This window comes from Stenotrophomonas sp. STEN009 (assembly GCF_056760395.1).
On the sequence record NZ_JBRRES010000014.1, the window covers coordinates 1 to 94,612 of the forward strand.

General features: G+C 68.1%; 73 protein-coding genes, 1 other RNA gene, 1 pseudogene and 1 riboswitch. Of the genes and pseudogenes, 12 read left to right on the forward strand and 63 right to left on the reverse strand.

Annotation, left to right across the window (positions count from 1 at the left end; genetic code table 11):
• Positions 1-162: 162 nt before the first annotated feature.
• Complete coding sequence (locus tag ACVOMM_RS08460) at positions 163-1,116, reverse strand: M23 family metallopeptidase (protein WP_481526118.1); 954 nt, start codon at positions 1,114-1,116, stop codon at positions 163-165.
• Positions 1,117-1,128: 12 nt separating this feature from the next.
• Between ACVOMM_RS08460 and ACVOMM_RS08465 the strand changes: the two genes are divergently transcribed.
• On the forward strand, positions 1,129-1,578 hold the full coding sequence (locus ACVOMM_RS08465) for a DciA family protein (protein WP_053516447.1): 450 nt from the start codon (positions 1,129-1,131) through the stop codon (positions 1,576-1,578).
• Between the two features lie 281 nt (positions 1,579-1,859).
• On the opposite strand, the gene lpxC is transcribed toward ACVOMM_RS08465, so the two are convergent.
• From lpxC to mraZ, 15 genes are all read right to left on the reverse strand, one after another.
• Positions 1,860-2,771 carry a UDP-3-O-acyl-N-acetylglucosamine deacetylase gene (gene lpxC / locus ACVOMM_RS08470; protein WP_053516449.1) on the reverse strand — a complete coding sequence of 304 codons (912 nt, stop codon included), beginning with the start codon at positions 2,769-2,771 and terminating at the stop codon, positions 1,860-1,862.
• A gap of 188 nt (positions 2,772-2,959) precedes the next feature.
• Positions 2,960-4,195: a cell division protein FtsZ gene (gene ftsZ / locus ACVOMM_RS08475; RefSeq protein ID WP_053516450.1), complete on the reverse strand. Its 1,236-nt coding sequence runs from the start codon at positions 4,193-4,195 to the stop codon at positions 2,960-2,962.
• A gap of 161 nt (positions 4,196-4,356) precedes the next feature.
• Positions 4,357-5,592 (reverse strand): cell division protein FtsA, encoded by a 1,236-nt coding sequence (ftsA, locus tag ACVOMM_RS08480; RefSeq protein WP_005408083.1) that lies wholly within the window; start codon positions 5,590-5,592, stop codon positions 4,357-4,359.
• A complete protein-coding gene (locus tag ACVOMM_RS08485; RefSeq protein ID WP_053516451.1) occupies positions 5,589-6,338 on the reverse strand; it encodes a cell division protein FtsQ/DivIB in 750 nt (249 codons plus the stop codon). Before ACVOMM_RS08485 ends, ftsA begins: the two co-directional genes overlap by 4 nt.
• Positions 6,335-7,297, reverse strand: coding sequence for a D-alanine--D-alanine ligase (locus tag ACVOMM_RS08490; RefSeq protein ID WP_065182802.1), 963 nt, complete (start codon positions 7,295-7,297; stop codon positions 6,335-6,337). Before ACVOMM_RS08490 ends, ACVOMM_RS08485 begins: the two co-directional genes overlap by 4 nt.
• Entirely contained in the window at positions 7,294-8,730 is a 1,437-nt protein-coding gene (gene murC, locus ACVOMM_RS08495; protein ID WP_053516454.1) for a UDP-N-acetylmuramate--L-alanine ligase, read from the reverse strand. Before murC ends, ACVOMM_RS08490 begins: the two co-directional genes overlap by 4 nt.
• A 40-nt stretch (positions 8,731-8,770) precedes the next feature.
• On the reverse strand, positions 8,771-9,859 hold the full coding sequence (gene murG, locus ACVOMM_RS08500) for an undecaprenyldiphospho-muramoylpentapeptide beta-N-acetylglucosaminyltransferase (RefSeq protein ID WP_065175811.1): 1,089 nt from the start codon (positions 9,857-9,859) through the stop codon (positions 8,771-8,773).
• Positions 9,856-11,172, reverse strand: a complete 1,317-nt coding sequence (gene ftsW, locus ACVOMM_RS08505; RefSeq protein ID WP_065175812.1) for a putative lipid II flippase FtsW — start codon at positions 11,170-11,172, stop codon at positions 9,856-9,858. Before ftsW ends, murG begins: the two co-directional genes overlap by 4 nt.
• A 2-nt stretch (positions 11,173-11,174) precedes the next feature.
• Complete coding sequence (gene mraY, locus ACVOMM_RS08510; protein ID WP_053516457.1) at positions 11,175-12,260, reverse strand: phospho-N-acetylmuramoyl-pentapeptide-transferase; 1,086 nt, start codon at positions 12,258-12,260, stop codon at positions 11,175-11,177.
• Positions 12,250-13,644, reverse strand: coding sequence for a UDP-N-acetylmuramoyl-tripeptide--D-alanyl-D-alanine ligase (locus tag ACVOMM_RS08515; RefSeq protein WP_128989136.1), 1,395 nt, complete (start codon positions 13,642-13,644; stop codon positions 12,250-12,252). The genes mraY and ACVOMM_RS08515 overlap by 11 nt, the downstream gene beginning before the upstream one ends.
• A complete protein-coding gene (locus tag ACVOMM_RS08520) occupies positions 13,641-15,140 on the reverse strand; it encodes a UDP-N-acetylmuramoyl-L-alanyl-D-glutamate--2,6-diaminopimelate ligase (RefSeq protein ID WP_253119411.1) in 1,500 nt (499 codons plus the stop codon). Before ACVOMM_RS08520 ends, ACVOMM_RS08515 begins: the two co-directional genes overlap by 4 nt.
• Entirely contained in the window at positions 15,137-16,981 is a 1,845-nt protein-coding gene (locus tag ACVOMM_RS08525) for a peptidoglycan D,D-transpeptidase FtsI family protein (protein ID WP_065182805.1), read from the reverse strand. Before ACVOMM_RS08525 ends, ACVOMM_RS08520 begins: the two co-directional genes overlap by 4 nt.
• Entirely contained in the window at positions 16,978-17,241 is a 264-nt protein-coding gene (gene ftsL, locus ACVOMM_RS08530; RefSeq protein ID WP_053516463.1) for a cell division protein FtsL, read from the reverse strand. Before ftsL ends, ACVOMM_RS08525 begins: the two co-directional genes overlap by 4 nt.
• Entirely contained in the window at positions 17,238-18,206 is a 969-nt protein-coding gene (gene rsmH, locus ACVOMM_RS08535) for a 16S rRNA (cytosine(1402)-N(4))-methyltransferase RsmH (protein WP_053516464.1), read from the reverse strand. The genes ftsL and rsmH overlap by 4 nt, the downstream gene beginning before the upstream one ends.
• A 14-nt stretch (positions 18,207-18,220) precedes the next feature.
• On the reverse strand, positions 18,221-18,667 hold the full coding sequence (gene mraZ / locus ACVOMM_RS08540; RefSeq protein WP_004143635.1) for a division/cell wall cluster transcriptional repressor MraZ: 447 nt from the start codon (positions 18,665-18,667) through the stop codon (positions 18,221-18,223).
• 324 nt (positions 18,668-18,991) lie between these two features.
• On the opposite strand from mraZ, the gene ACVOMM_RS08545 reads away from it, so the two are divergent.
• Entirely contained in the window at positions 18,992-19,780 is a 789-nt protein-coding gene (locus ACVOMM_RS08545; protein WP_481526119.1) for an NRDE family protein, read from the forward strand.
• A gap of 51 nt (positions 19,781-19,831) precedes the next feature.
• Here the strand turns inward: ACVOMM_RS08545 and rnpB are convergent.
• Both rnpB and rsmI read right to left on the reverse strand, forming a co-directional pair.
• An RNA gene (rnpB, locus tag ACVOMM_RS08550) (RNase P RNA component class A) lies at positions 19,832-20,183 on the reverse strand.
• Positions 20,184-20,270: 87 nt separating this feature from the next.
• Positions 20,271-21,089 (reverse strand): 16S rRNA (cytidine(1402)-2'-O)-methyltransferase, encoded by an 819-nt coding sequence (gene rsmI, locus ACVOMM_RS08555; RefSeq protein ID WP_128989132.1) that lies wholly within the window; start codon positions 21,087-21,089, stop codon positions 20,271-20,273.
• A gap of 81 nt (positions 21,090-21,170) precedes the next feature.
• On the opposite strand from rsmI, the gene ACVOMM_RS08560 reads away from it, so the two are divergent.
• The 3 genes from ACVOMM_RS08560 (at position 21,171) to ACVOMM_RS08570 (ending at position 24,733) form a co-directional block, all read left to right on the forward strand.
• The gene (locus ACVOMM_RS08560; RefSeq protein ID WP_180875705.1) at positions 21,171-22,892 is read left to right on the forward strand and encodes a penicillin-binding protein activator; all 1,722 of its coding nucleotides are present in this window, start codon (positions 21,171-21,173) and stop codon (positions 22,890-22,892) included.
• Positions 22,882-23,250: a YraN family protein gene (locus ACVOMM_RS08565; RefSeq protein WP_065182806.1), complete on the forward strand. Its 369-nt coding sequence runs from the start codon at positions 22,882-22,884 to the stop codon at positions 23,248-23,250. The genes ACVOMM_RS08560 and ACVOMM_RS08565 overlap by 11 nt, the downstream gene beginning before the upstream one ends.
• A 97-nt stretch (positions 23,251-23,347) precedes the next feature.
• Entirely contained in the window at positions 23,348-24,733 is a 1,386-nt protein-coding gene (locus tag ACVOMM_RS08570) for an FAD-binding oxidoreductase (protein ID WP_180875704.1), read from the forward strand.
• 72 nt (positions 24,734-24,805) lie between these two features.
• On the opposite strand, the gene thiL is transcribed toward ACVOMM_RS08570, so the two are convergent.
• The 5 genes from thiL to ACVOMM_RS08595 all read right to left on the reverse strand — a co-directional run bounded on the left by thiL (position 24,806) and on the right by ACVOMM_RS08595 (position 28,693).
• Positions 24,806-25,768 (reverse strand): thiamine-phosphate kinase, encoded by a 963-nt coding sequence (gene thiL / locus ACVOMM_RS08575; RefSeq protein WP_197571635.1) that lies wholly within the window; start codon positions 25,766-25,768, stop codon positions 24,806-24,808.
• 126 nt (positions 25,769-25,894) lie between these two features.
• Positions 25,895-26,374: a transcription antitermination factor NusB gene (nusB, locus tag ACVOMM_RS08580; protein ID WP_128989124.1), complete on the reverse strand. Its 480-nt coding sequence runs from the start codon at positions 26,372-26,374 to the stop codon at positions 25,895-25,897.
• Complete coding sequence (gene ribH, locus ACVOMM_RS08585) at positions 26,371-26,838, reverse strand: 6,7-dimethyl-8-ribityllumazine synthase (protein ID WP_010481977.1); 468 nt, start codon at positions 26,836-26,838, stop codon at positions 26,371-26,373. Before ribH ends, nusB begins: the two co-directional genes overlap by 4 nt.
• Before the next feature lie 146 nt (positions 26,839-26,984).
• On the reverse strand, positions 26,985-28,085 hold the full coding sequence (ribB, locus tag ACVOMM_RS08590) for a 3,4-dihydroxy-2-butanone-4-phosphate synthase (RefSeq protein ID WP_053516472.1): 1,101 nt from the start codon (positions 28,083-28,085) through the stop codon (positions 26,985-26,987).
• The gene (locus tag ACVOMM_RS08595; RefSeq protein WP_481526120.1) at positions 28,082-28,693 is read right to left on the reverse strand and encodes a riboflavin synthase; all 612 of its coding nucleotides are present in this window, start codon (positions 28,691-28,693) and stop codon (positions 28,082-28,084) included. Before ACVOMM_RS08595 ends, ribB begins: the two co-directional genes overlap by 4 nt.
• Before the next feature lie 74 nt (positions 28,694-28,767).
• A riboswitch (FMN riboswitch) is annotated at positions 28,768-28,913 on the reverse strand.
• Between the two features lie 225 nt (positions 28,914-29,138).
• Here ACVOMM_RS08595 and ACVOMM_RS08600 point away from each other — a divergent pair.
• From ACVOMM_RS08600 to ACVOMM_RS08615, 4 genes are all read left to right on the forward strand, one after another.
• On the forward strand, positions 29,139-29,762 hold the full coding sequence (locus tag ACVOMM_RS08600) for a hypothetical protein (protein ID WP_053518907.1): 624 nt from the start codon (positions 29,139-29,141) through the stop codon (positions 29,760-29,762).
• 146 nt (positions 29,763-29,908) lie between these two features.
• A complete protein-coding gene (locus ACVOMM_RS08605) occupies positions 29,909-30,793 on the forward strand; it encodes a hypothetical protein (protein WP_481526121.1) in 885 nt (294 codons plus the stop codon).
• A gap of 488 nt (positions 30,794-31,281) precedes the next feature.
• A complete protein-coding gene (locus ACVOMM_RS08610; protein WP_481526122.1) occupies positions 31,282-31,998 on the forward strand; it encodes a hypothetical protein in 717 nt (238 codons plus the stop codon).
• A gap of 50 nt (positions 31,999-32,048) precedes the next feature.
• Positions 32,049-32,240, forward strand: a complete 192-nt coding sequence (locus tag ACVOMM_RS08615) for a hypothetical protein (RefSeq protein WP_481526123.1) — start codon at positions 32,049-32,051, stop codon at positions 32,238-32,240.
• A 33-nt stretch (positions 32,241-32,273) separates the two neighbouring features.
• Here ACVOMM_RS08615 and ribD read toward each other — a convergent pair whose 3' ends face one another.
• The 5 genes from ribD to ACVOMM_RS08640 form a co-directional block, all read right to left on the reverse strand.
• Positions 32,274-33,392 carry a bifunctional diaminohydroxyphosphoribosylaminopyrimidine deaminase/5-amino-6-(5-phosphoribosylamino)uracil reductase RibD gene (gene ribD / locus ACVOMM_RS08620; RefSeq protein ID WP_481526124.1) on the reverse strand — a complete coding sequence of 373 codons (1,119 nt, stop codon included), beginning with the start codon at positions 33,390-33,392 and terminating at the stop codon, positions 32,274-32,276.
• Positions 33,393-33,520: 128 nt separating this feature from the next.
• Complete coding sequence (gene nrdR / locus ACVOMM_RS08625) at positions 33,521-34,042, reverse strand: transcriptional regulator NrdR (protein ID WP_053518899.1); 522 nt, start codon at positions 34,040-34,042, stop codon at positions 33,521-33,523.
• A gap of 215 nt (positions 34,043-34,257) precedes the next feature.
• On the reverse strand, positions 34,258-34,692 hold the full coding sequence (locus tag ACVOMM_RS08630) for a hypothetical protein (protein ID WP_164151695.1): 435 nt from the start codon (positions 34,690-34,692) through the stop codon (positions 34,258-34,260).
• Between the two features lie 82 nt (positions 34,693-34,774).
• Positions 34,775-36,028, reverse strand: coding sequence for a serine hydroxymethyltransferase (glyA, locus tag ACVOMM_RS08635; protein WP_053518895.1), 1,254 nt, complete (start codon positions 36,026-36,028; stop codon positions 34,775-34,777).
• Positions 36,029-36,174: 146 nt separating this feature from the next.
• A complete protein-coding gene (locus ACVOMM_RS08640) occupies positions 36,175-36,654 on the reverse strand; it encodes an RcnB family protein (protein WP_065175826.1) in 480 nt (159 codons plus the stop codon).
• Positions 36,655-36,905: 251 nt separating this feature from the next.
• Here ACVOMM_RS08640 and ettA point away from each other — a divergent pair, with 251 nt between their 5' ends.
• Together ettA and ACVOMM_RS08650 are read left to right on the forward strand one after the other, a co-directional pair.
• Positions 36,906-38,570 (forward strand): energy-dependent translational throttle protein EttA, encoded by a 1,665-nt coding sequence (gene ettA / locus ACVOMM_RS08645; RefSeq protein WP_005415249.1) that lies wholly within the window; start codon positions 36,906-36,908, stop codon positions 38,568-38,570.
• An 84-nt stretch (positions 38,571-38,654) separates the two neighbouring features.
• On the forward strand, positions 38,655-39,971 hold the full coding sequence (locus ACVOMM_RS08650; protein ID WP_053518892.1) for an NCS2 family permease: 1,317 nt from the start codon (positions 38,655-38,657) through the stop codon (positions 39,969-39,971).
• 41 nt (positions 39,972-40,012) lie between these two features.
• On the opposite strand, the gene bcsZ is transcribed toward ACVOMM_RS08650, so the two are convergent.
• The 13 genes from bcsZ to ACVOMM_RS08715 form a co-directional block, all read right to left on the reverse strand.
• Positions 40,013-41,149, reverse strand: coding sequence for a cellulose synthase complex periplasmic endoglucanase BcsZ (bcsZ, locus tag ACVOMM_RS08655; protein WP_481526125.1), 1,137 nt, complete (start codon positions 41,147-41,149; stop codon positions 40,013-40,015).
• Positions 41,133-44,714 carry a cellulose synthase complex outer membrane protein BcsC gene (gene bcsC / locus ACVOMM_RS08660; RefSeq protein ID WP_481526126.1) on the reverse strand — a complete coding sequence of 1,194 codons (3,582 nt, stop codon included), beginning with the start codon at positions 44,712-44,714 and terminating at the stop codon, positions 41,133-41,135. The genes bcsZ and bcsC overlap by 17 nt, the downstream gene beginning before the upstream one ends.
• Positions 44,711-47,086 carry a cellulose biosynthesis cyclic di-GMP-binding regulatory protein BcsB gene (gene bcsB / locus ACVOMM_RS08665; protein WP_180876950.1) on the reverse strand — a complete coding sequence of 792 codons (2,376 nt, stop codon included), beginning with the start codon at positions 47,084-47,086 and terminating at the stop codon, positions 44,711-44,713. The genes bcsC and bcsB overlap by 4 nt, the downstream gene beginning before the upstream one ends.
• The gene (gene bcsA, locus ACVOMM_RS08670) at positions 47,083-49,710 is read right to left on the reverse strand and encodes a UDP-forming cellulose synthase catalytic subunit (RefSeq protein ID WP_481526127.1); all 2,628 of its coding nucleotides are present in this window, start codon (positions 49,708-49,710) and stop codon (positions 47,083-47,085) included. Before bcsA ends, bcsB begins: the two co-directional genes overlap by 4 nt.
• Positions 49,707-50,462, reverse strand: coding sequence for a cellulose biosynthesis protein BcsQ (gene bcsQ / locus ACVOMM_RS08675; RefSeq protein WP_053518884.1), 756 nt, complete (start codon positions 50,460-50,462; stop codon positions 49,707-49,709). The genes bcsA and bcsQ overlap by 4 nt, the downstream gene beginning before the upstream one ends.
• A complete protein-coding gene (gene bcsR, locus ACVOMM_RS08680) occupies positions 50,459-50,635 on the reverse strand; it encodes a cellulose biosynthesis protein BcsR (protein ID WP_080375313.1) in 177 nt (58 codons plus the stop codon). The genes bcsQ and bcsR overlap by 4 nt, the downstream gene beginning before the upstream one ends.
• Positions 50,635-52,272, reverse strand: a complete 1,638-nt coding sequence (gene bcsG, locus ACVOMM_RS08685) for a cellulose biosynthesis protein BcsG (RefSeq protein WP_283219543.1) — start codon at positions 52,270-52,272, stop codon at positions 50,635-50,637. The genes bcsR and bcsG overlap by 1 nt, the downstream gene beginning before the upstream one ends.
• Positions 52,269-52,448, reverse strand: a complete 180-nt coding sequence (bcsF, locus tag ACVOMM_RS08690; RefSeq protein WP_053518880.1) for a cellulose biosynthesis protein BcsF — start codon at positions 52,446-52,448, stop codon at positions 52,269-52,271. The genes bcsG and bcsF overlap by 4 nt, the downstream gene beginning before the upstream one ends.
• Positions 52,445-53,983 carry a BcsE family c-di-GMP-binding protein gene (locus ACVOMM_RS08695; RefSeq protein WP_065175833.1) on the reverse strand — a complete coding sequence of 513 codons (1,539 nt, stop codon included), beginning with the start codon at positions 53,981-53,983 and terminating at the stop codon, positions 52,445-52,447. The genes bcsF and ACVOMM_RS08695 overlap by 4 nt, the downstream gene beginning before the upstream one ends.
• 215 nt (positions 53,984-54,198) lie before the next feature.
• Positions 54,199-55,233 (reverse strand): fimbrial protein, encoded by a 1,035-nt coding sequence (locus tag ACVOMM_RS08700; RefSeq protein ID WP_180876947.1) that lies wholly within the window; start codon positions 55,231-55,233, stop codon positions 54,199-54,201.
• Positions 55,224-57,788, reverse strand: a complete 2,565-nt coding sequence (locus tag ACVOMM_RS08705) for a fimbria/pilus outer membrane usher protein (protein ID WP_481526132.1) — start codon at positions 57,786-57,788, stop codon at positions 55,224-55,226. The genes ACVOMM_RS08700 and ACVOMM_RS08705 overlap by 10 nt, the downstream gene beginning before the upstream one ends.
• 91 nt (positions 57,789-57,879) lie before the next feature.
• A complete protein-coding gene (locus ACVOMM_RS08710) occupies positions 57,880-58,608 on the reverse strand; it encodes a fimbrial biogenesis chaperone (RefSeq protein ID WP_481526128.1) in 729 nt (242 codons plus the stop codon).
• Between the two features lie 85 nt (positions 58,609-58,693).
• Complete coding sequence (locus tag ACVOMM_RS08715) at positions 58,694-59,233, reverse strand: fimbrial protein (RefSeq protein WP_053518870.1); 540 nt, start codon at positions 59,231-59,233, stop codon at positions 58,694-58,696.
• Positions 59,234-59,688: 455 nt separating this feature from the next.
• Between ACVOMM_RS08715 and ACVOMM_RS08720 the strand changes: the two genes are divergently transcribed.
• The gene (locus ACVOMM_RS08720; protein ID WP_053518868.1) at positions 59,689-60,054 is read left to right on the forward strand and encodes a hypothetical protein; all 366 of its coding nucleotides are present in this window, start codon (positions 59,689-59,691) and stop codon (positions 60,052-60,054) included.
• Here ACVOMM_RS08720 and pncB read toward each other — a convergent pair.
• The 22 genes and pseudogenes from pncB to ACVOMM_RS08830 form a co-directional block, all read right to left on the reverse strand.
• Positions 60,051-61,232: a nicotinate phosphoribosyltransferase gene (pncB, locus tag ACVOMM_RS08725; RefSeq protein ID WP_053518866.1), complete on the reverse strand. Its 1,182-nt coding sequence runs from the start codon at positions 61,230-61,232 to the stop codon at positions 60,051-60,053. The genes ACVOMM_RS08720 and pncB overlap by 4 nt on opposite strands.
• A 74-nt stretch (positions 61,233-61,306) precedes the next feature.
• Positions 61,307-62,146, reverse strand: coding sequence for a glycosyltransferase family 2 protein (locus ACVOMM_RS08730; protein ID WP_111186328.1), 840 nt, complete (start codon positions 62,144-62,146; stop codon positions 61,307-61,309).
• Positions 62,143-62,994 carry a glycosyltransferase family 2 protein gene (locus tag ACVOMM_RS08735; protein WP_481526133.1) on the reverse strand — a complete coding sequence of 284 codons (852 nt, stop codon included), beginning with the start codon at positions 62,992-62,994 and terminating at the stop codon, positions 62,143-62,145. The genes ACVOMM_RS08730 and ACVOMM_RS08735 overlap by 4 nt, the downstream gene beginning before the upstream one ends.
• Positions 62,995-63,126: 132 nt before the next feature.
• On the reverse strand, positions 63,127-65,328 hold the full coding sequence (gene gspD, locus ACVOMM_RS08740; RefSeq protein ID WP_065175838.1) for a type II secretion system secretin GspD: 2,202 nt from the start codon (positions 65,326-65,328) through the stop codon (positions 63,127-63,129).
• A gap of 9 nt (positions 65,329-65,337) precedes the next feature.
• Positions 65,338-66,132: a general secretion pathway protein GspN gene (locus ACVOMM_RS08745; protein WP_263177281.1), complete on the reverse strand. Its 795-nt coding sequence runs from the start codon at positions 66,130-66,132 to the stop codon at positions 65,338-65,340.
• Positions 66,122-66,820, reverse strand: a complete 699-nt coding sequence (gene gspM / locus ACVOMM_RS08750) for a type II secretion system protein GspM (RefSeq protein ID WP_180876944.1) — start codon at positions 66,818-66,820, stop codon at positions 66,122-66,124. The genes ACVOMM_RS08745 and gspM overlap by 11 nt, the downstream gene beginning before the upstream one ends.
• Positions 66,801-67,958, reverse strand: a complete 1,158-nt coding sequence (locus tag ACVOMM_RS08755) for a PilN domain-containing protein (protein WP_180876943.1) — start codon at positions 67,956-67,958, stop codon at positions 66,801-66,803. The genes gspM and ACVOMM_RS08755 overlap by 20 nt, the downstream gene beginning before the upstream one ends.
• Entirely contained in the window at positions 67,955-68,818 is an 864-nt protein-coding gene (locus ACVOMM_RS08760) for a type II secretion system minor pseudopilin (RefSeq protein ID WP_128989082.1), read from the reverse strand. Before ACVOMM_RS08760 ends, ACVOMM_RS08755 begins: the two co-directional genes overlap by 4 nt.
• Positions 68,815-69,447, reverse strand: coding sequence for a type II secretion system protein J (locus ACVOMM_RS08765; protein ID WP_065175843.1), 633 nt, complete (start codon positions 69,445-69,447; stop codon positions 68,815-68,817). Before ACVOMM_RS08765 ends, ACVOMM_RS08760 begins: the two co-directional genes overlap by 4 nt.
• The gene (xpsI, locus tag ACVOMM_RS08770; RefSeq protein WP_053520017.1) at positions 69,444-69,860 is read right to left on the reverse strand and encodes a type II secretion system protein XpsI; all 417 of its coding nucleotides are present in this window, start codon (positions 69,858-69,860) and stop codon (positions 69,444-69,446) included. The genes ACVOMM_RS08765 and xpsI overlap by 4 nt, the downstream gene beginning before the upstream one ends.
• Positions 69,860-70,354 (reverse strand): type II secretion system protein XpsH, encoded by a 495-nt coding sequence (gene xpsH, locus ACVOMM_RS08775; protein WP_180876941.1) that lies wholly within the window; start codon positions 70,352-70,354, stop codon positions 69,860-69,862. Before xpsH ends, xpsI begins: the two co-directional genes overlap by 1 nt.
• A gap of 6 nt (positions 70,355-70,360) precedes the next feature.
• Complete coding sequence (gspG, locus tag ACVOMM_RS08780; RefSeq protein WP_053520019.1) at positions 70,361-70,804, reverse strand: type II secretion system major pseudopilin GspG; 444 nt, start codon at positions 70,802-70,804, stop codon at positions 70,361-70,363.
• Between the two features lie 48 nt (positions 70,805-70,852).
• Positions 70,853-72,073 (reverse strand): type II secretion system protein XpsF, encoded by a 1,221-nt coding sequence (xpsF, locus tag ACVOMM_RS08785; RefSeq protein ID WP_065175845.1) that lies wholly within the window; start codon positions 72,071-72,073, stop codon positions 70,853-70,855.
• 24 nt (positions 72,074-72,097) lie between these two features.
• Positions 72,098-73,819, reverse strand: coding sequence for a type II secretion system ATPase GspE (gene gspE / locus ACVOMM_RS08790; protein WP_481526129.1), 1,722 nt, complete (start codon positions 73,817-73,819; stop codon positions 72,098-72,100).
• A gap of 140 nt (positions 73,820-73,959) precedes the next feature.
• Positions 73,960-75,813 (reverse strand): S8 family peptidase, encoded by a 1,854-nt coding sequence (locus ACVOMM_RS08795; RefSeq protein ID WP_481526134.1) that lies wholly within the window; start codon positions 75,811-75,813, stop codon positions 73,960-73,962.
• 158 nt (positions 75,814-75,971) lie between these two features.
• A complete protein-coding gene (locus ACVOMM_RS08800) occupies positions 75,972-84,428 on the reverse strand; it encodes an ESPR-type extended signal peptide-containing protein (protein ID WP_481526130.1) in 8,457 nt (2,818 codons plus the stop codon).
• Positions 84,429-84,869: 441 nt separating this feature from the next.
• Positions 84,870-88,754: a phosphoribosylformylglycinamidine synthase gene (gene purL, locus ACVOMM_RS08805; protein WP_263177266.1), complete on the reverse strand. Its 3,885-nt coding sequence runs from the start codon at positions 88,752-88,754 to the stop codon at positions 84,870-84,872.
• Between the two features lie 730 nt (positions 88,755-89,484).
• Positions 89,485-91,860, reverse strand: coding sequence for a methyl-accepting chemotaxis protein (locus tag ACVOMM_RS08810; RefSeq protein WP_481526131.1), 2,376 nt, complete (start codon positions 91,858-91,860; stop codon positions 89,485-89,487).
• 102 nt (positions 91,861-91,962) lie between these two features.
• Positions 91,963-92,346 carry a hypothetical protein gene (locus tag ACVOMM_RS08815; RefSeq protein WP_053520421.1) on the reverse strand — a complete coding sequence of 128 codons (384 nt, stop codon included), beginning with the start codon at positions 92,344-92,346 and terminating at the stop codon, positions 91,963-91,965.
• A 136-nt stretch (positions 92,347-92,482) separates the two neighbouring features.
• Entirely contained in the window at positions 92,483-92,974 is a 492-nt protein-coding gene (locus tag ACVOMM_RS08820) for a chemotaxis protein CheW (protein ID WP_053520422.1), read from the reverse strand.
• A gap of 137 nt (positions 92,975-93,111) precedes the next feature.
• Positions 93,112-93,885, reverse strand: coding sequence for a flagellar brake protein (locus tag ACVOMM_RS08825; protein ID WP_053520423.1), 774 nt, complete (start codon positions 93,883-93,885; stop codon positions 93,112-93,114).
• A 207-nt stretch (positions 93,886-94,092) separates the two neighbouring features.
• Positions 94,093-94,612 (reverse strand): annotated as a pseudogene (locus ACVOMM_RS08830) (methyl-accepting chemotaxis protein); the annotation flags it as partial.

Sequence of the window (94,612 nt, forward strand, 5' to 3'; positions counted from 1 at the left end):
TGTCTGGGGGGGGGGGGGGGGGGGGTTTTGCGGGGGTGGGGGGGGGTTGTGGGTGCGTGGGGGGGGGGGTGTTGGTGTCTCTCGGGTGGCCTCGCCGCGGCGGGCTTTGCTTTTGCCTCCCCCCCCAAGGAGGGTGGCGCCGGGCCATGCCCGGCGCTGGAATCAGCCGCGGCTGATACGGCCGACCGGCGTGTTGCCGCCGTCGCCGAGGAACTTGCGCGGGTTCACCACGTTGCCGTTTTCCCAGACCTCGAAGTGCACGTGGGCGCCGGTGGAGCGACCGGTGGAACCGGCCTTGGCCACTTCCTGGCCGGCACGGACCAGATCGCCGACCTTCACCACCAGGCGCGAATTGTGCGCGTAGCGGGTGACGTAGCCGTTGCCATGGTCGACATCGACGACGTTGCCGTAGCCGCCCTTGACGCCGGAGAAGCTGACCACGCCATCGGCCACGGCCATGACCGGATCGCCGACCCGGGCGTGGAAGTCCATGCCCTTGTGGGTGGCGGCACCGCGGCCGAAGGGGTCGGCACGGGTGCCGAAGCCGGACGTGACATAGCTGTTGCGGATCGGCATGCGCGAAGGCACGGCGTTCTGCTGCAGCTGGTGATCGAACATCAGCGATTCCATCACCGACAGCTGGCGGCCTGAAGCAGCGAAACGCTGCTCCAGCACCTGTAAGTCGGCGTTGACATCCTTGACCGGGATGTCCGAGGTCGGGCCGCCGGCATCGCCGTCACCCAGGCCGGGAGTTTCGTTGAAGTCGAACTCGCCATCTTCCAGCTTGCCCATCTGGGTCAGCCGTTCGCCCAGGGCGTTGAGGCGGGTGGCCTGCGCCTGCAGCTCGCCGAGGCGGGCCGCCAGCGCGTTGACCTGGGTCTGCGCATCGCGCTGGACCTTGGCCAGTTCAGCCTCCCGGCGGTCGACCTTGGCCTGCAGCCGCGAATCGTTGAACGCGTTGGCGCCGATTCCGCCTGCAAAGCCGATAATGCAGCCTACCCCGAGCACGCTGCCCAGCAGGGCACGGGGGCGGTCCTCGAAATAGAACCGCAAACGCGTGAGCGCCGATTTGGCCTGACCTTCACGCGTTTTGATTACGATCTTTTTGAATGCCATCAGTGAGTTTTCATGTCTGAGCCGAAATCCAGCGTTCGCCCCGCTTCCGTGCCGAAACCGGCACTGGATGCGGTAATGGCGGACAAAAGCGGGAACCCGCTGCGGCGTGCCTTGTGGCTCGACGCGCTGGACCGTCAGTTGCGCCCCCAGTTGCCGCCACCTCTGCGCAGCCGTTGCCGGCTGGCCAATGTGGACGGGGAACACCTCGTTTTTCTCGTCGAGTCCCCGGTCTGGCATGCCAAGTTCCGGCTTGCCGAGGCCCAGCTTCTCGACGCGGCCCGGTCCATCGGGCTGAAGGCCACCAGGGTGACCATCAAGACTGCGTCCACCACTCCCTCACGCTCCCCAGCGATCGACAACCGGAATGGCCCCCACGCAGTTTCAGCCGCCACGCACAAAGGGCTACGCGACGCCTTGGCAGCCCTGCAGGATGTTCCTTCGAAGCCGAAGAAGCGGTCCTGAGGACAACGGAGCCTCCTGCTCCGCTCCCCGTCGCGCGTGTCACCGCAGCGTGAAACATTTCGGGGGCCGGGTCGCATCCTAGCGGTCCCCGGTGGACCTGTCGTTAGATTGTTGTTAAAACAACGTTAAATTCAGGCTTCCGATCCAACAGGTTCACGAAACCGTGACGACAGACCGACAGTCGCGTCACCTGCTGCGTCGTATCCATCGCAGCCTCCAGAAATGCGGACGCCGCCCTGAGAGGCGGCGTTTTTCCCTTTCAATTCAAAACGTTATGTGGATCAGGCGTAGGCCGGGGTGGCGTACTCGACCGGATCCGGTACCGCCGGCGAGTCATAGCTGACCCACTCCCACGCGCTGGCATCGGCCATCAGCGCGCGCACCAGCTTGTTGTTGAGCGCGTGACCGGACTTGAAGCCCTCGTAGGCGCCCAGCACCTGGCCACCGGCGAGGTAGAGGTCGCCGATCGCATCAAGGATCTTGTGGCGCACGAATTCGTCGGCGTAGCGCAGCCCGTCTTCGTTGAGCACGCGGAACTCGTCAAGCACGATGGCGTTGTCCATCGACCCGCCCAGGCCCAGATTGCGTTCACGCATGTACTCCAGGTCGCGCATGAAGCCGAAGGTGCGCGCGCGGGAGATTTCCTTGGTGTACGCCAGCGTGGAGAATTCGATTTCCTGGCGTGACTGCTTGGCCGGGATCATCGGGTGGTCGAACTGGATGGTGAAGCCCAGCTTGTACCCCTCGTAGGGCGTGAAGCGGGCCACCTTGTCACCCTCGGTCACTTCCACGGTCTTGAGCACGCGGATGAAGCGCTTGGGCGCATCCTGTTCCACGATGCCTGCCGACTGCAGCAGGAACACGAACGGGCCGGCCGAACCGTCCATGATCGGCAGCTCGGCCGAGGACAGCTCGACGATGATGTTGTCCACACCCAGGCCGGCCAGAGCCGACATCAGGTGTTCAACGGTCTGGACCTTGGCGTCGTTGCAGGTCAGGCCGGTGCACAGGGTCACTTCGGTGACCAGCTCCGCCTTGGCCGGCACTTCCACCACCGGATCCAGATCCACGCGGCGGAACACGATGCCGTGGTTGACCGGTGCCGGGCGCAGGGTCATGTAGACCTTGTCACCGCTGTGCAGGCCAACGCCGGTGGCGCGGATCGTGTTCTTGAGGGTGCGTTGCTGGATCATGGGGGCAGACCGGAAGTGACACATTAGATTAACACGCGCACTCCCCTACCCCGGCTGAAACGGCGGCAGGACACACCGGCGCGCGGGTGGGACACGCGTGAAGGGCCGCCGGGCCTATCCTGGCCCGGCGCCCGCACTTCAGGACATGGTGGCGCGACCCGGGGAGGACAAGCCCCGGGCAGCTCCGCTCAGTCCGCCTGGCGGCGCAGGAACGCCGGGATGTCCAGGTAATCGTTCGGCAGTTCCGCCGCCGCCGGGGCCGAAGAGGCCGGGGCCGACGCGGTGGAGGCTGCCGCGGTATCGCTGCTGGCACGACGCAGGCCCAGGCCCATGCCGCCCACGGCCTTGGAGACCGCATCGCCACCCGTGTCGAACTCGCCGAACTCCGGCTGGCCGGTGGTGGCATTGCGCACCAGCTTGATCGGCGCACGCTCGCCCGGACGCTGGCTCTTGCTGGCCGACACGCGGTTCAGGCCGGTAGCGACCACCGTCACGCGCACTTCGTCCTGCATGTCCGGATCCAGCACGGTACCGACCACCACGGTGGCATCTTCGGACGCGAAGCCATCGATGGTGCGGCCGATCTCGTCGAACTCGGCCATGGTGAAGTCGGCGCCGGCGGTGATGTTGACCAGGATGCCGTTGGCACCGGCCAGGTTCACATCGTCCAGCAGCGGGTTCTGGATCGCCGCTTCGGCGGCAGCCTGGGCACGGTCATCGCCACGGGCGGTGCCGGTACCCATCATCGCCAGGCCCATTTCGGACATGACGGTGCGCACGTCGGCGAAGTCGACGTTGATCAGGCCCGGACGCACGATCAGGTCAGCAATGCCCTGCACGGCGCCCTGCAGCACGTCATTGGCGGCACGGAACGCCTGGATCATGGTGGCGTTGCGGCCCAGCACGGTGATCAGCTTCTCGTTCGGAATCGTGATCAGCGAGTCGCAGTGCTGGCTCAGTTCCTCGATGCCCTTCAGCGCAACCTGCATGCGGCGACGGCCTTCGAACGGGAACGGCTTGGTGACCACGGCCACGGTCAGGATGCCCATTTCCTTGGCCAGCTGCGCCACCACCGGCGCCGCACCGGTGCCGGTGCCGCCGCCCATGCCGGCGGTGATGAACACCATGTCGGCGCCCTGCAGGGCGTCCATGATGCGCTCACGGTCTTCCAGGGCGGCCTGGCGGCCCACTTCCGGGTTCGCGCCTGCGCCCAGGCCCTTGGTCACGTTGGTGCCCAGCTGCAGCTGCAGCTTCGCACCGCAATTCTTGATGGCCTGCGAGTCGGTGTTGGCGGTGATGAACTCCACGCCGTCCACCGCCGAGTTGACCATGTGCGCCACGGCATTGCCGCCGCCGCCGCCCACGCCAACCACCTTGATCACCGCATTGGGTGCCATCTTTTCGATCAGTTCAAAATGCGCCATGTCCGTGTCCTCGTTGTATCCGCTTTCGATGGCATGGGCATTCGGGCGTCCTGCCGTCCTGCTGCATGCCGCCGTTGCGGCTGTGTGGGTTGTGTGTTGCCGGTGTTGCGTTGTGTTGCGGGTGTTGCATCCGGGCGATGCCCGGCGTTACGGGTTCCGCGTCAGAACTCGCCGCGGAACCAGGTCTTGAGTTTCTTGAACATGCTGCCGGCGCGCCCGGTCGGCAGCGATGGCCGGCGCGGATGCTCGATCTGGCTGCCCATCAGCAGCAGGCCCACGCCGGTGGCGTGCACCGGGTTGCCGACCACTTCGCCCAGGCCGGTGACGTGCTGCGGAATGCCCACGCGCACCGGCATCTGCAGCATCTCTTCAGCCAGCTCGACCACGCCTTCCATCTTCGATGCACCGCCGGTGAGCACCATGCCCGCGCGCACCAGCTCTTCGAAGCCGGAGCGACGCAGTTCGGCCTGCACCATCTCGAAGATTTCCTCGTAGCGGCCCTGCACTGCCTGCGCCAGCGAATGGCGCGGCATGCGCCGCGGCGGGCGATCACCCACCGACGGCACCTGGATGCTCTCCTCGGCAGTGGCCAGCTGGGCCAGGGCGCAGGCGTAGCGCACCTTGATCTGCTCGGCTTCCGGGGTCGGCGTGCGCAGCATGTGCGCGATGTCGTTGGTGACGTGGTCGCCGGCAATCGGCAGCGATGCGGTGTGGCAGATCGCGCCCTGCACGAACACCGCGATGTCGGTGGTGCCTGCGCCCATGTCGACCAGCACCACGCCCAGCTCGCGTTCGTCGGCGGTCAGCACCGCCACGCTGGAGGCCAGCGAGGACAGCACCAGATCATCCACCTGCAGGCCGCAGCGCTGCACGCACTTGCTGATGTTGGCGGCGGCGGACTGCGCGCACACCACCAGGTGTGCATGCACTTCCAGGCGCACACCGGTCATGCCCACCGGGTTGCGGATGCCTTCCTGCGAATCATCCAGCACGTACTCGCGCGGGATCGCATGCAGGATCTTCTGGTCGGCCGGAATCGCCACCGCCTTGGCAGCGTCGAGCACGCGGTCCAGGTCGCCCCAGGTCACCTCGCCATCGCGGATCGGCACGATTCCCGGCGAGTTCTTGCACTGCACGTGGTTGCCGGAGATCGAGGCGTAGACCGAACGGATCTCGCAGCCGGCCATCAGCTCGGCCTCTTCGACCGCACGCTGGATCGACTGCACGGTCGATTCGATGTCCACCACCACGCCGCGCTTGAGGCCGCGCGACTCGTGCGATCCGATGCCGATCACTTCGATCGGATTGCCCGGCGAATACTCGCCCACCAGCGCCACCACCTTGGAGGTGCCGATATCCAGGCCGACGATCAGCGATTTGTCACCCTTGCGATTCATGTCCTTTCCTGCGTCCTTCTTGCCGGGGTCGCCGGCGCGTCAGCCGGCGCGGCCGGGGTGCCCCAGCTCAGCGTGAAACCATTGGTGTAACGGAGATCGGCGCGCTCGATCGGCGCAGCCTGGTTGGCCAGTTGTGGCAGCACGCGCACGAAGCGCTGCAGGCGCGAACGGGCGTCATCGCGTCCTACCACCACTTCGGTGCCGTTGCTCAGCACCAGCGACCAGCTGCCGCGCGCATCCATGGTCAGGCGGCGCACGTCGACGCCGGCAGGCGCGAACAGCGCGCGTGAATCGTTGTACAGCTTGACCACTTCCTCGGTCTGGCTGTCGGGGCCATCCAGCTCGGGCAGCTGCAGGTCGGCCAGCTTCTTCGGCGTGGGGAACAGCTTGCCCTGCTCGGACAGCAGGCGACCCTCGCCCCAGCGGGCGAAAGGCTTGTGCTCGACCAGGGTCACTTCCAGCACGTCAGGCCACTGCTTGCGCACCTGCGCGCTTTCCACCCACGGCAGCTTCTCCAGTGCGTCCTGCGCATCCTGCAGCTTGACCGCGAAGAACCCGGCACGCGCATACGGCAACAGCACCTGCTGCAGCTGCTCGGCCGGCACGCGCTTGAATTCACCGTGCACGCGCAGCTTCGCCAGCGGCCAGCGCTCGGCGCCGACCCAGCCATTGACCACGGCCACCACCGGCAGTGCCACCACCGACAGCGCCAGAAGCCAGACGAAGATGCGCAGCACCGCGTTCATGCGTGGCCAGCCTCCAGGGTCTGTTCAAGCACGCGCCACACCAGCTCCTCGAAGCCGATGCCGGCCTGGCGGGCCGCCTTGGGCACCAGCGAGTGGCTGGTCATGCCCGGCGCGGTGTTCACTTCCAGCAGGAAGAAGCGGCCACTTGCGCGGTCACGCATCACGTCCACGCGCCCCCAGCCACGGCAGCCGGCGGCGCGGAACGCGGCCAGCGCGATGCGACGGATCTCGTCCTCGGCCTCGCCGTCCAGGCCCGGGCACAGGTACTGGGTATCTTCTGCGATGTACTTGGCGTTGTAGTCGTACCACTGGCCTTTGGGCACGATGCGGATCGACGGCAGTGCGACGTCGCCAAGGATGGCGACGGTCAGCTCGTCGCCGACCACCATCTGCTCCATCAGCAGCTGGCCGTCGTAGCGCGCGGCCAACGCCACCGCCTCGTCCAGGCCTGCTTCGTCGGTCACACGGCTGATGCCCACGCTCGAGCCTTCGTTGGCCGGCTTGACCACCACCGGCAGGCCCAGCTCGCGCGCCTGTGCGTGGACGGTCTCGGCAGTGACCTTCCGGTACTGCGGGGTGGGTAAACCGACCGAGAGCCACACCTGCTTGGTGCGGATCTTGTCCATGCTCAATGCCGAACCCAGCACGTCCGAGCCGGTGTACGGCACGCCGAAGGCGTCCATCAGGCCCTGCACGATGCCATCCTCTCCGCCACCGTTGTGACCGTGCAGGATGTTGAACACGCGATCGATGCCGCCGCCGGCCAATGCCCGGGCCAGGGCCGGAATGCCGTCCACGGCGAACGCATCGACGCCGCGCGACTGCAGCGCCTCCAGCACGTTGCGGCCGGAGTCCAGCGACACCTCGCGCTCGCTGGAGGTACCGCCGAGCAGGACGGCGACGCGGCCGAACACGGCCGGGTCGGTACTGCGCAGCGGCGGGAAGGTCAGCGTGCTCACGCCTCGCCCTCCGCCTTGAAGCCTTCCACTGCGATGTGGGTGGCGACGGCGCCGATATCGCCGGCCCCCATCATCAGCAGCAGGTCACCATCCTGCAGCACGTCCGGCAGCACGCTCGCCAGCTCGGCGGCCTTGCCCACCACCACCGGCTCGCTGCGGCCGCGGGCGCGGATGGCGCGTGCCAGCGCATGCGAATCGGCACCTGCGATCGGCTCCTCGCCGGCCGGGTAGACCTCGCTCAGTACCAGCGCGTCGACGCTGGACAGCACTGCAGCGAACTTGTCGAACTGGTCGCGGGTGCGGCTGTAGCGGTGGGGCTGGAACGCGACCACCAGGCGCTTGTCGGCCCAGCCGCCGCGGGCAGCGGCAAACACCGCCTCCAGTTCGCTCGGGTGATGACCGTAATCATCGATGATCCGCACCCTGGCACCGCTGGCGGTGGTGACTTCGCCCAGGTCGTTGAAGCGACGGCCGACCCCGGCGAAGGCCTCCAGCGCACGCGCAATTGCATCCGGTGCCACGCCCAGCTGCCAACCGACCGCAGCGGCGGCCAGCGCGTTGAGCACGTTGTGCCGGCCCGGCAGTGCCAGCACCACTTCCTGGCTGGTGCCCTGCGGCAGGCGCAGGGTGAAGCGCATGCGCGAGCCCTCCTGCACCACGTTCTCGGCGCGCACGTCGGCCTGCGGGCTCATGCCGTAGCTCATGACGTGGCGCGGCGTCCTGGCGGCCAGTGCAGCCACTTCCGGATCGTCGATGCACAGCACCGCCAGCCCGTAGAACGGAAGGCGCTGCAGGAATTCGGCGAATGCGGCCTGCACCCGGGCGAAGTCGTTGCCGTAGTTCTCCAGGTGGTCCGCATCGATGTTGGTGATGATCGACATCAGCGGATTCAGGCGCAGGAAGCTGCCATCGCTCTCATCGGCCTCTGCCACCAGCCACTGCCCACCGCCCAGCTTGGCATTGGCGCCGGCGGCCAGCAGCTGGCCACCGATCACGAAGGTCGGGTCCAGGCCGCCCTCGCTCAGCACCGCTGCCGTCAGGCTGGTGGTGGTGGTCTTGCCATGGGTGCCGGCCACGGCGATGCCGCGCCGGAAGCGCATCAGTTCGGCCAGCATCGCCGCACGCGGCATGATCGGAATGCGCTGGCTGCGCGCCTCCATCAGCTCCGGGTTGTCTTCGCGGATCGCGCTGGACACCACCACGCAGTCGGTGCCCAGCACATTGGCCGCCGAATGGCCACGCATGATGCGTGCTCCCAGGCCGGCCAGGCGGCGGGTGGCCGCATTGTCGGCATTGTCCGAACCGGACACTTCATAACCCAGCGTCAGCATCACTTCGGCGATGCCGCTCATGCCGGTGCCGCCGATGCCGACGAAGTGCACGCGCGGGAAGGCGCGCACCAGGTCGTTGGTGTCGTGCAGGCGACGGATCATGCGCGGCCTCGCGCAGGGCAGGCGCGCTGGCATGCCTTCTTCATACAGCTTCCTCGAGAATGATATCGGCGATGCGCTCGGCGGCATCGACCTTGGCCAGGGCACGCGCGGCTTGCGCCATCTGCATGCGGCGGCCGGGATTTTCGGACAGATCGCGCAGCAGTGCGGCAATGCCGTCTGCCAGCGTTCCGTCCTGCTTCAGCAAAACCGCCGCGCCGCGCTCGACCAGATACTCCGCGTTGCGGGTCTGGTGATCGTCGACGGCGGCGGGGAATGGCACCAGCACGCTGCCGACACCGACCGCGCACAGCTCGGCCAGGGTGGATGCCCCGGCACGGCACACGACCAGGTCGGCCCACGCGAATGCCTCGGCCATGTCCGCGATGAACGGCGTGATCTGCGCCTGCACGCCCGCCTTGGCATAGGCCTCGACCGCTTCGGCGTGCAGCTTCTCGCCGCTCTGATGGCGCACCTGCACCGGCACTTCCGCACCGAGCGCTGCGATGGCCTGCGGCACGCCGCTGTTGAGTGCGCGCGCACCCTGGCTGCCACCCACCACCAGCACGCGCAACGGACCGTGGCGATCGGCGAAACGCTGTTCCGGCGGCGCGATCGCGGCGATCTCCGCGCGCACTGGATTGCCCACCGCTTCTTCACCCTTGGCGAAGGTGCCCGGGAACCCGGTCAGCAGGCGGCGCGAGTAGCGCGACAGGATGCGGTTGGTCATGCCGGGTGCGCGGTTCTGCTCGTGCACCAGCAGTGGCAGCCCATGCAGGCGGGTGGCCATGCCACCGGGTCCCGAGGCGAATCCGCCGAAGGCAATCACCGCACGCGGCTGGCGACGGCGGATGATCATGCCGGCCGCACGCAACGCGCGCATCAGCCGCCACGGTGCGCCCAGCAGTGCCAGCTTGCCCTTGCCACGCAGGCCGGTGATGGACAGCGTGTCGATCGGAATGTCGTGCTGCGGCACCAACCGGGTTTCCATCGCGCCTTCGGCGCCCATCCAGGTGACCGGCACGCCACGCTCGCGCAGCACGCGGGCCACGGCCAGCCCTGGGAAGATATGCCCGCCGGTACCACCGGCCAGGATCATCACCGGGCGAACGTTGTGGTCGGCAGCGCTCATCCGAGCCTCCCGAAAGTCGGTTCGACGCGGGACTGCAGGCGGCTGGTGCCACGCACGGCAGGGCCCGCGCCGGCAGGCGCGTCCGCGCCCATCGGCAGCGACCCCGCGGACGGGGCGGACGGCTCTTCGGCCGGTGCGGTGGCAGCATCGTCGCCGCCGCCGATGCGCACGGCCTGGCGGCGCTCGGCACGCTTCAGCTCGTAGGACACGCGCAGCAGCAGGCCCATCGCCACGCACGTCATCAGGACCGACGAACCACCCGAGGAGATCAGCGGCAGGGTCAGGCCCTTGGTCGGCAGGATGCCCAGGTTCACGCCGATCGAAACGAAGGTCTGCATGCTGATCCACAGGCCGATGCCGAAGGCGATGTAGCCGGAGAAGTGGCGCTTCATTTCCACGCAGCGCATGCCCAGCCAGAAGGTGCGGCCGACCAGCAGCGCGAACAGGGCGATGATGACGCAGGTGCCCATGAAGCCGAATTCCTCGGCGGTCACCGAGAAGATGAAGTCGGTATGTGCTTCGGGCAGGTAGTACAGCTTCTGTACCGAATTGCCGAGGCCGACGCCGGTCCACTCGCCGCGCCCCACCGCCATCAGCGCGTTGGACAGCTGGTAGCCGTCGCCCTGCTGGTCGGCCCACGGGTCCAGGAACGAGGTGATGCGGCGCATGCGGTATGGCTCAATGATCGCCAGCGCGCTCATGCCGACCAGGCCGATGATCACCGGCATCGACATGCGCGGCATGTTGACTCCGCCCAGCACCAGCATGCCGGCCGTGATCGCCAGCAGCAGGGTCGACGAACCGAAGTCGGGCTGCAGCAGCAGCAGCACCACCAGCGCACCGGCCACGCCCAGCGGCTTGAGCATCGCCGGCCAGGTCGCGTTGACCTCGTCGCGGAAGCGCACCAGGTAGCTGGACAGCCAGACGATGTACAGCACCTTCACCGCTTCCACGGTCTGGAACTTGGAGACCCCCAGGTTGATCCAGCGGCGGGCACCATTGACGCTGCTGCCCAGACCGGGGATGAACACCACCAGCAGCAGTGCGAAGCAGCCCAGCAGCAGCACCTGGTTGTACTGCTCGATGGACTTCAGCTCGGTACGCGCGGCAATGGCCGCCAGCACGATGCCGATCGCCAGGAACACCAGGTGGCGGTTGAGGTAGTAGAACGGGCTGCTCATCAACGCGATCGAGCTCGACGCCACCATCACCACGCCCAGCCCGGTGAGCGCGAGCATCGCACCCAGCAGCCACTTGTCGTAGCTGCCTTCGATGGCTTCGAGGCGTGTTGCCTGGCGGGACAGGTCGTTCATCGTCAGCGCACCTTCAACGTGGCCAGGCCGATCAGCACGAGCACGACGGAGATGATCCAGAAGCGCACGATCACGCGCGGCTCCGGCCAGCCCTTCAGTTCGAAATGGTGGTGGATCGGCGCCATGCGGAACACGCGCTTGCCGGTCAGCTTGAACGAGGCGACCTGGATCATCACCGACAGGGTCTCGATGACGAATACGCCGCCCATGATCACCAGCACCAGTTCCTGGCGGGTGATCACCGCGATCGTGCCCAGCACCGCGCCCAGCGCCAGCGCGCCGATGTCGCCCATGAAGACCATCGCCGGATAGGTGTTGAACCACAGGAAGCCCAGCCCGGCGCCCGCGATGGCGGCGCAGATGATGACCAGCTCACCGGCACCGGGAATCTGCGGGATCTGCAGGTAGTTGGCGAACACCACGTTGCCGGAGGCGTAGGCGAACACGCCCAGCGCGCAGGCGACCAGCACGGTCGGCATGATCGCCAGGCCGTCCAGGCCATCGGTCAGGTTGACCGCGTTGGAGAAGCCGACGATCCAGAAGTAGGCGATGGTCACGAAGCCGATGCCGGCCAGCGGCAGCGCCACCGACTTGAACATCGGAATGTAGAAGGTCAGTGCGGCAGGCACATCGGCGGTATAGAACAGGAACAGGCCGGCGGCCAGTCCGAAGATCGACTGCAGCAGGTACTTCCAGCGCGACTTCAGGCCGTTCGGGTCGCGGCGGACGATCTTGATCCAGTCGTCGTACCAGCCGATCGCGCCGAAGCACAGCATCACCGCCAGCACCAGCCAGACGTAGCGGTTGCGCAGGTCGGCCCACATCAGCACCGACAGGGTGACGGTCAGCAGGATCAGCGAACCGCCCATGGTCGGCGTGCCGGCCTTGGAGAAATGGGTCTGCGGGCCGTCCTTGCGGATCGGCTGGCCGCCCTTGAACTGGGCAAGCTTGCGGATCATCGCCGGGCCGAGCCACAGCGACAGGAACAGGGCCGTCAACGCGGCAAGGATGGCGCGGAACGTCTGGTAGTTGAACAGCCCGAACAGGCTCTCCAACTGCTGCAACCATCGAGCCAGTTCATACAACATGCGGGGATTCCTCTCCTTGCGCCAGCAGCGCTTTGACGATCGTGTCCATGGCGCTGCCACGGGAACCCTTGACCAGGCAGCGCACGCCGGCGTGCAGCTCGTCCTTCAACGCCTGCGACAGCGCGTCATGGGTGGCGAATTGGCGGCCGCCTTCGCCGAACGCGGCGGCGGCGGCGGCACTGAGCGGACCGAGCGCATACAGGCGCTTCAGGCCTGCGGCGCGCGCGCGGACGCCGGCCTGCGCGTGCAGCGACTGCGCATCCGGGCCAAGCTCACGCATGTCACCCAGCACCAGCCAGCCCTCTTCCGGGGCGGCCGCCAGCGCATCGATGGCGGCGGCCAGCGAACCGGGATTGGCGTTGTAGCTGTCGTCCACCAGCACCGCACCATTGCGCAGCTGGTGGGCGATCTGGCGTCCGGGCACCGGCTGTGCGTCGGCCAGGCCGGCGGCGACCCATGCCAGGTCGATGCCGGCAGCCAGCGCCAGGCTGGCGGCAGCAAGCGCGTTGCTGACGTTGTGGCGGCCCGGCAGGCCCAGCACCACGCGTGCTTCGCCCATCGGCGAGACCAGCGTGAACTGGCTGCCCTGCGCACCGGCGCGGATGTCACGCGCGGTGATGTCGGCAGTGTGTTCCAGGCCGTAACGCAGCACGCGGCAGCGCGGCGGAACGCCGACGAAGTGCTGCTCGAACCAGCGTCCGTAGGCATCATCGACATTGATCACCGCCACGCCGTCGGCCGGCAGTGCGGCGTAGATGGCGCCCTTGGTGGTGGCCACGCCGAGCAGACTGCCCATCCGCTCAAGATGCGCAGGCGCGATGTTGTTGACCAGCGCATAGCGCGGGCGGGCGATATCGGTCAGGTAGGCGATGTCCCCCGGCTTGCCGGCGCCCATCTCGTAGACGGCGTAGTCGGCATCTTCCGGCGCATCGATCACCGCCAGTGGCAGGCCGATCTCGTTGTTGCGGTTGCCCGGGTTGGCATAGACCACCTTGTGCGCGTGCTGCGCCACCTGTTGCAGGATGGCCAGCAGCAGGCTCTTCACGCTGGTCTTGCCGTTGCTGCCGGTGATCGCGAAGACCTCGGTGCTGCGGTCGCGCTGCATGCCCGTGGCGATCTTCGCCAGCGCCAGTTCGCTGTCGGCGACCAGCACCTGCGGCAGCTCGACCGGCAGCAGGCGCTCGACCAGCAGCGCGCTGGCGCCACGGGCCTGCGCGTCGGCGGCGAAGTCATGGCCATCGAAGCGCTCGCCACGCAGGGCCACGTACAGGCTGCCCGGGCCAAGACTGCGGGTATCGTTGCTGATGGCATCGATGGCGACATCGTCGCCGTGGATCTCGCCGCCGGCCCAGTGCGCGATCAGCGACAGCAGGGTGCGCTTCATCGTGCACCCTCCGCCGCCAGCACACCGGCCTTGGCAGCCAGTGCAGCGGCCGCCACTTCGGTGTCGTCGAAGTCGTGGCGTACGCCCTTGATCTCCTGGTAGGGCTCATGGCCCTTGCCGGCGATCAGGATGATGTCGCCGGCACCGGCGCGCTTCACGGCCAGGCCGATCGCGCGCGCACGGTTGCGCTGCACCGTCACCGCGCCGGCATCGGTGAATCCTGCAAGGATGTCGGCGACGATGCGGTCACCGTCCTCGCCACGCGGGTTGTCATCGGTCACGATGACCTGGTTGGCCAGCCGCTCGGCAATGGCCGCCATCTGCGGGCGCTTGCCGGTGTCACGTTCACCGCCACAGCCAAACACACAGAACAGCGTGCCCTGCAGATGCCCGTGCAGGCTGTCCAGTGCCTGTTCCAGTGCATCCGGCGTGTGCGCGTAGTCGATGACCACGGTCGGCAGGCCCTGCTCGCCACCAAGGCGGTTCATGCGGCCGCGGATCGGCTGCAGCGCCGACAGTACCTCGGCGATACGCGGCAGTGACTGGCCCTGTGCATGCAGGGTGCCGGCCACGGCCAGCAGGTTGTCGACGTTGAAGCGGCCCAGCAGCGGCGACTGCACGGCAGCACGCTGGCCGTCGATGAGCAGTTCGAAGGCGATGCCACGGCCGTCCAGCTGCAGCGCTTCGGCGCGCACGTTGGCATCGGCCGCACCGCGCGAACTCAAGCCGATCGGCAGCACGCCGGCCGGCAGGTCGGCGAACAGCTGGCGACCGAACGCGTCGTCGAGGTTGATCACCGCCGCCTTCAGGCCCGGGCGATGGAACAGCCGCGCCTTGGCCGCGCCGTAGCTGGCCATGTCGCCGTGGTAATCGAGATGATCGCGGGTGAGGTTGGTGAACACGGCCACGTCGTAATGCACGGCATCGACGCGGCCCTGATCCAGCGCATGTGAACTGACTTCCATCGCCACCGCACGCGCGCCCTGGTCGCGCAGCTGTGCCAGCAGGGCATGCATCTGCAGCACCAACGGCGTGGTGAAGCCGGTCGGCTCGACCGCGCCGTAAAGTCCAGCACCCAGCGTGCCGATACTGCCACTGGGCGTTCCCAGCAGATGCCAGGCCTGGGCCAGCAGCTGCACGGTGGACGTCTTGCCGTTGGTACCGGTGACACCCACCATCGCCATTGCCCGCGACGGTGCACCGTGGAACTGGTCAGCCATTGCGCCCATGCGTGCGCGCAGGCCCGGTACCGCAATGGCATCGGCCGGTGCGGGCAGATCGTCCGGTGCCGGCGGCTCGAACAGGATCGCGCCGGCGCCCGCCGCGCGCGCCTGATCGACGAAGCCCAGGCCATGTGCGCCGAAGCCGGCGATGGCCACGAAGGCATTGCCGGGGCGTACGGCACGGCTGTCCAGCACCAGGCCGGTCAGAACGGGATCATGGCCCGCCAGGGCCACGTCCGGAAGCAACTGCGAAAGCAACATCGAAGGGCTCATTGCGTGCCTCCCGTGGCGGGCGGCGTCTGGACCTGCGCGCTGGGCAGCGCGGCATCGAATTCGGCGGCGGCATCGACCGGCAGCGCGGTCTCGGCCGGCGGGGCCGGCAGGATCGAGGCCGAGTGCCCCATCTTTCCGGACTGCTGCGCGGCCAGCCACGACTGCAGGTCGTCCAGCGGCACATCCATCAGGCGCAGAGTGCCTTCCATCACATTGTGATAGACCGGCGCCGACACCAAGCCGCCGTAGAACTTGCCGGCCTGCGGATCATTGATGACGATGACAGTGGCGAAGCGCGGGTTGGTGGCGGGCACCACGCCGGCGAACAGCGCGTTGTAGTGACCGCGCTCGTAGCCGCCGGGGCCGGCCTTGCGCGCAGTACCGGTCTTGCCGGCGACGTGGTAGCCCAGGACCGCTGCCTGCTTGGCGCCGCCCTGGGTGACCACCGTTTCCATCATCGCCACCACCTGCTTGGCGACGTTCTCGTCGATGATCTGCTGGCCTTCGTTGCGCTGCCCCTTGACGAAGGTCGGTGCGATCAGGCGACCACCGTTGGCCAGCGCCGAGTACGCGGTGGCGATCTGCAACGGCGTGACCGACAGGCCGTAGCCATAGGACATGGTGGTCTTGGTGGTTCCCGACCAACGGCCCGGACGCATCACCACACCTCCCGACTCACCCGGGAAACCGCTGTGCGGTACCGAGCCGTAGCCGAAGCGTCGCACACCGTCATAGAAGGTCTGGTCAGGCATCTTCGCCGCGACCTTGGCGGCACCCACGTTGGAGCTGCGGGTGATCACGCCGGTCACGTTCAGTACCCCGTTGTTGCGCGGCACGTCGCGGATGGTGAAGCGGCCCAGGGTCATGTAACCCGGATTGGTGTCGACGATGGTGTCCTTGGTCACCACGCCTGCCTGCAGCGCGGTGGCGATGGTCAACGGCTTCATCGTCGAGCCCGGTTCGACCAGATCGGTCACCGCGCGATTGCGGCGCGAATCGGGCAACGCACCGGTCAGCGAGTTCGGGTTGTAGGTCGGCAGGTTGACCATGGCCAGGATCTCGCCGGTGGTCACGTCCATGATGACCATCGAACCGCCGGCCGCCTTGTTGGCCACCAGCGCATTGCGCAGTTCCTTGAAGGCCAGGTACTGGATGCGGCGATCGATGCTGAGGGTCAGGTCCTTGCCCGGTTCGGCGGCACGCAGCAGATCGCTCTCGACGGTCTCGCCCTTGCGGTTGCGGATCACCCGCTTCGCGCCCGGCTTGCCGCGCAGCCATTCGTCGAACGCCAGTTCCAGGCCTTCCTGGCCCCGGTCGTCGATGTTGGTGAAACCCAGCACATGCGCCATCGCTTCGCCCTGCGGGTAGAAGCGGCGGAACTCGCGCTGCGCGGCCACGCCTGGAATCTTCAGCGCGACCACCTTTTCTGCCTCGTCCGGATTGATCCGGCGACGCAGGTACATGAATTCCTTGTCCGACTTCTGCGACAGGCGGCTGCTCAGCTCGTCCACCGACATGCCCACGGCCTGCGCCAGTTCCGGAATGCGGTCAGGCGCGCGCAGCAGGTCCTGCGGGTTCACCCAGATCGAGGCCACCGGGGTGGAGACCGCCAGCGGTTCGCCGTTGCGGTCGGTGATCATGCCGCGCGAGGTCTTGATCGGCAGCTCGCGCAGGTAGCGGGCCTCGCCCTGGCGCTGGTAGAAATCGCTGTTGATGATCTGCACGTAGGCCGCGCGGCCGACCAGCGACACCGAACACAGGCCGAGCGCCAGCGCCACCCAGCGCAGGCGCTGGCGCAGGTTGAAGGCGTTGCGTGGACGGTTGCGGCCGGTCTTGCTCATGGGCGCACCACCACTACGTCGGCGGCTTCGGGGAACTTCATGCCCAGCTTTTCACGGGCGATGCGGTCGACGCGGTTGGCTTCGGCCAGAGTGGCCTGTTCCAGCTGCAGGCGGCCGAATTCGATGTTCAGGTCATCGCGCGCACGCTCGGCGCGCGACAGCTCGATGAACGTCTGCCGGTGGCGGTGGCGCACGAACACCACGCCGATCGCCGAGGCCACGGTGGAGGCCAGCAGAATGATCAGCAGCAGGCGGCTCATGCGTCGGCCTCCCGCTTCTGGGCCACGCGCAGCACGGCGCTGCGCGCGCGCGGGTTGGCGGCCAGTTCGTCGTCCGTGGCCTTGATGGCCCCGCCGATCAGGTCCAGAGTCGGCACGAACGCGACCGCTTCAGGCAGGCGGCGGTTGGCAGGCGGCGCCTTGGCCAGACGGTTCATGTACTGCTTGACGATACGGTCTTCCAGCGAATGGAAGCTGATGACCGCCAGCCGGCCGCCGGGCTTGAGCCGCTCCACCGCCGCGTCGAGCCCGGCCTCCAGATCGGCCAGCTCGCGGTTGATGTGGATGCGGATGGCCTGGAAACTGCGGGTGGCCGGATGGATCTTGTCCTTGCCACGGGGCATCACCGACGCGATCAGTTCGGCCAGTTCGGCGGTGCGGGAGAACGGCTGCTTCTCGCGGCGGGCAACGATGGCGCGGGCGATGCGCCGGCTCTGCCGCTCTTCGCCGTAGGTCCACAGCACGTCGGCGATCTCGCGCTCTTCGACGCGGTTGATCCACTGCGCGGCACTTTCGCCGCTGTCCGGATCCATGCGCATGTCCAGCGGGCCGTCCTTGCCGAAGCTGAAACCACGTTCGGCCACGTCCAGCTGCGGTGAGGACACGCCGAGATCGAACAGCACGCCATCCAGGCCTTCGGCCGTCTCGTTCCACTGCAGCAGCTGGGCGAAGCTGCCACGGAAAATCGACACGCGCGGGTCCGGCGCGAAGTCGCGCTCGGCCACAGCGATGGCTTCCGGATCCTTGTCCATGACCAGCAGGCGTCCCTCCGGCCCCAACTGGGTGAGCACGCCACGTGCGTGACCGCCACGACCGAACGTGCCATCCAGATAACGTCCGTTTTCGATCACCCTCAGGCCGTCCAGGACCTGGGTGTACAGGACCGGCAGGTGCACCGCCGGCGACTGCGACACCGGAAGGTGACCGGCCTGCGCTTCTGGGCGCATCCGGGCACCCCGGCTCACAACTTCAGGTCGAGCAACCCATCGCCCAGATCCTCGTCAGACAACGTCTGCTGGATCAGGGCACGATGCGCCTGCTCGCTCCACAATTCGAACTTGTCGCCCATACCGAGCAATACCGCCTTCTTTTCTATGCCCACCGCACCGCGGTGGCTGGCGGGAATGCTGATACGACCGTTGCCGTCCAGCTCCAGGTGGGCGGCCGAGCCGACCAGCTTCTGCTGCAACAGGCGCACGACGCGCTGGGTATTGGGCTTGGACATGACATCGTCGCGGACCCGCTCCCATTCGGACTCGGCATACAGCCACAGGCAGCCGGCTTCGAACGGGTTGTAGGTCAACACGAGACGGTTGTTGCTGGCGCGCGCGACGAGGTCGCGGTAAGCGGTGGGAACCGCCATGCGCCCCTTGTCGTCAACTGTGATGGCCGTCTCGCCCTGAAACACGACGCCTGCACCTTGTCCTTCGCCCGGTGAAACATTGAACCACGAAAACCCACAAAACACCCGGATTTCCCTCTGATGCCCACCTTAGCAGCGAGCGAAGGGTTGTCAACAACTTTTCCGCAGGGAAATCGCCAGCCACATCAATGGCTTGCAGCAACCTTTAGAGAATTGTTCAAGGCTTATCCACAAGTTGCTGATCCGTCTCAATTTTTGAGATTGAACGGAAGTTCAGGCCTGTGCAGGGGGCGTGAAACATCGCCCCCGCATTCATCGGGAACTGGCTGAAAGCGGCGCCAGACTGCGCAAACCGGGCACAATGACGTCATGTGCCTGCTTGCTCTTGGCTGGATGCACCATCCGCGCTGGCGGCTGGTGATGACCGGCAACCGTGATGAGTTCCACGCCCGCCCCACTGCGGCGCTGGCCCGCTGGCAGGATGAGACCTCCGTCATCGGCGGGCGCGACCTCCGCTCCGGAGGAGGCTGGGCCGGCGTCGGTGCCGGCGGCCGGATGGCGGTGGTCACCAATGTGCGCGATCCGCTGGCCGCCCAGACCGGTCCCTCGCGTGGCGCGCTGGTGGCCGACTTCCTGCGTGGCCGCGACCCGGCCGCAGTGCATATCGACCGCTTGGCGGCCGTGGCCGGCGCCTACGCCCCGTTCAACCTGCTGCTGGCCGATAGCGACAGCCTGGAGTATCTGGGCAACCACCCTGCCGAACGGCAGCGCCTGGGGCCGGGCGTGCATGGCATGTCCAACGGTGCACTGGATGCCCCCTGGCCGAAGACACAGCGGCTGATGGCGGCGCTGACGGCCTGGCTGGAAGAAGACGGGTTCAGATCTCCTTCGCAAAGCGGAAGGGATCTGACCCCGGACCTGACCCCGCTATGGACCGCGCTGGCCGACGAACACCGGCCTGCCGACAGTGACCTGCCGGACACCGGCATCGGACTGGAACGCGAGCGCTGGTTGAGCCCGGCCTTCATCCGCGGCGACGACTACGGCACCCGTGCCAGCACCGTGCTGCTGATCGATGGTGATGGCCACGGGCAGATCCATGAACGCCGCTTCGGGCCGCAGGGCGTATTCGTCGCCGGAAGCCGCATCGACTTCTGAACGGCGGGCAGGATGCCGCCGGGCATGGCCCGGCGCTACACAGGTGAATGGAGGCGGAGCCGGCCGATAAGCCGGGTTCTGTCGTGGACAGTCATTCCTCTAGGCGTTACGTCACCGCAACGCTCAAGCAACCTACCCGGATCCAACGCGGGCCGCGCCAAAGGATCCCTATTTGGTCTTGCTCCAGGTGGGGTTTGCCGTGCCGGTCTGTTACCAGACTCGCGGTGCGCTCTTACCGCACCATTTCACCCTTACCGGCCTTCCGAAGAAGACGTAGGCGGTATCTTTCTGTTGCACTTTCCGTCGGCTTGCGCCGCCCAGGCGTTACCTGGCACCTTGCCCTGTGGAGCCCGGACTTTCCTCGGCACCCCGCAAGGGATGACGCGACTGTCTGGCCGGCTCCGCCAGCGCGCATTCTACCGTACGCGGGTGGTTCCTGCCCGGTGGCTGTTCGATGCCGCGCGACGCGCACGCCGGGCATGGCCCGGCGCTACCGGCCGTACAACGCCTTGCGCGGTGCGCCGGTCAGCTCGGCGGCCAGCTTGGCGGCGGTCGACGGGGGCAGGTGCTCGCTCAATGTGGCGTAGACGCGACGGCCATGGGCCAGCTGCGCTTCCTCGTCGTCGCCGGCCCCTTGCACCATCACCACGAACTCGCCCTTGCGCTGGTTCTCGTCGGCTTCGACCGCTGCCAGCAAGGCCGCCAGATCGCCATCCAGCACGGTCTCGAACAGCTTGGTCAGCTCCCGTGCCAGCACCGCAGGCCGCTCACCGCCGAAGATCGCCGCCATGTCCGCCAGGGACTCGGCGATCCGGTGCGAGGATTCGTAGAACACCATCGTGCGCACCTCGCCGGCGAGCGCCTGCAGCCGGTCGCGGCGCCCGCTGGCCTTGGCCGGCAGGAATCCCTCGAAACTGAAGCGATCGCTGGGCAGGCCGGCCACGCTGAGCGCGGCAATGGCGGCACAGGCACCCGGAACCGGGCTGACCCGGATGCCCGCCGCACGCGCGGCCCGTACCAGGCGGAAGCCGGGATCGCTGACCAGCGGCGTGCCGGCATCGCTGACCAGCGCCAGCGATTCGCCCGCCTGCAGGCGCGAGACCAGTCGCTGCGCCAGGGCGTCTTCGTTGTGCTCGTGCAGCGCCACCAGCGGCTGCTGGATGCCGAAATGGGACAACAGCTGGCCGCTGCGCCGCGTGTCTTCGGCACAGATCGCCGCTACCGAACGCAGCACCTCCTGTGCGCGCGGACTCAGATCGGCCAGGTTGCCGATCGGCGTGGCGACGACATACAGGGTGGGGACACTCATTTCAGCGGTACTCACGGGGCAAGGGTAGAATCCTAGCGTGTACCTGGCCAAGGCCGCTGCCCTCATCGCATGGACCCGATCATGAACAAGCCCGCCGCACGCATCTCCGCCCTTTCGTTGTCGCTGATGCTCCTGGCCGGCTGTGCCACCACCAGCTTCACCAGCGCGCCCGAATCGCCGGCCCAGAGCCAGGCGCTGGCGCTGATCGAACAGGGCAAGCCGCGCGACGCCGCGATGCAGCTGGAGGGCCTGGCGGCCACCCTGCGCGGCAGCGCGCGCAGCAATGCCCTGGCGGATGCAGCCTGGGCGTGGCACCTGGCCGGCGACAGCACCCGCGCGCGCAGCCTGTTGGGGCAGCTCAGCGCCCGCCAGCTGTCCGGTGCCAGCCTGCAGCGTTACCAGCTGACCGGCGCCGAGCTGGCACTGGCTGACAAGCAACCCGCACAGGCGCTGGCCCTGCTCAGGGACAATGGCGACAACGTCGCACCCGGCCTGCGCACGCGCTGGCTGCTCGCCCGTGCCCAGGCCCTGCAGGTCACTGGCGATGCCTTCGGCGCCGCCAGCGACCGCGCACGCGCGCAGGCCGGCCTCACCGGCAGCGCGCGCAACGAGAACCAGGCGGCCATTTCAGGCCTGCTCGGCACCCTCGACGATGCCACCCTGCGCAGCCGTGCCGCCGCGCTGCCGGCCAACGATCCGCTGTACAACTTCGCCGGCCGTGCGTTGATCGCCCGCGGCCTGCCGCTTCCGCGTCCGTTCGACCGCGACGGTGCCGCCCAGTTCGATACCAGCAAGCGCCCGCCGGCAATGAGCGATGGCTACCGCCCGCCGGCGAAGCTGGCCGTGCTGCTGCCACTCAGTGGCCGCCTTGCCACCGCGGCACAGCCGGTGCGCGATGGCCTGCTCGCCGCCTATTACGGCGAATCGCGCCGCCGCCCGGACATCAATTTCTTCGATACCGCCGGCACGCCGGCCGGTGCATTGGCTGCTTACGACAAGGCAGTGGCCTCCGGTGCCGACTTCGTCGTCGGCCCGCTGGGCCGCGATGAAGTGGATGCGGTATACGGCCGCCAGCCGCTGCAGGTGCCGGTGCTGGCACTGAACCGTGGCAAGGATTCACCGCCGGCCGGCAGCGCCGGCTTCTCGCTCGCCCCGGAAGACGACGGCATCGTCGCCGCCGAATACCTGCGCGGCCGTGAGCGCAATCGCGCCCTGGTCATCAGCAGCAGCGACGATACCGGCCGCCGCGCCGCCGCGGCCTTCTCCCAGCGTTTCACCCAGCGCGGTGGCCAGGTGGCCGCCACGGTATCGGTCGCTGAAGCGGTGGGCGATGTCGGCGCCCAGGTGCGCAATGCCGGCCAGGTCGACGCTGTGTTTCTCGCCGTGCGCGCTCCCCAGGCGCGGCTGCTCGCGCCGCAGCTGGCGCTGGCCGGTGTCGGCGGCGCCACCCGCGTCGGCACGTCCCAGCTGACCATCGGCAGCGGCAAGGTGGAGGAAGACGTGGCGCTGGACGGCATCGTCTACCCGAATGAAGCCTGGAACGTGCGCAGTGTCTCCGGCCTGCCGTCGGCCAGCCAGGTCGCCAGCACGCTGCCCAGCGCGCGCGGTGCCGCCGGCCGCCTGTTCGCCTTCGGCGCCGACGCGTGGAAGATCAGCAGCTATCTGGACAAGCTGGCCAACGAAGGCGGCCTGGAAGGCGCCACCGGCACCCTGTTCCTCGATGGCAACGGCAACATCCTGCGCCAGCCGGCGTGGTCGACCTTCAGCGGCGGCCGGCCGATGCCGATCGTCGGTGGTCGCTGAGCGCACGCAGCGGGGCTCGGCGGTGGAAACCGCCGCCGAGCTGCACCTGCAACAGGCCGGGCTGCAGCCACGCGCGCGCAATGTCCGTTATCGAAGCGGTGAACTGGACCTGGTGATGGACGACGCCGGTACAGTGGTTTTCGTGGAGGTGCGGTACCGCGCGCGCAGCGACTTCGGCGGCGCTGCCGCCTCGGTCGACCCCCGCAAATGCCGGCGCCTGGTACAGGCCGCACAGTTGTACCTGCAGGCGCATCCTGCACTGGCCGATGCGCCCTGCCGCTTCGACGTGGTCGAGGCCAGCGGCGAACCGCCACAGCTGCACTGGCTGCGCGACGCATTCCGGCTGGACGACTGCTGATGCCCTCGATCATCACCCACGCTGCCGTGCCGATGCCCGGCGCAGAAGCCGCCTGTAAGGCCATCCACTCCGTACCGGTTGTTCCACGAGATCCAACATGAGCCCTGCCCTGCCCGCTGCCCTGGTTGCCGAACTGTCCGCCCTGCTGGGCACGGAGGGCTGGCGCATGGATGACACCGCGCTGGAGGCGAATGCGCAGGACAACTCATGGCGCCGGCAACGCCCCGCCGCCGTCGCGCTGCCGGCCGACACCGAACAGGTGCAGGCGCTGGTCCGCGCCTGCCGCGTGCACGGCGTGGCCCTGGTCGCGCGTGGCGCGGGCACCGGTACCACCGGGGCGGCGGTGCCCCTGCCTGGCAGCATCGTGCTGTCGTTCACCCGCATGGATCGCATCGTCGAGATCCGTGCCGGTGATCGCTGCGCGGTGGTGCAGCCTGGCGTGCTCAACGGCGCCCTGCAGCAGGCGCTGACACCGCATGGGCTGTTCTGGGCGCCGGACCCGTCCAGCGCGGAGATCTGCAGCGTCGGCGGCAACCTCGCCTGCAATGCCGGTGGCCCACGCGCGGTGAAGTACGGCACCAGCCGAGACAACGTACTGGGGCTGGTCGCGGTCACCGGCACCGGCGAGGTGATCCGCTGCGGTGGTGCCTATACCAAGGATGCAACCGGCTACGACCTGACCCATCTGCTGGTGGGTAGCGAGGGCACCCTGGCGCTGATCGTGGAAGCTACCTTGAAGCTGACGCCGCTGCCGGTCGCGCAGGCCGGACTGCGCGTGCTGTACCGCGATGCCGATGCCGCCGCCGCCGCGGTATCGCGGCTGATGTCGCAGCCAGTGGTACCCACCCGCCTGGAGTTCATGGACGCGCGCAGCCTGGAACTGCTGCGCCTCAATGCCGCCGACGTACCGGAGGCCGGCGCGATGCTGCTGGTCGAGGCCGATGGCGACCACGACACCCTGCCCTACCTGCTGCAGGCGCTGGCCAGCGCTGCCGAAGGCGACGGCATGATGGAACTGGACGTAGCGATGGAGGGCCGCGCACGCGACCAGCTGTGGGCGGCGCGCAAGGCACTGTCGCCCGCGCTGCGCAGCGTTGCGCCCGGCAAGATCAACGAAGACGTGGTGGTGCCGGTATCGCGCATTCCCGACCTGGTTGCCGGGGTACAGGCGCTGGCAGGCCAGTACAGCCTGACCATCGTCACCTTCGGCCATGCCGGCAACGGCAACCTGCACGTCAACATCCTGTACCACCCGGACGATGCCGATGAGAGCGCGCGAGCGCATGCGGCGCTGCCGAAGATCTTCGCGCTGACGCTGGCACTGGGCGGCACACTGTCCGGTGAACATGGCATTGGCCTGGCCAAGCGCGATTTCATGGCGCAGGCGTTCACTCCCGCCACGCTGGCGACCATGCGCGCGATCAAGGCCACGCTGGACCCGGATGGCATCCTCAACCCGGGCAAGGTGCTGCCGCCTGCATGAGGCGCCGCCCTGTGCATGAACGCCGTCCGTGTCAGGACGGTAGCGCCGGGCCATGCCCGGCGTCTTCATTCGTCAGGCGAAGTGCTGATAACCACCGTCGGCCACTTCGCCATCCACGTGCACGCCCTGCCCTTCGGCGATGCGGCCAATGCGGGTGAGCGGCAGGTCCAGCGATTCGGCGAGGTAATGCAGTGCGTCGCGCTGATCGGCGGCTGCAGTGAAGCACAGCTCGTAGTCGTCTCCGCCCCGCAACGCGCAGTCGCGCGCGCCATCGCGGCCGAGCAGCTCACGCAGCGCGTGCGAGATCGGCAACGCATCGGTATCGACGTGCGCTGCCACGTCACTGCGGCGGGCGATGTGGCCCAGATCGGCCAGCAGTCCGTCGGACACATCCACTGCCGCATGCGCGAAGGCACGCAGGCGCAGGCCGAGGGTGACACGCGGCGTCGGCCGCAGCAGGCGCAGGCGCAGGCGTTCGTAATCGGCCAGCAACGTGGCCGTGGCCACGTTCAGCGCCCCCTGTTGCCACAGGCGCAGCGCACCTGCCGCATCCCCCAGCGTGCCACTGACCCAGATGTCATCGCCGGCCTGTGCACGGTCGCGGCGCAGGGCCTGACCACGGCCAACCTGGCCCATTGCGGTGACAGACAACGACAGCGGTCCGCGCGTGGTGTCACCCCCGATCAGCGCGACGTCATGCTGGTCGGCCAATGCGAAGAAGCCATCGGCGAATGCCTCGATCCAGTCTTCGGACGTTTCCGGCAATGACAGCGCCAGGGTGCACCAGGCCGGTCGCGCGCCCATCGACGCAAGATCGGACAGATTGACCGCCAGCGTCTTCCAGCCGATATCGAAGGCCGGCGTCTCCACCGGGAAGTGCACGCCACTGTTGAGTGTATCGGCGGTCACCACCAGCTGTTCATTCGCGCGCGGCTGCAGCAGCGCAGCATCGTCACCGATGCCGAGCAGCACGTCATCGCGCTCGGCGGTGCGGGCGCGGATACGGTCGATGAGGGCGAATTCGGCCAGGGACATGGGGCGTTCTGCTCTTAGGTAGCAGCCGGGCCATGCGCGGCTGCAGTTCGATCACGCGCCACACTACCGGACGCAGCCCTGCCCTGCGCGGCAAGCCAGGCAGGGCACGGCTCTACAGCGATCGGGTCAGTGGCCCGATTCGACCTTGCGCCATTCCACGGCGGCGCGGTCCAGCACACCGTTGACGTAGGTGTGGCCGTGTTCGGAGCCGAAGCGCTTGGCCGATTCGATGGCCTCGTTGATCACCACGCGGTACGGCACGTCCAGGCGGTAGCGCAGCTCGTACGCGGCCAGGCGCAGCACCGCGCGTTCGATGGCATCGACTTCCTCGATGCCACGGTCCAGATACGGGGCCAGCGCTTCGTCGATGTCGGTGCGGTTGTCGAGCACGCCGTGCATCAGCGCCTCGAAGTACGCCAGATCGGCGATCTCGCGGGCCTGCTCATGCGCGAACTGGGCGATCAGCGACTGTGCGTTGCCGCCGGAGATCTGCCACGCGTAGACGGCCTGCACGGCACGACGGCGCGCGCGCGAGCGCAGCACCGGATCAATGCCATCGCGGCGGACGGGTTTACCGGAGGGCTTGCCCTGGGTGTTCTTGTTCATGGCAGCTGCTCCAGAAGATTGACCATTTCCAATGCGGCGAGTGCGACTTCCTCGCCCTTGTTGCCGTGGCTGCCGCCGGCGCGGGCCTCGGCATCTTCCACGCGTTCCACCGCCAGCACGCCGTTCAGTACCGGCACGCCGAAATCCAGCTGCACGCGCATCAGGCCTTCGGCGCAGCGGTCGGCCACGTGTTCGTAATGACGGGTGTCGCCGCGGATCACACAGCCGAGGGTGAGGATGGCGGCGTGTTCATGGGCGGCGGCCAGGCGTGCGGCGACCAGCGGCAGTTCCCAGGCGCCCGGCACCCGGATCACGTCGATGTTGGCTTCGGTGATGCCGTTGCCGGCCAGGCTCTGGCGTGCGCCGGCCACCAGCGTATCGGTGATGCGGGCGTTCCAGCGGCTGGCCAGGATGGCAAAGCGCGCCGACTCGGGAGTGCGAAGATCGCCTTCGTAGTGGCTCATATGCGGCTTGGGGGACTCGATAAGGGGTAATTCTAGCGTGGATGGGCCCCGGCCGTGGTTGGCGGGGGCCTGGCATCCGCCCGGCATGGCCCGGCGCTACCGGGGTCGGATCCCGCACCGCGGCCTCCGACCCCACGGGGCGACCGTTACAGGGCCACCGTCTCCACCACTTCCAGGCCATAGCCGGCCAGGCCGATCTGCCGGCGCGGCGTGCCCAGCACGCGCAGCTTGCCCAGCCCCAGATCGGACAGGATCTGCGCACCGGCGCCATTGCGGCGCCACTGGCCCACATCCTTGTCCTTGCCCGGCACCACCGGTGCGGGCTGCTGGCGCAGGCGGGCGAGCAGCGCCTCGCCATCGCGCGGCGCCGACAGCACCACCATCACGCCGGCACCTTCGGCGGCGATCGCACGCAGCGCGTCGGTGGCGGCCACGCCGAAATCGTCACGACGCCAGTGCAGCAGGTCGGCCAGCGGATTCTCCACCTGCACGCGCACCAGGGTAGGCGTGCCAGCGTCGGGAGTGCCGCGGACCAGGGCGAAGTGCAGGTCGTGGGCGATGCGGTCGCGATAGGTCACCAGCCTGAACGGGCCAAACTCGGTATCGATGTCGCGCTCATCGACGCGTTCGACAGTCTTCTCGGTGGCCAGGCGGTAGGCGATCAGGTCGGCGATGGAGCCCATCTTCAGGCCGTGCTCGCGGGCGAACACTTCCAGCTCCGGGCGACGCGCCATGCTGCCGTCCGGGTTGAGGATCTCCACCAGCACGCCGGCCGGTTCCAGCCCGGCCAGCATGGCCAGGTCCACACCCGCTTCGGTGTGGCCGGCGCGGGTCAGCACGCCGCCCGGCTGGGCGATCAGCGGGAAGATGTGGCCGGGCTGGTGCAGGTCCGATGGCCGCGCGTTGGGTTTCACCGCGGTGCGGATGGTATGCGCGCGGTCATGGGCGGAGATGCCGGTGGTCACGCCCTCGGCCGCTTCGATGCTGACGGTGAAATTGGTCTGGAACTGCGCGGTGTTGGCCTGCACCATCGGCGCCAGGCCCAGGTCGGCGGCGCGGGTGCGGGTCAACGGCAGGCACACCAGGCCACGGCCGTGGGTGACCATGAAGTTGATGTCGCTGGCCTTGACCAGCTCGGCGGCCATGATCAGGTCGCCTTCGTTCTCGCGGTCCTCGTCATCGACGATGACGACCATGCGGCCCTGGCGGATGTCTTCCAGGATCTCGGGGATCGGCGCGAAGTTCATGCTGCGCCTCCCTGCAGGTGCCCGCCAACAAGACGTTCGACATAACGGGCGACCAGGTCGATTTCCAGGTTCACCGCACTGCCCACGCCGGAGGTGGAGAAGGCGGTGTTGGCCACGGTATGCGGGATCAGCGCGACCTCGAAGCCTTCCTCGTCCACTTCGTTGACGGTGAGGCTGACGCCGTCCACGCAGATCGAGCCCTTCTTGGCGATGTAGCGCAGCAGCGAGGCCGGCGCGGCGAAGCGCCAGCGCTGGGCGCGCGCGTCATCGTGGATGGACAGCACCTGGCCCAGGCCATCAACGTGGCCGCTGACCAGATGCCCACCCAGACGATCGGTCGGGCGCATGGCACGCTCGAGGTTGATGACCGCGCCCTGCTCGAGTTGGCCCAGCGTGGTCAGGCCCAGCGTCTCGGTGGAGGCATCGGCCTGGAAGCTGTTGGCGTCGAATGCGATGACCGTCAGGCAGACACCGTTGATGGCGATGCTTTCGCCCATCTGCACGTGATCGAACGGCAGGTTGCCGACATTGAAGGTGAAGCGGACATCGCCGCCGATGGACTCGCGTGCGGCCAGACGGCCGACGCCTTCGATGATTCCAGTAAACAAGTAACGTTCTCCGCAGGATGTGAGCGAAAAACGCCGCAAGGCAAACAGGCACGCGCAGGGCATGAGCCCTGTGGCACCGTCTTCTTTCATCCGGACTATGACCGTCGGCTCCGGCCTTGAACCGGATCTGCTGACCCCCGGCCGTGGGCCGGGGCGCTCGCGGGCTCGTGCTTGCGCACCTACCGCCGGTGGGGAGTTGCACCCCGCCCTGAAGACGTTTGTATACCGGCGAACCGGCGTGGACAGTGTACCAGCCCGGGCTGAACGGGGTGGGACACCCGGGGCCGAAGCCGTTTCCCGGCTGACCCCAAGCCTGCCCAGCCTGTGACGGCTGTCTCTCGCATTTTGTAAAACTTTCATTAAAATTCGCCGCGGACGACATGAGGTCGCCACGGGCTGCGCCTCCGGCGCGCCCGCCAATGGACTGCAATTCACAGGAATTCCCATGCGCAAGCTCCTGATCATCGCCAGCCTGCTGGCCGTCGCTCCGCTGGCCTCGGCCGCCGAAGGGCTGAGCTACACCTACGTCGAAGGTGGCTGGACCCAGGTCAAGACCGACGACAGCGATTTCAACGACCCGAAGCTTGACGGCGGCTACGTGCGCGGTTCGTTCGCGCTGGCCGAGCAGGTGCACGTGTTCGGCAGCTGGTCGCGTACCAGCAAGAGCTACCACTTCACCGGTGCGTCGGCCAAGTTCGAACTGGACCAGCCTGAGCTGGGCATCGGCTACCACATGCCGTGGACGGACCGCCTGGACTACACCGCCGACATCGCCTGGGTGCGCCAGAACGCCGAGCTGACCGTGAAATCGGATCTGTTCGGCCGCGAACACCTGAAGGATCACACCAACCTGGCCCGCGCCACCATGGGCGTGCGTGGCAAGCCTTCGCCGAAGACCGAAGCGTGGGCCAAGGCCGGCTACATGGATGGCGGCAACGACTTCAAGGGCACCTGGGTCGGCACCGTCGGTGGCCAGATCAATTTCACCCCGACCTGGGGCCTGGTGGGAGAAGTCTCCGGCCAGCGCGATGTCACCCAGTTCTCGGCCGGCGTCCGCGCCAGCTTCTGATTGCCCGATCCTCGTCGTGCGATCGAACGGGCCCCGCAAGGGGCCCGTTTTTTTTCCGCTGCACACCGTTACCTGGCTGCATCGCGCCATCGAAAGCGTGGGCAGATGCGCTAGGCTTGCCCGCCTCTGGACCCGGAATCACTGTCATGAAGACCCCCCTGCGCTCCCTGCTGGCCACTGCACTGTTGTGCGCTCCCCTGTTCGCCAGCGCCGCCTCGACGCAGCTGAGCCCCGAACAGACGTTCGATCTCTATTCCCGCGTACTGCTGGAAGACGACGCGACCGCCACGCGCACGCTCAACGACGCGCTGAAGCCGGCGTTCGAGGGCCAGGACGCCGTGACCCCGAACCCGGGCGCGCTGGCCAAGGCATTGGCCGAACCCTGGCAGACGGTACTGGCCAGCACCGGCGCTTCGATCGACGCTGCGGCCACCGAAGCGCTGTACGCCAAGGCGCTGCGTGATTCGAAGTGCCGCGCAACCCAGAGCGTGATCGAAGACAACGAATACGTTGAAGACCAGAAGCTGGCGCGGATCACCTACACCTGCCAGGTGCCCGACCTGGGCAAGGTCCGCCCGCTGTTCGCCGCCAGCCTGGCCGACCATGCCAGCCCGGCCTCGCGCAAGCAGTTCACCGACGCCTACACCCAGGCGCTGCAGAGTGGTGCACGCGTGCCGGTCAGCGGCACCTTCACCCTCTACCCGGCCAAGGACAACGGCTACTGGTACAGCGGCAACTTCGATGATCTGGTGGGCACCGTGGCCGGTGCGCTGGCTCCGTTCGAGGACTGGATGCAGGACGCGCAGGCAGCCAACGCGCCGAAAGTGACCGGCATACCCGGCTGCGACCTGCTGCTGCAGCAGCACCGCAGCTGCGTGGCGAAGATCGCGCCCGACCAGATCAGCGGCGTGGACGCGATGGCCGAAGAGCTGAAGGCCAAAGCGCAGGTGCAGTCGGCCGAGGAGATGACGCAGGAGTGCAAGGCACTGCGCCCGCTGGCCGAGATGATGTGGACCGACGAATGCACCTGAGCCGCTAAGTGGTAGCGCCGGGCCATGCCCGGCGACACTGCGCTGCCGTGAACCTTCGTCATCGTCGCCCGGATGTTGCCGAACACCTGGCGATGCGGGTGGCGCTCGCCGTCGTGCAGGGCTTTTGCCCGGTTCTCCAGGCGCGTGCAATGCGCGCACCGTGCTCCAGCTGTCAGTGTCAGTGACCGCCGAAGTCCGACTTTCGGAACTGTTGCATGGACAGGTAACTCCCGCCGCGTGAAGCTTGGGGGTGGACGGTGCACGCGCGTCGTTCGCCAGCGCGTTCCATGCTCGCTGGCCCGCGATGACCAATTCTCCCGGTGTGTTACGCCTGAACAATGCTCATGAGCAGGCCGTCCAGCGACGCGCCGATGCCGAGCCGTGGACGCAGCGCTGCTCACAAGGGACACCGAGAGCCATTGGTGTCTGCTGGCAGAGCCGCCACGAGTCACCACGTATCTCATCTCTCTATCATGTTGGAAATACAGATGTTCGCTTCGCTCAGACCCCTTGCTCGCGCCGCGCTGCGGCTGCTGCCCTCCCTGCTGCTGATCGGCTGCGCGCAGGGCGCTCAGACCCCGATGGCCATACCCGGCTCGGTCGTCAGCCTCGTGCCACCTCCGGGATTCGCGCCAGCACCCCATTTCTCCGGCTTCGCCAGCGAAGATGGTCGCGCCAGCATCCTGGTCGCCGAACTGCCCGCCGACGCCCGTGCCGCCGTCAGCGGACTGTTTGTAGACGAGGCAACCGCGCGCAACCGCTTTGCCAGCCAGGGCGTCCGGGTCGACCGTCTGGAATCGGTCACCAGCGAGGGGCGGACGATTCCGGTGGTCATTGGCAGCCAGATCGCCCACGGTTACACCTTCGACAAGTGGGTTGCGCTGTTCAGCGGCTCTCCAACGGTCATGATCACGATCCAGGCCCCGCGCGAACATGGGCTGACGCACAAGCAGGCAATGCGTGCTCTGGCCTCGGTGACCCTTGGCGCACAGGCCACGCTTGAGCAGAAAGTCGCCGCCATGCCCTTCAGCGTCAGACCCGAGCCACCCTTCCGGCTGATCGACACCCATGCAAACTCGGCCGTAATCCTTACGGCCGTGAACTGGATACGGATCCCGAGGGTCGCCAACCTCTGGTGGTCGTCGCCTCCCAGCTTTCTCTGCCGTTTGATTCGGACGATCTGGCGGAGGTATCCGATCAGTTGATTGCTGGAACTGTCCGCATCCAGGGAGGGACCGTTGCCTCGAGGAGCAACGTGCCGTTCGGCGGCATCGAGGGACACCGCGTTGATGGACTCACACCCGACGGGCGTCACTACCGCCACTACCTTGCACTCTGGCCAGGTGAGCGGTTTGTCCGTCTGGCCGCGATTCTGCCGGCGGAGAGCACGCAGGACGTGGAAGAGGCGATTGATGCCATCGCCGCCTCGGTCCGATTCCACGAATGACAGTGCAGACCGAGGACGGCGTCTGTCACTGCATCATGTGCGCAGCAGCAGGCGCAGGTCCTCACCCACCTGGCATTGCTCGACCACGCGCAGCCGGCGTTGCTGCTGCATCGCTTCGATGCCCAGCCCGGCCAGCAGCGGGCGGGCCCGGTCACCCAGCAGGGTGGGCGCCTGGTACAGCAGCAGCTCATCCACCCAGCCGCCGCGCAGCAGCGCACCGGCCAGCGTAGCGCCGGCTTCGGTATGCACTTCGTTGATGCCGCGCCCGGCCAGCAGGGTCAGCATCGCGCCAAGATCGAGACGGCCGTCGGCACTGGGCACGCAGGCGAACTCGGCATCGGCGGCATCCGGTGCGCTGACCGCCGCATCGTGCAGGTACAACGTGGGTGCCCCACCCTCGCGCACGCGGCTGCATTCCAGCGAACGCAGGCGCGAATCGAGCACGACGCGCAGTGGCGGCATCACCTCGGCATCGGCCAGGCGCACGGTCAGCATCGGATCGTCGGCCAGCACGGTATCGGCACCGGTCAGGATCGCGCCGGCGCGTGCACGCCAGTGCTGCACGTCTTCGCGCGCCGCTGCTCCGGTGATCCATTTGGACGTGCCGTCGGCCATCGCCGTACGCCCGTCCAGGCTGGCGGCCAGCTTCACCCGCAGCCACGGGCGATTGCGCTCCACGCGTGACAGGAAGCCCTTGTTGAGCTCGCGTGCCTGCGCTGCCATCAGCCCTTCGGCGACCTCGATGCCGGCGCCGCGCAGCAGGTCGAATCCGCCGCCATCGACCTGCGGGAAGGGATCACGCAACGCAGCGACCACACGCGATACACCGGCCTCGATCAGTGCCAGTGCGCACGGTGGTGTGCGCCCGTAATGCGCGCAGGGCTCAAGGGTGACGTAGGCAGTGGCACCGCGCGCCTCACCACCGGCCTCGCGCAACGCGAATACTTCGGCATGCGGGCCACCGGCACGCTGGTGCCAGCCCTGCCCGACCACACGTTCACCATGGGCGATCACGCAGCCGACCATCGGATTGGGGCGGGTGGTGTAGGCGGCGCGCTCGGCCAGCCGCAGCGCGCTGGCCATGTGCAGATGGTCGAGGACGGAGAATGGGGTGGTCATCTGGCCATGGTAACGCTGCCGGTGTTGATCCATGCCATCGGTGCCAACCAAGGTTGGCACCCACCAGTGAATGCGGCCATCGGTGCCAACCGAGGTTGGCACCCACCAGTGGATGCGCCATCAGTGCCAACCGAGGTTGGCACGGGCCACCGCAGAGGCGGTCAGCCCTTCTTCTTCTTGGCCAGGGCGATCACATCGCCCAACAGCTGCAGCTGTTCGGTGCTGGCCGGCAGCTCGCGTTCGAGTTTTTCGATTTCCTCGCGGAAATCGGCCACATCCTCGAAGCTGCGGTAGACCGAAGCGAATCGCACGTACCCCACGTGATCGAGCTTGCGCAGCTCGTTCATCACGAACTCGCCCACCTTGATCGAAGGCACTTCACGCTCGCCACTGAGGCGCAACTGATGGACCACCGCACGCACCGCCGCTTCGATCTTGTCTTCCGGCACGGCACGCTTCTGCAGCGCGCGATCAAAGCCGGCGCGTACCTTGCGCTGGTCGAAGGCCTCGCGGGTGCCATCGCTCTTGACGATGGCCGGCAGCTTCAGTTCGACGGTTTCCAGGGTGCTGAAGCGCTCGTTGCAGGCCTCGCACTCACGCCGACGGCGGATCGTCGCGCCGTCTTCAGAGACGCGCGAGTCGATGACCCGGGTATCGGCATGTTGGCAGAAGGGGCAATACATGGAACGCCTGGCTCAGGGGACAACCAAATGCCACGGTCATGGCAGCGTCGCAAAGGTACCTGAGAAGGGGCTTTCCGGCAAATTTCATGTGCTGTACGGTCCCTCGTCAAGGGCAACCCTGCAGCCGTCCCAGATGCACCCAGATACTCAGAAACACCCTGATGCGTGAGGCTGGACATGCCATCCCTACACCACCATGCGACTTGCCTGAAAAGTCAGGCGCCCGGAAGGTGAGCAGGCCGCCAGCGCAGCCAGGCCAGATGCGCCGCGGGCAGCAACAGCGGCGGGCCGAACAGCAACAGGCTGAAGCCCTCCATGCGTTCGGTCAGGCCGACCACCAGCCCGAGCACGACGGCGGGCACTGCTGCCAGCGCGCCCAGCGCCAGCAACGCCCACCACACCCGGCCCACTGCCTGCAGGCCAGACCGGCCCTGCAGCAGGAAACCGGCGCCGATGTACAACCAGGCAACAATGCCCAGCGCCCCGGCGGTGCCCCAGCACACCAGCAGCAGCCGGCTCGGCAGGCGGGTTTCCTGCGTCAGGCCGGAGTACACGCCCACCAAGGCCACGGTGCCTCCCAGCAGCACGCCTGGCAGCCCGAACAGCAGGGCCTGCACGAGGTGCAGGCGCTTGTGCAGACGTTCATCCATACGCTCATCCATGTGCGTTGCTCTCCCTGGGCCGGGGTCGGAGCCCTTCCCCTGCGGGACGGGATCCGACCCCATCAGCCGATCAACCGTAGACCGGGTACTTGCGGCACTGCGCGCTGACGGCATCGCGCACGCGGGCGATCACGGCGTCATCGTTCGGCGCATCGAGGACATCGGCGATCCAGTTGGCCAGATCCACGCAGTCCTGCTCGGTGTAGCCACGGGTGGTCACCGCCGGCGTACCCAGGCGCAGGCCCGAGGTCACGAACGGCGAACGCGGGTCGTTCGGCACCGAGTTCTTGTTGACGGTGATGTGCGCCTTGCCCAGTGCCGCTTCCGCGTCCTTGCCGGACACGTCCTTGCCGATCATGTCCACCAGCATCAGGTGGTTCTGGGTGCCGCCGGAGACGATCTTGTAGCCGCGCGCGATGAGCGTGTTGGCCATCGCCTGGGCGTTCTTCACCACCTGCTGCTGATAGGTCTTGAAGGCCGGTTCCAGCGCTTCCTTGAAGGCCACCGCCTTGCCGGCGATGACGTGCATCAGCGGACCGCCCTGGATACCCGGGAACACGATCGACTGCAGCTTCTTGACCAGGTCCTCATCGGCACCCTTGGCGACGATGATGCCGCCGCGCGGGCCGCGCAGGGTCTTGTGGGTGGTGGAGGTGACGACGTGGGCGTGGTCCAGCGGGCTCGGATAGACGCCGGCGGCGACCAGACCGGCGACATGGGCCATGTCGACGAACAGGTAGGCGCCGACCTTGTCGGCGATGGCGCGGAAGCGTGCCCAGTCGATCACCTGCGAGTAGGCCGAGAAGCCGGCCACGACCATCTTCGGCTTGTGCTCCAGGGCCAGGCGCTCGACTTCGTCGTAGTCGATCAGGCCCTGGTCGTTCACGCCGTACTGCACGGCGTTGAACAGCTTGCCCGAGGCGTTCACCTTGGCGCCATGGGTGAGGTGGCCGCCGTGGGCCAGGCTCATGCCGAGGATGGTGTCGCCCGGCTGCAGCAGCGCGAAGTACACGGCCTGGTTGGCCTGCGAGCCGCTGTGTGGCTGCACGTTCGCATAGTCGGCGCCGAACAGCTGCTTGAGGCGGTCGATCGCCAGCTGCTCGGCGATGTCCACGTACTCGCAACCACCGTAGTAGCGCTTGCCCGGATAGCCTTCGGCGTACTTGTTGGTCAGCTGGCTGCCCTGCGCTTCCATCACTGCCGGGCTGGTGTAGTTCTCGCTGGCGATCAGCTCGACATGGTCTTCCTGGCGCTGGGTCTCAGCGGCGATGGCCTTGGCCAGTTCGGGATCGTAGGATTCGATGCGGACGTCACGCGGGAACATCGGGTACTCCAGCAGGCAGGGAAAGGGGGTGTACGGCTCAGCCCCTGATTGTAGCCCCGCACCGGCCGGCTGGGGCCGAAACGGACGGGGCCGGATCCCTCGAAGGAATCCGGCCCCGTATGGTTCCGAGTGATGTTGCGGGGTCCTCAGCGGCTGCTGAGCACGTACTGGGCGATCACGCCGGTGGCGATGGCCACCAGCAGCATGTTGCCGCGGTCATCGCGGATCCAGTGGTGGCCATGCGGCGGACGGCGCAGGTGGTAGCGCGGATAGTCGTTCACCACGTAGATCGGGCCGCGATAGTAGTCGCGGTAGCGGTGCCCCACCTTCCAGCCATAGCCGGGGCCGTAGGCAGGGCGGTAGACCACACGCGGCGGCGGTGCCGGGCGGTAGTAGCGGTCATGGTCACGGTGCCACTCGCGGCGGTCCTGCCGGTAATCGCGCCGGGCCTCACGGCGGTCGCGCTCCCAGTCACGACGGTCCTGTCGCCACTCGCGACGATCCTCCCGCCACTCGCGGCGGTCGTGACCGCGGCCGCGATGGTCGTCGTCGGCAAATGCCGGGGCAACCGCGCCGAGCGCCAGCACAGAGGCCACGGCTCCGGCCATTACTCGATTGATGCGCATGTCAGACCTCTGCTTGGGTGGTGGTGACCCCATATTGCGCACCGGATCTGAACCGTTTCCGGCTGGAAACGCTTCCCGCTTCAGGACTGTGACGGCGATTCAGGCCGCGGCCAGCCCGGCCGGCTCCCCGTGGCGCGGCGGGTAACCGGTTCCGGCTATAATTGCCGGTATTCCATTCAAGTCTGTGCCCGCTGCCGCGCCGGGAAACCTCCCGTGACGGTCGGGCGCAGGGTCGCGCCTACGGAGACCTCATGTCCTCGCAATACATCTACACCATGAACCGCGTGTCCAAGGTGGTCCCGCCCAAGCGGCAGATCATCAAGGACATCTCGCTGTCCTTCTTCCCGGGCGCGAAGATCGGCCTGCTGGGCCTGAACGGCGCCGGCAAGTCGACCGTGCTGAAGATCATGGCCGGCGTGGATACCGATTTCGAGGGCGAGGCACGCCCGCAGCCGGGCATCAAGGTCGGCTACCTGGCGCAGGAACCGGAACTGGACCCGAACAAGACCGTGCGCGAGTCGGTCGAGGAAGGCGTGGGCGAAGTGCTGCAGGCCCAGGCTGCGCTGGAGGCGGTGTACGCCGCCTACGCCGAGGAAGGCGCCGACTTCGACGCGCTGGCCAAGGAACAGGAGCGCCTGGAGGCGATCCTGGCCGCCGGCGACGCGCACACCCTGGAAAACCAGCTGGACGTGGCTGCCGATGCGCTGCGCCTGCCGCCGTGGGATGCCAAGATCGCCAACCTGTCCGGCGGTGAAAAGCGCCGCGTCGCGCTGTGCCGCCTGTTGCTGCAGAAGCCGGACATGCTGCTGCTGGACGAACCGACCAACCACCTCGACGCCGAGTCGGTGGAATGGCTGGAACAGTTCCTGGCGCGCTACACCGGCACCGTGGTGGCCGTTACCCACGATCGCTACTTCCTGGACAACGCCGCCGAGTGGATCCTGGAACTGGACCGCGGCCGCGGCATTCCGTGGAAGGGCAACTACACCGAATGGCTGGTGCAGAAGGATGAGCGCCTGAAGCAGGAAGAAAACCAGGAAAAGGCCCGCCAGAAGGCGATCCAGAAGGAACTGGAGTGGTCGCGCCAGAACGCCAAGGGCGGCCGTTCCAAGGGCAAGGCCCGTCTGGCCCGCCTGGAAGAGCTGCAGTCGCAGGATTACCAGAAGCGCAACGAGACCAACGAAATCTTCATCCCGCCGGGCGAGCGCCTGGGCAACATGGTGATGGAGTTCAAGAATGTGTCCAAGAAGTTCGGCGACCGCCTGCTGATCGACAACCTGTCGATGCTGATTCCGCCGGGCGCGATCGTCGGCATCATCGGCCCGAACGGCGCCGGCAAGTCGACGCTGTTCAAGATGATCACCGGCCAGGAGAAGCCGGATTCGGGCGAGATCGTGATCGGCCCGACCGTGCAGCTGTCCTACGTGGACCAGAGCCGCGACAAGCTGGAAGGCAACCACAACGTCTTCCAGGAAATCGCCGGTGGCCTGGACATCCTCAACATCAACGGCATCGAGATCCAGTCGCGCGCCTACATCGGCCGCTTCAACTTCAAGGGCCAGGACCAGCAGAAGATGGTCGGCTCGCTGTCCGGTGGTGAGCGTGGCCGCCTGCACATGGCCAAGACCCTGCTGCAGGGTGGCAACGTGCTGCTGCTCGACGAACCGTCCAACGACCTGGACATCGAAACGCTGCGTGCGCTGGAAGACGCGCTGCTGGAGTTCCCGGGCAACACCTTCGTGATCTCGCACGACCGCTGGTTCCTGGACCGCATCGCCACGCACATCATCGCTTTCGAAGGCGACTCGCACGTGGAGTTCTTCCAGGGCAACTACCGCGAGTACGAGGAAGACAAGAAGCGCCGCATGGGCGATGACGCTGCGCCGAAGCGCCTGCGCTTCAAGGCACTGAAGTAACGCAACAGGAAAGGCCGCGCTCGCGCGGCCTTTCTCCTTCTGTGGGTCGCCCGCTTGCTGGGAGACACCTTCACGAGAAGCCCCATGTCCCTGTTCGAACGCCTGTTCCAGCTGCAGCAGCACGGCACCACCGTGCGCACCGAGCTGCTGGCCGGTGTCACCACCTTCCTGACGATGTCCTACATCGTCTTCGTCAACCCCGAAATCCTCGGCACCACCGGCATGGATGCGGGCGCGGTATTTGTCGCCACCTGCCTGGCGGCCGCGCTGGGCTCCACGGTGATGGCGCTGGCAGCTAATTTCCCGGTCGGCATGGCTCCGGGCATGGGCCTGAACGCGTTCTTTGCCTTCACCGTGGTCGGCGCCGCCGGCCTGCCCTGGCAGCAGGCGCTGGCGGCAGTGTTCATCTCCGGCCTGGTGTTCCTGGTGCTGTCGCTGACCGGCGTGCGTGCCTGGCTGGTATCCGGCATTCCTTCGTCACTGCGCTCAGCCATCGTCGCCGGCATCGGCCTGTTCCTGGCCATCATCGCCCTGCAGAAGTCCGGGGTGATCATCGGCAACGAGGACACGCTGGTGGCGCTGGGCCCGCTCAACACCGCCCCACCGCTGCTGGCACTGGCCGGCTTCCTGCTGATCGCCGTGCTGGAGGCGCGCCGCATCCGTGGTGCGATCCTGATCGGCATCCTGGCGGTCACTGGGGCCGGCTGGGCGCTGGGCGACGTGCAGTACCAGGGACTGGTGTCCCTGCCGCCAAGCCTGGCGCCGACCTTCCTGCAGCTGGACCTGCCGGGCCTGCTGCACCACGACGGCGGTGCCCCCATCGCGGTACTGCTGCAGGTGGTGCTGGTGTTCGTGCTGGTGGAGGTGTTCGATGCCACCGGCACGCTGTACGGCGTGGTCGGCCGCGCCGGCCTGCTGAAGCTGCCAGGTGCGCAGAAGCGTTTCGGCCGTGCACTGCTGGCCGACAGCACGGCAATCGTCGCCGGCTCCATGCTGGGCACCAGCAGCACCACGGCATTCGCCGAAAGCGCCTCGGGCGTGCAGGTGGGCGGCCGTACCGGCCTCACCGCCCTGGTGGTCGCCGCGCTGTTCCTGGCCGCCCTGCTGTTCTCGCCGCTGGCCTCGATGGTGCCAAGCTACGCCACCGCACCGGCCCTGCTGTTCGTTGCCGGGTTGATGCTGCGCGAGCTGGTGGAAGTGGACTGGAGCGACCTCACCGAATCGGTGCCGGCGGCCCTGTGCGCGCTGGCGATGCCGTTCACCTACTCCATCGCCAATGGACTGGCTTTCGGCTTCATCGCCTACGCTGCGCTGAAGGCCGGCACTGGCCGCTGGCGCGAGGTGCATCCGGCGGTGTGGCTGGTGGCCGTGTTGTTCGTGCTGCGCTTCGCGCTGGAGTAATCAGGGCAGGGGCCCGCTGTCACGGCGGGCTGGTGGTGTACTCATCGCCATGCCGGTCGCAGCTGGCCATCCACGCCGAAACGCCAGCGGCCCTCGGCCCAGCCCCGGCCGAACAGGGCCAGCATCTGCGAATAGTAGGCCGGTGCCTCGGCACGCTGCTGTTCCGGGCTGGGCAGGCTGGCCAGCAGCGACTTCGCCAGCCCCTGCTCGCGCTGTGCCAGCACACAGGGCAGTACAGCCGCGCGGAAACCATAGTTGCCTTCGCCCTGCCCCTGCCCGCTGCGGGTATCGACCTTTTCCCAGAGTGCCGCACCGCTGCGCAGGCGCTGCAGCGGACCGGACAACGCCGCCAGCTGCCGCCGGAACAACGGATCGCGCGGGGCCGTCATGCCTGCCCACGTATAGCAGCGGATCGCGTCGTAGCCGCCCACCGCTCCGTTCACGGGATCGACCACGAAGCGCCCCTGCCGCCACGCCGCCCAGTCCGGTGCATAGCCATGCGGGCTGGTCTGCTCCAGCAGCGTGGTCGCGTTGTCCGCCAGTTCCGCCCAGGGCCCACTGCGATCGGCCGCGGCAAAGCGCCGCAGCAGCGGCAGCGGCAGATAGCTGGGATTGACCCGGGTCGCATCGCCTTCGACGAATCCCTGCGGTCCCGGCAGCAGCATCGAGCCGAGACCGGGCAGCTGCACGACTTCCCTTTCCCGCACCTGCCCCAGCATGCCCCCGGCGATGGCCTGCAACGCAGGACGGTGCCAGAGCCGCCCCGCTTCGAGCAGGGCGTAGGCCAGCCAAAGATCGGAATCGGACGCCGGATTGTCGTCCAGTACGCGCCAGCCGCCCTTGTCATCGCGGCCCCACAGCCAGGCCGGCAACCGCTGCCGCATATCGCCCCCGGCCAGGTTGTCCTGGGTCCAGCCCAGAACGCGATCAAACAGCGCCTGATCGTTGTCGACCAGCGCGAAGAACAACGCATACGACTGCCCTTCCGACGTACTGCGCTGGTCGTCCTGGCTGCGATCGATCATGCGTCCGTCGTTGCTGAGGCTGCTGTCCAGCAGCACCTGCCAGGCCGGCCAGCGCGGCGCTGCGAGCGCACGCCCTGCGCCCATGGCCAGCAACGGCAAGGCGGCCGTCGCCTGCAGCAGTCGGCGGCGTTGCGGGTCAGCGGAACTCGCCATAGGGCACCAGTGGCGACACGGGCAGCGGCAGGTTGCCCTGCCAGGGCTTGAAGGTATAGCGCAGATAGAGCTGGAATGTGTTCGGCGAGAAGTCACGGCTGCGCTGCAGGGTTCCCGCCGCGCCCAGGACGATGTGATCGCCCAGCCGCCGCTCCACGGCCGCGTAGAGCCGATAGCCGGTGCCGGTGCTGCGGCTGTCGCCGGTGTACAGGCCAGCCTCGTCCAGCGCGAGAGCACCGTACTGCGGCTCCAGCTGTGCCACCACGCGCTCGATCAGCGCCTGGTCCGGGAAGCGGCTGATCGACGCCGTACGCGCGCTGGAAACACTGACCGACCCATCCACCCGCAGCGACCACAGATCATTGCGCCAGGCAAAGCTGGCCGGCAGGCTCAACGAGGCATAGCGCTGCGGGCTGTAGTAGCCGCCCTGGCCCAGCGAGTAGCCGCCCAGATCCTTCTGGTAACGCCAGTACATGGCCGTGGTGCCGACGTCCAGGCGCATGTCCGTACGCTGGATCAGCTTGTGGTACCAGCCGACCATCGCACGCGCACGCGTGTTGTCCGCGACGTTGTGACCGGTCAACCGGTGCCAGCTCCAGTTCGACCAGACACCATTGCGTCCGCCCTCATCGAAGCCCAGGCTGAAGGTGATGCCATTGGCGGTCACCCCACCCCAGGCAATGCCGCTGCGAGGATCGTAGGCACCGGCCTGTGACAGCAGGGAGTTGGTCATCGGCCGCCGCGACAGCGTCGCCCCCCAGCCGAGACGGCCCAGATCGCCATTGGCGGTGATGCCTCCCAGCCAGTTGCCGATCACATAGTGGGACGGCGTATGGCCAAGGTCGACATTCCAGCGATCGTCCAGCGTGCGCCAGCCGGCCGCGAACCCTGCGCCGGAACTGCGCCGCTGATGCACGAAGCGGGTACATCCCGGGGCCTGCAGCCGGGAGCCGTCGGCACGCAGCAGCGACAGGTCGCAGCTGCCGAAATCCTCGTCGTAAGTGCCGTCGGCGCCGGTGCGGAACCGCCCTGCGTCGAAGTGCACCTGTTCGATGCGCGCCCAGCCGAGCCCGCCTGCAAACGGCGCATCCAGATGCGCGATGCGGGTGTCGCGCCCGAGGCGGGAAATGCCGGGCGTTCCGTCGCTGCGACGACCGGTATCCTGCATCACCGTCAGCGTGGGATTTTCCTGCTGGTACAGCGTTTCCACGTCGCTGCGCAGGCTGCGCCGCAGCCAGTCGTCCCCCGCGGTCTCGCGGCTGGCCAGGGTCAGCGCGCGGTTGTCGCGCGGCTGTGCCTGCGTTGCGGCCAGCAGGCCGTTGTCGGCCATCGCCTGCGCGTACATGTCCAGCGCCTGCTGCGGATCCTCGCGGCGCACCAGTCGCGCTGCGTCGCGCCAGGACTGTGGATCCGGACCGTCCCTGCGGGCCAGCAGCGCGCGCAGGATCGCCAATGCCTTGGCGTCCTCGTGCAGGTCGGTCCAGATGCCGGCCAGCTGGCGCTGCTGGCCGAGCGCATCTTCGGCGACCACCGGGGGCGACAGCCGCATCTGCCGCCGCGCGTTGTCCAGATCGCCGGCACCGATCCAGGCCTGCACCTGGCCAAGCTGTGCATCGACGTTGTCCGGCTGCTCCGCAAGTACCCGCTGGTAATACTGCAGGGCCTGCGGGTGGTCGCCGCGCAGGCGCGCCCAGTCGGCCAGCAGCAGGTTGTTCTCGGCACTGGCCGGTTGCTGTTGCAGCAGAGCGATGGCTTCCGGCTCGCGTCCCTGCGCACGCAGCGACCAGAGATGATCGATGAGCTGCTGCCGGCGCAGCCGTGCGGACAGTGCGCGGATATCATCATCCCATTCCGCCAGCGGCACCGCGTCCAGCACTGCCAGTGCCTGCGGCAGGCGATCGGTGCCGGACAGATACAACGCCTGCGCGTAGCGTGCTTCAGCGCTGTCATTGCGCGCCACCATGTCCGCGACCACCGCATCGGCCTCGGCAGGCCGACCCGCGGCCTGCAGCTCAACGGCCAGGGCACGGGCGAGCCACGCATCGGCGGGCAGCTCCACGCGCAGCTCATGCCCGAGCGCAAGGGCGGCCTCCGCATCGCCGGCCGCCAGGGCCTGCTCACGTCGTTCGCGCAGGCGACTGATCCGCAGCTGACGCAGATCCTCGGCGTACAACCGGCGCTGCGCGGCCGGCAACGCATCGATGAAGGTCTCCAGACGCTGCGGATCGGTCCTCCCATACAGCTGCACCAACCTGCGGATCACGTTGGCATCGTTCGGCGCCATCCGCCTCGCGGCCTGCAGCTGGCGTTCGGCCGAGGCGTCGTCGCCACGGGCCACGGCAACATCCACCTGCCCCAGCCGTGCGTTGACCTCGCGTGGCTGCTGCCCCCGCGCCTGCGCGTACAACGCATCCGCCTCGTCCAGCCGACCGGCACCGAGTGCGGCATCGGCCTGGTCCAGCAGCAGCCAGTAGCGCGTACTGGCAATGAGGTCGCGCCATTTGTCGCTGCTCTCGCCGACGGGCGTGGCCTGGATCGCGCGTTCGAACAGGCCGATCGCCGACGCGCGACGGCCCTGTCGCATCTGCGCCATGCCCAATCCGCCCAGGAAGGCGGCTTCGCGCGGATAGGCCCGCAACGCCTGCTGGAAGGCACGTTCGGCCTCGGCATCGCGCCCGCGTTCAAGCAGTTGCTGGCCACGCAGACCCGCGCGCCAGGCCGGATCACTGACCTGCCTGTGCTGCTCGGCATAGCGCTCGCGCACCAGGGCGATGTCATTGAAGGTGGGATTGCGGGTGATGAACGCCTGCAGGCGACGCACGCCGCGCTCATCGGCGGGCTGGTCCTGCAGGTACGCCCACTCGGCATCGGCAGCCAGCCCGCGGGCGTCGGGGTTGCGGCCCATGCGCCGCAGCGCGTCGAGCGCTTCATCGTCGCGACCGGCCGCGAACAGCAGCTGCGACAGCGTCTGCAGCAGCCCGGTGTTGCCTGGATACGCCTGGTCCAATGCGGTCAGCTCCCGGATCGCCAGCGCGCGGCCATCCGCCTGCGCGCCACGCAGACGCCAGTACTCCAGCCCCAGCTGCAACCCCGGAGGCGCGTCATTGAACAGGCGGCGGTAGATCGCCAGCGCATCGGCACTGCGGCCACCGGCTGCGAACAGGCGTGCCTGCTGCAGCTCCTGCTGCAGATCGCCCTGGTAGGCCTGCCAGAGGCGATCACCCGCAGCGAGTTCGCGACTGCCCGCACCGACCTGCCGCAATCGTTGCAGTGTCGCGGTCGCATCCTCCACCTTCTGCTGCGACAACTGCACCTCCAGGATCGCCAGCAGGGTGCCACGATCATCCGGTGCCAGCATGCGCAGCCGTGCCAACGCATCTTCGATCAGGCTCTGGCGCCCGGTCGCCTCGCCGATGCGTACCTGCTGCAACAACCACTGCCGCTGCTCGGCCGCAGTGCCGCCGGGCATTTGCGGCAGCGCCTGTGCCGCGCATGCGCCGGTCCCGGCCAGACCCAGCAGTACCAGCCGGGACGCCATCAGCAGCGGCGGCGAGGTCCGGCTCATTCCTTGCCCGCATCCAGGCGCCGCGCGGCGACCCAGCGCAGTGCACGCCAGAGCAGGAAGGCGACCATCAGCACCACCAGCGTGGCCAGCACGGCCAGCAATGCCGGATGATCGGCCAGGTGGTACCACAGCAGCAGCCACCACGGCAGCGCGCCCACGTAGTAGTGTTCGCCCACGAACTGGCTGTTGATGCCGGAACTGCGCAGGATCGCCACCGATCCCGCAATGGCTTCGCGCTTGCCGGTGTCGCTGAGTGCATCATCGAGCAGCTGATAGTCGGCCGGATGGCTGGCCGCCAGCGAGACGATGCTGCGCTGTGCATGGCGGGGCGACTGCAGGCCGACGATGGCCGCGAAGGGCGCCTGTGCGGTGACCGCCACGCGGGTGACCGCAGGATCGCCCGCACGGCTGCCGCGACGGGCCTGCTGCACCGCCAGCTCCGGCGATGGCCACTGGCCGTTGAGCAGGCGCGTGCGTTGATCGTCGATCAGCAGTGACAGCTGCTGGCTGCCGCGCAGCTCATCCGGCAACGCGCCCAGAACCAGCAGGTCCGCATCCAGCGCACTGGCCTGTTTCCAGTCCGCGGACAGGCGCAACCCGTAGGCCGGGTACCCACTCTGCACGCCCAGGCCTCCGATCAGGTTGAGCAGCAGGCTGACCTGGGCCTCGCTGGCGGACGGCGGCACCAGCACCACGGTTTCAGACAGGTCCGCCATGCGTGTGAACGGGAAGCCGCTGAGCGCGAACGCGGACAGGTCCGGCAGACCCATGTAGTGATGGAAGCCGGAGAAGTCGATGGTCGAATCCTCCTCAATGGCCGCCTGCAGGTTGGGCGGCAGCACGGTCTGGCAGTGATCGCGCTGGGCACTGCCCATCACGCTGGCAAAGTTGAAGTCGAACCTCAGCTGGTTGCGGTCACCCAGCTTCAGCGCCGGAATCAACAGGCGGCCATCGTCGGCGCCGGCATCGCCAGCGAGCACAGGCAGGCGGATTTCCGCCACACCCTGCTTGCCGGTGCGGCGCACCAGCGGGAAGCTTGAAATGAACTGGTCGTTGATCGCCACGCCCAGCCGCGACTCATCACTGCCAAACGGCGGCGTGTAGCGGTAACGCAGGTTCAGTGGAATGCCCTGGTTGCGCCAGATGAACAGGTCCGGTGGCAGGTTGAGATTGACCGTGATCGGCTGCGGCGATACCCCGTTGGCATGCAGCTGCTGCGGATAGTCCAGCAGCTCGGCCAGGCGCACCGCGCGATCGGTACGCACCCAGTTCGGCGCGTCGTACGGCCTGCGTGGCGCCAAGGGCTTCATTTCGTCGATCGCGACCTGGCGGCCGCGGAACAGGACATTGCCGGCCGCCATCGCCGAAACGGCCTTCTGCAGGTCATCGTCGTTGCGGCCCAGCACCAGCAGCAGCTTGCGCTGCGGATCCTCGGGCAGGGCCATCAGCTCGATCACCGGCCCCTGCACAGGCGCGTGGTTGGCGATCACCGGCGGGAAGCGGCCATTCACCGCCAGCACCACCGCGTGGCCCTGCTCGGGCAGGGTGCCGAAGCTCACCGGGAAACGGGCCTGCCGCCACCATCCCGCCAGGCTGCCGAAATAGGACGCCATGACCGCCGCAGCCCGCTGCTGCGCCAGCGTGGGCGCCGCTGCAAACACCACCGGCAGTTCCAGCCGCGCGGTGTCGCGCGGATCGAAGAAGGGCAGCGGGAAATTGGCCAGATCATCCTGCATGTCCAGCGGCTGGCCGCCCAGCCTCAACGTGCTGTTGCTGGAGAGGTTGACCCACAGCGAGCTGTGCGTGGGTTCTTCGCAGATGTCGGTGTAATGGCCGACGAATTCCAGGCGGACCTGGTTGAAATCAGCGATCAGGCGCGCATCCAGCGGCAGCTTGGCCTGCACGGGGCGTCCCAGCTGGTCGTTGCTGATCGGTACCACGCCCATCATCGCGTCGTTCAGATAGACCCGCAGGTGCGACAGCGTCGGCAACAGCGACGGCGAGGGTGTGAAGCTCAGATCCAGTTCCGCTTCGCGCGCGAGGCGATCGCGGCGCACCTGGAATTCGAACGTGGTGCTGTTGCGGACGCCGGACAGCAGCGTGTCCTGGCGGCGGCCGAGCTGTGCGAAGGTGCTGTGCCGTTGCCAGGGCCAAGCGCTGCCGGCCCAGGTATCGGGCAAGGCCGGTTCGCCGCGCGGCGCGGGCACCGATGCCGCTGTGGTCGGGGTCGGTACCGCAACCTGCGCGGCCGGGGCATCCGGCGTTGAACCGGTGGCAGGCGCCGGCACGGGTGCTGGAGCGCCATTGCCGGACACCACTGGCAGTACCAGCAACGGCAGCAGCAGCCAGCGCAGAGAGGTCGGGATGCTCATGGACGAAGCCCTGGGTCAGCGGCTGGGTCAGCCGGGTGGGAGGGAAGCGGACGTTGTGGTGCGAAACTGGCCAGCCAGCGCAGCAGGCGACCGCTCCAGTGCACCGGGCGGTCGAGATCGAACGGCGTGAAGTCGCCCATCCGCCGATAGCCTTTCCAGCCCAGCACCAGCACGCTCCACAGGCTGCGTGGCAGGCTCTTGGGCTGGTAACCGGCATGCCAGTCCAGCCACGCATCGGCGCGGGCGAATGTGCATTGCGCGAACTCCACGCGCTGGCGCTCGTTGTCGAACTGCAGCAGCAGGCCGAGGCGATGGCCGACGCTGCGCTGTACCCGCGCCGGGAAGGCGAACTCGCGCCGGCCACGCCCGAGCAGCAGGTGTACGCGCGTGCCTTCGGCCAGTTGCGGATCCAGTCCCAACTCCAGGCCGACGCCATCGTTGGAATAGTCCTGCAGCACGCCCCGCAGTCGACGCCCATCGGGTATCTGCAGCGCCATCGGCAGGCGCGTGGTGACCCGGTGGGTGCGCCGCACCTGCTGCACCTCCGCCGCCACCGCCAGCGCGCCGCCGATGATCAGCAGGTTGTACAGCACCCACAACGAACTCACGACCACGGTGCCGCGCTCATCGGCGGGCCCCTCGATGAAACGCCACACGGCGAAGCACAGTCCCAGCACGTTCAGCAGCGCCAGTACCAGGTAGGGGCGCGCCACCCGCCAGTCGAAGCGGTCACCCGCCTGCGTGCCGCCCTTGTCGGTGACATTGAACTTGCCACGGCCGGGACTGAACAGGGCCACGGTGGTCGGCCGCGCGATGTACCAGGCCAGCACGGTTTCATAGACCTCGCCCCAGAACGGGCGGCGGTACCGGCCCTGGATGCGCGCGTTGGTCAGGCTGGCGTGGGCCATGTGTGGAACGACAAACAGCAGGATCGCCAGCGCGGGTGCATAGATGATGTAGACGTGCAGCAGGAGGAAGGCCAGCGGCGCGGTGAGGAACACCAGCCGCGGGATGCCCGCGAGGAAGTGCAGCATCGCGTTGGCGTAGCAGAAGCGCTGGAACAGGCTCAGGCCTTTGCCAAGCAGCGGATTGTCGATGCGGAAGATCTGCACCATGCCGCGCGCCCAGCGGATGCGCTGGTTGACGTGCGCGCCCAGGCTGTCGGTGGCCAGGCCGGCCGCCTGCGGAATGCGAAGGTAGGCCGAGTTCCAGCCCTGGCGATGCAGGCGCAGGGCGGTATGCGCATCCTCGGTGACGGTCTCGGTGGCGAAGCCGCCGATGGCATCGATGGCCTCACGCCGCAGCACCGCGCAGGAACCACAGAAGAATGCGGCATTCCACAGGTCGTTGCCGTCCTGCACCAGCCCGTAGAACAGCTCGCCCTCGTTGGGATCACTGCGGAACACCTGCAGGTTGCGCTCGAAGGGATCGGCCGAGAAGAAATGGTGCGGCGTCTGCACCAGCGCCAGCTTCGGATCGCGCAGGAACCAACCACAGGTGATCTGCAGGAACGAGCGCACCGGCAAGTGATCGCTGTCGAAGATCGCCACCAGCTCACCGTCGATCAGGGTCAGGGCGTGGTTTAGGTTGCCGGCCTTGGCGTGTCGGTTGTCGCTGCGGGTGATGTAGTTGACGCCGGTCTGCTCGGCGAAGGCACGGAACGCCTCGCGCTTGCCGTCATCGAGAAGGTGGATGCGCAGTCTGTCGGCCGGCCAGTCCAGCCCCATGGCGGCATGGACGGTATGCCGCACCAGTGACAGGTCTTCGTTGTAGGTGGGAATCAGCACATCCACCGTGGGCCACTGCCGAATATCGGCCGGCAAGGGCGCCGGACGCCGTCGCAGCGGCCAGGCAACCTGTACGTAGCCCAGCATCAGCACCAGCCAGGAATACGTCTCGGCCACCAGCAGCACCAGGCCGCAGACCAGGTCGAAGGTGCTGCTCCAGTTCAGGGTGGCGGTATAGCGCCACCAGAGATAGCGGCAGGACACGGTGATCGACAGCACCACCAGTACCAGCGTCGCATAGCGGCCGGGCATGCGCCGTACCAGCAGCGCGATGACCCATAGCAGCAGCACGAACACGAACTGCGCCAGGTAGCTGAAGGGCTGGGTGATGCACAGCGCGGCCAGACCCAGCGTAGCCAGACCGGTGACCGCGGTCAGCGCGTGCCGCGCGCGCGGCGGCAGGTGCTCCAGGCGCTGTGCGAGCCACGCCGCGAGGCGACTGTTGCCGACATCGGCAGGTGCATCACGCATCGCCCGCAGGTAGCGCAGGCGACCGCGTCCTGCCGCTCCGCGCAGCTCGGCGATGCGCTGGCGCCGGGCCTGGGCCAGGCGCTGGCGGCGCAGCGAGGTATGCGGAACCAGCCGCACCAGCGACAGCCATGCGGCCTGGATCAGCAGCCGCAGTGGATCTCCGGGGCGCCAGCGGCGATCACCCTGCAACTGCGGGAACGCACGCCGCAGCCGCGGCGCCAGCGCCTGCCACGCAGGTCCTTCCAGCCTCAGCAGCGCCCAGCCCAGCGCCTGCAGCGACCACAGCAGTGCGCACAGTGGCCATGCGGCGTACACGCGCTCACGCAGCCGGTTCCAGTGCAGATAGTGGATGCGTGCGCCCTTCATCGCCCGCTCTCCCGATCCTGCCGCCGCGCCGCCTCGGCCAGGCACCACAATGCCAGGCCGGCGACGTCGGCAGCCGCCAGCGCATCGGCCGCATGCTGGCCCAGCGGCTGCTTGCTGGCCAACGCGGCCGGCACCCGCGCATCTTCGTGCAGAGGCTGAGGCACCAGCATCGACGCGTGCGCATGCAGCCAAAGCTGCATCAGATCGCGCTGCACCGGAACCGCCGGGTCATACCGGTTGGCCAGCAGACGGCGCGGATCGTCGTGCTGCCGCTGCAGGAAGACGTGGCTTGCCGGATCGACGCACGCCAGGCGCAACGGCAGCGTACAGCGCGCATATCGGTTGACCGCCGCCGCGTGTGCCGGCAGCCGCTGCGGCAGGTCGAACAGCAGCCAGTCGAACTGCGCCGACAGCACTGGCACGCGATCATTCCAGGTGTCGGGTGCCAGACTCAGCGCCTGCTCGATCTGCAGGGCTTCGGCCGCGCTGACACGGCCGTACGGCAGCACTGCCAGGCCCGGTGCGCAGGCGAAGGCCGCATCACGCCAGTCGCGGCCGTCCAGCATCGCCCGCGCCCAGCCATCGGCCTCCCGTGCGGCCAACCCGACATGCAGGCCCAGCATCTGATCCGGACTGCACTCGACCAGCAGCACGCGCTGGCCCTGCGCATGCAGCGCCTGTCCCAACGCGGCCAGCACCGTGGTGACGCCTGTGCCGCCGTGCACGCCCTGCAGGGACAGCAGTACGCTCATGGCTGCCGCTCCAGCTCGGCCAGCAACGGCCAGCGTGCCAGTGCCCGGGCACGTTCGTTCTGCGCCGAGAAGTCCACGTAGGGCAACCCGGGCATGCCCAGGCTGCGACGCAGCAGATCGATGTCGTCCTCCTCCACCGAAAGCGTACTGGCAACGGCCAGGATGTCGGCCATCAGCGTTTGTCCTCCGGGTACGGGTTCCAGGCCTTGCTTCCCTGCAGCTGCAGCCAGGGCTTGCCACCGTAATCGATGACCTTGGCGCCTTCGTTCTCCGACACCGAGGGCGTACGTGGCAGCCCCTGCAGCAGGCTGTCCCAGTCACGCGCTCCCGGCGGCGACTGCGCGTTCAGCGCATACACCCGCGACACCAGTTCGGAGAGGGCCAGATAGCTGCTGGGCTCGGGCACATGACGCGGCCCTCCGCTGGCCGGCGTGCCCATCCCGACCAGCTTGATGCCGACCGGCACATGGGTGATCGAAGGGCTCGGAATCTCCCGCATGCCGGGAATCTGCATGCGGTCGCCATGCAGCGCCGCGCCATGCTCGGGCACCACGACGATCATGGCGCGACGGCCACTGCGCTCCACCGCTTCGACGAAGCCTGCCATGTCACCCAGCACCATCTGCGCGCGGGCCTTGTAGTCCGCCGCGTTGGCACGACCGTCGGCGCCGACGATGCGGTTGCCGTCGTGCAGGGAGATCGTGTTGTAGAACAGCGCGACCTGCTGCGCCTGTTCGGCCTGGCGCTGCTTCCACCAGGCGTTCAGCACGTCACCATCGCGGCGCAGCGGCGACTTGTCGAACGCGACCAGCGCCCGGGGAAACGCGCTGATGTCCATCGGCCGTGCCTGCAACCCACCGTACTGGCTCAGTTCGCCGATGAAGTTGTCGAAGTGCCCATCGTGGTTCATCGCCAGCTCGCTCTGGAAACCCAGGCGCTGCAGGTTGGAGAACAACTGGCATTCGGCTGGCACCGGGTCGAACAATGCGGTGTGCGAGGTCTGTCCGCAGCTGGCGCGCAGCAGGCGGATCGCCGCCGGTCCGCTGTAGGCGGTGGCCGAGTTGAAATCGTCGAAGATCAGGTCCATGTGGTCCAGCAGCGTGTTCTGGCGCATGCCGACTTCGTCCAGATCACTCCATGCCAGCGAACAGATGTTGAGGATGATGACGTCGAACGGCGCAGCGCTGGCCGGCGCCGGGAACACCGTCTTCAGGCCCGACTGCTGCTGGTAGAAGGCCGCCAGCCAGGCATTGAGTGTCTCGTTGCTGGCCGGCGCAAGTGCACCGGCAGCGCCGGCAGCGGCGTCAGCACCGCCGGTCGCTGCGGTGGCCTGCGACGTTCCCCAGTTCAGGCCCGCCGGCAATGGCAGTGCCACCACCGCCATGCCCAGCATGCCCAGCACGCTCAGCGTCGTGATGCGCAGCCACGGTTTCAGCAGCAGGTAGGCAACCACCAGCAGCACCAGCACCGCGACCATCTGCCAGTTGATGAAGCGCTGCGCCAGCTCCAGCCAGTAGTCGGCGGAGAAATCGAGCACGCCCGGCTGTGCGAGAAGACGCTGGAAGGGCGGCCACCAGGTGTCTTGGTAGTAGAGCACCACGGCCACCGGCACGGCGACGACCGTGCGTGTGATGCGTGCCCATCGCCACGGCAGTGGCACCAGCAGGGCGGCCAGGAACAACAGGTTGGGCAGGACCTTGAGGTCCAGCGCGCCCATCCAGGCCAACACCACTTTGGACAGGAAGTACAGGTTCCAGCCGCGCAGGTCCGACCAGACGAACGGCGATGCGGGCGTCGGCTCTGCGCTCATTGCGGCCTCCGCGCATCGCGCACCCGCACGCCCGTCCGCCGCAGGTGCCGTGGGGGCAGCCATGACGCTGCGCGGCGACGCACCGCGCGCCACAGCGCGCCCAGCATCACGCCGAACGGAATCATCACCAGCGCACAGGCCGCGATCAGCGTCCACAGCTGCTGGTCGGTGGTCATGCGGAATCTCCCAACCGGAACGGGATGGGGGCGTTGAATGCGACCTCGTTGACCGGGGCCGCGGGTTGCGGCAACGGAACGGCAGGGGCGGGCAGCGTCTCGGATTCGGAGTCGCTGCCGCGGGCATTCATCGCTGCGATGTCGTACTCGGCCAGGCGCTGGTAGCCATCGAACAGCTCGCGCCAGGGCAGCCGGTACAGGTTGGAGAGCGCCTGTTCGACCGCATCGCGGCGGCAGCCGAACAGGAACAGGCGGACCTGGCCGCGGTACACGCAGGCCACATCCCCCTGCCTGCGGATGTTCAACTGCTGCAGGGTCTGTTCCGCGCGCAGCCCGGCCACCGGCTGCAGCGCCAGCACGGCGCTTTCCACCGCGCTGCCGTCCTGATCGATGCGTTCGCCGACGATCTGCCGGAAGCGGTCGGCCGCCACGATTCCATTCACTTCCGGTGGCCGGTGGGCACGGATCAACGGTTCGGGGTCGGCCGCCAGCTGCCCCTGCCAACGCTGCCGCTGCACCGTCTCCAGCAGCGTCAGCAGCCGCGGCAGCGGAGTCGCCGCCGGCACCACCATGTTGCCGCCGCACTGCAGCAGCAGGCGCTCGTCGGCGTAGCGCAGGCACGGTTGCACCTCGCGCACCACCAGCTTCAGCAGGTCGCCGCGCTCGCGGCGCAGCCGATGCAGCAGGCGTGCCAGTGTGTCCACCTGGTCGTTGCTGCGGATCGCCAGCACCACGGTGGCCTCGCGCGCCTGCAGCGCCGAAGGCAGCAGGTCCGCCCAGCCATCGTGGAGCCGCCAGGCGGGCGACAGCGGCGGAGCGCCTTCCAGCACGTCGGCCTCGGCCAGGTACAGATCACGATCGCCGCCGCTGGCCTCGACCGCAGAGAGCACACTGTCCGCCTCTTCTGGCACGCGGCGCAACCCGCCTTCTGCCGCTTCGATCGCGAAGGCACGGCGGGCCACCACGCCATGGGCGTTGGCCCAGTAATGCAGCAGCAGCTGCAGCGCACCGCGGTGCGGATGCAGCTGGGCGACGCCGGAACAGGTCCGGTTCAAGGCCAGCAGGCGCGGCGCCAGGGTGGCCACTTCACCGTGGCAAAGCAGCAGCAGCACCGTACCGGCCTGCTCCGCCCAGGCTTGCAGCTGCCGGTTCCATGCCGCCAGCCGGGCATCGCTCCAGCCTTCCAGCGCCGCCAGCGGAAACTGCACCATGCACAGGCGGGTCGCGGCGGTGGCCGCGCGGGGAAGATCAACCGCCAGACCGCGCAGGGTCCGCTGCATGGCAGCGGCCGAGGAACGGAACAGACGCAACCGCGCCGGCCCCTCCCCCGGCGGCAGCTCGGCCAGCATCGCATCGGCGCCGCGCCCCAGCGTCGCCAGCACGGCGTCCTGCACGTCGCTGGCCGAACCCAGCACACCTGCGCCAACCAGGTCGGCCGGCGCGCTTCCGGCCGCGACGACCCAGTACAGCCCACCGCCGTGCATCTCGACGAACTCGGGCGGCAATCCGGCGATGGCAAGATGGGGCGCTGTCATGCCGGGTCCTTTCAGCGGACCTCAGCCGAGCCGACGCTGCGGCAGCGGAGGTGCTGTGTTGGGTGACTCGAATTTCATGACGCGCATCACACTCGTGCTGCGATACGTTCATGGCAGCTCCGATCTTGGTATTTCCGGGATCAAGACGCAGTCAACGTCGCCTGCGGAACAGGCAACGTTGGGGTGCAGCGCAGCGGTGGAACGGCCGTTGGCCGCTACTCGTACTGGATGGTGAAAGTCGCCTGTCCGTTCGCGACACCGGCACCGACGGTACCGGCCTGGGTCTGTACATAGCGGGCGCGCAGCGGCAGGGTCATGGTGCTGGTGCCCGGTATGGTGGTGCCGACATTGATCGCCTGGCCGAAGCGCACTTCGCGCTCGGTGGTGCCATCGCGCTGGACCATCTGGATGCCGATGCGGGTCGCGCTGTTGGCAGCCGCGCTGAGCTTCAGCACGCCCGGCATGTTGGAGCTGTCCTGGTCGGCATCCAGGCGGATGCCGATCTTGCTCTGGTAGGCAGCAACATTGCTGCCCTGGCAGTTCAGGCGGATGTCGAAGTCACGGTTGACCGCGCGCGAACCGACGCCGGTGAACGAGGTGTTGGGGACACTGCCGAAATCCACCGCGATGTTGCGGCTGCCGGCGTCCACCTCGCAGGTCGGGCTGACCACGGTCGTGCCCGATCCCTTGAAGGTGGAGGTCAGCACCGGCCGGCTGGCACCATCGCCATCGTAGTAATAGGTGGTGAAACGTCCATTCGGCGCGATAACGCCCGATCCTGTCTGAGCTGCTGTCTTGATCAGTTCGACACGGAAGCGGCCTCCGCTCAACGAGAGGTTGGTATTGCTTCGCAGGATCAGCGTGTGAGGATAGTAGGTCTGGATATCACCGGAATCGCGATAGACGCGAATGCCAACACCTGCCACGTCGGTTGCGTATACGTTGCTGAATCCTGGTACCGGCGTCTGCTGTGCCGCATTGACGAAGCGACCGCTGGCGTTGCCGCCCCGGCTATCGCAGTAAGCGACGCTGTTGCGTTGATTGATGTTGACAATGAGTTCCTTGATCACGCCGCCGACCGGGGTGCTGGGAAGAATCACGATCTGGCCCATGTCCATGGTCACGTCTTGGGGTTGGAACCCGGACTGGGTGATGTAGCAACTGGCAAACGCAGGCGCCGCCACGAGGGCGCCCGTGAGCACGGCCAGTGCGGCCAGCGCCTTGCGGCCACGGGAATGAATCATCGGCATGCTGCCTCCAGCGGGATGAAGCCGGTCTTGGACGCATCGGCGCCCGCCGGAACCTGGTAATCGACGGTGCAGCGCTGGTCGGCGCCGGCGCCCCACTCCACCTGCAGGCGGCCGTGATCCTGCTCGCTGCGCACATACAGGCGGCCACCCTGGCTGACCATGCCCACCGGCTGGCCCTGCTCGTCCTTGACCTGTGCGCCAAACGGCAGGGTGCGGCCATCGGGATTGCGCACCTGGATCAGCAGCGCGTTGCCCTTGCGGGTATCGAAGCGCAGGTAGCTGATGGCACCGGCAAACGGTGCAACCGACTGGCTGCTGCTTTCCAGCTCGACGTCATGCGCCATGCCCTGCGGATCCAGGGTCACGGTGTTCAGGCGGTACGGCGATACGTACGGCACCACGGCGTAGCCGCGACCATCGATGCGCAGGCCCGGTGCGTTGGTCACCTGCGCGTCGCGCGCGCCCGGCGCCTCGACCAGCACCATGGTATCGCCACGCTGCGGAGTGAAGGTGACGCCGCCCGGATGCATGACCACGCTGCCGTTGGCGCCCACCGATGCCTGGCGGAAATCGCTGGAATGGCTGTAGGTCGCGTTCAACGCGGTGTAGCGGCTGCGGTACTCGGCGTTGCCGACCGCGGTGGTGTTGCCCTCGCGGGAATCGGACAGGGCCACGCCGTAGCTGAAGTTGTTGTCGACGCCGGCCGAACCGGTGATGCCCACGCGGCTGTTGTCGTAGCCACCACGGTCACGCGCGCCCAGGTCGGCGCTGAACGACACCGGATGGGTCCCTCGGCCCAGCGGAACGCTCATCGAGAACAGGTACTGGGTGTCGGCCCGGCCGAGGATGCCTTCTTCGGTGCGCAGTGCCGAGAAACCGTAGTTCACCGAGCGCCAGGCGTTGTTGTAGCCCACCTGGTACTGCTTGGAGGTGCCGGAACGGTCGTAGAAGTCACGCACCGAACCGGTGACGTACAGCGCACCGGCACGGCGGCCCAGCGGCTGGTTCAGGGTCAGCTGGAACTGGCTGCGCTGGCGGCCACGGGTGGTCGGGTCGATGCCGCGATCATCCGCGTCGCGTCCGTACAGGGCGTCCTGCAGGCTGTAGTAGCCTTCGGTCGAATAACGATAGGCGGCCAGGGTCAGGTTGGTCCCGGTTTCGCCGATCATGTTGCTGTAGCTCAGGCGCACGCTGGCGCCGGTGTGGTCGCCGTAGTGGTTGAACGACGTACGGGCATGGGTGACATCGGCCGCGAACGCACCGATCCGGGTGGACAGGCCAATGCCGTACAGCAGTGAAACGTAGCCTTCGCTCAGCGCGCTGCCGCCGTACAGGGTCAGCTGGTTGCCGATGCCGCGCTGGTAGGTACCCTGCGCCAGCCAGGGTTCATCGCGCAGCAGCTCGTTGCGGACCTGGCCGGCGGTCACCGAGTAGCGGGAGACGCCTTCGCGCAGCATCTGCGGCACCGAACCGAACGGCACCTTGAACTCGCGGCGGCGGCCATCGGCCTCGATCACGCTCACTTCCAGGTCACCGCCGTAACCGGTCGGGTACAGATCGTCGATGACGAAGCTGCCCGGCGATACGGTGGAGGAATAGATCAGCTGCTGGTTCTGCCGGACTTCCACCCGCGCATTGGTCTCGGCGATGCCGCGCACCACCGGCGCGTAGCCGCGCAGCGAATCGGGCAGCATGCGGTCGTCACTGGCCAGGCTGGCACCCCGGTATCCGATCGACTCGAACAGTTCGCCGGTGGTGTAGGCCTCGCCCACAGTGAGCATGCCGCGGATCTTCGGGATGCCGCGCTGGGCGTAGGTGGCGATGCTCTGCCAGTGGCGGCCGTCGCCCTCGGTCCAGGTCAGGTTGGAATCGTGGCGGAACTGCCAGCCACCCAGGTTCAGGCCGGCATTCAGGCCCAGATAGGCGCTGCGGTTGCGCTGTCCGCCTTCGACGCGGCTGTCGCTGTCGATGGCATTGAAGCTGTAGCCGACGAAGCCGGCGTTGATGCCACGGTCCCACAGCGCGGGGTTGACGTAGCCACGCGCTTCGCGGCGCAGGAACACCTGCGGGATGCTCAGGTCGTAACGCAGGTTGCCGCTGTCATAGACGCCATAGGCATTGGCCATGCGCTGCTGCACCGGCACGCACGTGGAGGTATCGCTCGGCACCGACGGATCCTGCTGCAGCAGCACCGCCTCGCTGTCCACGCCCATTTCCTCGAGCATCGGCAGCGCCAGGCAGGCATCGACGCGCCCCTGTGCATCCGCCTTGAACTGCACGTCGCGGCGGCCCTGCCAGGCGCCATTGACGTAGACGTCCACGCGATAGGTGCCGGCGACCATCGGATTGCCGTTGCTGAAGGCCGCCAGATCGACCTGCTTGGCCTGGCCGGAGAGGAAGCTGGAGTTGAACTGCGCCGACTCCGGCGCACGCGCGGTCGCCGCCCCAGTCTGCGCCATCAGCGCCTGTTCGCCGAGATTGGCCGGGGCAGCCAGCGCCCATCCTGGGCAGGCCACGCCGGCAGCCAACAGGCAAAGCGCCTGATGGATCGACAATGTCAATCTGTTTCCGATCACACTGACATTCCTTCAATTCGCCGCACGGCGGCGGTGGCGGGATGCGCAGGCCCTGGCCAGCGCGGCGCGTTCAGCCCCCGGTGCTGTCGAGGCGGACCTTGTGCTCCACCCGACCGCCGTAATCGTTGATGGTGATGAAGCGCACCTCGGTGGTGCCCGCCGGTGCGGCGAACTCCAGGTTCTGCTTCGGTGCGACCATCGTTCCCTTGTCCTCGACCGCCTTTTCGCTGCTGCCGGTCACGGCATGCACTTCGGCCAGGGTCACGTGGAAGGGGCTCGGGTTCTCCACCCGCAGGCGGTCACCGCTGCGGGTCCAGCGCAGGGCTGCCGGTGCGTCGTTGGCGACGCCCTTCAGGCCCTGCGGCCGATAGAAAAGCTTCAGGCGCGAACGGAACGCGACCTGCAGGTAGTTCTGCTCACCGTTCTCGGCGTTGTCCGGCGACGGCGGCACGTCCAGCACGTTCAGCCAGAACACCGACTCGCGATCGGTCGGCAGCTGCGCGCCGGAGAAGATCAGGCGCAGCGCCTGGCTGCGCCCCGGCTCGACGCGGCTGATCGGCGGCGTCAGCACGAACGGGGCATCACTGGTGTCGGCCGTCTGGTTGGCGTCGCCACTGTCGACCCAGGCCTGCACCAGCGCGGGCGAGTCGCCCACGTTGTCGACCTGCACGGTGACTTCGCGCGACTGCGCCGGATAGATCACACGCGTGCCATTGACCACCACGCCTGCCATGGCTTCCTGGCAGAAGAGCAGCGTCGACGCTGCCAGCAGCAGCGCCCGGGGAAAGAGAGCTTTCATCGGAAGTACTACGCTCGAGGTGTGTGGCCAGGGGCCGCGGAGCGCTGGCCGGCGCGTACGCCGGCCAGTGCGGGTACGGCGATGATCAGTTGTAGATGATCGTGTACTTGACGCTGCTGGTGACGTCGCCCGGGGTGGCGGCGGCAGTGGCGTAGTACTCGGCGTAGTAGTTCAGGTTGGCGGTGCCGTCGGTGGCAACGGTCACCCACTGCGAGTTGTCCTGGGCCAGACCGGTGCCTGCGGCCTTCACCGGCAGGAACTGGTTGTTCGAGCCCAGCAGCTGCAGCTGCACGTTGCCGGCAGCGTTGGCCGAAGCCTGGTTGATCAGGCGGCCGCTGTTGAAGTCAACGGTCGAACCCGGCTCGAAGTAGGTGGCGACGTTGCCGGCGCTGCACTTGGTCAGGTTGATGGCGAACGGGGTGCGGCCCGCGACGGCACCGGCGGTGGCCAGGGTGTTCTTGGACACGGTCGGCAGGGTAACGGCGAAGTCCTTGCCGCCCGGGGTCGAGATGGTGCAGGTCTTGTCGGTCACCTTGCCATTGAAGGTGATGGTGCCGTCGGCAGCGTTGGCGGCCAGCGGAGCAGCGGCCAGCATGAGAGCCGCGATGATGTTGATCTTGTGCATTGCTTTTACCTAACCCTACTGAAGAGATGGAAGTAGAGGAGGAAGCAAGGAGCACTGCCGGGCTTCAAGACCCATCCTTGCGTCTCACCTGTGGCCGGATTCGGACATACCTACCCCTGAATCCGTGACGCAAGTATATGCAGAACTGTGATGAAAGTCCCATTATTTTTCTGAACGATGGTTTATTGACGCCCCAAATGTGACGTGATAGGCACTTTTGGCTTGGCGGCCGATGGGGAATTGGTGCGGGCCGGCAAAGGTGGGGGAACGACAGCAGATGACGTCTTCGACCCCGGTGGCGGGCGCGCCTGAAAGAGGCTGTTTTCAGGCGGCCAGCGCCTTATTTGATGCGCATCACTCTTTGTTGGTGATGGCCCTAGCAGATTCGGATTTTGCCTATTAAAGGCCGTCCGGAGCTGTCGCTAACTAGGACACACCGAACCAGAGAACGTGTCATGAGGACTTCCCTTCTGCTGTGCGTGGCCCTGATGTCCGTCAGTGCGCTGGCCCAGGCCAGCAGTGGCAGCATCCGGTTCAGCGGCCGCATCGCCGAGCCGGGTTGCACGACGGCCCTGTCCCAGGGCGAGCTGAGCCTGGCGGCCTGCCCGCCGTCGGCCAAGGGCTCGACGGTGGCGGTGACCGCGGTGGGCGACAGCCAGGCCGCGACGCTGCGCGATGGCAAGCGCCATGGCCAGCAGCTGGCCGTGTCGGCCAGCGCCATGCGCGTCGGCGACATCGCCTTCTCCGAGCGCTACCGCGTGGAAGCGCCGCAGCAGCAACCGCTGCGGGGCGCCTACCTGGTGGTGGTCGACTACCTTTAAGCCGGGTCCGGCAGTTCAAAGACCTGACGCAGGTAGGCCAGGTAGCCGGGGTCGTCGCACATGCTCTTGCCCGGCGAATCGCTGAGCTTGGCCACCGGCTGGCCGTTGCAGCGGACCATCTTGATGACGATGTTCAATGGCGTCGGGCCCAGATCGTTGGTCAGGTGGGTGCCGACGCCGAAGGCCACCTGGCAGCGACCGCGGAAATAGTCGTACAGGCGCATCACCTTGGCGATGTCGAGCCCATCGCTGAACACCAGCACCTTGCTGCGCGGATCGACCCGGCGCTGCTGGAAATGCGCCAGCATGCGGTCGCCCCAGTCGAACGGATCGCCCGAGTCATGGCGCACGCCGTCGAACAGCTTGCAGAAATACATGTCGAAGTCGCGCAGGAAGGCGTCCAGGCCGACCACGTCGGACAGCGCGATGCCCAGGTCACCGCGGTACTCGCGTGCCCATGACTCCAATGCCGCCACCTGCGAATCGCGCAGCCGTGGCCCCAGCGCCTGGAATGCCTGCAGGTACTCGTGCGCCATCGTGCCGTGCGGGGTCATGCCGTACAGCCGGGCGAAATGCACGTTGCTGGTGCCGACCAGCTGCGGGCCGAGCGCATCGCGCAGCAGCGGCAGCAGGCGCGCATGCCAGTCGCGCGAGTAGCGACGGCGGCTGCCATAGTCGGCGATGCGGCATTGCTCGAAGCCGGGGGTGTCGCGCAGCAGCGCGGCCTTGGCCTGCAGGCGGCGCTCGCCTTCGGCGAAGTCGGGCGTGGTGGTGTTGCGGAACCAGACTTCGTTGATGATGGCCAGCAGCGGCACTTCAAAGAGGATCGTATGCAGCCAGGGCCCGGTGATGTCCAGTTCGATCTCGCCGGGCACCCGGGTCGAGGCACGCAGCTGGATGTACTTGCGGTCCAGGTGGAACAGGCCGAGGAAATCGGCGAAATCGGGCTTCACGAAGCGCAGGCCACGCATGTAATCCAGCTCGGCGTCGCTGAAGCGCAGGCTGCACAGGTGGTCGATCTCTTCATCGATCTGGTCGATGAAGCGGGCCAGGTCGATGCCGGGCGTGCGGCATTTGAACCGGTACTGCACCTGGGCGCCGGGATGCTGGTGCAGCACCGCCTGCATCATGGTGAACTTGTACAGATCGGTGTCGAGCAGGGACTGGATGATAGGCATGAGGCGGATTATGCGCCCGGCGGGGTGAACCCGGGGGCCCCGCCCATGCGCGCCGCCGCCGGACACGCTCGACACTACAGGGATCTGCGCAGCAGTCTCGGCACCAGCAGCAGCGCGTGCGCCCAGATCGCCCCCCAGACCGCCACCTGCACCAGCAACGAGCGCTGTGGCGCCTCGAACCTGCGGAAGTAACGCCACAATCCGCGGTGCTTGTGCCACTCGACGAAGAAGGGCCGCGAACGGCTGGACACGCCGCGGACATGGGTGACCTGCAGGTCGTTGGCGATCGCCACCACCGCGCCCGCCTCACGCGCGCGCCGACACAGGTCCAGGTCCTCGGCGTGCAACCGGTAACCGGCGTCCCAGCCACCGAGACGATCAAACAGCGTCCGCGGCATCAGCAGCAGCGCGCCGGACAGCGCCGGCACCGGCTGCAGCGTCTGTGCCGGATCGCGCGGAATCGCCAGTTTCGAGCCGCTGCCCGGTGAGCGCAGCATGGCCAGGAAATCCGGATCACGGCGGCGCACCGCCTCATCGGCATGGCCGTGCTCATCCACCTGCTCGACCCCGAGCAGGCAGTCACCGAGCACGTGTGCGCGATCGCGCAGCCTGGCCAGGGTTTCCGGCTCGACCATCAGGTCCGGGTTGATGAATGCCAGCCACGGGCTGTGCGAATCGGCCGCGCCCTGGTTGTTGGCGGCGGCGAAGCCCGGATTGTCCGGGTTGCCGATGAAGCGCACGCGCGGGTCGTGGCTGGCGTGCCGCTGCACGATATCCAGCGTGCCATCCACCGAACCGTTGTCGATCACCCGGATTTCCGCCACATCCTGCGACTGGCGCAGCCTCGACAGGCAGGCATCGATGGTGCTGCCGCTCTGGTAGGTAACGACGATGGCGGCAATGGCGGCATTCAAGCGGTTGGCTCCGACGCGGACGGGACGAACAGATCGCCCTGCTCGCGCGGCATTATCGCCTGCTGCATCCGCTGCTGCAGGTCCGCGCGCAGTTCGTGCAGCGGATCGTGCATCAGGAAGTCGGCCAGGCGTGGCACCCAGCCAGGCCACCGCGCGGCCAACGCCTCCAGATCGCCATCGCGGCTGACCGCTTCGCCGGCGCGGCTGACGAACGCGTTCTCGCACAGCACGTTGCGCCAGCCCAGGCCCGCCATGCGCAGGCTCAGATCGACCAGCGCAGCGTTCCAGCCGGCGTAGCTTTCCACGTCCAGTCCGCCGGCACGGCGACGTGCATTGCCGCGCACCAGTACCGCATGCGTGACCGCCGATGGCAGCTCCGGGTGCAGGGTCGGCAGTGCGGCGCAGGTCTGCGCCAGCAGCGCAGTATCGGTGGGCTCGGCATTGATCTCGCCCAGCCGGGGCCAGGCCGCGGTCTCGCCTGCATTGCACCAGGGCGTGGCGGTGGCAATGGCCGCATCGCGGGCGAAGGCGTCCTGCAGCTGCTGCAGCCATCCCGGCGCCGGTACGCTGTCCGGTGCCAGCAAGGCCACATCGAGCCCCTCGCAGGCACGCAGCATTTCATCCAGATGGGCCACCTCGCCCAGCGGCCGGGCGCGGCGGGTGTACTCGGCCTGCAGTGGCGTGTTCGCCAGCCAGTGCTCGACGACCGCCTGAGCGCGTGGTCCGGTCTGGGCATCGTCGGCCAACCAGACCGCGGTACCCGGTGCCGTACCGGCATCAAGTGCGGCCAGACACCGGTCCAGCGCCGCATCGTCCACGCACAGCGGCAACAACACGATCGCCCCCATCCCGCCTCCGTGGTTGTCGGTGGCCACAGCGTAGCACCGGGAGGGTGTTGGCCGGGTTGCACCCGGCACGTGCAGAGGCCGGAGCCGAAGCAGGGTTCATGGAAACGGCGGGCGTCGCCCCGCCGTAACCCCCTACTTCTTTGCGCGCGGCTGGTTCAGCGGCTCCATCGCCCGGAAACGCTCGCTGTACTCGTCGGTCAACGTGCGCGCTTCCTGCGCATTGCGAACGATGCTGGGCGTCAGCAGCACGATCACCTCCGAACGACGGCTGGTGCGGCTCTTCTGCCCGAACAGTGCGCCGATCACCGGAATCCGGCTCAGGCCGGGAATGCCGCTGCTGCCATCGGTGGCCGAGTCGGTGATGAGGCCGGCCAGCATGATGGTGTCGCCGCTCTGCACGGCGGCCTCGGTAGCCAGCTTCTTGGTGGAAATGCGCGGGTTGCAGTTGCGCTCCTGCGGATTGCAGTTCTCCGGCACATCCGACGCGCTGCTGACTTCCTGCACGATGTCCAGGAACACCGTGCCGTCGCGGGTCACGCGCGGGCGCACCTTCAGGATCACGCCGGTATCGATGTACTGCACCGAGCTGTAGCTGCTGGTGCCGACGCCGGTGTTCACCGTGGTGGTGCTGATCGGCACCTTGTCACCCACGTTGAGCGTGGCCTCGGCGTTGTTGCGCACGAACACCGACGGGGTCTGCAGCAGTCGCACATCGGTGACCTTGTCCAGCGCGCTCACCACCGCTGCACCATTGTGGCCGGTGAACGCCCAACCCAGGCCTTCGCCGCCGGTCGCAGCACCGGCGAAGCTGCTCCAGGAGCCACCCGCCGCGGCCGGCAGGGTCACACCGCTCAAGGCTCCGGTCAGTGCACGCCCGGCCACGGCGTTGTCGAAGAACCAGTTCACGCCGTACTTCAGGTCGCCATCCAGAGCGACCTCGGCCACCTGGGCCTCGATATGTACCTGCAGTGGCATCACGTCCAGCTTCTCGATCACCTCGCGGATCGAGCGCCAGGCCTGCGGCGTCGCGCGCACCAGCAGCGTATTGGTTTCCTCCACCGCCGACACGCCGACCCGGTCGCCTTCCACTTCCAGGCTGACGCTGACGTTGCCGGACTGGCGCTGCGGCAGGTTCAAGCTGCCATTACCGCCACTGGAACTGCTGCCCGGGGTCGAGCCGAAGCTGCTGCTGTTGTTGCTGTCGATGCCACGGTCGCTGTCGCTGTCCAGCTGCGACGGAATGGCACCCGGGGCCAGCGATGCAGGGCTCGAGCCGCCCCGCTTGCCGCTGCTGGCGAACGCCTCGCTGAGCCGCTCGGCAAGATCGCGCGCCTTGATGTAGCGCAGCTCATGGGAGAACAGGCGAGCACTGCCACCGGCCGTATCGATGCGGTCCAGCCATTGCTGGATCTGGTCCAGGTAGCGCACCTGCGGGGTGATCACCAGGACCGCGTTGGCGTTTTCCAGCGGCAGGAAGCGGAACATGCCGGCGCTGGGCGTCTTGCTTTCCTCGCCGAACACCTTCTCCAGGTCGCTGGCAACCTGCTCGGCCTTGCCGGACGTGATCGGGAACACGCCCACCGACATGCCCGACAGCCAGTCCACATCGAAGATCTCGACTGTGCGCAGGTAGTTCTCCAGCTCGGCACGGGTGCCGCCGAGGGTGATCACGTTGCGGCCGCTGTCGACGTTGACGATGGCGTTGGGCCGCGCGTACGGCTCCAGCACCTTCTTCATCTCGGTGGCGGAGATGAACTGCAGCGGCACCACCCGGACCTCGAAGCCGCGCGCGCTGGAGGCCGGTGCGGTGCTCGGCGCGACAGTGCCGGCCAGCGCCTGGTCGGCGGCAACGATGTTGTAGCGCCCGCCGCTGTACACCATGCGCGCGTTGTTCCAGCCCAGCACCATCTCCAGCAGGTTCAGCGCCTGTGCCGGCGAGACCGGCTTGGGCGTGGCCAACGTGACCGTGCCCTGCACCCCCGGCGCGATCACATAGTTCTGGCCCAGCATGTCACCGAGGATCGCCTTGACCACGGCATGCAGCGATTCGCCCTCGAAGTTGAACGTGGCGCTGCCGGTGCCGGCCGCATGCAATGCCGGCGACGGCGCGCGCGCGGCCTCGCGGTTGATCATCGTGCCGGTGCCACGGCGGATGACCGCCTGCGGTGCCCCCTGGCTGTCGGCCGCCGCATCGGCCTGGACGTCCGCTGCGGCCTGGCCGGCGCTGGGCGCAGGCTGCAGGGCGCCCTTGCGCTGCACATGGGGGCTGGAGACGGTACTGCAGCCCACCAGCAGCGCGAGCACGAAGGACCAAGGAAGAAAACGCAGGCTCATGCTCTCACTCTACCGGTTGGCGCCATTGCCCGAAGGCGGCGGCGACTGTTGTTGCTGTTGTTGTTGCAGCTGGCGGCGGCGGGCCTGGATGCGCTCGCGGATGGCCTGCATCTGCGCTTCGCTGGGCCCGTTGCTGTTGGCCGGCGGCGGGGGGGCGGCAGCAGACGCCGGCGCGGGTGTGGCGTCCGCTGCACGTTGCGGTGCGGTCGCCGCCTGTGCCGGCGCGGCCTGCGCCGGCAGCGGCACTACCGGCGGTGGCACCGGCACGCCCGGTGCGGGTGCACCGGTACTGCCGCGCAGAACCGTCGGTGGCTCCCCGCCCTGCCCGTTGAATACGGCAAGTTCCAGCACCTGGCTGCCGCCCGGGCCGATCACCGTCGCCTGGCGGGGCTGCAGCGCGACCAGCTGCCAACCGTCGACCGCGTCACCATTGAGGCGCAGGCGCAGCGAGCGGTTCTGCTCCGTACTGAATGTGGCCAGGCCGAAGTCGTCCGTGAGCAGCACACCGGTCAGGCGCAATGCGGCACTGGCGCTGGGTTCACTGCCGCCCAGCAGGTAAGGGCGCGGCCTGCGGTCTTCGGCGAACAGCGGACGCGCGGCGATGGCGCTGTAGCTGTCCGCACTGGCCATCCGTTCCGGAGCGAACGCCGGCAGCACCGGCAGTGCTGCTGCGGGGTCGGCGTCGGCCCCGCCGGCCGGCAGGCGACTGCCCAGTCCGAAACCGGTGGCCAGCCATACCGCCGCGGACCAGCCGGCCAGAGCCAGCAGGAAAGCGGTGCGCAGGCTGAGGGGCTCACGTTTCATCGGCGACCTCCTCTCCCTCGGCGGCCGCCGGTGGCGGCGGCTCGACCGGGGCCGGGGCGGCCGCGGCGGGCTCCGCTGCGGGAGGTACTGCCGCAGCGCCACTGGCGGCACCGGGCAACAGGTAGCCGGCCAGTTCGAAGGAGACGTCCAGGCCCAGCCCGGATTCGTTCGGCGACTGCTGGAAGCGCTGCGCGATGAGATTGAGGTTGTCCACGAACAACCGCGGGCTGCCGGTTTCCAGGCTGTGCAGCACGGTCGCCAGTTCCGCCACGCCGCAGCGCAGGCGTACCTGCATGGCGACACGGACGAACTCGGCATCACGGCGATTGTCGGTCAGCGGCGTGCGGTTGCTGATGGTGCAGCTGCGGTTCCCGGGGCTTGCAGTGGCCACCGCATCCTGCAGGCGCGCGCCGAGCGCGGCGGCCGCGGCTTCGGCAGTGGCCTCCTGCAGGAAGCCGGGTTGCCGTTGCAAGGCTTCACGGGTGGCGCGCAGCCGCTGTTCGATCTGGGGCTGCTGCTGCAGCTGCGCCTGCACGCGCTGCTGGCGCTCGCGCAGGGCCGCGACATCGGCATCGATCTCGCGCAGCGGCTGGGTGAACCAAGGGTGCACCAGCAACAGGTAAGCCAGGCCCAGCACCGCCAGCAGCAGCGCCAGCGCCAGCCAGCAGTCACGGCGTGCGCTTGGCATCGGCCGCCTCCGGAGTCGCTGCTGTCGGCGTTGCCGGTGCCGCCGCGGGCAACGGCTGAAGTTCGGCAGTCATGGTGAAGCGGTCCCGGCCGCTGCCGGCGCCGTCCGCCTGCAGCACACCGGTCAGGTTGACCTTGCGCCATTGCGGAGCATCCTGCAGCAGCTGCACCAGCTGCGAGGCTTCGCGGCTGAGCCCGATCAGCTGCAGGCCGTTGTTCTCGATGGCCAGCTTCTCCAGATAGGTGCCTTCGGGCAGACGGCGGGTCAGCTCGTTCCAGATTTCCACCGTGCCGGCATGCTGGCGGCGCTGCGACTCCAGGAAGGCCGCGCCGTCGATCAGTGCCTGCAGCTGGGCGCGTTCACTGGCGACACCCCGGGCGCTGCGCGCGCTGCGTTCGACGTCCGCACGCAGTTCGTCGGCGGCGGCGCGGCGGTTGTCCAGCAGCTGCAGTCCAGCCAGTACCAGCATCACCAGCGCGGCCAGGGCCAGCAGCAGGTTCCAGCGCCGCATCGGATCGGGCCGCGACTGGCGCTGGGCGCTCGGCAACAGGTTGACCTGCAGCGTGCCAGCCTGTGCATCGATCGCGTCGACGCCGGCCAGGGCGTCGCCCCATTCGCCCACGCTGGCACGCCAGGCCTCCATCTGGCGCAGCGGCCAGGCCACCAGTTCGACCTGCAACTGGCCTTCCCCTGCCACGCCCAGTTCACGCACGTCATAGCTGACCTGGCTGGCCTCGAACGGGGTCTGCCGGTCGATCTCATAACCGACCACCGCGTGCAGCCGGTCGCCGGCCGCCGCCGGCAGCCGCAGGGTGCGACGCAGGACCCGTTCCACCGGCAGCAGCCAGAATCGCGGCAGGCTGCGCAGGCGCGGCTCCAGCACGCGATCCAGTGCAGCCGGAGACGAAGGCCATGGCAGGGTGACCACAGCCTCGCGGCGCTCGCCCGCTTCGCGCCAGACCTGCAGCTGGTCACCCTCGCGCTGCAGCAGCAACCGTGCCTGGGCCCAGCCCAGCGCCCATTGCCAGCGCGCCGGCACCCACGCCAGCAACGAGTGCCGCCACCAGCGCAGGAAACGGCCGGCGCCAGGACCGATCTGGCCCTGCACCTGCCGCAGACTGTCCTGCCAAGCCGTCATCTTGCCGTCATTCCCTGCTCCCAGCGAAGCACTGTGTAGGACCGCCCGGGAATCCCCCCGGAGCCATTGCGAACCACTGCCTGCAACACCGACCTGCGTCCACTGCCGTCGATGACACGGGACTCGATACTATAGGTGCCGCTGCTGCTGGCAAGCGCTGAAGATCCATCCGCCGGATCGCCGTCACGCTCCGGCGGGTTCCGCTGCGCCAGCACGAGGTCGGCATCCAGGCCCAGCGCGGTCAGCACGGGAGCGCTGGCGAATCGCGGGTCCGGTCGCGCCTGGCGGCTGTAGAGGGTCAGGTGCGGCAGCATCTTCCGGTACAGCGGCCCGTTCATGCCCAGCACCCGCTGCAGCTCGCCGAGCGTCTCGAAGCGCTTGTTGCGGGGCCCATACGGCAGCCCGGCCGCAGCGTAATCCTGTGCCTCGGCACCGCCGCCGGGCTGCAGCAGGCTGTCCTCGTCACGCCAGTCGACGATCGCGCCTGCCAGCTGGCGCGCGTTGTCCACCGGTTCGCCAAGTGCCTGCAGAAATGCGGTCAGCAGCGCCACGTCGGCCAGGTTCAGGTTGATCTTGCCGTTCTCGTCCAGCACCTGGATCTCGATGCGGGCACCGTCGAACTGCCAGCGATAGGTGCGACCATCGGCCTGCCACGGCGCGCGCAGCGGATCCGGTGACAGCCGCATCAGTGCGTACTCAAGTCCCGCACGAGCACGCTCCTGGCCACGTGCATCGTCGTCGAGCACGCGCTCCTGCAGATGCTCGACGCGGGCGCTGAGCGCGAACGCGCCGACCAGTGCGGTCATCAGCGCGATCAACCACAGCACCAGCACCAGTGCGGCCCCGCGCGACCGCATCAACGCCCCCCTCCACCGCCGCCCAGGCGGGGGGCCACCACCAGGGGCGGCCATGCGGCACCACGGACCGGCACGATCCGCAGTTCCACCAGCAGAGGCAGGCGACGGGTGTCTTCCCAGCGCGGCAGCCACTCGGTCATCTGCCCGCTGCCGGCATCGATGCCGCGATAGCGCATCTCCACCGCTTGCAGGCCATCCACCAGCACCTCGGGCGGGCGTGGTGGCGTTTCGGCGATGCGCTCGCCCTCCTGCAGCAGGACCAGGTCCAGCAGCAGACGCTGCTGCCCAGCCTTGCCGTCCACCTGCAGCGCATGCAGATAGGGCCCGCCGCGTCCGAGGTAGCCTGGCAGATCGGCGACGAACAGCATCCGTTGCTCTTCGCCCAGGAAGAACACCGGCTCGCGGGTCGGGTCTGGCACTTCCAGCGGGCTGCGCATCGCCCCGGCCAGCTGTCGCCGCAGCAGGGCCTGCACCGCGCGCATCCGCTCGCTTTCGGCGGCGATCTGTTCACCCCGCTGGCTGACCGCCATCGCCGAGCGCACGCTGGCGAACGCCAGCGCCAGGCCACCGGCAAGCAGCACGGTCGCCAGCATCACCTCAACCAGAGTGAATCCCGCAGCGCTCCGCTTCATCGCGCGCGCTCCAGGTCCGGCGGCAGCAGGCGCAGGCTGCGCCAGCGCAGCTGTTCGCGCTCGCCATCGCCCCACCGCACCTGCAACTGCAGTTCGGCCAGCCACGGTGCACCCGGCGACTGCGTGGCCGCGGCGTTGCCGGCGCGTGGCTCGGTCCAGGGCTGCACCTGCAGCTCCCAGCGATAGCGCCCGTTTTCCCAGTCGCCCTGCTGCTGCCCCACCTGCAGCGGCGCATCCACGCCCGCCGCAGCCAGCAGCGATTGCGCATGCAGGACGGCGCGCGTGCGCAGTTCGGCCTCGCGCACCTGCCTGGCACCGCCGGACAGGCTGCCCAACAGCAGGGTCAGCGCCAGCCCGAGCAGAGCGAAGGCCACGATCACCTCCAGCAGCGTGAAACCGCGCGCCCGCCGCATCACTGCGCCTGCCATGGGCCGGAGCGGACTTCACCGGTCAACCAGCCGACATCGATGCGCCATTCGGCGGCATCACGCTGCAGGCGGATGCGGCCGCCACTGGAACCGCCATCGGGATGGAACTCGATCACGCCCTGCCCGGATGCAGTGGCCAGCTGCGCCGCACCTTCGAAACGCACCGTCAACTGTGCCGGCAGTTCACCCTGGCGCTGGTTCGCCCCCTGCCAGCGATGCCGTGCCGGCTCGATCACGAACCGCTGCGGTTCGCCGCGCGCGATCGCCTGTGCACGCACCATGCGCAGCTGGTTGGCGATGTCCTTGCCGGCGCTGCGCAGCTGCATGCCGGCGAAGCCACGCGACAGTCCCGCCGCGGTGATCAGGCCGATGGCCGCGATCAGCGCGATCACCAGCAGCATCTCCAGCAGCGACAGCCCCGCCGGGCGCCTGCCGTGCAGGCGCGGTCGGGGCAACCGGCGCGGCAGGAAATACATCATGCGTGCTTACGGCTGGTAGCGGATGTCGGCATCGACGCTGCTGCCACCGGCCTTGCCGTCCTTGCCCAGGCTGATCAGCTCATACGGCTGGCCTTCGCCGGGTGCGCGGTACTCCAGCGCGTGCCCCCACGGATCGTTGAGGTCGGCCGGCTTGGCGTACGGGCCGAGCCAACCGCCAACGCCGGCCGGTGCGGTCACCAGATCGGTGAGCGCGCCCGGCAGCTTGCCGGTATCGATCTGGTAGTTGTCGATCTTGGATGCCACGGTCTGCACCTGCGCCTTGGCAATGTTGGCCTTGCCCCGGTCGGCACCGCCCAGCACGCGGCTGGCCACCAGGGTCAGCACCGCGCCGATCAACACGATGACGATGATGATCTCCAGCAGGCTCATGCCCGACTGGTGCCGCGCGGCGGTGAAGGACAGGCGGATGGGTCGACGGTTAGCGATCATGATCGGTCCTTTCGGTTGCGTTGGGTCGAAGTGCGGAAGAGTCCATCGTCAACCGATGGCATTGGTCAGGTCGTACAGCGGGACCAGCACGGCGACGATGACCGCACCGACCACCGAAGCCAGCACAAGGGTGATCGCCGGGACCATCGCCGCCAGCAGGCGATCGATGCGCCGGGCGCTGTCCTGCTCGAAGGTATCCGCGGCCTTCAGCAGCATGGTATCCAGCGCGCCGGATTCCTCGCCGACCTGGATCATCTGCAGGGCAAGCCGCGGAAAGCGCTTGCCGCGCGACAGTGCCAGCGACAGGCCCGCACCGTTCTTGACCTCGTCGGCGGCGGTATCCACGTCGGCTGCCAGCGCGCGATTGCCCAGTACGTTGCGGGCGATGCCCAGCGCACCCAGCAGCGGCACACCGTTACGCAGCAGCGTCCCCAGCGTGCGCGCCAGCCGTGCGGTTTCCAGCTCGCCGAGCAGGCGGCCGATGCTGCGCCGTTGCAGCAGCCAGCCGTCGAGGGCCAGGCGGAAGGCCGGCTGCCGCAGCTTGCGCTCGAACAGCAGGGCCAGCACGCCCGGTACCACCAGCAGCAGGATCCACCAGTCGCGCACGAACAGGCCCAGCTGCAGCACGGCATTGGTGAACCACGGCAGCGCCACGTCCAGGCTCTCGTACATCTGCGCGAACTGCGGCACGACGTAACCCAGCAGGAACAGCAGCGCGCCGCCCACCACCACCAGCAGGATGGCCGGGTAGACCAGCGCATTGATCACCTTGCCCTGCAGCGCACGCGCGCGCTCAAGGTAATCGGCCAGCCGCTGCAGGGTCTCATGCAGGCTGCCGCCGGCCTCGCCGGCACGCACCATGTTCACGTACAGGCGCGAGAACAGGCCATGCTGGCGCTCCAGCGCGGTCGACAGCGGCGCACCACCGCGCACCACGTCGCGGATGTCGGTGATCGCACGACGCGAGCGCTCGTCCTCGGGCAGGCCCAGCAGGATCGACAGCGCGCGATCCAGCGGTTGGCCGGCACCGAGCAGGGTCGCCAGCTGCTGGGTGAACTGCAGCAGCGCCGGGCCCTGCAGCGGGCGCTGGTGGAACAGGTTGCGCCAGCTGCCCCCGCCGATGGACCCCGCATCGGCCAGCTGGGTTTCCATCGGCAGATGCCCCTGGTCCTGCAGGCGCGCGATCAGGTCGGCCTCGCTGGCCGCTTCCATCTGCCCGTCGAAGATCTCGCCATGCGGATTGAGGGCCTTGTAGCGGTAGTTAGGCATGTCAGCCCCGGGCTCCGGCGCGCATCAGCTCTCCTCCGTCACACGCAGGACTTCCTCGATGGTCGTCTGCCCGGCAAGGGCCTTGGCCAGGCCATCCTCGTACATGGTGCGCATGCCGCCTTCGCGCGCGATGCGCTCCAGCTCGCCCATGCCATCGCGGCGCATCACCGCGCGCCGCAGCGCGTCGTTCATCACCAGGAATTCCATGATGGTGGTGCGGCCCAGGTAGCCGGTCGGTGCCAGTGCCGAGGGACGCGGCCGGTACAGGTGAATCGTCCCCTCCGGCTGCAGGCGGCGCAGCTCGAAACGATCGATCTCTTCCGGTGACGCCGGGTAGCGCTCGGCGTGGGTCGGTTCCAGACGGCGCACCAGACGCTGCGCGAGGATGCCGTTGATGGTGGAGGTCAGCAGATAGTCCTCCACACCCATGTCGAGCAGCCGGGTGATGCCACCGGCGGCATTGTTGGTATGCAGGGTGGACAGCACCAGATGGCCGGTCAGCGCCGACTGGATCGCGATGCGCGAGGTCTCCAGATCGCGCATTTCGCCGATCATGATGATGTCCGGATCCTGGCGCACGATGCTGCGCAGCGCATTGGCGAAGTCCAGGCCGATCTGCGGCTTGGCCTGGATCTGGTTGATGCCCTCGATCTGGTACTCGACCGGGTCTTCGACCGTGATGATCTTGACGTCGGCGGTATTGAGCTGGCTCAACGCGGTGTACAGCGTCGTGGTCTTGCCCGAACCGGTCGGGCCGGTCACCAGCAGGATGCCGTGCGGCTGCTCCAGGACCTTGCGGAACTGCGGCAGGAATGCATCGGTGAAGCCAAGCCGATGGAAATCGAACACCACGGTTTCGCGGTCAAGCAGGCGCATCACCACGCTCTCGCCGTGTGCGGTCGGTACCGTGCTGACGCGAAGGTCCAGCTCCTTGCCCTGCACGCGCAGCATGATGCGGCCGTCCTGCGGCAGGCGGCGCTCGGCGATGTTGAGCCGGGCCATGATCTTGATGCGGCTGATGACCGCGGCGGTCAGGTTGGCGGGCGGGCTCTCGCCCTCCACCAGCACGCCATCGACGCGGTAACGGACCTTCAAACGGCTTTCGAAGGGTTCAACATGGATGTCCGAGGCACGCAGTTCCACCGCGCGCTGGATCACCAGGTTGACCAGGCGAATTACCGGCGCTTCCGAGGCAAGGTCACGCAGATGCTCGATGTCGTCCACCGCGCCGCCTTCACCATCGGCGGTTTCCACGATCGCCCCCATGGCGCTGCGGCCCTGGCCGAACCAGCGCTCGACCAGATCGTCGATCTCCGCCCGCATGCCCAGCACCGGCGTGACCGGCACGCCCAGGGCCAGCTGCACGGCCTGCTGCGGGTAGGCATCGTGGGCATCGGCCAACCACAGCCGTACGCCGTGTTCATCCAGCGCCAGCGGGCAGACGTGGAACTGCTTGAGGAAGCGCAGCGACAGCGGCAGGCCTTCGGCGAGGGACTGCGGCGGCGTCTCGGGCACCTGCTTGCCTTCCAGCAGTGGCAGGCCCAGCACATCCGCGCTGGCCTGCGCCTGGTCCCGCTCGGACACCAGTCCCAGGCGCACCAGCAGGCCGAGCAGGCTGCCGCCGGCCTCGGCATGCAGCGGCCGCGCCCGGGCCAGGTCTCCTTCCTTGAGCCGCCCACGCGCCAGCAGCGCATCCAGGATGCGGCTCTCGGCGTCGTCGGCAGTGGTTGCAGCGAGCGCGTTCACGTGACTCTCCTGTCGATCGGCCCGACTTTAGCAGTTAAGCCGTGGTTTCCGCCGCCATCGCGCCGCCTTTCGAAAAATGACAACGCCCGCCACCACGGGGTGACGGGCGTCGCCAGTTCATCTACGACAGTGTGATGGCATTACTGCGTGGCGAGGATGGTCACCCCGCTGTAGGCGGCTTCACCCACCACCTTGACGTAGTACGTGCCGGCCACCGGCTTGTTGACGCGCACGGTTTCGGCGTTGCCCGCACGCGTGGACTTGGCGTCGTTGTCGCTCGCGCTGGGCTCGCGGCCCTGGGCCAGGTACACCGACACGTTGCCACTGCCACCGTAGGTGATCACGCTCAGCGATTTGCCCGCCACCGCTTCGAAGCTGTACAGGGCACTGCCGCCGGTCGCCCCGGACAGGCCGCCGACAGCAACCTTGTTGGTCAACGGCGTGGCTACCGGGCCGCAGTCCTCGGTGCACGGTTCCTCCAGCGCCTTGGCCAGTGCGGCCTTGGCGTCGACGATGCCGGTACCGATCGGGGTCGCCGACGGGATGGCCACCGGGAACGGGCGCGCGGTTTCCTTGAGCAGGGTACGCATGGCTGCCGGAGCCAGCGGCTCCTTGCCATCGGCGATCAACGCGCTCTGCACCAGTGCCGCCACCGCCGCGACGTGCGGCGAGGCCATCGAGGTTCCGCCCTTGCCCATGTAGGTGTAGCTGCCCGAGTCCGGCGTAGTGGCCGCGTCGGAACCGGCCTGCCAGACATAGCCACCCGGATTGCCGTCCACGCTGCCGCCACCACCAGGGCCGGAAAGATCGACGCGGGTGCCGTAGTTGGAGTAGTAGGTGATGCCGCCGGTGATACGGGTGGCTCCCACCGTCACCACGCCATCGCAGCTGGCAGGGCGGTAATTGGACGCGTTGTCGGTCTCGTTGCCGGCGGCCACCACGACCGTGGTGCCGCGCGAGATCGCGCCATTGATCGCATCCTGATAGGTGCCGTCGCAGCTGCCGCTGCCGCCCAGGCTCATGTTGATGATCTCGGCCGGGTTGGCATTGGCCGGAATGCCGGCCACGGTGCCGCCGGAGGCCCAGGTAATGGCATCGGCGATATCGGAAAGGTAGCCACCGCACTTGCCGAGCACGCGGACCGGCAGCACCTTGGCCTTGTGCGCGACACCGGCCATGCCGACGCCGTTGTTGGTCTGCTCGGCCACGGTGCCGGCAACGTGCGTGCCGTGCCAGGAGCTGTCATCGGCCAGCGAGCCGGTGTAGCACTCGTTGTCGTTCTCGACCCAGTCGCCATAGTCCAGCGCACCCGGTACCCGCTCATTGGTGGGGCGGCGCGAGGTCTCGGCATCGCTGATGAAGTCGTAGCCTTCCAGCAGGTTGCCGACCAGATCCGGGTGCTGCGGCAGGATGCCGGTGTCGAGCACCGCCACCACCACGCCCTCTCCCTGCGACACATCCCAGGCTGCCGGCGCGTTGATGCCGCCGGTCGCGTTGTGCAGGTGCCACTGGTACTGCTGGTAGTACTGGTCGTTCGGCACCAGCGCCGGCTGCACGTCGCCGGCACGCAGTTCGCTGCGGCGCAGCTTCACGTCGGCCTCGGCGTACTGCACCGCCGGATCGGCCTTCAGCTCCTTCAGCACGCGCTGCAGTTCAGCCGGGGCCAGGCGGCCCTGCAGGCGGATCACATCGGCGCCGACGCCGAGCTTGCGCACGACCTGCGGGCCCAGGGTACTGGCGCGCGCAGCGCCGCCGGACAGGCTGGCGCGGGTCAGCGCCGACTGCACCGTGGACAGCTTGGCCGAACGATCCAGCGCAGCGGCCGTGCCGGCGCGGTACTTGACGATGATGCGGTCGGTGCCCGGCTGTGCGGTGCCCGCCTGGCGTGCCGGTTCCTGCGTCGGCAACCCGGCGGCATGGACGGCACCGACCGCGGTCATCGACAGCACGGCGGCGGCAAGCACGTTGATGCGAAGGTTCTGCTTCTTGATCACGTCGAAATTCCTCTTCTGGGTCATGGATCGAACCAACACTGCGGCCATCATTCCTTGACGACTCCCGGCCGGCCCAGCCGGGATTGCCGTGACCTCCCCCCAGGCCCTCGTTGCGGGTGTGGCGCCGGCGTGGGTGGCCGCCGGCGCGATGGAGTGGCTTACCAGCCGAAGCCGGCACCAACGCCGACCGAACTGTCGTCGCTGCTGAAGGCACCGCCGAAGGTGACCGTGGCGCGGTCGCTGATTGCGCGCTGGTAACCCAGCGACAACGCCGACTCGCCGCCCTGGAAGCCGACACCGACGCCGACCCGGTTCTGGGTACGGATGCCGGCGGCGCTGGTGGCCATGTTGAGCATCGCCGCGCTCATCGCGCCCTGACGATCGATGCGACGGTCCATGTGACGCAGGCGGCCATCGACTTCGCCCTTGAACACATCGAAGCTGTCGGTCACGGCCTTCACCTGGCCATCGGTGTAGCTGTTGGCCGTGGCGACACCACGGTCCAGCTGCCCCTTGTTGACCGCGTCGGTGGCAGCGCTGCCGGCCGCGACATTGGTGACCTGACGCTCGTTGCCTTCGCTGCCGACTGAGACGGTGTTGGCACGATCGGCAACCGAGCCCTGGCCCAGCGCCACGGCGTTGGCGGCCGTCGCACTGGCCCCCTGGCCGATGGCCGTGGACGACGCGCCGCTGGCAACGGCGCCCTCTCCCACGGTGACCGCGTTGAAACCCGCTGCCGGTGTGCCGACCGGGATGCCCGAGCCCGCCGCGGCGGCGGTCGGCGCGCCCTGTACCCGGGCGCTGCTGGCAGTGGCCACGTCGGGGACGGCATCGGCGCTGGCCGGCTGCGCGGCCAGATTGGCGGCGCCCCCCTCCAGCGACGCACCGGTAGAACGCAGGCTGGCGGTGCGGGAGCGGCTCGCCCCCCCGGTGCGCTGGTCGATCTCGCTGACCTTGCGGTCCAGTGCGCCGAGCGCATCGCCGACATTGCTGTAGCTGGCACCCTGGATCACGTAGTTCGGCGCGACGAACACACCCTGCATGCCGACACTGGCGCCACCGCCGAGGAAGCTGGCGGCATCGCTGAGCGACTGGAACAGCTGGCCGCCATTGATCGCCTGGCGACTGCCGGCGGCGATGCTGCCGGCGCCGACATTGTCGATCGTGGTGCCCTCGATGCCGGCCAGGGTCAGCCGGTCGCGGCTGGCGTCGTCATAACCGACCGCATTGGCAGTGGACGTTTCCACGGTCGCGATACGCGAATCGAAATCGCCGACCCGGGTTTCCACCGCACCGACGCGCTGGTTGGTGACGTTGAGCTGCGAACCGGTGACCGCGTCGCTGCTGCCTGCGGCGATGCGACCGTCGGCGACGTTGACGATGCGGCGCGTCGCCGGACCATCGGTACCGTTGCCACCGCCGACGGACACCACATTGGCGTCCAGCGCGCGCGCGCCACTGCCCAGCGCCACCGAGTTCGCACCGGTCGCGCCGGCGTTGGCGCCGACGGCCAGCGCCGCATTGCCGATGGCGCTGGCACTGCTGCCCAGCGCATTGCTGCGGTTGCCGCTGGCACTGGCACCGGAACCGACGGCGACCGCGTTGCTGCCCGTGGCGCTGGCGGTCCCGGTCCCGGTCGCACGGAAGTGGCGGCCGGTGGCATCGGCGGTGGCCGCCACCACATCCAGCTGGCCCTTGTTCACCGCATCGGTCGCCTGGGTACCGGCCGCGACATTGGTGACCTGGCGGTTGATCGCGCTGTGGGTAATGCCCGCCGCATCAACCCAGTCCTGCGCCGCGCCGACCGATACCGCGTTGGCACGATCCGCCAGCGATCCGGCACCCAGCGCGACGCTGTTGTCGGCGGCCTTGGTCGTCCAGGTGTTGCTGCCCAGCACCGTGGCATTGGTTGCCTGCGCGTAACTGTTGTAGCCGACCACGGTGGCCCCGTCCTCGGTCGCCCACGCCTCGCTGCCGATGGCGGTGGTGTACTGACCGCTGCCGACGCTGTTGGCATCCTGCCCGGCCAGGGCGTTGAAGCCCACCGCCACGCCATTGAGGCCGGTGGCCGCGTTGTTGCCGAGCGCGGTACCGTACTCGCCGGCGCGTGCCTGTACGCCGAAACCCGCACCGGCGATCTGCGCGGTGGTGCCCTGGCCGACCGCCGTGGCGACGTCGGCCGCCTGCGCGCCACTGCCCAGGGCCGTGCCGAAGAAGCTGGACGTGGCACCCGCACCGTAGGCTGTGGACTGCCAGCCATTGGCATAGGCGAAGTTGCCGACCGCAGTCGCTTCGCGACCGTCGGCCGTGGCCCCGTAGCCGACGGCGGTGGCGGCCAGGCCGCTGGCCTGGGCGATGCCACCTACCGCAACGGCACCGATGCCCTCCGCTTCCGACTGCGCGCCCAGGGCGACGCTGGCCGGCCCGGCGCTGCTGCTCTGCGCACCGAGGGCGATCGCGCCGCCAGCGGTACTGCTGGCGCTGTTGCCGATGGCCACGCCATCCTCACCCGTCGCCACCGCGTTGAAGCCCACGGCAGCGGCATTGGCGGCGACCGCCGTCGCGCCACTGCCCAGTGCGGTGGCACCGTTGCCGATCGCGTTGGCCGCTTCGCCGGCGGCCAGCGCGTTGTCACCTTCCACATAGGCGCCGGCGTCGCTGTCGGCACTGCCACTGGCCTGGAAGTAGCGGCTGGTGTTCTCGGCCACCGACGCCACGGCGTCCAGCTGGTCCTTGTTGACCGCATCGGTGCCTTCGGTACCTGCGGCGACATGGGTGACCTGGCGTTCGCTGCCCGTGCTGCCAACCGCCACCGTGTTGTCGCGGTCTGCCTTCGATGCAGCACCGAGGGCGACGCTGTTGCTGCCGTTGGCGGTGGCATTGGCGCCCAGTGCGGTGGAATCAGCTGCGTCGGCCCACGAGTTCCAGCCGATGGCGGTCGCGTAGTCGTCGGTGGCCCATGCGCCCGCACCGAACGCCGCAGCGCCGTAGCCGCTGGCGCGGGCCGGGATCAGACCAAAGAAAGTGCTGCCACCGATGGCGACGCTCTCCTCGCCACTGGCTTCGCTGGACTGGCCCACCGCCACGGCTCCGGTACCAGCCGCGGCCGCACCGAAGCCGACGGCCGTGGTGTTGGCGCCGGTCGCGGCGGTGCCATAGCCGAGCGCGGTGCCGAGGCGACCCGTTGCCTCGCTGTAACCACCGACCGCCGTGGTGCCATCGGCCGACGCCGCGCTGCGGAAGCCGCTGGCCAGCGACTGCGCACCGCTGGCCAGCGCTTCCGAGCCGTTGGCGGTGCTGTACACCGCCGTGGCTTGTGCGCCCGCGCCGGTCGCCGTGCTGCCGATCTCGCTGGCAACCGCGCCGTTACCCAGCGCCGCACTGTTTTCACCGGTGGCCTGTGCGTTGCTGCCCACCGCTGCGGCATTGCTGCCGCTGGCCAGGCTGTCCAGGCCCACCGCGGTGGCACTGGCGGCGACCGCGGTCGCGCCACTGCCCAGTGCGGTGGCACCGTTGCCGATCGCGTTGGCCGCTTCGCCGGCCGCCAGCGCGTTGTCACCTTCCACGTAGGCGCCGGCATCGCTGTCGGCACTGCCACTGGCCTGGAAGTAGCGGCTGGTGCTCTCGGCCACCGACGCCACGGCGTCCAGCTGGTTCTTGTTGACCGCATCGGTGCCTTCGGTACCTGCCGCCACGTTGGTCACCTGGCGCTCGTTGCCGGCACTGCCCACGGCCACGCTGTTGGCGCGGTCGGCAACGGAACCCGCACCCAGTGCCACGCTGTTCGCAGCATTGGCGGTGGCGCTGGCACCGAGTGCGGTGGAATCGGCCGCGTCGGCCCACGAGTTCCAGCCGATGGCGGTGGCGTAGTCGTCGGTGGCCCATGCACCCGCACCGAACGCCGCGGCGCCGTAGCCGCTGGCGCGGGCCGGGATCAGACCGAAGAAGGTGCTGCCGCCGATGGCGACGCTTTCATCGCCGCTGGCTTCACTGGAATCACCCATGGCCACCGCGCTGGCGCCGCTGGCCGTGGCAAACACGCCCGTCGCAGTACTGTTTGCCCCGCTGGCGATCGTGCCGTAACCCAGTGCAGAACCGAGACGACCACTGGCTTCGCTGTAACCACCGACCGCCGTGGTGCCATCGGCCGACGCCGCGCTGCGGAAGCCGCTGGCCAGCGACTGCGCACCGCTGGCCAGCGCCTCCGAGCCATTGGCGGTGCTGTACACCGCCGTGGCCTGTGCACCCGCGCCGGTCGCCGTGCTGCCGATCTCGCTGGCAACCGCACCGTTGCCCAGTGCCGCACTGTTTTCACCCGTGGCCTGTGCGTTGCTGCCCACCGCTGCGGCATTGCTGCCGCTGGCCAGGCTGTCCAGGCCTACGGCGGTGGCACTGGCGGCGACCGCCGTCGCACCACTGCCCAGTGCGGTGGCACCGTTGCCGATCGCGTTGGCCGCTTCGCCGGCCGCCAGCGCGTTGTCACCTTCCACGTAGGCGCCGGCATCGCTGTCGGCACTGCCACTGGCTTGGAAGTAGCGGCTGGTGTTCTCAGCCACCGACGCCACGGCGTCCAGCTGGTCCTTGTTGACCGCATCGGTGCCTTGGGTACCTGCCGCCACGTTGGTCACCTGGCGGGTGTTGCCACCACCACCGACCGATACCGTGTTGTCACGGTCTGCAATCGAATCGGCACCCAGCGCGACGCTGTTGGCGCCGCGCGACTCGGCCGCATTGCCGAGCGCGGTGCTGTTGATGCCCGGCGACCATGCGCCACCACCGACGGCCGTGGAGTAGTTGCCGGACGCCTCGGTGGCAAGAATGCCGAACAACGAGCCGCCGACAGCGACACTGTTCGTACCGGTGGCCAAGCTGCCCTGACCGGTGGCCGTGCTGTAGTCGCCGGAGGCTTCCGAGTCGCCGCCCAGCGCCACGCTGTTGGAGCCGGAGGCATTGGCAAAATTGCCGAACGCGGTGGCGTTGAACGCCGAGGCGCTGGCGAAACCGCCGATGGCGGTGCTGTAGCCACCCGTGGCTTCCGCACCGATGCCGAATGCAGCCGAGGCCGTGCCGCTGGCCACGCTCTCGCTGCCGACCGCCGTGGCCGCTTCACCACTGGCGGTGCTGAAGTAGCCCACTGCCGTCGCCTCTTCTGCGGAGGCTTCGGACAGCACGCCGCTGGCGGTGCTGCCGGCGCCACTGGCAATCGAGGCAGCACCGAAGGCCGCGCTCTGTTCACCGCTGGCTTCGCTTTCCGCGCCATGCGCGGTGGCGTACTCGCCGGTCGCCTGTGCGTTGGCACCGATCGCGCTGGCATTGGCCGCGGTGGCCACGGCATTGAAGCCCAGCGCCTGCGCGTTGTTGGCCAGTGCGTTGGCGCCGCTGCCCAGGGCGATGGCGCCGTCGCCGATGGCGTTGGATGCCTCGCCGGCAGCCAGTGCGTTGTCCCCTTCCACGTAAGCGCCAGCATCGCTGTCGGCACTGCCGCTGGCCTGGAAGTACTTGCCGGTGGTGGATGCTTCCGCCGCGACGGCATCCAGCTGTGCCTTGTTCACCGCATCGGTGGCCTGCGTACCTGCGGCCACGTGGGTCACCTGGCGCTCGTTGCCGGCAGCGCCAACCGCCACGCTGCGGTCACGATCAGCCACCGAGCCTGCACCCAACGCGACCGCGTTGCTGCCGCTGGCGTTGCTGCCGGCACCCAGCGCGATCGCGCTTTCACCGCCGGCCACCGTATTGGTGCCGATGGCGATGCTGTTGACCGTGTTGCCCAGCGCCTGGTAGCCCAACGCCACGCTGTAGTCGCCGTAGCCGAAGGCACCGCGGCCGACGGCGGTGGCGCTGGTGCCGTTGGCCCAGCTGTTGTAGCCGATGGAGGTGGCGCCACTGCCGCTGGCCCATGCTGCATTGCCGAAGGCGGATGCGTTGGTGGCGGTGGCCCATGCGCCCGAACCGAATGCGCTGGCGCCACTGGCGGTGGCCCAGCTGTAGCCGCCGACGGCGGTGCTGTCGTCGCTGCTGGCGAACGCACTGTCGCCCACGGCGACCGCGTAGCTGCCGGTCGCCCGCGACTTGCCACCGGCAGCCACGCTGTTGTCGCCGGTGGCTTTGGCCGCGCTGCCGAACGCATTGCCCGACGCACCCGTTGCCTGCGCACCATTGCCGACGGCGGTGGCATCGGCGCCGGCGGTGGTGCCGACACGTTCTGGTTGACCGTCATCGCCGATGATCGGCTGGTTGTACTGGTCGTAGGCCTGGCCCAGTCCACCGATGGCGACCCCGCCGTTGCCACTGGCACTGCTGTTGCGACCGATGGCGACGCTGTCATCGCCCACGGCGGAAGCACCCGCGCCCTGGGCGACGGCACCGGCGCCGATCGCGTTGCTGGACGAACCGGCGGCCACCGCACCCTCTCCCTCGGCAAACGCACCGGCATCGCTGCCGGCTTCCGGCTGGGCCTGGAAGTAATGGGCGGTGGTATCCGCGGTGCTGGCCACGGCGTCCAGCTGCGCCTTGTTCACTGCATCGGTGGCTTCACTGCCGGCAGCGACGCCGGTGATCTGCCGCTCGTTGCCGGCACTGCCCACGGCGACGCTGTTGTCACGGATGGCTTCAGAGTTCGCGCCCAGGGCGACACTGTTGGCGCCGCGCGCCGTGGCGTAGTAGCCGACCGCCGTGCTCTGCGCGCCGCTGGCCCAGGTCTGCGCGCCCAGCGCGCTGGCCCCTTCTCCGGGTGCGTAGGCGAAGTAGCCGATGGCCGTGGCTTCGGCGCCGGAGGCTTCGGTCAGGCTGCCGTTGGCCACGGTCCGGTCACCGCTGGCGATCGCGCCGGCACCCACAGCGGTGGCGGCTTCGCCGCTGGCCTGGGTCTGCACGAAGAAGCCCAGGCCGGGAATCAGGTCAGCCGGGCCACCCACGGCCACGCTGCTGGTGCCGGTCGCGTTGCTCTGGGTGCCGACTGCGGTGGCGTAGTCGCCGATGGCGTTGGCCACCGCGCCGAATGCGGAGGACTGCGCGCCGGCCGCATAGGCACCCACGCCATAGGCGGACGCAGCGAAGCCAGCCGCCTCTGCGCTGGCACCGACCGCAGTGCCGCCGACGCCGGCACTGGTCGCACCGGTCTCCACCGGCACGCCGCCGTTGGTGATGAGCGGATTGCCGTTCTCGTCCACGGCGGCGCCACCCACCGCGACGCTGCCAGGTCCTGCAGCCTGCGCGTTGTTGCCGAACGCGGCGCTGTTCTGTCCGGCGGCCAGGGCGTTGTTGCCGACCGCCGTGGCGTTCTGCGCGACCGCGGTGGCGCCGGCGCCGACTGCGGTGGTGCCATCGCCGAGCGCGTTGGCCGCTTCACCGGCAGCCAGCGCGTCATCGCCTGCGGCCAGCGCACCGGCGTCGCTGTTGCTGCTGCCGGTGGCCTGGAAACGCTTGGCCGTGGCATCGGCCACGGCCGCGACGTCCCGGAGTTGGCCGACATTGGCCGCATCGGTGTCTTCGGTACCCGCCGCGACACTGGTGATCTGCCGGGTCAGACCGTACTCGGCTGCGCCCACCGATACCGTATCGACCCGGTCGGCCAGCGAGCCGGCGCCCAGCGCCACACTGCCGGTGGCAACCGCTGCCGAGTTCGAACCCAGCGCGGTGCTGTATTCACCCACGGCGGTGCTGAACGCACCGACCGCGATCGATGCTTCATTGGCGGCCGTTGCGCCACGACCCACGGCGGTACTGCCCGGGCCCATGGCCACGGCTCCGCCACCGACCGCCGTTGCGCCGTCCGCACTGGCCTCGGACAACGCGCCCAGTGCGGTCGCTGCGCCGTTCTCGCTGGCCGCAACAGCGCTGGCACCGACGGCGGTATCTCCCAGTCCGAGCGCAACGGCACTCTGGCCGACGACGACGCTGGCATCACCGATGGCCAACGCGTTCTGGCCGAACGCACTGGCGCCCAGACCGGCGGCCACGGCCTGTGTGCCGACGGCCGTGGTGGCGTTGGCCAGCGACTGGCTGCCGCTGCCGACCGCAATCGCGCCCTGCCCTTCGATCTTCGCCGCGTCGCTGTCATCACCGGCGCCGTCGGCCTTGAAGTAGCGACTGCTCTGGGCTGTCGCTTCGGCCAACGCCGCCTGCGTGGCCCGCGCCTGTGCATCCAGCTGCGCCTTGTTCACCGCATCGGTTGCCTCGGTGCCAGCGGCGACGTGGGTCACCTGCCGTTCCTTGCCCGCATCACCGACGGCAACGGTATTGGCACGCGTTGCTTTCGAGCCGGCGCCCAGCGCCACGCTGTTGGCACCGGTTGCACGGCTGCCGGTGCCCACGGCGACCGCATTGGTGCCGGTGGCCGAGGCGCTGCCATCCACCAGGCACTTGTCGACGATCGAGCTGTTGAGCACCACGCAGTTGGCGTTGCCGCCGATCTCCACCGACTGTGCAGAGGCGACGCCGGTCATGCCCAATCCCAGTGCCAGCGCCAGTGCGGCAGCCAGTACAAAGGGCCTGGCCTGTGTCGCATCGCGGCGTTGGTCGACGACCCCGCCGCAACTGTCGGACGAGGCCAGTTCCGAGGCCACGACCAACTGACCCAGTGCTTTGTTCCAGACCTTGCGATAAATCCGATTCATCGGTACGGCTCCTGATTGGACTGGTTTTGGGCAAAGCAACGCCACCGCCGGACCTTCTGGTCCAACGTCCCCTGGGGGCGTTTATTCGCGTGATTTACTGCGGGGTATTGCCGAACGGCGCGCAGCGACAGAAAACCGAGCGCGTGCGCCAAGCGGTTACTGCGGGATGAATGGTTCTGAAACGGGGTTCAAGTGTTAACGGCAACTTTCCATATCGTCAAGACTTTGACACAGCAAATCACATTGCCGTGAAGCAGTTCACTTTTTCACGCGTTTATCAATCCATTTTGTTAGTTGCACGTGACGATTGTCTGGCGCATGGAAATGCATGTAACTCATGGTGGCGACAGGAGTTTCATCCGCGCAAAGAAAAACCCGCCGGCAATGCGGCGGGTTTTTCCATACGCATCGGCATCGACGCCTGCGCGAAGCGGTGCGCGATCAGCCGCACCACACCCGGGCATTGCGGAACATCCGCATCCACGGTGAATCACCCTGCCACTCGGCCGGCGCCCAGCTCAGATTGAGTGCGCGCGGGGTGCGCTCCGGATGCGGCATCATGATGGTGACGCGCCCGTCCGTGCTGGTCAGGCCAGTGATGCCATCCGGTGAGCCGTTCGGATTGAGCGGATACTGCTGAGCGATGGCACCGTTGCCATCGATGTAGCGCAGCGACACGCGCGCAGCGGCCTGGTCGACGGCGTTGTCGAACACCGCCTGGCCTTCGCCGTGCGCCACCGCCACCTGCAGGCGGGAACCGGCCATGCCACGCAGCAGGATCGACGGCGATTCCACTACTTCCAGCAGTGCGGTGCGGGCCTCGAACTGCTCGCTGGCATTGCGGCGGAACTGCGGCCAGTGTTCGGCGCCGGGGATGATGTCCTTCAGCTGGCTCATCATCTGGCAACCGTTGCATACGCCGAGGGCAAAGCTGTCCTGGCGCTCGAAGAACGCCGCAAAGGCATCGCGCAGCGCGCTGCGTTCCAGGATCGAGGTCGCCCAGCCACGGCCGGCACCCAGCACATCGCCGTAGCTGAAGCCGCCACAGGCGACCAGGCCGGTGAAGTCCTGCAGGGCCACGCGCCCCTCGATCAGGTCGCTCATGTGCACGTCGAACGCGCGGAAGCCTGCACGTTCGAAGGCATTGGCCATCTCGATCTGGCCGTTGACGCCCTGTTCGCGCAGTACCGCCACGCGCGGACGCGCACCGGTGCTGATGAACGGCGCCGCCACATCCTCGTTGAGGTCGAAGCTCAGCTTCGGCTTCAGGCCCGGTGCGTTGAACGCGCGGGCGACATCGCGCTCGGCATCGGCGCTGGCCGGATTGTCGCGACGCTTCTGCATGGCATGGGTGACCGACCACCACGCATCGAACAGCTGCTCCCAGCGCCACTCGGCCAGGTTCTCGCCTGCCAGCGATACGCGCACCACCGGTGCGGTGGTCGGCCTGGCGATGCGCTGCGCGCATTCGGTAAGGGCGTGGCGCTCGACCAGGTCGGCAAAAGCGGCGCGATCTTCGCGGGCAATCTGCACCACCGCACCCAGTTCCTCATTGAACAGGCTGCGGAACGGGTCATCGCCCCACGCGTCGAGGGCGATATCCAGGCCCAGGCGCGAGGTGAACGCCATTTCGCACAGCGCGGCGAACGCGCCGCCGTCGCTGCGGTCATGGTACGCACGCAGCAGGCCGGACTGGCGCGCATCCCGGATCAGTTCGAAGAAGGCACGCAGGCGCTGCGGGTCGTCCAGGTCCGGCGCGGCACCGGCGAAGGCCGGCAGTTCGCTGTGGTCGGCGTGCACCTGCGCCAGGATCGAGCCGCCCAGGCGCTGCTTGCCGGCACCGAGACCGATCAGCCACAGCTCGCTGTCGACGTCGCGATCAAGCAGAGGCGTCAGCTGCTGGCGCACATCGGCAACCGGCGCGAACGCCGAGATCACCAGCGACACCGGCGACACGCTCTTGTGTGCCTCGCCCTGGTCATGCCACTGCGCCTGCATGGACAGCGAGTCCTTGCCGACCGGGATGCTGATGTCCAGCTGCGGGCACAGTTCCATGCCCACGGCCTTCACTGCGTCGTACAGCAGCGCGTCTTCGCCCGGATGGCCGGCAGCAGCCATCCAGTTCGCCGACAGCTTGATGCCATCCAGCGCATCCACCGGGGCCGCGCACAGGTTGGTCAGCGCTTCGCCCACGGCCATGCGCGCCGACGCCGCGGCGTCGAGCAGGGCCAGCGGCGTGCGCTCGCCGATCGACATCGCCTCACCGGCCACGCCATCGAAATCAGCCAGGGTGATGGCTACGTCGGCCACCGGCAGCTGCCACGGGCCGACCATCTGCTCGCGGGCGGTCAGGCCGCCGACGCTGCGGTCACCGATGGTGACCAGGAAGTTCTTCGAGGCGACGGTCGGGTGCGCCAGCACGCGCAGGCCGGCTTCCTGCAGATCCAGGCCACCGGTCTTCAGCGCCGGCCAGCGCGGTGCCGGCGGGTGCGCCGTGTCGCGGTGCATTTTCGGCGGCTTGCCGAACAGCACGTCCATCGGCAGGTCGATCGGTGCGTCGGCGGGAACATGGCCCGGCACCGCGCCGTACGCCACCACCAGATGCTCCTCGGCGGTCGCCACGCCCACGGCGGCGAACGGGCAGCGCTCGCGCGCGCACAGCGCGGCAAACTCGGCCAGTCGCTCCTGCGCGACGCCAAGCACGTAGCGCTCCTGCGATTCGTTGCACCACAGCTGCATCGGCGACAACGACGGATCGTCGGTGGGCACCTTGCCCAGATCGATGATGCCGCCCACGTTCGAATCGTGCAGCAGCTCGGGAATCGCGTTGGACAGACCACCGGCACCGACGTCATGGAAGAACTTGATCGGGTTGTCGGCACCCATCGCCACGCAGCGGTCGATGACCTCCTGGCAGCGGCGCTCCATCTCCGGGTTGTCGCGCTGCACGCTGGCGAAATCCAGGTCTTCGGCGCTTTCACCGGAGGCCACCGAGCTGGCCGCACCGCCACCCAGGCCGATCAGCATCGCCGGACCGCCGAGCACGATGACCGCATCACCGGCCTGCAGCGGGATCTTGTCGACCTGGATACGGTCGATCGCACCGAGGCCGCCGGCCAGCATGATCGGCTTGTCGTACGCACGGACCAGGTCAGCGCCTTCAGGCAGCTCGAAGCTGCGGAAGTAACCGAGCAGATTCGGGCGGCCGAACTCATTGTTGAACGCAGCGCCGCCGAGCGGGCCGTCGGTCATGATCTCCAGCGCCGGGGCCATGCGCGGGTTCAGCGCGCGCGGCGCTTCCCACGGCTGCGGCAGCTCGGGGATGCGCAGGTGCGAGACCGAGAAGCCGGTCAGGCCGGCCTTCGGCTTGCCGCCGCGGCCGGTTGCGCCTTCGTCGCGGATTTCGCCACCGGCACCGGTGGACGCCCCCGGGAACGGCGCGATCGCGGTCGGGTGATTGTGGGTTTCGACCTTGATCTGGAAGGCGCTGGGCACCTGCGGCTCGCGGCGGTACTCGCCACTGGCCGGATCCGGACGGTAACGCGACGCCGGATGGCCTTCGATCACCGCAGCGTTGTCGCTGTACGCGCTCAGGGTGTGCTGCGGCGTCTGCTGGTGGGTGTTCTTGATCATGCGGAACAGCGAGCGTTCCTGCGCCTGCCCGTCGATGGTCCAGCTGGCGTTGAAGATCTTGTGCCGGCAGTGTTCGGAATTGGCCTGCGCGAACATCATCAGTTCCACGTCAGACGGGGAGCGCCCCAGTGCGGTGAAGCGCTCGCGCAGGTAGTCGATCTCGTCCTGGGCCATGGCCAAGCCAAGGCGCTGGTTGGCGGCTTCCAGCTGCGCCACCGGAACGCGCTCCAGTTCACCGCGGGCCGGCGCCGAGAACAGGGCCTGGCCCTGCTCGACGTGGTCCAGCACCGACTGCGTCATCGGGTCGTGCAGCACCTTCACCAGCGACTGCTGGGTAGCGGCATCGTCCGGCCAGCCCAGCACGTCGATACGCAGGCCGCGCTCGACCCGGCTGACCGGCTGACCGGCCCCGCGGACCAGTTCGGTGGCCTTGCTCGACCACGGCGACAACGTTCCCAGACGCGGCACCACGATGCGGCTGACGGCCCCTTCGGCGACCGTCCCGGCCTGCGGCTGTGCTTCCAGGATGCGGCACAGGGTGGCCTGATCGGGCACGGCCGAGCCTTCCGGCTGCACGAAGTAGACGTGCCAGGCACCACTGATGCGCAGGGAGGGAGCGATGGACTGCAGGCGGGATTCAAGACGTTCGCGGCGGAACGGCGACAGGGCGGGCGCGCCCTCGAGGACCATCATGTCCGGGGAACCGTAGTTGGGAAACGGGCCCGATATTGTACCGGAAGCGGGGGATGGGCTTGGGCCGGGCTGCGCCCGGCACCCGCCGAAGCCAGGACAACGGCAACGGCCAAAGCGAAAGCTGGGTTCCGATGGGATGGCGGGGGGGGGGGGGGGGGGGGGGGGGGGGGGGGGGGGGGCGGCGGGGGGGGGGGGGGGGGGCGGCGGCACCGCCCGCCCCCCCCCCCCCCCCGCCCAACCCCCACAAATCCGCTGTAAGCGACCAACCCCCCAGCCACGAAGGGGCTCCGCCGTTGGCCGCCGACCGCGCGCCAGCGCGTTCCGCCCGAATCCCGGAACCATGCGCTTGCTCGCGGATGCTTCGCGGCAGTGCCGGCCGCTGGCCGGCAACCAGGAAATCTCGGGAATCGGGCAGTGAAGAGCGAAGCGACCGGCTCTTGCTTTTGATTTTGTTCTGTCTTTCGTGGCTGGCAGCCGCAGGAACCTGTCCGTGGCCGGGTGGGTGGGCTGCGCAGGGGCGTAAGCGCCATGGATGGCGCGCCCGAGCCTACAGGGACGTATTCACGGCGTCCCCTGCGCAACCCACCCTCCCGGCCCAAACGAAGGAAATCCGCAGCTCTCCGCGGCCACCCCGAGGGGCTTCGCCGTTGGCTGGACAATCAGATACCCCGTAAACGAAAACGCCCCGGCGCAGGGCCAGGGCGTTGTCGTGCGTCAGGTCAGGCAGGAATCAGAACTCCTGCCAGTCTCCGTCGGCCAGTTCCGCGGCCATCGGGCGACCCCCGCTGCTGCGGCGGGCCGGCGGTGCAGCCGGCGCCGGGGCGGCGGGTGCAGCGCTGCGCGGGGCGGGGGCGGCGACGCGGGGCGCGACCACGGTTTCGGCTTCATCGAGCACGAAGATGGAAACCGCTTCACTCAGATGGCCTGCCTGTTCCTCCATGGCCCGCGCAGCGGCGGTGGCTTCCTCCACCAGCGCGGCATTCTGCTGGGTGGTCTCGTCCATCTGCACCACGGTCTGGTTGACCTGCTCGATGCCGGCGCTCTGTTCCTGCGAGGCCGCGGAAATCTCGGCCATGATGTCGGTCACGCGCTGCACCGAGGCGACGATCTCGCCCATGGTGGCGCCGGCCTTGTGCACCAGCGCAGAACCATCGGCGACCTTGCCCACCGAGTCGTCGATCAGGCCTTTGATCTCCTTGGCGGCGGCGGCCGAGCGCTGGGCGAGGGTGCGCACTTCGCTGGCGACCACGGCAAAGCCGCGGCCCTGTTCACCGGCACGGGCGGCCTCGACCGCGGCGTTGAGGGCCAGGATGTTGGTCTGGAAGGCGATGCCGTCGATGACGCTGATGATCTCGGCGATCTTCTTCGAGGAAGCTTCGATGGCGGACATGGTGGTGACCACCTGGCCGACCACTTCGCCGCCCTGGGAGGCGACGCCATGGGCACCGATGGCGAGCTGGTTGGCCTGGCGGGCGTGCTCGGCGTTCTGGCGCACGGTGGAGGTCAGCTCCTCCATCGAGGCGGCAGTTTCTTCCAGGTTGGCGGCCTGCTGTTCGGTACGGCGCGACAGGTCGTTGTTGCCGGAGGCGATCTCGCCGGCGGCAGTACTGATTGCCCGGCTGGACTGCTTGATGCGGGTGACGATCTCGCTCAGCTGCGCGGCAGTGGCATTGGCATCGTCACGCATGCGAGCGAATACGCCCTGGTAGTCGCCATGCATGCGCACGGTGAGGTCACCCTGCGACAGCGCGGCGAGCAGGCCGGAAATCTGTTCGATGCTGCCGGCGTTGGCGTCGAGCAGGCCGTTGATCTGCTGGGCCAGCTGCAGGAAGAAGCCTTCCTTGTCGCTGGTTTCGATCCGGCCGGACAGATCGCCGGCGGCGGCGCGGGCGATCACCCGGGCCACTTCGGCCTCGACCTGCGCTTCCTGGGTACGGTCACGCCATTCCACCACGCAGCCGACGGTGTCGCCGTCCTCGTTGCGGATGGTCGACACGACCTGGGCGAACTGGGCATCGCCGTACTGCATCGGGCGACGGGCCACGCCGTGCTGCTTGAGGTTCGCCAGCAGGGACGGGTCCATCTCGCCACGGTGTTCCAGCACCGTGACCGGCTTGCCGATCAGCGAGTCCTGCGCATCGAAGTCAGGCAGGTCGCGGCGCACATCGTCCTGGTACTGGCTCAACGTCTGCTGCAGGGCACGGTTGCTGTAGACGATGGTGTTGTTGGCATCGGTCAGGTAGACGCCGGTCGAACTGTAGTCCAGCGCGGTCCGGATACGCAGGTTCTCGCGGGCGATGGCCTGGTCGGTCTCGATGCGCTCACGCAGATCACGCTGCATGCGCTGCATGGCCTGCATCAGTTCGCCCACTTCATCCTGGCGGCTGACATCGATGTGACCGTCGAGCTTGCCGCCGGCGACATCATTGGCCACCGAGACGGCACCACGCACGCTGCCGACGAGGGCGCGGGCGAACAGCCACACCAGCACCAGGCCGAGTGCGGCGCCACCCAGCAGGGCGATCACGGTCAGGACGGACGAAGCGGCATAGGTGGATTCGGCCTGTTCGCGCGAGGCGCGTGCGAGGCGGTTGTCTTCGGCAATCAGGGCTTCCAGCGCCGCGGCGGCCTTGCGGTGCTTGGTGCGGGTCTCGCCGACGAAGGTATCGATGGCGTCGTCCGGCAGGTCCAGTTCCAGCATCTCGGTGACGCTGTCGTAGGAGGCCAGGGCGTCCTTCCAGTCCTTGGCGAAGGTGTCGAACAGCTTCTTCTGCTGGGCGTTGTCCACCAGCTTCGGATAGTCCTTGATGGAACTGTCCATGCTGGTACGCAGCGCTGCAGCCTGCTTGCGCGCGTCGGCCTTGACGTCATCGCTGGCACGGATCAGCTGCTGGTAGGCACTGTTGCGGTACTCGCCGAGCATGCCGCGCATCTCGCCGGCCAGGCGGATGCTTTCCATGCGCGAACCGGCCAACTCGGTGGTGACGTTGTTCAGCGAATGCAGGCCACGATAGGCGACGATGCCCTGCAGCAGCATCACCAGCAGGATGACGCCGAAGGTCACCATCAGCTTCGGCATCAGTTTCAGGTTGTTGATCCAAGGCATGGGCGTTGCGATCTCCTAAGGCAGACGCGCACGGGCATCGGGCCCGGTTGCGGCGGCGGCCACGCCGGCACCAGGACCGGCGTGACTGCGACGGACAGCGGATTACTTGATGTTGGCCAGCTTCAGGCCGGCCGGCGAGCTGACTTCGATCTCGGCGCGCGAGGCATCGCGCTGGATCTTGCCGATCACGCACACGGTCTTGCCTTCCAGCGTTTCCAGCGGGAACGAGAACTTGCTGCGGTTTTCACCGGCGATGCGCGCCGAGAAGGTGTGGCGCGGGAAGGCGCCGCCCATGTACAGGAACGTCGGCTGGCCTTCGGAACCTTCGGCGAAGCGGGCCTTCTCGACCTTGCCGCAGACCATGCCGTCCTTGCCCACCGAGCGCGGGGCCAGTTCCGGCGGGATCATGTCCGAGGACTGGGCGAGGGCGGACGACGCGGTGGTGGCCAGGGCGGCAGCCGAAACGAGCGCGAGCAGGGACTTCATCGGGGTGGTTCTCCGGGAGGGTGATGGTTTTTTGCCGGTGGTACGCGTTCCCGCGCGGCCGGCCTCTGTCCCCCTATCGGCACCGCCGCAGGGAACTGAAGGGTTTCGTGACAGCAACGTGAAGCGGTACGCAGACTCAGGCGGCGGCGTCCTCGAGCAGGGCCGGCTGGCCCATGTCCGCGCTGTCCAGCAGGGTCTCGATGTCCAGCAGGATCAGCATGCGGTCGTCCTGGGTGCCGATGCCCGAGATGAACCGGGTATCGACCGCAGCGCCGAATTCAGGGGTCGGGCGGATCTGTTCGGACGACAGCGGGATGACGTCCGAGACGCTGTCCACCACGATGCCGACCACACGGTCATCGACATTGAGCACGATCATCACGGTAAAGGCGTCGTAGCGCGCGTTCTCCAGGCGCAGCTTCAGGCGCAGGTCGATCACCGGCACGATGGTTCCGCGCAGGTTGATTACGCCCTTGATGTAATCCGGTGCGTCCGGCACCCGGGTGACGGCATCGTAGCCGCGGATTTCCTGCACCTTGAGGATATCCACGCCGTAATGCTCGGCGCCGAGCGTGAAGCTGAGGAATTCGCCGCCGGCGCTGGCGGCGGAGCGGGTCTGGTCGTTCATCGAGGGGTCCTGGTTCTGCCGGAAGTCCCGGTGTCAGGCTCGATATCGGCCCCGCGCGGGGGGACTTTAGGCAGGGCCGTGACAGGACATTCCCGTCTGGTGAGGACCGGATGGCGCCAGGCCACGGCCGGCGCCAGCTACATCTCTCCGTTCCGGCGTGCCTTGCGCTGACGGTCGATCCGGAAGATGTAGCGCTGGATGGCGCTGTCGCCACCGCGAGGCAGACTGTCGAAGCGCATCCCCACGCGCTTGATTTCGGTTCCGTTGGGCTGGCGCTGCGGCAGCAGGTTGCAGACCACCAGTTCGATATCCAGATCCGGCCCATCCGACAGCGACAGCACCGCCGCGTAGCGCTGCTGCAGGCCGAACACGGCGCAGTCGCTGGGCACCGCGACGGCAAGGCCACCGCCGCTGATGTCCACCACGCGCATCGACAACGCCTCGGGGCGTCCGTCCGCAGCCGGCAGCAGCAGCTGGGGCGAGTCGGTGATGGGGGTCTCCAGCCGGTACAGTTCGCGCCGCTGCAGATGCATCAGTTCCTCTGGCAGCGCAGCGCGGAAGGCGACGTGGCCGTCGTTGTCCACGCGCTGCAGCCCCTGCAGACGGAAGCGCACCAGCACGCGCTCAAGCTGGGCGAAACACAGCACATGATCGGCCTGCTCGGCTGCCCGGTTGGACGCCTCCTGCGGGCTGCCATCGATCAGCAGCACGTCCTCGTCTTCGTCCAGTTCCAACAGCGCGGTCGGGAACGAGCGATCGCGGCCGTCGATATGCGCGTTTATCAGGGAGCGCTGCTCGATCAGCGAGCGCAGCAGCTGCCGCAGCTGGCGCGGATTACGGACCAGGAAGCGTTCATCCGCGGCGTCGGCCGCATGGACATCGTGCACTGCTGTGTCGTTGCCGTCGGACATGGAATCTGTGGTCAGGGGCGGGCGCCTGCGCGCGCCGGCGCGTGGCTCGATGGGGATATCGGCCACCGCGCCGGATTATGAAGTGTGAGTTTCATCACCTTCCATCGGCCGGGCCGGGATCGAAGGAATGGGCCGAAGGCATCATTCCTCGATACCGGCGATCTGCCGCACACGCTGCATCACCGCCGGATTGTCGTCCCCTCCGTGCAGGTGGAAGCGCGCTACCGCGGCCGCCAGCAGCTGTGCCTGTTCGGCCATGCCGTGGGTGGCCGCGGTGGACGCCTCCACCAGCGTGGCGTTCTGGCGGGTGCTGGCGTCCATCTGCGCGATGCTCTGGTTCACCTGCTCGATGCCCATGCTCTGTTCCTGCGAGGCGGAGGAGATCTCGCCCATGATCTGGTTCACCTGCTGCACCGCGGCCACGACCCGCTGCATGGTGCTGCCGGCCTGTTGCACCAGTGCGGCGCCATCGCTGACCTTGCCGACAGAGGCGTCGATCAGGCCCTTGATCTCCTTGGCAGCACCCGCCGAGCGTTGGGCGAGGGTGCGCACTTCGCTGGCGACCACGGCAAAGCCGCGGCCCTGCTCACCGGCACGGGCGGCTTCGACCGCGGCATTGAGGGCCAGGATGTTGGTCTGGAAGGCGATGCCGTCGATGACGCTGATGATCTCGGCGATCTTCTTCGAGGAGGCTTCAATGGCGGACATGGTGGTGACCACCTGGCCG

What these genes read in the sequence shown, in the direction of transcription:
- ACVOMM_RS08815 (WP_053520421.1), bottom strand. Translation starts at nt 92,346, where the DNA reads ATGAAGTCCCTGCTCGCGCTCGTTTCGGCTGCCGCCCTGGCCACCACC.
- lpxC (WP_053516449.1), bottom strand. Translation starts at nt 2,771, where the DNA reads ATGATCCAGCAACGCACCCTCAAGAACACGATCCGCGCCACCGGCGTT.
- thiL (WP_197571635.1), bottom strand. Translation starts at nt 25,768, where the DNA reads ATGTCCCTGGCCGAATTCGCCCTCATCGACCGTATCCGCGCCCGCACC.
- ACVOMM_RS08810 (WP_481526131.1), bottom strand. Translation starts at nt 91,860, where the DNA reads ATGCCTTGGATCAACAACCTGAAACTGATGCCGAAGCTGATGGTGACC.
- ACVOMM_RS08800 (WP_481526130.1), bottom strand. Translation starts at nt 84,428, where the DNA reads ATGAATCGGATTTATCGCAAGGTCTGGAACAAAGCACTGGGTCAGTTG.
- ACVOMM_RS08650 (WP_053518892.1), top strand. Translation starts at nt 38,655, where the DNA reads ATGTCCCTGTTCGAACGCCTGTTCCAGCTGCAGCAGCACGGCACCACC.
- ACVOMM_RS08545 (WP_481526119.1), top strand. Translation starts at nt 18,992, where the DNA reads ATGTGCCTGCTTGCTCTTGGCTGGATGCACCATCCGCGCTGGCGGCTG.
- xpsF (WP_065175845.1), bottom strand. Translation starts at nt 72,073, where the DNA reads ATGCCTAACTACCGCTACAAGGCCCTCAATCCGCATGGCGAGATCTTC.
- murG (WP_065175811.1), bottom strand. Translation starts at nt 9,859, where the DNA reads ATGAGCGCTGCCGACCACAACGTTCGCCCGGTGATGATCCTGGCCGGT.
- mraY (WP_053516457.1), bottom strand. Translation starts at nt 12,260, where the DNA reads ATGTTGTATGAACTGGCTCGATGGTTGCAGCAGTTGGAGAGCCTGTTC.
- ACVOMM_RS08715 (WP_053518870.1), bottom strand. Translation starts at nt 59,233, where the DNA reads ATGCACAAGATCAACATCATCGCGGCTCTCATGCTGGCCGCTGCTCCG.
- rsmI (WP_128989132.1), bottom strand. Translation starts at nt 21,089, where the DNA reads ATGAGTGTCCCCACCCTGTATGTCGTCGCCACGCCGATCGGCAACCTG.
- nrdR (WP_053518899.1), bottom strand. Translation starts at nt 34,042, where the DNA reads ATGTATTGCCCCTTCTGCCAACATGCCGATACCCGGGTCATCGACTCG.
- ftsZ (WP_053516450.1), bottom strand. Translation starts at nt 4,195, where the DNA reads ATGGCGCATTTTGAACTGATCGAAAAGATGGCACCCAATGCGGTGATC.
- ACVOMM_RS08570 (WP_180875704.1), top strand. Translation starts at nt 23,348, where the DNA reads ATGAGCCCTGCCCTGCCCGCTGCCCTGGTTGCCGAACTGTCCGCCCTG.
- ribH (WP_010481977.1), bottom strand. Translation starts at nt 26,838, where the DNA reads ATGAGCCACTACGAAGGCGATCTTCGCACTCCCGAGTCGGCGCGCTTT.
- rsmH (WP_053516464.1), bottom strand. Translation starts at nt 18,206, where the DNA reads ATGCGCCCAGAAGCGCAGGCCGGTCACCTTCCGGTGTCGCAGTCGCCG.
- ftsA (WP_005408083.1), bottom strand. Translation starts at nt 5,592, where the DNA reads ATGAATCGCAAGGGTGACAAATCGCTGATCGTCGGCCTGGATATCGGC.
- ACVOMM_RS08560 (WP_180875705.1), top strand. Translation starts at nt 21,171, where the DNA reads ATGAACAAGCCCGCCGCACGCATCTCCGCCCTTTCGTTGTCGCTGATG.
- ACVOMM_RS08515 (WP_128989136.1), bottom strand. Translation starts at nt 13,644, where the DNA reads ATGAAGCGCACCCTGCTGTCGCTGATCGCGCACTGGGCCGGCGGCGAG.
- murC (WP_053516454.1), bottom strand. Translation starts at nt 8,730, where the DNA reads ATGATCCGTCGCCTGCACGACACCAACGACCTGGTGCGCGCCTTCCCG.
- ACVOMM_RS08460 (WP_481526118.1), bottom strand. Translation starts at nt 1,116, where the DNA reads ATGGCATTCAAAAAGATCGTAATCAAAACGCGTGAAGGTCAGGCCAAA.
- ACVOMM_RS08465 (WP_053516447.1), top strand. Translation starts at nt 1,129, where the DNA reads ATGTCTGAGCCGAAATCCAGCGTTCGCCCCGCTTCCGTGCCGAAACCG.
- ACVOMM_RS08700 (WP_180876947.1), bottom strand. Translation starts at nt 55,233, where the DNA reads ATGCCGATGATTCATTCCCGTGGCCGCAAGGCGCTGGCCGCACTGGCC.
- ACVOMM_RS08485 (WP_053516451.1), bottom strand. Translation starts at nt 6,338, where the DNA reads ATGAACGCGGTGCTGCGCATCTTCGTCTGGCTTCTGGCGCTGTCGGTG.
- ACVOMM_RS08695 (WP_065175833.1), bottom strand. Translation starts at nt 53,983, where the DNA reads ATGACAGCGCCCCATCTTGCCATCGCCGGATTGCCGCCCGAGTTCGTC.
- bcsB (WP_180876950.1), bottom strand. Translation starts at nt 47,086, where the DNA reads ATGAGCATCCCGACCTCTCTGCGCTGGCTGCTGCTGCCGTTGCTGGTA.
- ACVOMM_RS08630 (WP_164151695.1), bottom strand. Translation starts at nt 34,692, where the DNA reads ATGGATGAACGTCTGCACAAGCGCCTGCACCTCGTGCAGGCCCTGCTG.
- ribD (WP_481526124.1), bottom strand. Translation starts at nt 33,392, where the DNA reads ATGGATCAACACCGGCAGCGTTACCATGGCCAGATGACCACCCCATTC.
- ACVOMM_RS08745 (WP_263177281.1), bottom strand. Translation starts at nt 66,132, where the DNA reads ATGAAACGTGAGCCCCTCAGCCTGCGCACCGCTTTCCTGCTGGCTCTG.
- gspM (WP_180876944.1), bottom strand. Translation starts at nt 66,820, where the DNA reads ATGCCAAGCGCACGCCGTGACTGCTGGCTGGCGCTGGCGCTGCTGCTG.
- ACVOMM_RS08640 (WP_065175826.1), bottom strand. Translation starts at nt 36,654, where the DNA reads ATGCGCATCAATCGAGTAATGGCCGGAGCCGTGGCCTCTGTGCTGGCG.
- ACVOMM_RS08610 (WP_481526122.1), top strand. Translation starts at nt 31,282, where the DNA reads ATGTTCGCTTCGCTCAGACCCCTTGCTCGCGCCGCGCTGCGGCTGCTG.
- pncB (WP_053518866.1), bottom strand. Translation starts at nt 61,232, where the DNA reads ATGCCTATCATCCAGTCCCTGCTCGACACCGATCTGTACAAGTTCACC.
- bcsR (WP_080375313.1), bottom strand. Translation starts at nt 50,635, where the DNA reads ATGGCCGACATCCTGGCCGTTGCCAGTACGCTTTCGGTGGAGGAGGAC.
- gspG (WP_053520019.1), bottom strand. Translation starts at nt 70,804, where the DNA reads ATGATCGCTAACCGTCGACCCATCCGCCTGTCCTTCACCGCCGCGCGG.
- nusB (WP_128989124.1), bottom strand. Translation starts at nt 26,374, where the DNA reads ATGAACAAGAACACCCAGGGCAAGCCCTCCGGTAAACCCGTCCGCCGC.
- ftsL (WP_053516463.1), bottom strand. Translation starts at nt 17,241, where the DNA reads ATGAGCCGCCTGCTGCTGATCATTCTGCTGGCCTCCACCGTGGCCTCG.
- bcsZ (WP_481526125.1), bottom strand. Translation starts at nt 41,149, where the DNA reads ATGGCGAGTTCCGCTGACCCGCAACGCCGCCGACTGCTGCAGGCGACG.
- glyA (WP_053518895.1), bottom strand. Translation starts at nt 36,028, where the DNA reads ATGTTCCCGCGTGACGTCCGCATCGAATCCTACGATCCCGAACTGGCC.
- bcsQ (WP_053518884.1), bottom strand. Translation starts at nt 50,462, where the DNA reads ATGAGCGTACTGCTGTCCCTGCAGGGCGTGCACGGCGGCACAGGCGTC.
- ACVOMM_RS08600 (WP_053518907.1), top strand. Translation starts at nt 29,139, where the DNA reads ATGCGCAAGCTCCTGATCATCGCCAGCCTGCTGGCCGTCGCTCCGCTG.
- ACVOMM_RS08520 (WP_253119411.1), bottom strand. Translation starts at nt 15,140, where the DNA reads ATGAGCCCTTCGATGTTGCTTTCGCAGTTGCTTCCGGACGTGGCCCTG.
- ACVOMM_RS08820 (WP_053520422.1), bottom strand. Translation starts at nt 92,974, where the DNA reads ATGAACGACCAGACCCGCTCCGCCGCCAGCGCCGGCGGCGAATTCCTC.
- ACVOMM_RS08720 (WP_053518868.1), top strand. Translation starts at nt 59,689, where the DNA reads ATGAGGACTTCCCTTCTGCTGTGCGTGGCCCTGATGTCCGTCAGTGCG.
- bcsC (WP_481526126.1), bottom strand. Translation starts at nt 44,714, where the DNA reads ATGAGCCGGACCTCGCCGCCGCTGCTGATGGCGTCCCGGCTGGTACTG.
- purL (WP_263177266.1), bottom strand. Translation starts at nt 88,754, where the DNA reads ATGATGGTCCTCGAGGGCGCGCCCGCCCTGTCGCCGTTCCGCCGCGAA.
- ACVOMM_RS08765 (WP_065175843.1), bottom strand. Translation starts at nt 69,447, where the DNA reads ATGAAGCGGAGCGCTGCGGGATTCACTCTGGTTGAGGTGATGCTGGCG.
- ACVOMM_RS08825 (WP_053520423.1), bottom strand. Translation starts at nt 93,885, where the DNA reads ATGTCCGACGGCAACGACACAGCAGTGCACGATGTCCATGCGGCCGAC.
- ftsW (WP_065175812.1), bottom strand. Translation starts at nt 11,172, where the DNA reads ATGAACGACCTGTCCCGCCAGGCAACACGCCTCGAAGCCATCGAAGGC.
- gspD (WP_065175838.1), bottom strand. Translation starts at nt 65,328, where the DNA reads ATGAGCCTGCGTTTTCTTCCTTGGTCCTTCGTGCTCGCGCTGCTGGTG.
- bcsF (WP_053518880.1), bottom strand. Translation starts at nt 52,448, where the DNA reads ATGACCACCGACCAGCAGCTGTGGACGCTGATCGCGGCCTGTGCGCTG.
- ettA (WP_005415249.1), top strand. Translation starts at nt 36,906, where the DNA reads ATGTCCTCGCAATACATCTACACCATGAACCGCGTGTCCAAGGTGGTC.
- ACVOMM_RS08605 (WP_481526121.1), top strand. Translation starts at nt 29,909, where the DNA reads ATGAAGACCCCCCTGCGCTCCCTGCTGGCCACTGCACTGTTGTGCGCT.
- ribB (WP_053516472.1), bottom strand. Translation starts at nt 28,085, where the DNA reads ATGAACTTCGCGCCGATCCCCGAGATCCTGGAAGACATCCGCCAGGGC.
- xpsH (WP_180876941.1), bottom strand. Translation starts at nt 70,354, where the DNA reads ATGATGTATTTCCTGCCGCGCCGGTTGCCCCGACCGCGCCTGCACGGC.
- ACVOMM_RS08710 (WP_481526128.1), bottom strand. Translation starts at nt 58,608, where the DNA reads ATGAAAGCTCTCTTTCCCCGGGCGCTGCTGCTGGCAGCGTCGACGCTG.
- ACVOMM_RS08755 (WP_180876943.1), bottom strand. Translation starts at nt 67,958, where the DNA reads ATGACGGCTTGGCAGGACAGTCTGCGGCAGGTGCAGGGCCAGATCGGT.
- bcsG (WP_283219543.1), bottom strand. Translation starts at nt 52,272, where the DNA reads ATGAGCGCAGAGCCGACGCCCGCATCGCCGTTCGTCTGGTCGGACCTG.
- ACVOMM_RS08735 (WP_481526133.1), bottom strand. Translation starts at nt 62,994, where the DNA reads ATGGGGGCGATCGTGTTGTTGCCGCTGTGCGTGGACGATGCGGCGCTG.
- bcsA (WP_481526127.1), bottom strand. Translation starts at nt 49,710, where the DNA reads ATGAAGGGCGCACGCATCCACTATCTGCACTGGAACCGGCTGCGTGAG.
- xpsI (WP_053520017.1), bottom strand. Translation starts at nt 69,860, where the DNA reads ATGCGGCGGGCGCGCGGTTTCACGCTGCTGGAGGTGATCGTGGCCTTC.
- ACVOMM_RS08525 (WP_065182805.1), bottom strand. Translation starts at nt 16,981, where the DNA reads ATGAGCAAGACCGGCCGCAACCGTCCACGCAACGCCTTCAACCTGCGC.